This is a genomic window from Streptomyces sp. NPDC047841 (assembly GCF_040704085.1).
GTDB classification, from domain to species: Bacteria; Actinomycetota; Actinomycetes; order Streptomycetales; family Streptomycetaceae; genus Streptomyces; species Streptomyces argyrophylli.
In genome coordinates this window covers 168683-252827 of the sequence record NZ_JBEYRP010000016.1, presented here as the reverse complement: position 1 = coordinate 252827, position 84145 = coordinate 168683, and the positions used below count along the sequence as shown (strand labels likewise).

Below are 84145 nucleotides of genomic sequence, written 5' to 3'. Positions count from 1 at the left end.
GAAGTACCAGCTCCGCCCCCGCGACTGGGAAGCCGCCGCACGCGAGGGACGCACCATCGCCCCCCTCATCACGAAGCTCAACACCATCCGGCGGCGGCACCCGGCGCTACAGCGCCTGCGCGATCTCCGCTTCCACCCGACCGACAACGACGCCGTGCTCGCCTACAGCAAGCGCACGGGTACGGACACGGTCATCGTGGTCGTGAACCTCGACCCGCACCACACCCAGGAGGCCACGGTCTCGTTGGACATGCCGCAACTCGGCCTGGACTGGGACGCCGCCCCGACCGTGCACGACGAACTGACGGGCGAGACGTACCACTGGGGCAGGACCAACTACGTGCGCCTGACTCCCGGCCGGGCGCCGGCGCACGTGCTCCACGTCGGGCGATCGACGCCCCAGATCGGAGGGCCCGCAGCGTCATGACCGTCAACGACCCCGTTCCGGACACCTTCGAGGACACCCCCGCCAAGGACCGGGACCCGGAGTGGTTCAAACGCGCCGTCTTCTACGAGGTCCTGGTCCGCTCCTTCCAGGACAGCAACGGCGACGGCGTCGGCGACCTGAAGGGCCTGACCGCCAAGCTCGACTACCTGCAGTGGCTCGGCGTGGACTGCCTGTGGCTGCCGCCGTTCTTCAAGTCCCCCCTGCGGGACGGCGGTTACGACGTCTCGGACTACACCGCCGTGCTGCCGGAGTTCGGCGACCTCGCCGACTTCGTGGAGTTCGTGGACGCCGCGCACCAGCGCGGCATGCGCGTGATCATCGACTTCGTCATGAACCACACCAGCGACCAGCACCCGTGGTTCCAGGAGTCCCGCAAGAACCCCGACGGCCCGTACGGGGACTACTACATGTGGGCCGACGACGACAAGCAGTACGAGGACGCGCGGATCATCTTCGTCGACACGGAGGCTTCCAACTGGACCTTCGACCCGGTCCGCGGCCAGTACTACTTCCACCGCTTCTTCTCGCACCAGCCGGACCTGAACTACGAGAACCCGGTCGTGCAGGAGGAGATCCTGGCCGCCCTGCGGTTCTGGCTGGACCTCGGCATCGACGGCTACCGCCTGGACGCGGTGCCCTACCTCTACGCCGAGGAGGGCACCAACTGCGAGAACCTGCCCGCCACGCACGCCTTCCTGAAGCGGGTCCGGCGCGAGATCGACGCGATGTACCCGGACACGGTGCTGCTGGCGGAGGCGAACCAGTGGCCCGAGGACGTGGTCGACTACTTCGGCGACTACCAGGCCGGCGGCGACGAGTGCCACATGGCGTTCCACTTCCCCGTCATGCCGCGCATCTTCATGGCCGTACGACGCGAATCCCGCTACCCGGTCTCCGAGATCCTCGCCAAGACCCCGGCCATCCCCACGAACTGCCAGTGGGGCATCTTCCTGCGCAACCACGACGAGCTGACCCTGGAAATGGTCACCGACGAGGAACGCGACTACATGTGGGCCGAGTACGCCAAGGACCCGCGGATGCGCGCCAACATCGGCATCCGCCGCCGCCTCGCGCCCCTGCTCGACAACGACCGCAACCAGATCGAGCTGTTCACCGCCCTGCTGCTGTCCCTGCCCGGCTCGCCGATCCTCTACTACGGCGACGAGATCGGCATGGGCGACAACATCTGGCTCGGCGACCGCGACGCCGTGCGCACCCCCATGCAGTGGACCCCCGACCGCAACGCCGGCTTCTCGGCGTGCGACCCCGGCAGGCTCTACCTCCCCACGATCATGGACCCGGTCTACGGCTACCAGGTCACCAACGTGGAAGCCTCCATGTCGTCCCCGTCCAGCCTGCTGCACTGGACCCGCCGCATGATCGAGATCCGCAAGCAGAACCCCGCGTTCGGACTCGGCTCGTTCACGGAACTGACCTCCTCCAACCCGGCGGTCCTGGCGTTCCTGCGCGAGTACGGCGACGACCTGGTGCTGTGCGTGAACAACTTCTCCCGCTTCGCCCAGCCCACCGAGCTCGACCTGCGGGCCTACGACGGACGGCACCCGGTGGAGCTGATCGGCGGAGTGCGCTTCCCCGCGATCGGCGAACTGCCCTACCTGCTCACCCTGCAAGGCCACGGCTTCTACTGGTTCCGGCTCACCCGAGTCGCATCCCGCATCGGCCGCCGCCGCTGAACGCCCGGCGCCGAGGAAAGGACGCGTCACCATGCCGAAGACCATCACCCCCCGACCGCGCACCGCGGCCGGGCCCGACGGGCCACTGGCCTCGTTGGGCGGGCTGCTGCGCGACTGGTTGCCGAGCCAACGCTGGTTCGCGGGCAAGGACCGGCCGGTCACCGATCTGTCGGTGCTGTCCGTGACGGAGCTGTTCCCGGGGTGTCTGCACCTGCTGGTGTACGCCTCGCACGTGCCGGTGCCCACCCCCGGCGGCACTCCCCCGCCCGGGGACTGCTACCAGCTGCTGCTGGGCCTGCGCCAGCACCTCGCCCCACGGCTGGAGCGGGCGTTCATCGGGCGTGCCGTCGGCGGCCCGCTGGCCGGGCTCGCGGTGTACGACGCCCTGCACGACCCGCGCTCGGCCCATCTGCTGCTGGAACGGCTGCGGCAGCCCGGCACGGCGGGCCCGCTGCGCTTCGAGACGGACCCGGCCGCCCATGTGCCCGGCGGTCTGCCGCCGCGGCTGCTGGACGCCGAACAGTCCAACTCCTCCATCGTGTACGGCGACGCGTACATCCTGAAGCTGTTCCGCCGGATCCAGCCGGGCGTCAACCCGGACCTGGAGGTGCCGGCGGCGCTGACCGCGCAGGGCTGTACCCGGGTGCCGGCGCCGGTGGCCTGGTTCACCACGACCGCGCCGCGCCCGGCCACCCTCGGTGTGCTGCAACCGTTCCTGCCGGACGCCACCGACGGCTGGACGCTGGCGCTGCGCGCGCTCGCCGCGGGCGACCACTTCACCACCGAGGCCCGCGCGCTGGGCCGGGCCATGGCCGAGGTGCACCTGGCGCTGGCCGAGGCCTTCCCGCCGGCCGGGCCGGGCGAGAACGGCCGTACGGCCGAGGCGATGTGCGCGCGGCTCGACGCCGCCGCGCACGCCGTCCCCGCGCTGCTGCCCTACGTACCCGGTCTGCGGGCCGCCTTCGGGGCGCTCGCCACGTGCGACACCGGGCCGCCCGCCCAGCGCATCCACGGCGATCTGCACCTCGGGCAGGTGCTGCGGGCCGGCCGCGACTGGTTCGTCATCGACTTCGAGGGCGAGCCGTCCCGCCCGCTCGCCGAGCGGCGCGCCCCGCAGTCCCCGGTGCGGGACGTCGCCGGGATGCTGCGCTCCTTCGACTACGCGGCCCGGCAGCGCCGCCCCTGGCGACCCGAGTGGGCGCGCCGCTGCCGGGAGGCGTTCTGCGCGGGCTACGCGGCCCGCGCCGGCTGGGACCCACGCAAGAAGCACGCGCTGTTGCGCGCGCACGAGACGGACAGGGCGGTCTACGAGGTGCTGTACGAGGCGAGACACCGGCCCGACTGGCTGCCGGTACCGATGGCGGCGATCAAACGGCTCGCCGTGTGGGGAGGCTGACCCATGGCACTGAAGGACACCACGCGCCCCGAGGCCGCCGGGCCCACGCCGGCCGCGCCCGTGGCCCTGGACCCCGCCGACCGCGGCCGGCTGCTGGCCGGCGCGCACCACGATCCGCACGCCCTGCTGGGCGCCCACCCGGTGCCGGGCGGCACGCTGTTCCGGGCGCTGCGCCCGAACGCCCGGGCGGTGAGCGTCGTGATCGACGGCACGACGACCGCGCTGCGGCCGGAGGGCGACGGTCTGTTCGCCGCCGTCCTGCCCCACGCGGAGGTCCCGTCGTACACGCTGCTGGTGGCGTACGACGACACCGAGCAGGAGGTGCACGACCCGTACCGCTTCCTGCCCGCCCTCGGCGAGCTGGACCTGCACCTGATCCGCGAGGGCCGGCACGAGCAGCTGTGGCGGGCGCTCGGGGCCGAGCCGATGGTCCACCAGGGCGTGTCCGGAACCCGCTTCACCGTGTGGGCGCCCAACGCCCAGGGGGTGCGGGTGGCCGGGGACTTCACGTTCTGGGACGGCACGCAGTACCCCATGCGGTCGCTCGGCGCGTCCGGGGTGTGGGAGCTGTTCCTGCCCGGGATCGGCGAGGGCACCCGGTACAAGTTCGAGATCACCTCCCGGTACGGGCACCGGTTCCTGAAGGCGGACCCGATGGCGCGGGGCACGGAGGTGCCGCCGGACACGGCGTCGGTGGTGACGTCCTCGCACTACGAGTGGGGTGACGCCGAGTGGATGGCGCACCGCGGTGACACCCCCGTGCACCAGGCGCCGTTCTCGGTCTACGAGGTGCACCTGCCGTCCTGGCGGCCCGGGCTGACCTACCGTCAGCTTGCCGAGGAACTCCCGCCGTACGCCAAGGAGATGGGCTTCACGCACGTGGAGCTGATGCCGGTGGCCGGGTACCCGTTCAGCGGCTCCTGGGGCTACCAGGTCACCTCCTACTACGCGCCGACGCCCCGGCTCGGCTCGCCGGACGACTTCCGGTACTTCGTGGACGCCTGTCACCGCGCCGGCCTCGGCGTGATCATGGACTGGGTGCCGGCGCACTTCCCCAAGGACGACTGGGCGCTGGCCCGGTTCGACGGGGACCCGCTGTACGAGCCCGGGAACGCGCTGCGGGCGGAGCACCCGGACTGGGGGACGTACGAGTTCGACTACGGCCGCACCGAGGTGCGCAACTTCCTCGTCGCCAACGCGGTGTACTGGTGCGAGGAGTTCCACATCGACGGGCTGCGCGTGGACGCCGTCGCCTCCATGCTCTACCTGGACTACTCGCGCGACTCCGGCCAGTGGGAGCCGAACGTCTTCGGCGGCCGGGAGGACCTGGACGCGGTGGCCTTCCTCCAGGAGATGAACGCCACCGTGTACCGGCGCTGCCCGGGCGTGGTGACCATCGCCGAGGAGTCCACCGCGTGGGACGGGGTGACCCGGCCGACGGACGGCGGCGGGCTCGGGTTCGGGCTGAAGTGGAACATGGGCTGGATGCACGACTCGCTGGAGTACATCCAGAAGGAGCCGGTGCACCGCAAGTACCACCACAACGAGATGACCTTCTCGATGGTGTACGCCTACAGCGAGAACTACGTCCTGCCGATCTCCCACGACGAGGTCGTCCACGGCAAGCGGGCGCTGGTGTCGAAGATGCCCGGCGACTGGTGGCAGCGGCGCGCCAACCATCGCGCCTACCTCGGCTTCATGTGGGCCCACCCCGGCAAACAGCTGTTGTTCATGGGGCAGGAGTTCGCCCAGGGGGCCGAGTGGTCGCACACCCACGGCCCCGAGTGGTGGCTGCTCTCCGACGACTACCACTCGGCCGGCGACCACCGGGGCGTGCAGGCCCTGGTACGGGACCTGAACACGGTGTACCGGGCGACGCCGGCGCTGTGGCAGCGGGACACCGACCCGGGCGGCTTCCGGTGGGTGCTGTGCGACGCGGCCGACGACAACGTGCTGGCGTTCCTGCGCTTCGCCGCCGACGGCGGCCCGCTGCTGGCGGTGTCGAACTTCTCCCCGGTCGTCCGGCACGACTACCGCCTGTGGGTCCCCGACGGCTTCCCCGCCTGGCGCGAGGAGCTGAACACCGACGACACCCGGTACGGCGGCGGCGGCGTCCGCACCGCGGGTCCCGTCAAGCCCGAGGAGGGGTCCCTGCACCTGACGCTGCCCCCGCTCGCCACCGTCTGGCTGACGCCGGAGGGCTGAAAGCCGCAGGTGTCGGCGACCGTGCGAGGGGCAGTCGGGGTCGTACAGACAGCGACTGCCCCCGTGGCACGGACAGAAGGGCGGCACCCAGGTGCGCACCGTCGGAGTGGAGGAGGAACTCCTTCTGGTCGATCCGGACAGCGGCGACCCGAAGGCACTGGCGGCGGCGGTCCTCGCACGGGCCGCCCAGGACGATCCCGGCCAGGACGTCTTCGAGAAGGAGCTGTTCGGGCAGATGCTGGAGTTCGCCACGCATCCGCAGTCGGACATGGCGGACCTCGGCGACGAGATCGTCCGCTGCCGCAAGGAGGCGGCCCGGCACGCCGGGCAGATCGGCTGCGGTGTCGCCGCCCTGGCCACGTCCCCGCTGCCGGTCAGTCCCGCCCTCAGCGTGAACGACCGGTACCAGTGGCTGGCCCAGCGGTACGGGATACCCACCTGGGAGCAGCTGGTCTGCGGCTGCCACGTCCATGTGTCGGTGGAGTCCGACGAGGAGGGCGTCGCGGTCCTCGACCGGATCCGCCCGTGGCTGCCGGTGCTGCGGGCGATCAGCGCGAATTCCCCGTTCTGGCAGGGCCGGAGCTCCGGCTACGCCAGCTATCGCAGCCGGGTGTGGAACCGGTGGCCGTCGGCCGGCCCGACCGAGCCGTTCGAGACGGCCGAGCGGTACCACCGCCGGGTGGCCGAGATGGTGGACACCGGGGTGATCCTCGACGAGGCCATGGCCTACTTCGACGCCCGGCTGTCGGCCCGGTACCCGACGGTGGAGATCCGGGTGGCGGACGTGTGCCTGGGCGCGGAGAGCGCGGTGCTGATCGCGACGCTCTGCCGTGCCCTCGTGGAGACGGCCGCCCGGGAGTGGCGGGCGGACCGGGCGGCGCCCGACCCCGGTGTGAGCCTGCTCCGGCTGGCCGACTGGCAGGCGGCCCGGTACGGCCTGGAGGAAGACCTGCTCGACCCGGTGACCATGCGGCCCCGGCCCGCGCCCCGGGTGCTGCGCTCCCTGCTGGAGTACACGGGCGACGCGCTCACCGAGTCCGGTGACGCGGCCCGCGCCGAGCGGGCCGTCGAGGAGCTGCTGCGCACGGGCAACGGCGCACGGGAGCAGCGCAGGCTGCTGGAGCACACCGGCAGCCTGCGGGACGTCGTCGCCGAGTGCGTGCGGCGCACGCAGGGCTGAGCGGACCGGTCAGAGGATCAGTACCAGGGCGTAGGCCAGGAAGAAGGCCGCGATCAGCACGACCAGCAGCAGGATCAGGGTCAGCGGTGCCTTGGCCCAGCCCCTGCGCTGGACGTGCGGTTCGCGGGGGCCGGCCTCGGGCATGCTGCTCTCGGCCGGCGGGGTCTCGCCGGGCGGGACTCCCCCTCCTGGTTCCAGACCGGTCGTGCGCTCGGGCTCCGGATCGGGGTTCACATGACTCATGTGTCCCGAGTCCCCAGGACACGCCCACATCATCAGCCGATCACGACTTCCTCGTTCCCCTCACCGAACGCGCCTGCCTGGGCTACATTCGAGCACCGCCGACACCGAGCCGACCGGCGGAGTGACCGTCCGTACACCAGGAGCAGCGCATGCGGAACCCCGCCCCCGCTCCCGCCCCCGCTCCCGCCGTCGCCCCGCCGCTCACCGGCGGCCTCGCCGACAGCGTGTTCGCGACGGCGGAACGGAATCCGGCGCTGCCGGTCCTCGCGCGCCGGGACGGTCCCGCCGCCCCCTGGCGGGAGGTGACGGCGGTCGAGCTGCGCGACGAGGTGGTCGACCTGGCCAAGGGCCTGATCGCCGCCGGTGTCTCGCCCGGCCACCGGGTGGCCCTGATGGCCCGCACCCGCTACGAGTGGACGGTGCTCGCGCACGCGCTGTGGGCGGTGGGGGCCGAGATCGTGCCGGTCCATCCGGCGTCCTCGCGGGACCAGGTGGAGTGGATGCTGCGCGACGCGGGCTGTGTGGCCGTGGTCGTGGAGGACGAGCAGGGCGTCATGACCGTCGGCACCGTGTGCACCCGGCTGCCACGGCTGCGGCACGTCTGGCAGCTCGACGCGGGCGCCGTCACGGAGCTCGTGGAGCGGGGCGTGGCCGTCCCCTGCACCACGGTGGAGTCGCTGCGCCGGATCGTGCTGCCGGACGCCACGGCGGCCGTCGTCTACACCTCCGGCACCTCCGGGCGCCCGATGGGCTGCGCGCTCAGCCACCGCGGCCTGGCCTACCCCTGTGACACGCTGCTGGCCGGCTGGGCGCACACCGCCGCGCCGCCGGGCGAACAGCCGTCCGTGCTGGCGTTCCTGCCGTTCTCGCACGTCTACGGCATCATGATCATGCTGATGTGCGTGCGGGGCGGGGTGCTGATGGCGCACGAGCCGGAGCTGACCGGTCCGGCGCTGGCGTCGGCCCTGGGCACGTTCCGGCCGACGTACCTCTACGGTGTGCCGTCGGTGTTCGAGAAGCTGTACAAGACGTTCCTGCGCACCGCGCAGCAGGCGGGCCGGGGTGCCCTGTTCGAGCGGGCCGCGCAGACGGCGCGGGACTTCGCCGCCGCCGAGGAGCGCCGGCGGCTGGGCGCCGGGCCGGGCCCCGGACTCGAACTGAAGCTGCAACACGCCCTGTACGAGCGGACGGTGTACCGCAGGCTGCGGGCCGCGCTCGGCGGCCGGGTGGTGCGCGGGACCTCCGGCGGCAGCGCCCTCAACCGCGAACTGTCCCTGTTCTACGAGGGCATCGGCGTCTACCTCCACGACGGGTACGGGCTCACCGAGGCCTGCGGCGGGATCACCATGCAGCCGCTGGGCCGGGAGAAGTCCGGGACCGTGGGCCTGCCGCTGCCCGGCACCGAGATCCGGGTGGCCGAGGACGGGGAGATCCTGGTGCGCGGTCCGTCGGTGTTCCAGGGCTACATCAGCGACGAGCACGCGACCCGGGCCGCGCTGCGCGGCGGCTGGCTGGCCACCGGGGACATCGGCCGGCTGGACTCCGAGGGCTATCTGACGATCACCGGGCGCAAGAAGGACATCATCGTCACCAGCGGCGGCAAGAGCGTGGCCCCGGCCCTGCTGGAGCAGCGGCTGCGGATGCACCCGCTGGTGCACCAGGCGGTGGTGATCGGCGACGACCGGCCGTGCGTCGGCGCCCTGATCACCCTGGACCCGGAGTTCCTCGCGCACTGGCGGGCCGCCCTGGCGCTGCCGGGCGACGCCCAGGGGCGGGAGGTCCGCGAGGAGAACGCCCTGCGGGAGGAGATCGCGCGGGCGGTGGCCTCCGCCAACAGTGCGGTGTCCCGCGCGGAGTCGATCAGGGTCTACCGCGTCCTGCAGGAACCGTTCGCACCGCACAACGGGCTGCTGACGCCGTCCATGAAGCTGCGCCGGGACGCCGTCGTGCGGCACTACGCGGCCGAGATCGAGGCGATGTACCAGGCGCGCTCCCGGCCGCGGCCGGGTCCGCCGGAGCCGGCCGAGTGGGACGAACCGGACGATGTCTTCCGCTGACGGCGCCGCGGAAGTACGGCGAACCGGCGGCGGGTCCGAGGGGAGACGGATAGCCTGCGCGGCTGGGGGAACCCGCAGCGCAGCGAGAGATCAGCAACGACGACCGTTCCGGTCGGAAGGGGCCGAGCCGGCCCGTTCCGGGCCGGGACCGGGGAATGCGAGATGGTGACGGAGCCGCGCTGGGACGACACACCGCCCTCGGAGGAGAGGTACGAGCGTACGTTCTCCTTCCCCGGGGAGCTGCGCAACGTCACGGGCGCGCGGCTCGCGGCGGAGGAGTTCCTCTGTGCCCTTGCCCGGGACGCGCCGCCGGGCGCGCACGAGTACTGGGACGACATCCTGCTGGTCGTGACGGAACTGGCCGCGAACGCGATCCAGTACGCGCCCGGTCCGTTCGACCTGCGGATGCGCCGCACCTTCGACGGGGTGCACGTGACGATGCGGGACACCAGCACGACCAGGCCGGAGCCCCGGCCGTTCCACCCCCGCACGGGCGGTGGCGGCATCGGCTGGCACCTGGTGCACACGCTGTGCACCCAGGTCAGTGTGGTCGTGCACGACCGCGGCAAGGACATCCACGCGTTCCTGCCCTGGTGACGGGTGTTCGACGTGTAGGTGTGCGCCAGCCGGTTACTCCACGTCCCAGTGGGGGCATGCTGGTCCCCATGCGTTCGTCTGCCTGCCGCACCCAGCTGGCGGAACGGCTGGAGGCACGGTGGGATCGGAGTTGGCGCAGAGCGATCCGGGGCATGCGAACGGCGTCGAGCCGGACCGCCCGGAGCCGCAGAAAGGGATGAACACCGTGACACGACCCAGGATCCTGGTGGTTGGCGCAGGCTTCGCCGGAGTCGACTGCGTCCGCCGCCTGGAGCGCAAACTCGCCCCGGACGAGGCCGACGTCACCCTGGTGACGCCGTTCGCCTACCAGCTCTACCTGCCGCTGCTGCCTCAGGTCGCCTCCGGCGTGCTCACGCCGCAGTCGATCGCCCTGTCCCTGCGCCGCAGCAGGAAGTACCGCACCCGGATCATCCCCGGCGGCGCGATCGGGGTGGACCTGAAGGCCAAGGTGTGCGTCATCCGCACCATCACCGACAAGATCGTCAACGAGCGCTACGACTACATCGTGCTGGCACCGGGGAGCGTGACCCGCACCTTCGACATCCCGGGCCTGACCGAGCACGCCTTCGGGATGAAGACCCTCGCCGAGGCCGCCTACATCCGCGACCACGTCATCTCGCAGCTCGACCTGGCGGACGCCAGCGACGATCCCGCCGAGCGGGCCGCGCGGCTGCAGTTCGTGGTGGTCGGCGGCGGCTACGCGGGCACCGAGACGGCGGCCTGCCTCCAGCGGCTGACGCACGCGGCCGTACGGCGCTACCCGCGGCTGGACCCGAGCCTGATCAAGTGGCATCTGATCGACATCGCGCCCAAGCTGATGCCCGAGCTGGGCGACAAGCTCGGCCGCAGCGCGCAGGAGATCCTCAAGCGGCGCGGGGTCGAGGTCTCGCTGGGCGTGTCGATCGACAAGGCCGGCCCGGAGGAGGTCACCTTCACCGACGGCCGCGTGGTGCCGACGCACACGCTGATCTGGACGGCCGGGGTGGTCGCCAGCCCGCTCATCGCGACGCTCGGCGCGGAGACGGTCAAGGGCCGGCTGGCGGTCACCGCCGAGATGTGCCTGCCGGGGTACGACGGCGTGTTCGCGCTCGGCGACTCGGCGGCCGTGCCGGACCTGGCCAAGGGCCACGAGGGCGCGGTGTGCCCGCCCACCGCCCAGCACGCCATGCGGCAGGGCAGGAAGGTCGCCGACAACGTCATCGCGACACTGCGCGGGCAGCAGATGCAGCCGTACGTGCACAAGGACCTGGGTCTCGTCGTCGACCTCGGCGGCAAGGACGCGGTGTCCAAGCCGCTGGGGATCGAGTTGCGCGGCGTTCCCGCGCAGGCGGTGGCCCGCGGCTACCACTGGTCGGCGCTGCGCACCAACGTCGCGAAGGCCCGGGTGATGACCAACTGGCTGCTGAACGCGGTCGCGGGCGACGACTTCGTGCGCACCGGTTTCCAGGCCCGCAAGCCCGCCCGGCTGAAGGACTTCGAGTTCACCGATTCCTACCTGTCACCGGACGAGGTCCGGGCCCGGGTGGAGGGCGCGGGCATCGACCACCCGTGAGGTGGTGTGGATCACAGGGGACCGCCGGTCACTTCACCGAGGACCGGCGGTCTTCCCTGGTGTTCACACACGTCACACGGAGGGACACCCCGGCATGACCGAGAAGACCGTCAAGGGTCCGGCGAGCTACTTCCCGTCGATCGAGAAGAAGTACGGCCGCCCGGTCGGCGAGTGGCAGGAGCTGATCCGCTCCTCGCCGCTGACGAAGCACATGGAACTGGTCGGCTGGCTCAAGTCCGAGCACGGCGTGGGCCACGGGCACGCCAACGCGCTGGTGGCCGCCACCCTGGCCGGGGAGAGGTGAGCCGGGGCCGCGTGCGATGCTGGGTCGGAGATCGATTTCCGGCACGGGAGAGAGCGCGGCGGCGTGAGGGCAGTGGCACGGTCGGGACGGGTACGGATGTGGGACCGGCTCGCGGCGTCGGACCCCGGGCTGCTCCGCCTGACCGCGGGACTGCGCACGGTCACCGCGATCGCCCTCACCCTCGCCGTCCTCGCCGCGCTGAACGTCCCGGTGCCCCAGCTGGTCGCCGGGGCGATCGCGGCGATGGTCGCCACCTTCGCCATCCGGGAGAAGCAGCGCGCCCAGCAGGCCGTGACGCTGGCGTTCGGCCTGCCGGTGGCGCTGGCCTCGGTGTCCCTGGGCGCGCTGCTCAACCAACGGGTTGTCGCCGGCGACCTGTTCTTCGTCGTCCTCATCTTCTGCGCCGTCTACGGCCGCCGGTTCGGTGACCGGGGCACGGCACTGGGGCTGATCGGCTTCCAGGTCTACTTCCTGTCGCTGTTCGTGGGCGCGACGGCGTCCGTGCTGCCGCAGTTGTACGGCGTCATCTGCGTGGCGTTCGCGTGCAGCGCGGCCGCCCGGTTCGCGCTGCTCCCGCAGACCCCGGCGGGCACCCTGGACCGGCTGCGGCGGGCCTTCCGCGCCCGGCTCGGCCAGCTGCTCGCCACCCAGGCCGAATTGCTGGACGCCGGACCCGACGAGGCCGAGAAGGTGCTCGAGGACCTGCGCACCGGCACCGCGCGGCTGCACGAGACGGCGTTGCTGATCCAGGGCCGGCTGGAGGACGGCACGTCGGACCCGGCGGTGGCCCGGCTGCTCCAGCGCCGGATCGCGGACGCGGAGATCGCCGCCGAGCGGCTCGGGCTGCTGCTGCTCACCGCGCGCAGTGCGCAGCGCACCGACACCCTCACCCTGCATCTGCCGGGCGCCCCGCTGCCCTCCGGCGGCGAGCTGCCGGTGCGGGACGAGGCGACGGCCGCGCTGCGCCGGGATCTGCAGGCGCTGCGGCTGCTGACGCTGCGGCCGGCCGGGGAGGCGTCGGGAACGGCGCTCGCGCAGGTGCGCAACCGGCTGCTCGGCTACCGGGAGGAGGAGAACCTGCCCCCGGCCTCCCCGGCCGTGCAGGACGTCTTCCGTGGCCTCGGCGAGACCGCGCGGGCCGCCCTGGGCCTGCGGCTGGCCCTGGACGGGCCGCAGGACGAGTCCGACGACACCCCGGCGACCGCCCGCTCCCGCGAGGAGCTGGACGCGGAGGACGCCGCGATCGAGGTCAGCGAGGAGAGCGAGGCGGAGGAGCCGCAGCCGGCCGGCCTGAAACGGCCCACCACCCGGGCCGCCGTCCAGGTGGCCGTGGGCTCCTCGCTGGCCATCGTCGGCGGTGAGCTGCTGTCCGCCCAGCGCTGGTACTGGGCGGTGCTGACGTGCTGGATCGTCTTCCTGAACACCGCCTCCACCGGCGAGATCCTGGTGAAGGGCTACCGGCGGCTGCTGGGCACGGTGCTCGGCGTGGTGGCGGGCATCGGGCTCGCCGCCCTGGTGGGGCACCACACGTGGACGGCGTTCGCGCTGGTGCTGCTGTTCATCTTCGCGATGTTCTACACCGCGCCCCTGTCCTACACGCTGATGTCGTTCTTCGTGACGGCCATGCTGGGGCTGCTGTACACCCTGCTGAACACCTACAGCCTGTCGGTGCTGGTGCTGCGGATCGAGGAGACGGCGCTCGGCGCCGCCTGCGGGGTGATCGCGGCGGCCGTGGTGCTGCCGGTCCACACCGACCGTCGTACCAACGAGCTGCTGGTCGCGGTGCTGGACCGGCTCGCCGACGTCACCAGGGGTGCCGTCGACCAGCTCAGCGGCGGGGCGGGCGGGGACCTGGTGGAGCGGGCGCGCGAGCTGGACCAGGCACTGGCCGACCTGCGCGCGGCCACCCAGCCGCTCACGCATCCGATCACCCCGCTGCGCTCGCGCCGGAACACGGTCCGGTACGTGGTGGCGCTGCTGGAGACCTGCGCGTACCACGGACGGTCCCTGGCGGCCACCGCCGAGCTGCTGCCGACGCATCCGTCGATCGCGGCGGACCCCCGGCTGCGCGGGGCGGGCGGGCGGATCGTGCACAACATCGAGGCGATCGCCGCGCACGTCTCGGACCCGAGGTCCGCCGCGCAGATCGAAACCGGCTCCAGCATCGCGTCGATGCTGGAGCCGGGAACCCTGCGCACCCCGCGCTACGGCCGCGTGACCGACCGGGTGCTGCGCCATCTGCAGCGCCTGGACGAGACCGTCTCCGGCCTCGCCCGGCCGCTGGGCGTGGCCGGAGGGCCCACCCAGCCGCGGAAGTGAGCGGCGCTCACCTCGGCTCGGCGCCGGGGCGGCGGCTGCCCAGCACCTCGTCGCGGACGCGGGCACAGCTGCGGCTGATCAGCCGGGACACGTGCATCTGGGAGATGCCGAGCCGGTCGGCGATGCGGCTCTGGGTCATGTCCTCGAAGAAGCGCATGTAGAGGATGGCCCGCTCGCGCTCGGGCAGTCGGCGCAGTCCCTCCTTGGCGGCCTCGCGGTCGACCACGACGTCGTAGGAGGTGTCCGTGGCACCGAGGGTGTCGGCGAGGCTGTAGCCGTCGTCGCCGCTGGAGAGTTCGGCGTCCAGCGAGAGGGTGCTGAAGCTCTCCAGCGCCTCCATGCCGGCGCTGACGTCCTCCTCGCTGAGCCCGGTGTGGGCGGCGATGTCGGCGACGGTGGGTTCGGGGCTGCCGGGGTTCTGGGTGAGTTCGCGCCGGGCCACCCGCACCCGGTTGCGCAGCTCCTGCACCCGGCGCGGCACCCTCAGGGCCCACATCCGGTCACGGAAGTGCCGCTTCACCTCGCCGGTTATGGTCGGCACGGCGTAACTCTCGAAGGCCCCGCGCGAGGGGTCGAAACGGTCGATGGCCTTCACCAGGCCCAGGGCCGCCACCTGGCGCAGGTCCTCGACGGACTCGCCCCGGTCGCGGAACCGGCCGGCGATCCGGTGGGCCATGGGGAGCCAGGCGGTGACGAGTTCGTCGCGTACGGCGTCCCGCTCGGGTCCGTCCTCCAGCTCCGCCAGCCGGACGAACAGCTCCGCCGTGTCCGGGGCGTCGTCGTGGTTCCGCCGGCTGGGCGCCGCGGCGGCGCCGGCGGTGTCGCTGGTGGTGGCGGTCGTGCCGGGACGGCTTGTCGACATGTCGGTCAGCATGCGGAATCGCTCCTGAACGGGGTTTCAGGGCACATGGCCGGAACTGCGGTTCCAGGTCCTGGCCCGAACGGTGGTGTCAGGGTTCTCCACGGGTGAGCCACCAGGCCCGCCGGAAGGGGGCCCAGCAGCGGGTTTGTCCCCGCGGGGCAGGCGCCTCCGGTCCGAAGCACGAAACTCCGTCTGCCCCTCGACCCCACGCGCAAACACGCTGAGCGGAACTTCCCGGACCGCTTCAGCGCAGTGGTACGACGGCCGTGATGCATTTGCCGCCGCTGGGCAGCTCCGCGACCCGGATGTCGCTGGCCAGGCGGCACACGATGGGCCAGCCACGGCCGCCCGGGTGGGGATGGGCGGGCTCGTCGCCGGCCGGATCGGTGACCGGCAGGTCGTCGCTGTCGTCGCTCACCGAGACGCGGACGCCGCCGCCGTCGACGTCGACGGCGAAGCCGGTGATGCCGCCGCCGTGCAGCAGGGCGTTGGTGGTGAGTTCCGACGTGACCAGCAGGGCGTCCTCGACGGCCTCGTGCGCACACGGCAGGTCGCGGGCCCGGCACCGCTCGGTCATGACGCGTTCCACCGTTCTGCGGGCCTCGGCCGGACGGCACGGCACGTGGCCGTGCGTCTGCGGCAGGGTCGCGATGGAAGTGGTCCGGTGCTTGTCGAGCATCCCTTCCTCCCAGATACTCCCTGAGCGGTGCCCGGATTGCAGGGTTCTCTCCCTTTCGACTGACCCGCCGGAGCGCTGTCAAACACCCTCGGTGCCCGTGTCATCACGGCGGCCCGAGCGGGTACCCGCCGTACATGACCGATGTGGTGGACGCGGACGAGTTGTTGCGGCGGATCCGGCGCGGCCAGGAGCGCGCGGGCGAGGAGGAACGGGCCTGGCGGGAGCGGGCGCAGAGCCTGACGGCGACCGATCCGGAGGGCGCGCGGGAGGCGGCCGACCGGGCCCGGGCCTTCGAGGCGGTGCAGCGGGTGCTGGAGGAGATCGTCCGCCCGGGCGGGGGCCCGGTGCGGACGGAGGGAGTGAAACAGGTCACCTGACCCGCTTCCGGTTACCCAAAAGTACGGCAGATGGTTTATGGTTCATCCACAAGTGACGCGGGAGCGGCGCGGAAGCCTTCCTTCCCCGCTCCTTGTGTCACCGCATACGGCCCTGGCTGGTTTCCCCCGTCCAGCCAGGGCTTTTTGCTGCCCCGGGCGCGACACGCGGCCGAAGACCCGGCCTCCTCGACGTGCTCCGGACGGTCACAGCGGCTGAAATGGGCTTGAGAGGCACAGCACCCGCACCGCAACCGCCGCCGGCGAGGAGCCATGCGCCATGACCAAAGCGATCAAACTGCTGACCGCCCTCCCCCAGGCGCAGCGCGAGCGCCTGATGGAGCTGGCGAAGGAGGTGTCCTTCCCTGAGGACACCCGCATCTTCGATGCCGGCGGCACCGCCGACCGGTTCTGGGTGATCCGCTCGGGCGCGGTCCACCTCGACCAGCAGGTCACCTCGCGGCAGCGGGTGACGGTGGCCACGCTGGGCGCGGGTGACATGCTCGGCTGGTCCTGGCTGTTCCCGCCGTACCAGTGGGACTTCGGCGCGGTCGCCTTCAGCAACGTACGGGCCTACGAGTTCGACGGGCCGTCGGTGCTCGGGCTGTGCGTGGAGGATCCGCTGCTCGGGCTCTCGCTGGTGCGGACGGTGGCCGAGATCCTCGCCCACCGGCTGGAGACCACCCGGGGAAAGCTGATGGAGCAGTACGCGATCCGGCGGCGCAGCAGCCCGATCTAGGGTCTTTCGTTCGGATCAGGCCGGATCAGGGAGCGGGGCCCGCGAGCCCGGCATGATCCGAACGAGAGGCCCCAGGTGTGCCGTCCGGTCCGCCGGGCGCTCAGATGCGGTAGCGGCGCAGCGCCGGGACCGCGGCGGCCAGGGCCAGCATCACCACGACGACCAGGGCGCCCCCGCCCGCGACGGCGGCCCGCGGCCCGAACGCCGAACCGGCGGTTCCGTGCAGCACGTCGGCCAGGCGCGGTCCGCCCGCGACGACCACCGTGAACACCCCCTGCATCCGGCCGCGCATCTCGTCGGTCGCGGCGGACAGCAGGATGGCGCCGCGGAACACCATCGAGACCATGTCGGCGACACCGGCCACGGCGAGGAAGGCCACGGCGACCCAGAGGTTCCCGCTGAGCCCGAACCCGGCGACGGCCGCGCCCCAGCCGACGACCGCCCCGATGACCATCCAGCCGTGCCTGCGGGCCCGCGAGAACACACCGGAGAACAGGCCGCCGAGCACCGCGCCGACCGGGATGCCGGCGAACAGCACACCGAGCGCCAGGCCCTCGCCGTAGGAGCCGTAGGTGTCCGCGGCCAGCTCCGGGAACAGGGCGCGGGGCATGCCGAACACCATGGCGACGATGTCGGCGAGGAAGGACAGCAGCAGCACCTTGTGCCGGGAGATGTAACGGAAGCCCTCCGCTATCTCGCGCAGCCCGGCCCGGCGGGCCGTGGCGCCGAGCGGCGGCAGGGCTGGCAGCCGGAAGACGGCCCACACCGTCACGCACAGCGCGAGCGCGTCGATCAGGTACAGCTCCGGCAGCCCGATGACCGGGATGAGCACACCGGCGAGCAGCGGGCCGGCCACCAGGCCGGTCTGCATCACCGTGGAGCCGAGGGCGTTGGCGGCCGGCAGCTGCTCCGCGGGGACCAGCCGGGCGATGGAGGCAGTGCGGGCGGGCGAGTTGAGCCCGAAGAACGCCTGTTGCAGGGCGAGCAGCACCATGAGGACGACGACCGAGTCCAGACCGCTGGCGGCCTGCGCCCAGAACAGCAGCGAGGTCACCGCGATACCGGTGTTGGTGACCAGCAGCAGCTTGCGCCGGTCCACGGTGTCGGCGACCGCCCCGCCCCACAGCGCGAAGACCACCATGGGCACGAGGCCCGCGAGGCTCGCGTAGCCGACCCAGGCGGAGGAGTGGGTGATGTCGTAGATCTGCTTGGGCACGGCGACGGCGGTGAGCTGGCTGCCGACGGCGGTGACGATCGTCGACGACCACAGGCGCCGGTAGGCGGGGATGCGCAGCGGGCGGGTGTCCATCGCCCAGCGGCGCCAGCCGCGCCGGGGCGGGTCCTCGGCCGCCGGCGCGTCGGGGTCGGGCCGGCTCTCCGTCCGCCCGGTGTCGGTGCTGCTGCTCTCGCTCGTGTCCACGGATGTCCTGGTTGCTCGTTACATCTTTTTGTTCGAGAGCCTAACTGTTCCAGGACGTCCTGTGCGCGGCGAACGGTGCGTCTCAGGAGCCGACGACCAGGGTCGTACCGAGGGCGAGCATCGTGAGGGCGACCAGGCCGTCCAGGACCCGCCAGGCGCCGGGCCGGGCCAGGAACCGGCCGAGCAGCCGGGCGCCGAAGCCGAGCGCGGCGAACCAGCACAGGCTGGCGAGCGCGGCGCCGAGCCCGAACGTCCAGCGCAGCGGGCCCCGGTCGGCGGCCAGGGAGCCCAGCAGGAACACGGTGTCCAGGTAGACGTGCGGGTTCAGCCAGGTCATCGCCAGGCACATGAGCACGGCCCGGCGGCGCGAGCCGGCCGCCTCGCCCTCCGCGCGCAGTCCGGTGCCGGGGCCGAGCACCCGGCGGGCGGCCAGGGCGCCGTAGCAGAGCAGGAACGCACCGCCGACGATCCCGACCGCCCGCAGCGCGCCGGGCCAGGCGACCACGACCGCGCCGACCCCGCCGACGCCGAACGCGATGAGCACCGCGTCGGACAAGGCGCAGATGCCCACGACGGCGAGGACGGCGTCCCGGCGCACCCCCTGCCGCAGGACGAAGGCGTTCTGGGCGCCGATGGCGACGATCAGGGAGAGGCCGGTGCCGAAGCCGGCGGCCGCGGCGGACAGGGCGTGGTTCATGCCGTCGACGCTAGGGAAGCCCTGATCACAAGTACAGCTAAAGATTTTTACGTACCATTAGCGCTCGTGATGTCAGAGCTGCCCCTGGAGCAGGTGCGGACGCTCCTGGCCGTGGTGGACGAGGGCACCTTCGACGCGGCCGCCGCCGCGCTGCACGTGACGCCGTCCGCGGTCAGCCAGCGGGTCAAGGCCCTGGAACAGCGGACCGGCCGGGTGCTGCTCCAGCGCGGCAGACCGGTACGGCCCACGGAGTCCGGCGCCGTGCTGGTGCGGTTCGCCCGGCAGCTCGCCCGGCTGGAGCGGGACGCCTGGGGCGAGCTGGGGCTGAGCGGCGGCGGGGAGCCGACGCGGGTGTCGGTCGCGGTGAACGCGGACTCGCTGGCGACCTGGTTCCTGCCGGCCCTGACCCGGGTCCCGGGCCTGTGCTACGAGCTGCACCGGGAGGACGAGGACCACACGGCGGCGCTGCTGCGCGAGGGCCTGGTGATGGCGGCGGTGACCTCCTCGCCCGACCCGGTGCCCGGCTGCGCGGTCCGTCCGCTCGGCCGGATGCGCTATCTGCCGGTGGCCGCCCCGGAGTTCACCTCGGCCCACTTCGACGGACGGCCCCTTGCGGAGGCGCTGTCCCGGGCCCCCGTCGTGGTCTTCGACCGCAAGGACGACTTCCAGGACGCCTTCGCCCGCCGGCTCGGCCGCGCCTCCGCCGGCCCGTTCCGGCACCACGTGCCCACCTCAGAGGGGTTCCTGGACGCCGTCGCCGCGGGGCTCGGCTGGGGCATGGTCCCGGAGGTCCAGGCCGGCCCGCTGCTGGACCGGGGGCGGCTGGCCGCTCTCGCCCCCGGCGCGTGGATGGACGTCGCGCTGTACTGGCAGCAGTGGAAGCTCGACTCGCCGGCACTGGCCTCCCTGGCCGAGGCGGTAACCAGGACGGCATCGGAGACGCTGCGCGGCTGACCCGGGTTCCGGGAGAACCCCATCCGACCCGCACTCAAGCGCCGCTCCGCGCCGGGCGGTTGCGGGAGCGCGCGTGGGGCCTCACCCGGCGGCCCGTCACATCCCCGCCCGCGGTGCCCTGTCGGCTCCTCCGGTGTTCTCCGGGGGCCGCCGCCCGGGGCGACCACCGCGCGCCCGTCACGCTATCTCCGCTTATCTCCGCGCGTTCCGCCGTTTCACACCCTCCTGACCGGTCACCCGAACCGGAGAACGTGTGCGCAACGCCTTCACGCCCCAACGGCGGCGCATGCGACAAGGCCCGGACGACTTCGATCCGAACCAGGAGATTCCGATGGAGAACTGGCGCGAACATGCCGCGTGCCGTCACGAGGACCCCGATCTGTTCTTCCCGATCGGCACGACCGGACCCGCGCAGGTGCAGGCACAGCAGGCCAAGGCGGTGTGCGGGCGCTGCCCGGTCCGCGAGCAGTGCCTGGACTGGGCGCTGGACACGGGCCAGAGCATCGGGGTCTGGGGCGGTACGACGGAACTGGAACGCCGGGCGCTGCGGCGGCGCGCCCGCTCCCGGCAACGCTCGGGCTGACCGGCGGCCCGGCGGGGCGAGGGGGGCTCAGCGGCCACCGCGGCGCAGGGTCCCCCACTCCCGTTCCTGCCGGGCCATCTCGTCCCGGGCCGCGTCGATCACCTCGCCGGCGATCCAGCACAACGGCTCGACCTCCGCCACCAGCGGCTCGTTGTCCGGGCCCCGGCCCGTCTCGCGGCCCCGCAGGACCCAGGGGCGCACGCCGGGGCCCTTGTCGTGCGGCAGGTGCGCGTAGTCGTACAGGCGGCGCGCCACCCACAGCTCCACCGACCGGTCCTCCCACCACTCCTCGACGTCGAGCGGGTTGGCGGACAGCCCGGGCATGGGGACTCCGGTCAGTTCGTCGGTGCTGGAGACGGCGTCGAGGTCGGTGCCCGGCCCCTTGGACCAGCGCACGTACAGTCCCTGGTGCCGTTCCACCAGGCGGGCCAGTTCGGCCAGCGTGGACATGACCGGCAGGTCGTCCGCTCCGCTCATGGCATGACCTCCCTCTGCCTCCTCGTGCCGCGCTCGCGCGACCGGAGTACCCCCGGCCTGCCCCGGAAATCGGATTCCATTGCTCCGCTCCTGCGGCTCGACACCGCTCTCAGGGCTCGTCGCCGGGCGGCGGCGCGGCCGGCAGCCGCAGCGTGAAGACCGTTCCCGTCCCCGGCTCGCTCTCCACGCCGGCCGTGCCGCCGTGGGCGGCCACCAGGTGGCGGACGATCGGCAGCCCGAGCCCGCTGCCCCCGGTGCGGCGGCTGCGGGACTTCTCCGCGCGCCAGAACCGCTCGAAGACGTGCGGCAGGTCCTCGGGCGCGATGCCCGAGCCGGTGTCGGCGACGGTGAGGACCACCTCGTCGCCGTCCCGGTGTGCGGCGAGCGTGACGCTGCCGTCGGCGGGGGTGTGCCGCAGCGCGTTGGAGACCAGGTTCCCGAGGACCTGCCGCATCCGCACCGGGTCGGCATCCAGCCAGGCGGTGGCGTCGGCCCCGGTGCGCAGGACGACCCCGGCGGCGTCGGCGGCGACGCGGTGGGCGGCGGCGACCTGGTCGAGCAGGTCGCCGGCCGGCAGCGGCTCGCGGTGCAGGCGCAGGGTGCCGGCGTCGGCCGCGGCGAGGTCCTGGAGGTCGTCGATGATCCGCTGGAGGACGAGCGCCTCCTCGTGCAGCGAGTCCAGCAGCGCCGGGTCGGGGTCGACGACGCCGTCCCGGACGACCTCGAGCCAGCCCCGGATGTTGGTGAGCGGGCTGCGCAGTTCGTGTGCGATGTCGCTGACCATGGCCTTGCGCTGCGCCTCCAGGCGGGCGCGGCGCTCGGTGAGGTCGTTGAACGCCTCGGCGAGGATGCCGGTCTCGTCCCGAGTGGTCACCGGCACGCGCACGTGCAGCTCGGGCGGCTGCTGGGCGGCGAGGGTCAGCGCGCGCAGCGGCCGTACCAGCCGGACGGCGACGACGGCGGTCACGGCCACGGTGACGGCGAGGACCAGCCCGGCCACGCCGACCACCTTGGCCTTGTTGGCCGGTGACACGTCGAAGCGGGCGGGGTTCTGGTCGCCGATGCCGAGGAACAGCTCGGCCACCGGGGCGACGTAGGGCTGGAGCTGGGTGCGGCGGGCGGTCTGGACACAGCGCTGGGCGGTCCGCGTGGCCTCGCCGGTGCCGAGCCTGGCGAGCTTGGCGACCAGGAAACCGCCGCCGAAGGGGTCCTTGCCGCGGGGGTCGAACGTGAAGAACAGCCCTCCGCCGAGGGCCAGTCCGTCCTTGCGCAGACAGGGGCGCACCAGGTCGGACAGGGCCTCCAGGGCCTTCTGCTCGGTCGCGGTGGGGGTGTTGAGCCGGCCGTCCTCGCACACGTCGGCGCCGTAGGCGGAAGGGTCGGCGCCGTCCGCGACGGTGACCACCGGCCGCCCGCTCTCGGTCCGTTCGGTACGGGCCTGGAGGCCGTGGCGTTCGTAGCAGTGCGCGCGTAGCGCGGCCAGCGAGTCGAGCTTGACGCGTTCCGCGGCCGGCAGCAGGTAGGGGCCCACCACGCGCGGGTCGATGCCGCTGAGCTGGGCGCCGGTCTCGGTGTAGGTGTCGGTGCGCAGCGGGTCGACGGTGGCGGCGGGCCGGGGCGGCAGCGGGGTGCCGGGGGGCGCGGAGTCGGCGACCAGGGTGCGGTCGGCGGTGGTGAGGGCGATCCGGCGGCCGGTGCGGGCGGCCAGCTCCCGCAGGGCGGGCCGGATGCCCGCCCAGTCCGAGTGGGTGGCCGCGTAGCCGCTGAGCTGGGCGAGGATGCGGTTGCCGGCGGCGAGGTCCTGCCCCTGTTCCTCCTTCAGGGCGCTGGTGGTGGTGGTCACGGCGAGCCAGGCGGTGGCCGCCACGGAACAGACGGCGATCAGCGCGGACACGAACAGCAGCCGGACGACCAGCCGTTTGCGCACCGGGATGCGGCGCCTCACCGCCGGCCGCCGCTCAGCTTGTAGCCGACGCCGAACACGGTCAGCAGCCGCACCGGCCGCCGCGGGTCGGCCTCGATCTTGCGGCGCAGGTTCATGATGTGCACGTCGACGGCCCGCTCGGTGGAGGCCCGGTCGAAGCCGCGGGTGCAGTGCAGCAGTTGCCGCCGGGTGAACACCCGCTCCGGCTCCCCCGCCATGGCCAGCAGGATCTGGAACTCGGCCGGTGTGCACTCCACCGGCGCGCCGTCGCAGCGCACCTCGTGGCGTACCGGGTCGACGCTGATCCCGGCGGCCCGCACGACCGGGTCGTCGTCCCGGGCGCCGACGCCCCGCCCGCTGCGCCGCAGGACCGTGCGGATGCGGGCCATCAGCTCGCGCGGGCTGTACGGCTTGGTCAGGTAGTCGTCGGCGCCGACGTCGAGGCCGAGCAGGACGTCGTCCTCGGCGGAGCGGGCGGTGAGCATGACCACCGGGATGTCCGGCTGCTCCGGGCCTGCGCGCAGCGCCCGGCAGACGCCGAAGCCGTCGAGGACCGGGAGCATCAGGTCCAGGACGACGAGGTCGGGCCGCAGCCGGCGGGCGGCGTCGAGTGCCGCCGCGCCGTCGTGCACGACGGTGGCGGTGTGGCCCTCGGCCAGCAGGGAGCGGCGGAGCAGTTCGGCCTGTTTCTCGTCGTCCTCGGCGACCAGCACATGTGCGCACACGAGTTCGGATCCTAAGCGGCTCAGTGCGCGAGCCAGTCGGCGTGCCCCATGACGACGACCGGGTGCCGGCCGGGGTCGAGGGTGCGCAGGAGGTCCTTCATGTGCGCCTTGGCGACGCTGACGCAGCCGTGGGTGGGTCCGCCGTGGTCGACGTGCAGCCACACTCCCCCGCCGCGTCCCGGGCCGAGGGGCCGGGTCCAGTCCAGGGGCGAGGTGCCGGGCCGGCGGTTGTAGTCGATGGCGATGACGTAGTCGAAGGAGCCCTCCAGGGGTTCGCCCTCGAAGCCGGTGCCGGGCGAGTGGAACCCGCTGGAGTGGTGGTAGGGGAGCTTGCCGCCGGGGTCCGGGAGCAGGCCGCCGGCGTCGGAGAGGGTGTAGACGCCGAGCGGGGAGCGCAGGTCGCCGAGCATGTGGTGGGCGCTCCAGCCGTGCAGCGCGTTGTGGCCGGGCCAGGCGGGTCCGGCCTGCCAGCCGGTGGGGGTGCGCCGGTGCAGCACGACGGTGCAGAGCGGGGAGTTCTCGCCGCGCCCGGTGACGACGACGGCCTGGGTGCAGCGCTCGGGTATCGCCGCGGTCCGCTCGGGCCCGAGGCCGGGTATGCCGCGCGGGGCCGACGGGCTGGGCGTGCCGGGGGTGGGCGCCGGTGCCGGACGGCGGGCCGGAGTCCGGCCTTCGGTCGCCTCGGCTCCGCCGCCGCAGCCGGTGAGCAGCAGCGGGGAGGCGAGGAGAGCGACGGCGGTTCTGCGTCGGATCATGAGTCGATCTTGACCGGCAGTTGTTTGGAACCGGTCAGCGTCGCGCGTACGGAGCGAACTGCCGCGGGGTCAGGGCCGGTTCGGCTTGCCCGCCGTGTAGAGCCAGGTGCGGAACAGCCCGTCCAACCGCTTCCCCGAGGTCTTCTCGGCGAGCCGGACGAACTGTGCCGTGGTCCCGTGCCCGCCGCGGTGTCCGGTCGCCCAGGCGCGCAGGGTGCGGAAGAAGTCCCGGTCGCCGACGGCCCGGCGCAGCTCGTGCAGGACCATGGCGCCCCGGGCGTAGACGGGGGTGCCGAAGATGTTCTCGCCGCTGCCCGGATCGCCGGGCGGGTAGGCCCACAACTCGTCGCTCGCGGGGCGGGCGTAGAGGGAGTCGAAGGCCTGCTGGGCGCTGCGGCCGCCGTGCTGTTCCTCGTAGAGCCACTCGGCGTAGGTGGCGAAGCCCTCGTTGAGCCAGATGTCCTTCCAGGCGGTGAGGGTGACGGAGTCGCCGAACCACTGGTGGGCGCTCTCGTGGACGAGGGTGCCGAGGTCGGGTGCGGAGTCGTAGACCGGCCGGGTCTGGGTCTCCAGGGCGTAGCCGACGTCCGGGGCGTGGTCGACGATGGCCCCGGCGGCCCGGAACGGGTACGGCCCGAAAAGCTTGCTCTCCCACTCCAGCACGGAGGGCAGCTTCTTCAGCGCGGGCGCCGCGGCGCGGGCCTCGCGGGCGTCCACCGCGTTGTACACCTGGATGCCGTCGCGGGTGGTGTACCGCTCGACCCGGAACTTCCCTATGGAGGCGGTCGCCAGGTAGGCGGCCATGGGCTGGGTCTCGCGCCACCGGAAGGTCGTCTTCCCGCCGGTGGTGCGCTGCCCGAGCAGGACGCCGTTGGCGACGGCGGTGCGTCCCTCGGGGACGGTGATGGTGAAGTCGTACGACGCCTTGTCCTTCGGGTGGGCGTTGGCCGGGAACCACGTCATCGCGCCCTGCGGCTCGCCGGCGACGAACGCGCCGTCGTCGGTGGGGATCCAGCCGTCCGCCGATCCGTCGGGGTCGGTGACCGGCTTCGGGGTGCCGTGGTAGGCGACGGTGACGCGGAAGTCCTGCCCGGCGCGCAGGGCGTGGCGCGGGGTGACGACGAGTTCCTGGCCGTCGCGCCGGAAGGCCGCCTGCGTGCGGCCGACGGTGACGGCGGTGACCGTCAGGCCCTTGAGGTCGAGGTCGAAGCGGCCGAGCCGCTGGGTGGCGCGGGCGGTGAGCACCGCGGTGGCGTCCAGGCGGCGGGCCGAGGTGTCGTACCGCAGGGTCAGGTCGTAGTGGCGGACGTCGTAGCCGCCGTTGCCGCTGAGCGGGAAGTACGGGTCGCCCGCGCCGGGCGCCCCGGTGGTGCCCGGGGCCGTGGGGCCTGCGGCGCCGAGGAGGGCGGCCACGGCGACGGGGACGGTGGCCAGGACGGCGGTACGGCGGCGGGCGGGCTGTCTGCGGGGTGGCGTCACATGCGCTCCTCGGAAGTGGCCGGTGATCGACTGGCCGTCAGAGTAGGCGCCGCCCGGGCCCGGTTTCCCCCTTGTTCCGGTCAAGTCGTGCCGCGTCGCCGCCGGGTGGGCGGCGATCGGCGCAGTACGCTCGCACGACCGTCCACGACCCGAGAGGGGCCCGACCGTGAGCGTGCGTGTGCGCCGGATCTACGAACCGCCCGAGCCCGACGACGGCCTGCGCGTCCTGGTCGACCGGCTGTGGCCGCGCGGCCTCGCCAAGGACGCGGTGCGGGTGGACGAGTGGCCGAAGGAACTGACCCCGTCGAGCGAACTGCGCACGTGGTACCACGGCGGGGGCTCCTACGAGGAGTTCCGGAGCCGCTACGAGCAGGAGCTGGAGGCCCCCCGGGCCGCCGAACTGCTGGACCACCTGAGGGAGTCGGCCCGCAAGGGCACGGTGACCCTCCTCACGGCGTCCAAGAAGACGGAGGAGAGCCACGCGCACGTCCTGGCGGAGCTGGTGGAGGGCTGAGGTCAGCCGGTCTGCCGGGCCGCGTGCCGGCCCGCCGCGCGGCCGGAGAAGAGGCAGCCGCCGAGGAAGGTGCCCTCCAGGGCGTTGTAGCCGTGGACACCGCCGCCGCCGAACCCGGCGACCTCACCGGCCGCGTACAGTCCCTCGATCGGCGTGCCGTCGGTGCCGAGCGCCCGGGAGTCCAGGTCGGTCTGGATGCCGCCGAGGGTCTTGCGGGTCAGCACGTGCATCCGGACGCCGATGAGGGGGCCGGCGGCCGGGTCGAGGAGGCGGTGCGGGGCGGCGACGCGGCCGAGGCGGTCGCCGATGTAGCGGCGGGCGTTGCGGATGCCCTGGACCTGGGCGTCCTTGCTGTAGGGGTTGGCGATCTGGAGGTCGCGGGCCTCGATCTGGCGGCGCACCCCGGCCGCGTCCAGCAGCGGCTTGCCGGTCAGGGCGTTCATCTTCTCGACGAGCTGTTCCAGGTTCCCGGCGGTGACGAAGTCGGCGCCGTGGTCGAGGAAGGCCCGCACCGGCGCGGGGGCGCCCTTGCCGAGCAGCCGGTCGCGCAGCACGGCCTTGCGGTCCCTGGCGGTGATGTCGGGGTTCTGCTCGGAGCCGGAGAGCGCGAACTCCTTCTCGATGATCTTCCGGGTGAGGATGAACCAGGAGTGGTCGTACCCGGCGATGTCCTCGGTGGTGCGCAGGTACCGGAGGGTGCCGAGCGTGTCGTAGCCGGGCAGGCAGGGGTCGGGCAGCCGGCGGCCGAGGGCGTCGAGCCAGATGGACGACGGGCCGGGCAGGATGCGGATGCCGTGGCCGGGCCATATCGGGTCCCAGTTGCGCAGGCCCTCGGTGTAGTGCCACATGCGGTCGCGGTTCACGAGGCGTACGCCGGCCTGGGCGCTGATGTCGAGCATGCGGCCGTCGACGTAGGCGGGGACGCCGGTGACCATCTCGGCGGGGGGTGTGCCGAGCCGCTCGGGCCAGTAGCGGCGGACGATGTCGTGGTCGGCGCCGATGCCGCCCGTGGTGACGACGACGGCCTGGGCGGTGAGTTGGAAGTCGCCGGCCCGGTCGCGGCTGGAGGCGACGCCGCGCGGGGAGTCGTCGGGGGCGAGCACGGTGCCGCGCACACCGCGTGCCGTGCCGCCCTCGACGACCAGTTCGTCCACCCGGTGGCGGTGGTGGAACGTCAGCAGCCCGTCCCGGGCGGCCTGCCGCGCGTACCGCACGAAGGGCTCGACCACGCCGGTGCCGGTGCCCCAGGCGATGTGGAAGCGGGGCACGGAGTTGCCGTGCCCGTCCGCCCGCAGGTCGCCGCGTTCGGCCCAGCCGACCGTCGGCAGCAGCTCGATTCCGTGTCCCTGGAGCCAGGACCGCTTCTCGCCGGCCGAGAACTCGACGTAGGCGCGGGCCCAGCGCACCGCCCAGGAGTCCTCGTCGGCGAGCCGGTCGAACTGCGCGCTGCCCTGCCAGTCGCTCCAGGCGAGGGCGGCGGAGTCCTTGATGCCGAGGCGGCGCTGCTCGGGCGAGCCGACGAGGAAGAGCCCGCCGAAGGACCAGAACGCCTGGCCGCCGAGGTTGGCGGCGTTCTCCTGGTCGACCACGGCCACCCGGCGGCCCCGGCTGGTGAGTTCGTGCGCCGCGACCAGGCCGGCGAGACCCGCTCCGACGACGATGACGTCCGCGTCCATGACGACTGTGTCCTTCCTGACGGTGCTCGGTGCGGTACTCGGTCCGGTGCCGGCCCGTGCCGGTGCGCGTGCGCTCGTACGACGGTGCCGTTCGGGCTGTGCTCAGGTGGCGGGGGTGCGGCTGCCGTCCGTGAGCAGGGCGGTGAGCAGCTGTTTCAGCCAGACCCGGGCGGCTTCGACGTCCCGGTCCAGCAGCAGTTGGGTGGTGACCCCGTCGTAGGCGGCGACCACGGCGTGCGCGGCGCCGTCGACGTCGCCGAGCACGGCGGGCAGTGCGGTGTGGCCGCGCGCACGGGCGAGCCGGTCGGCGATGGCCTGCCGGAGCCGGGCGCGGTGGTCGAGGAGGGCCCGGGCGACGGCCGGGTGCCGGGCCGCGTGCACCAGGAAGTCGGTCTTCACGAGCAGCCAGTCGACGTCCAGCAGCAGCACCTCGGTGACCCGGTCCACGGCGGCGGGCACGTCGAGGCCGGGGCCGTCCTGGGCGAGGGCGTCGGCCACCTGGGCGGCGATGAGGTCGGCGCGCTGCTGGTACAGGGCGAAGAACAGCTCGTCCAGGGTGGCGAAGTTCGAGTAGAACGCGCCCCGGCTGAACCCGGCCGCCTCGCAGACCTCCTCGATGGAGACGCGGCCGTAGCCCTTGGCCGCGAACACCGCGAAGGCGGCGTCGAGCAGCCGGGCGCGGGTGTGGACCCGGCGCCGGGTGACGCGTCCGGCCGTCTCCATGGCTGCCTCCTCCTGTTGGATACGCGAATGTATCGGATACACCGCTGCATCGAAAGCCTCCGGCCGGCCGCCGGTCCCCTCGGGGCCCCGGTTGATCAATAGGAACGTACTTTCGATTAAGGAGTACGCTGAACCCATGTCCACGCACCTCCAGGGCTCCCTGTTCGACCAGACCGACGAGCTGCGGCTCGGCTCGCTCGGCGGGCTGCGCCGGACCGAGCTGGGCTCGGGCGCCTGGATCGACGTCCTGCCGGGCTGGCTGAGCGGCGCCGACGGCCTGTTCGAACACCTGGCGGCGGAGGTCCCCTGGCGGGCCGAGCAGCGCAAGATGTACGACAACGTGGTGTCCGTGCCGCGCCTGCTCGCCTTCTACCGGGCCGGGGACCCGCTGCCCCACCCGGTCCTCGACGAGGCCCGCACCGCCCTGTCCCGGCACTACGCCGACGAACTCGGCGAGCCGTTCACCACGGCCGGGCTGTGCTACTACCGCGACGGCCGGGACAGCGTCGCCTGGCACGGCGACCGGATCGGCCGGGGCTCACGGGAGAACACGATGGTCGCGATCCTCTCAGTCGGCGAACCCCGCGACCTGCTGCTGCGGCCGGCCGGCGGGGGCGGCACGGCGGTCCGGCGCCCGCTCGGCCACGGCGACCTCATCGTGATGGGCGGCTCCTGCCAGCGCACCTGGGAGCACTGCGTCCCCAAGACCAGCCGGGCCACGGGACCGCGCATCAGCATCCAGTTCCGTCCGCACGGTGTGCGCTGACGACCGGGCCCGCTCGCGCGGGCCGAGCGCCCGTCTGGTTGGCTGTCCCCGACGATCCGCCGCTGAGGGCTCGGAGAGATCATGCGGGCAGAGGTAAGACAAGTCGCCGACGGCACCTACCTGGTGCACGGCCACAACACCAACTGGGTGATCCTGAAGGACGGCGACGCCGTCACGCTGGTGGACACCGGCTATCCCGGGGACCGGGCCGGACTGCTGGAGTCCCTCGCGGAGGTGGGGAGTTCACCGGACGCGGTCACCGCCGTCCTCATCACCCACGCGCACAACGACCACCTGGGCTCCGCCGAGTACCTGCGCGCCGCCCACGGCACCCCGGTCTATCTCCACCCGGCCGAGGTCCCGCACGCCCGGCGCGACTTCCTCCAGCAGGCGACCATCGCCGACGTGGTGCGCAACGCCTGGCGGCCCGGCGTGCTGCCCTGGGCCGTGCACGTGATCCGCGTGGGCGGCACGGAGCAGCACCCCGTCACGGCCCCCGAGCCGTTCCCCACCGAGGGGGCGCTCGACCTGCCGGGGCGGCCGGTGCCCGTGCACACCCCCGGCCACACGGACGGCCACTGCGTCTACCACCTGCCCGACGCCGGCATCGTGATCTCCGGGGACGCCCTGGTCAGCGGGCACGCCACCTCCCGGGTCAAGGGCCCGCAACTGCTGCCCGACTTCTTCCACCACGACCGCGCGCGGACGCTGGCCTCCCTGGACGTGGTCGCCGCGCTCGACGGCGACACGCTGCTGCCCGGCCACGGGCCGCTCCACCACGGTTCGGTACGAGCCGCGGCCGAACAGGCCAGGGACCGGGCGTCCTGACCGCCCCCCGAAGACACCGGCGCCCCGAAGACACCGGCCCACCCCGAGACACCGCCCCCCGGGAAGCACCGGCGCACCCGAAGCGCGCCGGGCCTCCCGGAGGGGCGGGGCGGTCCTGGGCGCCCCGAGCGTTGGAGGGACCGGGCCGCGCGGAGGAACGGAACCGCCCGAAGCGCGTCCAGCCTCCCGGAGGGGCGGGCCGCGCGGAGAGCGCAGCCGCGCCGCGCCGGACCGCGTGAAGGAGCCGGACCCCTCCGGGGCCTGCCCCATCAGGAGGCCCTGACCGCCGAAGCGCGCCGAGCCCCCTGGGGGAACGAGCCTCCCGGAGGGACCAGGCCACAGGGGGTGGGGAGCCGCCCGGAGCGCCGGGCCACGCGGAAGAGCCGGACCCCTCCGGGGGCCCCCGGCCCCGCTGGAACCCGGAAGCGCGTCGAGTCTTCCGGAGGGGCCGGACCCTCCGAAGCCCGCCCGGCCTCCTGCGGGGGACCCGGACCGCCCCGAGCGTGCCGCGCCTCCCGCACGGGCCGGGCCCGCCCGGACCCTGTCGAGTCCCACGGCCGGACCAGAACACGCGGAGGAGCGAGCCGCGCGGAGCGACCGAGCCGCCCCCGCACCCGACCGCGCGGAAGAACCGGCCCCTTCCAGCCTCCCGCAGGCGCCGCAGAAACCCCGACCGCCGAACCGCGCGGAGCCCCCCGCAGGGGCCGGGCTCCTCGAACGGACATGCGGGGCCTTAGGGTTCGTGCCATGGCCTTGCAGATCAGCGCCACGAACCCGGAGCATCCCGCGCTCCTGCTCGCGCTCCCCTGGGACACCCCGCTGGAGGAGTGGCCCGAGGAGTACCTCGTGCCGCTCCCCCGCGGCATCTCCCGGCACGTGGTGCGCTACGCCCACGCCGGCGACGAGGTGATCGCCGTCAAGGAGCTGGCCGAGCGGCCCGCGCTGCGCGAGTACGAGCTGCTGCGCGACCTGGACCGGCTCGGCATCCCCGCCGTCGACCCGCTCGCCGTGGTCACCGGCCGCACCGACCCCTCCGGCGACCCGCTGGAACCGGTCCTCGTCACCCGGCACCTGCGCGGCTCGATGCCGTACCGGTCGATGTTCGAGACGACCATGCGCCCGGCGACCATGCACCGGCTCATGGACGCCCTCGCCGTGCTGCTGGTCCGCCTGCACCTGGCGGGGTTCGCCTGGGGCGACTGCTCGCTGTCCAACACCCTGTTCCGGCGGGACGCGGGCGCCTACGCGGCCTACCTGGTCGACGCCGAGACCGGCGACCTGCACCCCCGGCTCAGCCCCGGACAGCGGGACTACGACCTGGACCTGGCCCGCGTGAACATCAGCGGGGAGCTGCTGGACCTGGAGGCGTCCGGCGCGCTGCACCCGTCCGTCGACCCGGTCGAGTTCGGCCACGAGATCTGCACCCGCTACCACGGCCTGTGGCAGGAGCTGACCCGCACCTCGGTGTACCCGGCGGGCAAGTACCACTACATCGAGCGCCGGATCCGCCGCCTGAACGACCTCGGCTTCGACGTCGCCGAGATGCAGATCGAGCACTCCTCCAACGGCGACACGGTCACCTTCGTGCCGAAGGTCGTCGACGCCGGCCACCACCAGCGGCAGCTGCTCCGGCTGACCGGTCTGGACGCCGAGGAGAACCAGGCCCGGCGGCTGCTGAACGACCTGGAGAGCTGGATGGCCACCCAGGAGGACTACGCGCCCGGCGATCCCCTCGCCGCCCGCCCGGAGGTGCTCGCCCACCGCTGGGTGCGGGACGTGTTCCGGCCCACCGTGCGGGCGGTGCCGCCGGAGCTGCGCGGTTCCATGGACCCGGCCGAGATCTACCACGAGCTTCTGGAACACCGCTGGTACCTGTCCGAGCGCGCCCAGCACGACATAGGCCTGGACACCGCCGTCCAGGACTACATCGACAACGTCCTGCCCAAGGCCCGGGCCGGCCTGGAGACGGCGGCCGGCCCGGAGTAGGTCACTCGTGCGGGACCACGGCCACCGGGCAGCCGGCGTGGTGCAGCACCCCGTGCGCGACCGAACCGATCCGGGCGCCGACGGCCGTGCGGCGCGCCCGGCGCCCGACGACCATCAGCTGGGCCCGGCCGGACATCGACAGCAGCACCTGGCCGGCGCTGCCCATCTCGACGTGCTCGGCCACGGGCACCTCGGGGAACCGGTCCCGCCACGGCTGGAGGGCATCGGCCAGCGCCTGCTTCTCGTACGGTTCGAGACCGCCCGCGTCGTCGAGCAGCTTGAGCGAACCGGGGCTGTAGGCGAAGACCGGCGGCAGGGTCCAGGCACGGACGGCGCGGACGGCGGCGCCACGGGACGCCGCCGTCTCGAACGCGAACCGCAGCGCCGCCGCGCTGTCCTCGGGGCCGCCGTGCTGGCCGACCACCACGTCCCGGCCGGCCGCCTCCGCCGCGGGCTGGTCCTCGGCGCGGACCAGGACCACGGGCCGGGCCGCCTCCGCGATCACCTGCTGGCCGACCGAGCCCAGCAGGAACCCGACGACGGGTCCGTGGCCGCGCGAGCCGAGCACCAGCATCTCGGCGCCGGCCGCCGCGTCGGCCAGCGCGTGCGCGGCCGCGCCTTCCGCCACGTCGGTGGTCACCGTCAGCCCGGGGTGCCGCTCCGAGACGGTGCGCACGGCCTCCTCGACACCCGCGGACACCCACCCGCGCTGGGTGTCCCGGTCGGCGGCGAGCGCCTCGGCGTACCGCCAGGCATGGACCACCCGCAGCGGCAGCTCCCGGCGCACGGCCTCCCGGGCCGCCCAGTCCAAAGCGGCCAGGCTCTCCGCCGTACCGTCCACCCCTGCCGTGATCGGGCGTGTCATCCGTGGGCCTCCTCGTCGTCGTGTCCTCGGGTACCGGGTGCCCGCTGCCGGGCGCCCGCGCACCGTCCCGATGATCTCTCCCACGACCCGTCGCGCCGGTCCCCCGGACGGCGGGGCGCGCTCGCTGGTCGCTGTCGGGCAAGTACCGGTCTCCGTCGGACAAGCGCGTCCGGCTGGACCGCACATACGATGGGCTGGAACCGGTGCGGTGGTCCGCACGACACCGACCGGCGGGGGAACCGACACTCGGGTGGGAGACGTATGACACAGGCCGCCGACACCGCGCGGACCGTCATCCTGACCGTGGACGACGACCCGGGGGTCTCCCGTGCCGTCGCCCGCGACCTCAGACGGCGCTACGGCGGGACGTACCGCATCGTGCGCGCGGAGTCGGGCGAGTCCGCGCTGGACGCGCTGCGCGAGCTGAAGCTGCGCGGCGACCTCGTCGCGGTGATCCTGGCCGACTACCGCATGCCGCAGATGAACGGCATCGAGTTCCTGGAGCAGGCGCTCGACGTGTACCCGGGGGCGCGCCGGGTGCTGCTGACCGCGTACGCCGACACCAACGCGGCGATCGACGCGATCAACGTGGTCGACCTGGACCACTATCTGCTCAAGCCCTGGGATCCGCCGGAGGAGAAGCTCTACCCGGTCCTGGACGATCTGCTGGACGCGTGGCGCAACAGCGCCTACAAGCCGGTGCCCAGCACCAAGGTCGTCGGGCACCGCTGGTCGGCGCGCTCCTCGGACGTGCGCGAGTTCCTGGCCCGCAACCAGGTGCCGTACCGCTGGTACTCGGTGGACGAGCCGGAGGGGCAGCGGCTGCTGGCGGCGGCCGGGCAGGACGGGCAGCGGCTGCCGCTGGTGATCACCCCGGACTGCACGGTCCTGGTGGAACCCGAGGCGCCCGAGCTCGCCGCGCACGTGGGCCTGGCGACCACACCGACGGCCGACTTCTACGACCTCGTCGTGATCGGCGGCGGTCCGGCCGGGCTCGGCGCGGCCGTGTACGGCGCCTCCGAGGGCCTGCGGACCGTGCTGGTGGAGCGCTCGGCGACCGGCGGCCAGGCCGGGCAGAGTTCCCGGATCGAGAATTACCTCGGCTTCCCCGACGGGGTCTCCGGCGCCCAGCTCACCGACCGGGCGCGGCGGCAGGCCGCCAAGTTCGGCGCCGAGATGCTGACCGCCCGCGAGGTGACGGGCCTGGAGGTCAACGGCGCCGCACGCGTCGTACGGTTCGCGGACGGCTCGGCGATCGCCGCGCACAGCGTGATCCTCGCGACCGGGGTGCAGTACCGCCAGCTGGAGGCGGCGGGCTGCACCGACCTGACCGGCTGCGGGGTGTTCTACGGCTCGGCGCTGACCGAGGCGGCCTCCTGCCAGGGCCAGGACGTGTACATCGTCGGCGGCGCCAACTCGGCGGGCCAGGCGGCCATGTACCTGTCGCGGGGCGCGAAGTCTGTGACGCTGCTGGTGCGCGGCCCGGACCTGTCGGCGTCCATGTCGCACTACCTGATCCAGCAGATCGGCGAGGCCCCGAACATCTCGGTGCGCTGCCACACGGTCGTCGAGGAGGCGCACGGCGCCGAGCACCTGGAGCAGCTGACCCTGCGCAACACGGTGACCGGGGAGACGGAACGGGTCGACGCGCAGTGGATGTTCGTGTTCATCGGCGCCGCCCCGCTGACCGACTGGCTGGGCGAGACGGTGCTGCGCGACTGGCGCGGGTTCATCCTGGCCGGGCCCGACCTGACCGCCGACGGGCGGCCGCCGGCCGGCTGGGAGCTGGACCGGCCGCCGTACCACCTGGAGACCAGCATCCCCGGGGTGTTCGTGGCGGGTGACGCCCGCTCCGAGTCCGCCAAGCGTGTCGCGTCCGCCGTCGGAGAGGGAGCCATGGCCGTGATGCTCGTCCACCGGTACCTGGAGCAGTCGTGAGCGGGCAGGTCGTGGCGTGCAGCCCGCAGGAGGTCGGCTCGCTGTTCCTCTTCGAGAAGCTCAGCGACGAGCAGCTGGGCCGGCTGTGCGCCCAGGGGCGGGTGGAGCTGTTCCAGCCCGGCCCGGTCTACGCCGAGGGCGAGCCGGCCACCTGCTTCTACGTGATGATCGAGGGCACGGTCGTGCTGTCGCGCCGGGTCGGCGGCGACGACGTGGAGGTCATCCGGACCTCGCAGCCCGGGGTGTACGCGGGCGCGATGCAGGCGTACCTCGGCGACCGGGTCCAGCAGGTCTACAACAACTCCATGCGGGTCACCGGGCCGACGCGGTTCTTCGTGCTGCCGGCGGAGCTGTTCTCCGAGGTCGTGCACGAGTGGTTCCCGATGGCCGTGCACCTGCTGGAGGGCCTGTTCTTCGGGACGAAGAACACCCAGGCGATGATCGGGCAGCGGGAGCGGCTGCTGGCGCTGGGCTCGCTGTCGGCGGGGCTCACGCACGAGCTGAACAACCCGGCCGCCGCGGCGGTCCGGGCCACCTCGACCCTGCGGGAGCGGGTCGCGAAGATGCGGCGCAAGCTCGGCCTGATCGCCGAGGGCCCGTTCTCCCGCGATGTGCTGGCGCGCCTGGTCGAGATCCAGGAGCGCACCGCGGAGCGGGTGGCGAAGGCCCCGGCGCTCAGCCCGCTGGAGGCCAGCGACCGGGAGGACACGCTCACCGACTGGCTGGAGGACCACGGCGTCGAGCAGGGCTGGCAGCTGGCGCCCACCTTCGTGCAGGCCGGGGTCGACGTGGACTGGCTGGAGCAGGTCGCGGCGGCGGTGGACGAGGAGATCCTGCCGAACGCGGTCGGGTGGCTCAACTACACCATCGAGACCGAGCTGCTGATGAACGAGATCGAGGACTCCACCACCCGCATCTCGCACCTCGTCGACGCGGCCAAGCAGTACTCGCAGCTGGACCGCGCGCCGTACCGGGTGGTGGACGTGCACGAACTCCTCGACAGCACGCTGCTGATGCTCTCCGGGAAGATCGGGCGGGGCATCCAGGTCGTCAAGGAGTACGACCGCACGCTCCCGCCGGTGCCCGCCTACCCGGCCGAGCTGAACCAGGTGTGGACCAACCTGGTGGACAACGCCGTCTCGGCCATGAACAGCGCGGGCGGCGAGGGCACGCTGACCGTGCGGACGGCGCTCCACAACGAGCAGTTGCTGGTCGAGTTCCGGGACACCGGTCCGGGTGTGCCACCGGAGATCGAGGACCGGATCTTCGACCCGTTCTTCACGACCAAACCGGTCGGCGAGGGCACCGGGCTCGGCCTGGACATCTCCTGGCGGATCGTCGTCAACAAGCACCACGGCGCCCTGCGGGTGGAGTCGGTGCCCGGTGACACCCGCTTCCAGGTGCTGCTTCCCCTGACCGCCGAGACGCCCGACGAGGAGCCGGTATGAACGACATCGACGGAATCGACCCCGGTGCCGCGCCCAGCGGCACGGGCTGCGTCGAGTGCGAGGAGGCCGGCGGCTGGTGGTTCCACCTCCGCCGGTGCGCGCAGTGCGGGCACGTCGGCTGCTGCGACGACTCCCCCTCGAAGCACGCCACCGCCCACTACCGCGAGACGGGACACCCCATCATCCAGAGCTTCGAGCCGGGCGAGGACTGGTTCTGGGACTTCGGCACCGGCCGGCTGTACGGCTCCGGGCCCGCGCTCGCTCCCCCGGACTGCCATCCCGCCGACCAGCCGGTGCCGGGCCCGGCGGGCCGGGTGCCGGCGGACTGGGCGCGGACCCTGCGCTGAGAACGCGCGAGGGCTCCCCGGACACGCGGATGCCCCGCACGGGGCGGGGCATCCGGTGGTGCCGGTGTGGTCCGGTGTCCGTCAGTGACGGGCGCTCGGCGTGTTGGCGGCGGTGACGTTGACCGCGGCCCACGACTTGTCCACGGTCTTGTACTCGGTGCTGTTCGCGCCGTACAGGTCCTTGGCCGCCTTCAGCGTCGCGGTGCGCGCCTGGTGGAAGTCGGTCGTGGAGACCATGTAGCGGGTGAGCGCACGGTAGTAGATGGCCGTCGCCTTGGTGCGGCCGATGCCCTTGACCGCGATGTTGTGGTACGTCGGCGAGTTGTAGTTGACGCCGTTGATCGTCTTCTTGCCGCTTCCCTCGGCAAGGAGGTAGTAGGCGTGCGAGGAGACACCCGAACCGGCGTGCACCTCGGTGTAGTAGGTGTCCTCCGACCAGTAGTCGATCGTGCCTTCGAGCTTGTCGAGGGACGGGTGGTCCAGGCGGCGCAGGAACTTCTGCGCGAGGCCCAGCTTCTCACCGATCAGGTAGTCCGGCGTGTCCTTCGTGTTCTTGGCGTAGAACTCGACGTTCGAGCCGAAGATGTCCGCGAGCGACTCGTTCAGCGAGCCGGGCTCGCCGTACTGGTTGCCGTCGGAGTCGACGAAGGTCGGCTGGAGGTTGGCGGTCGCCTCGACCACGCCGTGGGTCAGCTCGTGACCCGTGACGTCGAGCACGACGAGCGGCTTCTTGAACAGGTCGCCGTCGCCGTCGCCGTACAGCATGCAGTTGCAGGTCGGGTCCCAGAAGGCGTTGGCGACCTGCTTGCCCCAGTGGACCATGCCCTGCGCGGCCTTGCTGTTGTTGGCGATGCCCTTGCGCTTGAACGTGGACTTGTAGAAGTCCAGCGTCTTGGTGATGCCGTACTGGGCGTCCGCGGCGGCGCTGACCCGGCTGGTGGTCTTGCCGTTGCCCCACACGTTGGTCGTGTTGGTCAGCTTCGTGCCGGCGCTGAACTTCTCCGTGTACGAGCCCTTGGCGTCCCGCGTCTCGGTGCCGTACCGGTTCGGGTCCTTGAGCTGGTAGTGGCCGCGCGAGGTCTGCGTGGTGGTCAGCGGGACGGTGCCCACGAAGAGGGTCTTGCCGGTGCCCTTGGCGGCCGACGGGTAGGCCGCGGCGCCGGCGCCGCGGGAGCCGACCAGACCGGAGACGGCGGCGTCGGAGCCGGTGCCGGTGGCCGGGTCGAGGGTCTCGCCGCGCTCGCGCAGGGCGTCGAGCAGCTTCGGCGACAGGAACTCGTCCCTGGTCGGCGTGTTGCTGCGCACCTTGCCGGTGACCGCGTCGACGACGACCGTGCGGGCGCTGTCCTTGTCGGTGACGGTGACCTGGTAGGCGAGCGCGGAGGCACCGCCGCGGGCGTCGACGACGAGCTGCGCGCTGCCGGCGTCGCCCTTCGCGGCCTGGGCGGCCTTGGCGGCGGCCTGGCTCGCGGTCAGCCTGGCCTTGGCGGCGGCCGGCTTGACGGCGTGGTCGGCCGCACGGGTCACGCCCGTGTAGCCGAGCCGGCGGTCGAGGTGGACGACGAGGTCGCCACCGAGCACCGGCAGGTCGTTGTGGGTGCGGACGAAACGGACGTGCCGGGCACCCTCGGGGTCGATCATGACGTCCTGCGCGTGCAGTTCGTCGCCCTGGGAGACACCGGTCGCCGAGGCGTGCGCGAAGGCCGCGGTGCGCGCCGCCTCCACCACCGTCGTGGCGCTCGGGGCGGCGGAGGCGGCGGACCGCTCCACCCCCGTGGAAGGAGCCGCGAAGGCCGTACCGGCCAGGCCCGTGGCAGCGGTCGTCACCGCGATGGCGACGGCCACGGAGCGTATGTGCGGTCTACGCAATCTGATCAGGGGTCCTCCGTTCGAAGGCGGCCGGGCTGCCCAACCGCCTTGGGGCGCGGCGCGGTTGGGCGCCACGGGGGCCGGTCAGGCCCCGAGGGGCCACCCTTGCGGATCAGTCATGCGCACGTAAAGCCGGAATGATCCATTTCGCGAACTTCTATGGCAATCCTTTACGAACGGAAGCCGCAGAGTGATCACGGGATGACCAACTGTGTGTCGGCTGTGGAGACGCGGGCTCGATCCCCTAGGTTCCCAGGGCGGAATGTGACCGATATCGCATCAGGAACCGGCCGATGGGAGTGGGCAGGGCATGGTCTCGGTAACGATGGGGCGGGGAGCGGTCCTCGCAGCGGTCGCGCTGTCCCTGCTCGCGGTGCCCGCGCGGGCGGCGACCGGGGGCCCTGGCGCACCGGTGCCGGCGGCGCTGCCGGCACCCGACACCGCGGGTCTGGCCGCGGTGCTGCGGTCGGCGGTGGCGCAGGGCGCGCCGGGGGCGCTGGCCCGGATCGACGACCGGGGCAGGGCGTACCGGGTCACCCAGGGCGTCGCCGACCGCGCCACCCGGCGGCCGATCAGCACCGACGACCGGTTCCGGATCGGCAGCGTCACCAAGACCTTCTCGGCCGTCGTGCTGCTCCAGCTCGTGGACGAGCACCGGCTCTCGCTCGACGCGCCGGTCAACCGCTACCTGCCGGACCTGCTGCCGGACGACCGGATCACGGTCCGTCATGTGCTCGGCCACCGCAGCGGACTGTACGACTACAGCGACGACATGTTCGCGAGCAGCGTCTCCGGCTTCGAGGCGGTCCGGAAGAAGGTCTTCACCTACCGGCAGCTGGTCGCCCTGTCCCTGAAGAAGCCGCGCACCAACGCGCCGGGCGCCGCGTACTCCTACTCCAACACCAACTTCGTCGTCGCCGGGCTGCTCATCGAGAAGCTCACCGGGCAGTCCGTGCGGACGGCGTACGAGAACCGCGTCATCGGGCCGCTGAAGCTCAAGGACACGTTCTACGTCCATCCGGACACCGCGATCCCGGGCCGGTACGCCCGCGGGTACCTGACGCCGGACACGGCGGGCGCCCCGCTGGTCGACGCGACCGCGCAGACCGTGTCCTGGGCGCAGAGCGCCGGGGCGGTCATCTCCAGTGCGCGGGACCTCGACGTGTTCTACGGCGCGCTGCTCCGGGGGAAGCTGATGTCCGCCGCGCGGCTCGCCGAGATGGAGCGGTTCACCCGGGTGACCGGCACGACCGCGTACGGACTCGGGCTGCGGCGGCGGGAGCTGTCCTGCGGGGTGCGGGTGTACGGGCACACGGGGGCGGTGCAGGGGTACTACACGTACGCGTTCAGCACGAAGGACGGGGGGCGCAGTCTGACGGCCGTGGCCAACACGTCCAACAACGCCGAGGTGCTGGACACGCTGGCGGGTGCCCTGGAATCGGCGTTCTGCGGCAAGCCGGGGGCTAGCCGGCGCGCGCCGGTGCCGTCCGCCGGGACGCTCCGGTCGTGACGTCCCGAGTGCTCGGGACATCCGGAGTGTCCGGGCGGACGGCGGTGTCCGGGATCAGCCGCTCACTGCCGCTGCCACAGCGCGGGGGTGTTCGGCGGCTCCCAGCCCTGCTGGGCCTGGTGGGTCTGCAGACAGCGGTACGTGGCGCCGCCGTAGGTGACCGTGGCGCCCGCCTGGTAGACGGTGCCGGCCGACCAGGTGCCGCCCGGGTTGCCCGGATCACCGGGATCTCCCGGGTCGCCGGGACCGCTCGCGGTCGTCTTCAGCGTCAGGCCGTACGACTGGAGGATCGGGTTGACCGGCTGGAAGTACGTCGTGCCGCCGCTGGTGCAGTTGCCCGTGCCGCCCGAGGTGACGCCCTGTGCCTGGCTGCCGGAGATGAACGAGCCGCCCGAGTCGCCCGGTTCGGCGCACACCGAGGTGCGGGTGACCCCGGTGACCGTGCCCTCCTGGTAGGTGACGCTGCTGTTCAGCTGCTGCACCGTCCCGCAGTGCCAGCCCGTCGTCGAGCCGGAACGGCACACGGAGGAGCCCACCGTGGCCTGGGTGGAACCGGTGACCTGCGCGCTGGAACCGTTGACGTACGGCGTCGCCGTCCAGTTGGCGTTCGCGGCCACCCACGCCATGTCGTTGCCGGGGAAGACGGACGCCTGGAAAGTGCCCTGCGCGACCTGGTTGGAGCCGGTGGTGGTGCTGCCGGCCCGGCCGCAGTGGCCGGCCGTGGCGAAGCCCTGCTGGGTGCCGCGGGTCACCGGGAAACCGATCGAGCAGCGGGTGCTGCCGTCGATGTAGTAGGCGTCGCCGCCGCGCAGGTCGTAGAGCGGGCGGGGGTGCTCGGCGGACTTCACTATGCGAGCGAGGGAGGCGTCGACGTGGGCCGCGGCGAGCAGGGAACGGCCGGCGTCCGCGCGTACCGCCCGTACCACCAGCGTGTTGGCCGGGACGTCGACGTACCAGACCGGGGTGTCCGTGGTGGCGCGCCGGGCGGCGAGCCGGTCCAGGCGTGCCTTGGCCGCGTCGAGCGCGGTCAGGGAGTGGTCCACCACGCGCGCGACGGCGCCCTGGGCCCGGATGGCCGGCACGTCGGCCGGGTCCGTGGTGGCGACCGTCAGCGTGTCCGACTCCGCGCCGCGCACCCAGGCGCCCGCGTAGTGCGCGCCCAGTGCGGCCCGCAGGCGGCCGGAGGCGGCGCCCGCCTCCGCCTCGTTGCCCAGGCGGCGTTCGGCCTGCTGCCGGTTCAGGCCCAAGTCCCGTTGCAGCGCCCGCAGGAGGGCGGGTGGGGCGGCGTCGGTGCGCAGCGTCTCGGCCGCCGTGGGCGCGGCCGGGAGGCCGGACGGCCGGGCGCTCGCGGAGCCGCTGAGCCCGGCCACGAGCAGGGCACCCGCCGCCGCGGCGGCGGCGCACGCGGCTGTGAGGGGTCGTTGGAGCATGGGGAGGTCTCCTCGGATTCGGTGGAGTGCCGGAAACCGTACGGAGCACCCGCCCGTTCCCGTAAGACGTCAACCGACCCCCTGCCCCGGTGTTATGGCAGCCGCGCGTCCCGCCCCCGTGCCGTCAAGGGCACGCGCCCGGTGCGGCGGTGCGCCGTGGCCGCCGGTTCCCCGCGGTGGGCGAGCCAGCGGGCGTAGCCGTCGCTGCGCGCCGCCGCGTCCTCGTGCGCCTTGCGGCTCTGCGCGAGCACCGTGGCCGCCATGCCCGGTCGCTGGCCGGCCGGGCGCCAGCCCAGCAGGTGCCGCCAGACCAGCGGGGTGCCGGCGAGCGGGCGGGTGGTGAGGCCGGGCGTCGACGGGAAGGTGGCCCGGCACAGGCCCACGGCCCGGCCGACCTGCACCAGGTGGACGCAGGACGCCGTGTCCGTCTCGTACATGCGGCGGGGAGTGAAGCCGGCCCGGGCGCAGGCCGCGGTGAAGCAGTCGCCGAAACAGCCGTCGCCCGGGACGCACGCCCACGCCTCGTCCGCGAGCGCGGCCAGGCCGATCTCCCGTCCCCGGGCGAGCGGATGGGTGTCGGCGAGCATGACGAAGACCGGGTCGACGGCGATCTCCTCCCAGACCAGGTGCGTGCCGTCGGGCGGGGGCGCGGATCCGCAGGTGCCGGCGAGGGCGAAGTCCAGGCGCCCCTCGGCGAGCAGACCGGCCAGTTCCCGTTCCGACCAGGAGGCGCGGGTGGTCAGGCTGGTGCCGGGGGCCGCGTCGGCGAGCCGGTCCACCAGCGCGCCGAGCAGCGGCCCGTGGGTGCCGCCGAGCCGCAGCCGCTCCTCCTCCCCGCGCCCGCGGGCGAACTCGGCCGCCTCCTGCTGCAGTTCGCTGACCGCGGGGAGCACGATGCGGGTGCGTTCCAGGACCAGTTCGCCGAGCGCGGTGGCCCGCACCCCGTTCCGCCCCCGTTCGAACAGGGTGCCGCCCAGGGTCCGCTCGATGCGCCTGAGCTGCGCGCTGAGTGCGGGCTGCGCGAGCCCGAGCACCGTCGCCGCCCTGGTCAGACTGCCTGCCTCCGCGATGGTCCGAAGGGTCCTGAGATGCCGCAACTCCAACTCCATGAGGGGAGCTTGCGACGCCGTGGGGCACGGGGCAAGGGGTTGGTACAGACCATAGTGCGGTAGGTGATCCCTGCCCGTGAGGAACGGCGAGCCGTCCGGCCCGCCTGGAGGAGGGGAGCACGAGCCATGCGCGGCACCACCGTCCCACCGGGAGCACCCGGTCTGCCGACAGCCGCCGGGGACGTGCCCCTGCACCGGCTGGAGGTGGCCGGGCCGGGGGCCCCGCCGTTCGCCGCCGGCTCCTTCGACGCGGTGGGGCCGCTGTCCCGGTGGGGCCGTCCGCACCGGCACACGTTCTACGAGATCATCCACGTCAGCTCCGGTTCCGGCACGCACGTCGTCGACCTGGCGCGGTGGCCGGTCCGGCCGCCCCGGCTGGCCGTGGTCCTGCCCGGGCAGGTGCACCACTGGGAAGGGGGCCGGGGCCCGGAGGGGACGCTGGCGCTGTTCACCGACGACTTCCTGGTCGACCATCCCGGCGACCGTGAGGTGCTGCGGCGGCTCGGGGAGCGGGGCTGGTTCGCGCTGGACCCCGAACACGACAGGTCCGTGGGGCGGTTGATGGCCGAACTCGTCGCGGAGCACCGGCAGCGCGCCCCGGGTCACGAGAGCGTCCTGCGCTCGCTGCTCCATGTGCTCGTCGTACGCGCCGCCCGGCTGCCACGGGCCGGCGAGGACGACCGCGGCGCACGGGTGGGGGGCCGGCCGGCCGCCGTGTCCGAGGGGTTCACGCGGCTGATCGCGCGCCCGGAGGCGGCCGGGTGGACGGTGCGGGAGTGCGCGAGCCGGCTCGGCGTGACGCCCGGCTACCTCACCCAGGCGGTACGGGCCGCCACCGGCCGTCCGCCGGGACGGCTGCTCATCGAGGCCCGGGTGTACCAGGCGCAGCAACTGCTCGCCCACACCCGGCTGTCGGTGCGGCAGGTCGCCGCCCGCACCGGCTTCACCGACCCGGCCTACTTCAGCCGGTTCTTCCGGCGGGAGACGGGCAGCAGCCCCGGTGACTTCCGAAAACACCACAGCCACCGCGACCAGTCCATCGAAGTGCCGCCCGCGCGCCCCTAGTTTCGTTCCGCATCCGACCCCCCACGAGGAGGAGACATGGACGGAGCAGGCAGGGACGGCGCCGGGGCGCAGGAGCAGCCGGGGTCCGGACGGCTCGTCCCCCGCAAGACGGTGCTGCGCGCGGCACTCGCCGCCACCGCCGCGGTGCCCGTCGCCCTGATCGGCGGCCCGGCGCTCGCCCGCACGTTCGTCGCGGGCGGCACCGCGCCCGGGCTCACCCCGCCGTGCGACGACGGCGACCACCCCACTCCGGAGCAGATCGAGGGCCCCTACTTCAAACCCAACTCCCCGGAGCGCACGAGTCTGCTGGAGCCGGGCCTGCCGGGCACCCGGCTCACCGTGACCGGCTACGTCTTCGGCCGGGCCTGCCTCCCCCTGTCCGGCGTCCTGCTGGACTTCTGGCAGGCCGACACCAACGGCGCGTACGACGGCACCGGTTTCCGGCTGCGCGGCCACCAGTTCACCGACTCCCGCGGCTCCTTCGCGCTGACGACGATCGTGCCGGGCCTGTATCCGGGCCGGACCCGCCACCTCCACGTCAAGGTGCAGGCACCGCACCGTCCCGTGCTGACCACGCAGCTGTACTTCCCGAACGAACCGCGCAACAACACCGACACCATCTTCGACTCCCGCCTGCTGATGGCGGTGCGCGACGGGAGCGGCGGCCGGGAGGCGGCGTTCGACTTCGTCCTCGACGTCCCGCAGGACCCCGGCCCGGGCCCCGGCCCCTCCTCGCCGGAGAACACCTGGACACCGGGGACCGCTTACCGGACGGGTGACTGGGTCACGTACGCGGCGCGCGCGTACGTCTGCCTCCAGCCGCACACGTCCCAGCCGGGCTGGGAGCCCCCGGCGGTTCCGGCGCTGTGGCAGGCCGCCTGACGGGGAGGGGGGCCGCCCGTGCCGGACGACGCGCGCCGGCACGGGCGGGCGCCTGCCCCGGAAGAACCGGTATGTTCCGTGATCTTGGCGGAACGGCATCCTCCGGGACACCATGCCCCGCATGAAGGGTGATCTCTTTTCCAGTCAGCACGTGGTGCAGCCGGCCGTGGAGCCGGGAATGTCCGTCGAGAACGCCAAGTGCATCAAGTACACGGTGAACGGCGAGATGTACGCCCGGCAGGGCGCGATGGTGGCCTACCGCGGCGGCCTCAAGTTCGAGCGCAAGGGGCAGGGCGTCGGCGGCATGCTCAAGCGTGCGGTCACCGGTGAGGGACTGCCCCTCATGGCGGTGCGCGGACAGGGCGAGGCGTGGTTCGCGCACGAGGCGCAGAACTGCTTCATCGTGGAGGTCGAGGCCGGTGACCGGTTCACCGTCAACGGCCGCAACGTGCTGTGCTTCGACGCCTCGCTCTCGTACGAGATCAAGACGGTGAAGGGCTCCGGCATCGCCGGCGGCGGCCTGTTCAACAGCGTCTTCAGCGGGCAGGGCCGGCTCGGTCTGGTCTGCGAGGGCAACCCGCTGGTCATCCCGGTGTCGGCGCAGGCGCCGGTGTACGTCGACACGGACGCCGTGGTCGGCTGGACCGCGCACCTGGAGACCTCGCTGCACCGCTCGCAGTCCATCGGCTCGATGCTGCGCGGCGGTTCGGGCGAGGCCGTGCAGCTGATGCTCCAGGGTGAGGGCTTCGTCGTGGTGCGGCCCAGCGAGGTGACGCCCCAGAAGGACCAGCACTGAACTTCCGCGGGTGATCCTGGACGGGCGGGCAACCCGCCCCGCCGTACCGGCGTCTTGATCGTCGACAGACCGAGCCCCGGCCCTCGGGCCGGGGCATTTTCCCGAGACGCTATACACGGAGTGTATACACGCCGTGTATACACTCCGTGTGTAGAAAGGTACGCATGTACGGCAAGGCTTTCGCCCCGGAGTACCAGGGCACCCTGACCACCCTGTCCGTGAACTCCTCGCTGGTCGACGTGCTGGCCACGGGCACCGAGCGGCTGCGCGAGGCCGAGCGCGCCGGCCGCCCCGGCGAGGCGGCGCGCTGCGGGCTCGCCGTCGCCGAGGCACACCGGCGGCTCGGCCAGGTGCGGGAGGCCGACCGCGCCTGGAAGGCGAGTTACCGCGCCGCCCGGGAGGCCGGCGACACCGCCGCGATGGCCTGGGCGCTGTGGAGCGGGGGCACGCTCGCCCGGCAGCGCGGGGCCTTCCCGCTGGCCTGGCGGCTGCTGGGGCTCGCGGCCGAACTCGGCGAGCGCGGCGGGGACGTCGTCGTGCGCGGCTACTCGCTGGCCGGCCTCGCCGAGACCGGCCGCATCCAGGGCGACTACGCGGCCGTCGGCCGGCTGCACGAGCGGCTGCTGGCCGAGGCCCGTGAGCGGGGCGAGGCCCGGCACACGGTGTGGGCCCTGGAGGGCATCGCCCAGATGCACCGCAACACCGGGGACTACGACAGGGCGTACGCCCTGTTCGAGGAGGCGGCGGAGATAGCGGGGCGGGCCGAGGACCGGCGCGGACACGCCTGGGCGCTGCGCGGACTCGCGGACATCCTCTCGGTGCGCGACGACGCCACCGAGCGGGCGCTGGAGCTGCTGGCCGAGGCGGAGGAGACCTGCCGGGAGATGAACCTCTCCAGCGCGCTCGCCTACAACCACAAGATGCGGGGCAACGTCCTGTACCGCGCGGGCCGGTACGCCGAGGCCCGCGCGGCCTACGAGCTGGCGCTGAGCGAGTTCCGGGCGATGAGCGAACCGCGCGGCGAGGCGCTGTCCCGGCTGGGCCTCGCCAAGTCCCTCGCCCGGCTCGGCCGCGACCGTGCCGAGACCGCCGCCGAACTCGCCGACCTGGCCCGGACCCTGGAGCGCAGCGGGCTGCGGCACGCGCGGGAGATGGTGGCCCGGGCCCAGCGGGAGTTCGGCCTCGACGCGGAGGCCGTGCGATGACGGCGCCCGTCACGCCGGTGCGGGAGTCCGCCCGGCACGTCCTCGCCCGCAGCCGCGAGCTGGTGCGGCCGCACCTGCGGGACGCGGTGGGGCGGCTGCACCCGTGGGTCGCCGAGATGGCCGCGTACTCCTTCGGCTGGTGCGAGGTCGGCGGGGCGCCCGCCACCGCGCCGGGCGGCAAGGGCGTACGGCAGGCACTGGCCGTCCTCGGGGCCGAGGCTGCGGGCGCCGGCGGCCGGGCCGGGATCCCGGCGGCGGTCGCGGTGGAGCTGGTGCACGCCTTCTCGCTGCTGCACGACGACATCATGGACGGCGACGCGACCCGGCGCCGCCGCCCCGCCGTCTGGCAGGCCTACGGCACGGGTCCGGCCGTACTGGCCGGGGACGCCCTGTTCGCGCTGGCGGTCGACACCCTGGCCGCCGCGCCCGGGGGCCCCGGCGCGGTGCGGCTCCTCTCCCGCGCCCTCGCCAACCTGGTACGCGGACAGGCCGACGACCTGCTGTTCGCCACCCGGCCCTGGACCGGCCCGGAGCGGGTCACGCCCGAGGAGTACCGGACGATGGCGGAAGGCAAGACCGGTGCGCTGCTGGGCTGCGCCGCGGCACTGGGCGCCACGCTCGGCGGGGCGCCCCGGGACACGGCCGACGCGCTCGACCGGGCCGGCCGCCACCTCGGGATCGCCTTCCAGCTGGTGGACGACGTGCTCGGCATCTGGGGCGATCCGGCCGTCACCGGCAAGCCCGTGGGCGGCGACCTGCGGGAGCGGAAGAAGACGTTCCCGGTGCTGGCCGCGCTCGGCTCCCCGGCGGCCCGGCGGCTGCCCGCGCTGCTCGGCCCGGACGGGCACGCCGAGGAGGCCGCCGCGCTGATCGAGGCGGCGGGGGGCCGGACGGCGGCCCTGGCCGAGGCCCGCGCCCACACGGCCGCGGCACGGGAGCTGCTCACCGCCGCGCCGCTGGCCGCCGGGGCCGCGCGGGAGCTGACGGAGCTGCTGGAGTCCCTGGTGGGCCGCGCGCTGTAGCCATGATCCGGAAGGGCGTTGACCTCCGGCCCCCCGGCGGGTGAAGGTGCGAGCGGCGCGGTCCCGATCCGCGCCGGAAGGGTGGAGCACCGTGATCGAGATCTCGGACATCGAAACCGCCGCCCGGCGGATCGCCGGGCACGTCGTCCGCACGCCGACGGTACCGAGCCCCGGCCTCGGCGCGCTGCTCGGCGTGCCCGTCACCGCCAAGCTCGAACTGCTCCAGCGCACCGGCTCGTTCAAGGCCCGCGGGGCCACGGCGAAGCTGCTGTCGCTGAGCGAGGCCGAGCGGGCGGCGGGCGTGGTCGCGGTGAGCGGCGGCAACCACGGGATCGCGCTCGCGGTGATGGCGGCGGCCCTCGACGTGAAGGCGACCGTGGTCATGCCGCGCACCGCGCCCGCGCGTTCCCTGGCGCTCGCCGAGGAGGCCGGGGCGGTGGTGCGGCTGACCGACGGCATGGACAGCGCCTTCGAACTGGTGACGCGGCTGCGGGACGAGGGCCTGACCCTGGTCCACCCGTTCGACGACCCGGTCGTGATCGCCGGACAGGGCACCGTGGGTCTTGAGCTGGCCGAGGACGCCGGGGAGCTGACGGACGTCGTCGTCAGCGTGGGCGGCGGCGGTCTGATCGCCGGGGTGGCGGCGGCCCTGCGCGCCCGGCGGCCGGGGGTGCGCGTGTGGGGCGTGGAGACCGGGGGCGCGGAGGCGATGTCCGCCGCGCTGGAGGCCGGAGGCCCGGTGCCGGTCCCGCTCTCCTCCCTGGTCACCACGTTGAGCGCGCCCTCGGTGTCACCGCTGACGTACGACCATGTGGCCGCGCTGGTCGAGGAGGTGCTGGTGGTACCGGACCGGGACGCGGTGCGGGGCTGTCTGGAACTCGCCGAGCACGCCAAGGTGTGGGCCGAGCCGGCCGCGGGCTGTCTGCTGCCGGCGGCCCGGAAGGTGCTGGAGCGGGTCGGCGACGGGGCACGGATCGGGCTCGTGGTGTGCGGGGGCAACACGACACCCCGGGAAGTCACCGACTGGGCCGGCCGCTTCGGACTGCTGTGACGGCGTCGCCGTCCCGGCTCCGCCGCCGGCACCGCGCGCCGGGACAGCGGCGCCGTCACAGCTTTTGGGCGCACCCCTGAACGCACCCCCGCCCGCCCCGCGTACCTCTGGGAAAGACGAGGCAGGGGGTGCAGCGAGGGATGACCATGGCCAAGGCGCACGTCTCCGCACACGGGTTGGTCGCCGGACGGTACCGGCTCCTGGAGGTCTTCTCCCGCGAGACGAACCGCCTGTGGTGGTACGCCGAGGACGTGGCGTCGCGGCAGCCCCGCCTGGTGGCGCAGACGGCCCTGCCGGAGCCCGCCGGCCGGGACGCCGCCCGCCGCGTCACGGCACGGGTCGTCCGCACCTCGGAAACCATGCGGCTGCTGCGCCCCGGCCGGGTGGCGGCGGTCGTCGACGCCGTGGTGGAGGCGGGCGCCCTGTGGACGGTCACCGAGTGGGTCGACGGCACGCCTCTCGGCGAACTTCTCGCGCGGGAGGGCTCGTTCCACCCGGTGCGGGCGGCCCGGCTCGGCCTGGAGCTGCTGGACGTGCTGGAGGCCGCGCACGACGAGGGCGTCACCCACGGCGAGCTGAGCCCCGGCCAGGTCTTCGTGCGGGACGGCGGCCCGGTCGTGGTCACCGGGTTCGGGCTGGCGGGCGCGACGCTCGTGCCCCGGCTGACGGCACCGTCGTACGCCTCCCCGGAGCAGGCCCGCGACGAGCGCATCGGCCCGGCCGCCGACCTGTGGGCGCTGGGCGCGCTGCTCTACACGATGGTGGAGGGCCGGCCGCCGTTCCGGGACCGCGGCCGGCCCGACGCCACGCTGAAGGCGGTGGACCGGCTGCCGCTGCGCACTCCGCTGCGCGCCGGGCCGCTCACCCAGGCCGTGCAGGGTCTGCTGCGCAAGAACGCACGGGAGCGGCTGACCCGGCCGGTGGTGCGCGAGGCGCTGACCCGGGCGCTGCGCGAGGACACGGACGCGGAGCGGCCACCGGCCCCCGAGCCCCGGCTGCGCGGCGCGTACCGGGCCGTGCGCCGCACGGGACCGCTGCGGGGCGGCCGGGCCCTGATCGCCGGTACCGCGCTGGCCGTGGTCACCGTGGCCGTGGCGGCGCTGGCCGCGTCCGGCGCGCTGTCCCCCGGCACGGACACGGCGGGGGCGCCGCCCCGGGCCACTCCGACCGGCCCCGCGGCCCGGCAGCCGGGCGGCGGCGCCCCACCCGCCTCCGCGCCCGCCCCGGCCCCCTCCTCGAAGCCGACTGCCGCCCTGCCGGCCGGTTACCGTCGGTACACCGCGCCGGAGGGCTTCTCGGTGGCGCTGCCCGGCGGCTGGCGGCGGCTGACCACCTCCCGGGTGCCCGGCCTGGCCTACCGCGTCACCTTCGGCCGGGGCCGCGGCTCCCCCACGCTCGCCGTGACCTACAGCGAGCGCGTCGGCCCCGACCCGGTCGCCGTCTGGCGGGACGACGTCGAGCCCGGGCTGCGGAGGCTCACCGGTTACGACCGTGTCGGCGCCGTGCGGGCCACCACGTACCGGGGCCGCAGCGCCGCCGACCTGGAGTGGCTGGCGGGCTCCGAGGGCGCCCGGGTGCACACCTTCGGGCGGGGCTTGCTGCTGGGCGGGGGCCGGGGCTTCTCGCTGCGCTTCACCACCCCGGCCGCGGCCTGGGACGACACGGCCAACCGGCTGGCGCTGAAGACGTTCCTCGGCACGTTCCGCACGCCGGAGGGGTGACCCGCGCGCGTGGGCCGTTTTCCGGGCGCCGAGCCGGGGACTCGGCCCCCATGGTGCGAATCGGATACACGATGATGACCGAGCAGGCAGGTCCCCGGGATCTGGTGGACCACGTGGTGAAGGCCGAGGAGGCGGGTTTCGACTTCTCGGTGATCTCGGACCACTACTTCCCGTGGCTGCGTTCGCAGGGGCACGCCTCGTACGCGTGGAGCGTGCTGGGCGCCGCCGCCCAGGCCACTTCGCGCATCCCCCTGATGACGTACGTGACCTGCCCCATCCTGCGCTACCACCCGGCGATCGTGGCGCAGAAGGCGGCGACCGTGCAGTTGCTGTCGGAGGGCAGGTTCCGGCTCGGCCTGGGCGCCGGGGAGAACCTGAACGAGCATGTCGTGGGCGGCGGCTGGCCACCGGTGGACGTGCGCCACGAGATGCTCGAAGAGGCGGTGCAGATCATCCGGGCGTTGTTCGAGGGCGGCCATGTCACGCACCACGGGGAGCACTACGACGTGGAGTCGGCACGGCTGTGGGACCTGCCGGAGCAGGCGCCGCCGATCGGCATCGCCGTCTCCGGCGACCAGTCCTGCAAGCTGGCCGGCCACCTCGCCGACCTGGTGATCGCGACCGAGCCGAAGGCGGGCCTGCTGGAGGCGTTCGACCGGCACGGCGGCACCGGCAAGCCCCGGGTCGGCCAGCTGCCGGTGTGCTACGACCCCGACCGGGACACGGCGATCAAGCGCGCCCACTCCCAGTTCCGCTGGTTCGGGCTCGGCTGGAAGGTGAACGCCGAACTGCCGCACCCGGACTCCTTCGAGTCCGCGACCCAGTTCGTGACCGAGGACGACGTCGCCTCCTCCATCCCGTGCGGTGACGACCCCGACGCCTTCGTGGACGCCGTACGGCCCTACGCGGAGGCCGGGTTCGGGGAGGTCGCCCTGGTCCAGATCGGCGGTGACTCGCAGCCCGAGTTCCTGGACTGGTCGGCCAAGACCCTGCTGCCGGCGCTGCGGGAGGCCTTCGCCTGACGGCGTGCCCGCCGCGCGGCACGCCTCCCACCTGCGCTCTCGGGCCGGGCGGCCCCGGCTGCCGCCCGGCCGTGCGGAGCGCCGTCTTTCGGATTCGGTCACACGAGTGAGCATTCCGGGCGCTGCGGGGGTACTAGGGGTCTCTACGCCCATCGTCCCGGAGGCCCCCGCGTGAACTCGTTCGTGCACAAGACCCTGGTGGTGCAGCTCCTCGCGCAGGGCACCGGCAGGTGTCCGGTGCTGGCCCACCTCAGCTACGACGCCGACGACCCGTTCGCCGTCAGCGCCGTCTTCACCCACGACGGCCGGGTGCTGGCCTGCTGGCGGCTGGACCGGCAGATGCTCGCCGACGGACTGGCCGGGCCGGTCGGCGTCGGCGACGTCCGGATGCGCCCGGAGGCCACCGGCCCGTGGCACGAGCTGCGCCTGGAGTTCCTCGGGGACACCCGGCCGGACGGCGGCCGGCACCACGCGGTGGTCTTCGTCTGGGCGCCCGCCGTCGCCGCGTTCCTGCGCGAGACCTACCAGATCGTCCCGCCGGGCCGGGAGCGCGTGGCGGTGGACGAACTGCTGGCGGAGATCCTCTCCGCGGCTGAGTAGCCGTACTCATGCCGGCGGCTCCTGCCGGGCGCCACCATGGGCCTCCTACGATCCCCAGGCCGCCCCCAGGCAAGGAGTCCGCCGTGACCGCAGTGCACCCCGCCCCGCTCCGCGCGCCGCGCCGCGTGCCGCCCGCCCTCTTCGCCGGCGTGGTGGCCGTCGGGCTGGCCGTGTCGGCGTGGGGCGCGCGCGACCGCACCACCTGGTTCCTGGAGACGGTGTGGGCACTGGCCGGGCTGCCCCTGGTGGTGCTGCTCTGGCGGCGCTTCCCCCTGACCGGGCTGCTGTGCGGGCTGCTGACCGCGCACGCGCTGGTCCTCGCGGTCGGCGGCCACTACACCTACGCGCAGGTCCCGGCGGGCGACTGGGTGCGCGACGCCTTCGGCCTGGAGCGCAACCCGTACGACCGGTTCGGCCACCTGGTTCAGGGCTTCGTCCCGGCCGTGCTGGTCCGCGAACTGCTCAGCCGCACCTCGCCGTTGCGCGGCAGCCGCTGGCTGGCGCCGCTCACCGTATGCGCCTGCCTGGCGTTCAGCGCCTGCTTCGAGCTGCTGGAGTGGCTGGCGGCCGAGATCGGCGGGCACGGCGCGGACGCGTTCCTCGCGACGCAGGGCGATGTGTGGGACACCCAGTGGGACATGTTCTGCGCCCTGATCGGGGCGGTGCTCTCCGTACTGCTGCTCGGCAGGACGCACGACCGGCACCTGAGGGCCCTGGTCGCCCGCCGGTCCTAGGGCTTCTCGTCCGTCCGGGACGTGTGGCGGCGGCGGGCCCACAGCGGCAGGGCATACCAGCACAGCAGGTACCAGGCGACGACGGCCGCCACGAGGTACGGAACGTAGCCGTCGTGGGTGGCCACCCGGAGGATCAGCAGCAGGGACGAGGTCATCGTGGCGAGCAGCAGCACCAGGCCGACGAAGGTCATCCGGGACGCCAGCCGTACCGCCTGCGGCTTGACCCGGCGGCCGGAGACCAGGCGGTGCAGGGAGACCGGGCCGATGAGGGCGCCGGTCGCGCAGGCGCCCAGGACGACGGTCACGATGTAGATCACCTGGTCGACGGTGGCGAGCTTGCCGTACTTCGGCTGGAAGACGACCGTCAGCAGGAAGCCGAACAGGATCTGTACGCCCGTCTGCGCCACCCGGACCTCCTGGATGAGCTCGCCCCACATCCGGTCGGCCCGCTCCTCCTCGGTCTCATTGCGTCCTCTGCGCCGTGCCGCCTCCGTCATGCGGTTGCGTGTAACCGCCCGGTCGTCCCTTCAAACGGTCCGCGTGCCCGCGGCTACCAGCGGTGCTCGACCTGGTCCTTGATGCGGCGTTCGTACAGCTCGCGGATCGCGGCCGACGTCTGCGCCGGCAGCGGCGGCAGCTTCGCCGCGGCGGCGTTGGCGCGGGCCTGCCCGGGGTTGCGGGCGCCCGGGATCACCGTGGTCACGCCGTCCTGCTCGATGATCCAGCGCAGCGCCAGCTGGGCCGGGGTGTACCCCTCCGGGGCGAGGGCGGCGAACTCGGCGGCGGCCTCGACGCCGGTCGCGTAGTCGACGCCGGAGAAGGTCTCGCCCTGGTCGAAGGCCTCGCCGTGCCGGTTGTAGGTGCGGTGGTCGTCGGCCGCGAACACGGTGTCCTTCGTGTACTTGCCGGACAGCAGCCCGGAGGCGAGGGGCACGCGCGCGATGATGCCGACGCCGGCCGCGCGGGCGGCGGGCAGCACCTCGTACAGGGGCTTCATCCGGAACGGGTTGAGGATGATCTGCACGCTGGCCACGTTCGGCCGGGCGATGGCGGTGAGCGCCTCGGCGCAGGTCTCCACGCTCACGCCGTAGGCGGCGATCCGCTCCTCCTCGACCAACGTGTCCAGGGCGTCGAACACCGCGTCCGAGGAGTAGACCGGGGTGGGCGGGCAGTGCAGCTGCACCAGGTCGATGCGGTCGACGCCGAGGTTGCGGCGCGAGCGGTCGTTCCAGGCGCGGAAGTTGTCCAGGACGTAGTTCTCCGGGACCTGTTCGACCCGGCGGCCCATCTTGGTGGCCACCAGCACGTGCAGATCGGGCCGGCCGCGCAGGAACGCGGAGATGGTGGCCTCGCTGCGCCCGTCCCCGTACACGTCGGCCGTGTCGAAGAAGGTCACCCCGGCCTCGGCCGCCGCCTCCAGGACGGACAGCGCCTCCTTGTCGTCCACCTCGCCCCAGTCGGCGCCCAGCTGCCATGTGCCGAGCCCGACCACCGATGCCCACTGACCCGACCTGCCGATTACGCGTTCGTCCATGGCGTCAGTCTGTCATCCGGCCGGCGGGCCCGCGTCGGCGGCCGCCCCGGCGCCGGCCGCGGCGGAACTCCCCGGGCTCCCGGACGCGATGAGCCCCCGCCGCGCGGCCCTGCGGGACCGGGCCGGCGAGGTCACCGCCGGGGGCACGCTCCGGCCGGGTCCCGCGGCCCGGCACCGGGCGTCAGCTGGGCCTGGACGGCGGGCCCGTAGCGCTCGGCGAGGTCGTCGGCGTCGGTCCCGCGCAGGTGGGGGCCGCGGGCGATGCCGTACATCACGCCGAGGCCGACCAGGGCGGCGACGGCGAGTTCGGCGCGCAGGCCCGCGTCGGCGCCGGTGAGCCGGGCGGCGAGGCGTTCGGTGACCTGGGCGCGGAAGTTGGCGCGCAGGACGTCGCCGTGGTCGCCGTGCAGCGGGGCGAAGACGATGCGCAGCAGCGGGTCGGCGCCCCGCTCGCGCTGACTGGACACGACGTGCCGGACCATGTGCCGGCCGAGTGCGTCCAGCGGCGCGTCCAGCAGGGCGTCGGCGTCGGTGTCGAAGGACATCACGCGGGCGAACAGGGCGTCCTTGTTGCCGAAGTACTTCAGGATCAGCGGCGGGCTCACCCCGGCGCGCTCGGCGACGGCCTTGAGGGTGATGTCGGCGTGCGCGTGCCGGGCCAGGAGGTGGCGGGCGGCTCTCAGGATGGCGGCCTTGGTGGCCTCGGCGTCCCGGCGTGCGGGTGCGGGCGCCTCACCGGACGGCGTGGTCATGGTCCTCATGCTCCCTCCATCGCCTCGTCGCGGGCGCCCCGGGTGCCGCCGCGGGCCCGCCGGGCACCGGGCGCGGGGCCGTCGCCGGGGATGGACAGGGCCGCCGCGCAGGCCGCGAGGGCGACGGCGCCCGCCATGGCGAAGGCCAGCTCGTAGCCGTGGAGGCTGGGCACGGGGACGCCGCCGAGGGGGCTGCTGTGGTGGACGAGGACGGCGGCGACGGCCGCGCTGGAGACGGCCTGGCCGATGGTCCGCATGAGGACGTTGACGCCGTTGGCGGAGGCGGTCTGGGCGGCCGGCACGGCGCGCAGGATGAGGGTCGGCAGCGCGGAGTAGGCGAGGGTGGTGCCGGTCGCCACCACGGTGGCGCCCAGGATGATCATCCACAGGTCGCGGCTGTCGGCGATGCGCAGCGCGTACCCGCAGGCGATGACGGCGGCGCCCAGTGCGAGCGTGATCCGGGGGCCGCGCGCGGCCGAGATGCGGGCCGACAGCGGGGAGAACAACAGCATGGTGACGCCGCCGGGCAGCAGGCAGAGGCCGGTGGCGACGATGGACAGGCCGAGGCCGTAGCCGCTGGCCTTCGGCGCCTGCACCAGCTGGGCGGTGACCAGGGAGTTGGCGTAGAAGGCGAACCCGGTCAGCAGGGCCGCCACATGGGACAGGCCCACCCGCGGCCGGCCGACCAGCCGCAGGTCGACCAGGGGCCGGGCGGTGCGCAGTTGCTGCAGGCACCACAGGGCGAGCACGACGGCCGCCGCGAGGAACAGTCCGAGGACCCGTGCGCTCCCCCAGCCCCAGGTGCCGCCCTGGGAGACGCCCAGCAGCAGGCAGACCAGGCCGGCGGCGAGGCCGAGGGCGCCGGGGACGTCGAACCGGCCGGGTTCGCGCACCGGCGACTCCTTGACCGCCCACCAGGTCGCCGTGACGCCCGCCGCGCCGAGGGCGCTGGTCAGCCAGAACATGGTGTGCCAGTCGGCGTACTGCACGACCAGCGCGGCGAGCGGCAGGCCGAGCGCGGCGCCGATGCCGACGGTGGAGCTCATCAGCGCCACCGCCGAGCCCCGGCGTTCCGGCGGGAGTTCGTCGCGCAGGATGCTGATGGACAGCGGGACCACGGAGGCGGCGGCGCCCTGGAGGGCGCGGGCGGCGATGAGGACGCCGATGTCGGAGGAGAGCGCGCACATCACGGAGCCGACGGTCATCAGGGCGAGCGCGGCGGTGAGCACCCGGCGCTTGCCGTACATGTCGCCGGCCCGGCCGAGGACGGGGGTGAGGACGGCGCCGGAGAGCAGGGTCGCGGTGACCGTCCAGGAGACGGCGGCGGCCGACGCGCCGGTGAGCCGGGGCAGGTCGGGCAGGAGCGGGACGACCACGGTCTGCATGACCGCCATGAGGATGCCGCCGGACGCCAGCACCGGAATGGTGAGCCGGTCGCGCAGCCGGGGCGGCGGGGATATCGGGGCGGGCTGGTCCATCGGCGCTCCTGCGGGCGGCACGGTGACGGGGCGAATACTCATTCACCTTATCGAGTGAATAGGCATTCACCAATGTCTCCTGACCCGAACGGGGCTGAGGTCTTTCGTTCGGACGCGCGTGATCCGGACGAGAGGCCCTGGGCGTGCTGTCCCGGACAGCACACCTAGTTCCGGCGGGCCGTGGCGCGGGCGTGCAGGGCGCGGGCGGCGCGCGGGCCCAGCCAGCGCTTGAGCCGGCGCAGCGCCTCCAGTTGTCCGGCCGCCTTGTCCAGGCCGTAGTAGAGCTGGGGCGGGACGTACGGCAGCAGGGGCGAGTGCCGCTGGCCGAGCAGGGCGAACATCCGGTGCGGGGGCAGGTGGATGTAGCGGGGCAGGTGCTCGTACCACTGGGCGCTGTGGCGGGCCGCGCTCTGCACGGACAGCAGTTCGGCCTGGCGCCGGCGCTGGTAGGCGGCGAGGGCGTCGGGCAGGGCGGCGTGTGCGCCCAGGGCGCCGGCGAGGCACATGGCGTCCTCCAGAGCGAGGGTGGTGCCGGCACCGATGGAGTAGTGGGTGGTGTGGGCCGCGTCGCCGAGCAGGACCAGGTTGCCGTCGTGCCAGGTCTCGTTGGTCACGGTGCGGAAGGTCAGCCAGGAGGCGCCGGGGCGCGCGGTCAGGGGGTGGCCGTCCAGGACACCGGCGAAGAGCTTCTCCAGCACGGCGATGCCCTGGTCCTCGTCGGCCCGGTCCAGTCCGAGGCCGGTGAGGGTCTGCGGGGAGCACTCGACGACACAGGTGCTGTGCTCGCCGCTGTAGCCGTAGCCGTAGGCCCAGATCCAGCCGTGCTCGGTCTCGGTGAAGGCGAAGGTGAAGGCGTCGAAGACCTTGCTGGTGCCGAGCCAGATGTAGGGGTTGCGGCCGGGGGTGATCCGGGTGCCGAAGTGGGCGGCCCGGCGGGTGCGCAGGGCGCTGTGGACGCCGTCGGCCGCGACGACGAGGTCGGCGTCGGCGGGCGGCTCGGTGGGTTCGCTGTCGTACTGCAGGCGGACGCCCAGGGCGCGGGCCCGGGCGGCGAGCAGGTCGAGCAGGCGGTGCCGGCCGATGCCGAAGCCCTCGTCGCCGTGGTGCCGGGTCGTCAGGTCCCCCACGTGGGCGACGCCCTCGCTCCAGCGGACGGAGTGCTCCTCGATCGCCCGCGCCGATGCGGGGTCGTGGGCCTGGAGCCTGTCCAGCAGGCCGCGCCAGTACGTCACGCCCCAGCCGTAGGTGGACCCCCGCGGGTTGCGTTCGTGGACGGTGACGTCATGGGCGGGGTCCTGCCGCTTGAGCAGGATGGCGAGGTACAGACCGGCGGGCCCGCCTCCGACACAGACGACCTTCACGCGCACACCCCTGACAGTCACCGGACGTGGTCGATCGGCACCGGAGGGTAGCAGGGCGCGGGCGTGCCGGATCGCGTCAGTCTGGCGCAGTGAGCCGCGCCACCGGGGCGGGCGGCGGCCGGGAAGGATCGCCGGGAAGCCGGCCGGCCCGGCAAGGAATTCCCCGTTCCGATGCGGACCGGACGGCCGGCACGGCAAGATCGTCCTGGTTCAACTCCGTACCACATGTCACCGATTGTCCGGATCACAGCCAACCGGTTCCGACCGGTTTCTTCCACTCGCCGATCTCCCGATAGGCATGTGTCGCCACCACCGGACCACTCCTCGGGAGGACCCCGCATGCCCGACATCACCCGGCGCCGCGCGCTCACCGCGGCGGCCGCCGTCGCCGCGACGGCCTCGGCCGCCGCCCTCGCCGCGCCCGCCGCGACGGCCGCCGGCCGCCACGCGCCCGCCACCCCTGGCTCCTTCGACGAGGTCTACAGGGGCCGCCGGATACAGGGCGGTCCGGCGAGCGGCGGCGGGCACCCTCACGAACACGGCGGCGGCCGTGTTCGTCGACGGCGTGCGGCTGCACGTGATGCGGAACGCCGACGGCAGCTGGATCAGCGTCGTCAGCCACTACGCCCCGGTGGCCACCCCGCGCGCCGCGGCCCGTGCCGCGGTGGACGAGCTGCAAGGCGCGCCGCTGCTGCCCCTCCCCGCCAACTGACCGCCCCGCCGAGGACTTCCGGAGCACCGCGCACCATGACCGTACGCAAGAACCAGGCCACCCTGACCGCCGACGAGAAGCGCCGATTCGTCGCCGCCGTCCTCGAACTCAAACGCAGTGGGCGCTACGACGACTTCGTGCGCACGCACAACGAGTTCATCATGGCGGACACCGACAGCGGCGAGCGGACCGGCCACCGCTCCCCCTCCTTCCTGCCCTGGCACCGCAGGTTCCTGCTCGACTTCGAGCAGGCGCTGCAGTCCGTGGACTCCTCGGTCGCCCTGCCCTTCTGGGACTGGAGCGCCGACCGCACCGTGCGCGCCTCGCTGTGGGCACCGGACTTCCTCGGCGGCACCGGGCGCAGCGGCGACGGCCGGGTGACGGACGGACCGTTCGCCGCGTCCACGGGCAACTGGCCGGTCACCGTACGGGTCGACGGCCGCACGTTCCTGCGCCGTTCGCTCGGCACGGGCGTGCGCGAGCTGCCGACGCCCGCCGAGGTGGAGTCGGTGCTGTCCATCGCGACGTACGACATGGCGCCGTACAACAGCGCCTCGGACGGCTTCCGCAACCACCTGGAGGGCTGGCGCGGGGTCAACCTGCACAACCGCGTCCACGTCTGGGTCGGCGGTCAGATGGCCACCGGGGTCTCCCCCAACGACCCGGTGTTCTGGCTGCACCACGCCTACGTCGACAAGCTGTGGTCGCGGTGGCAGCGGCGCCACCCCGGTGCCGCCTACGTGCCGGCGGGCGGCACGCCGGACGTGGTGGACCTGGACGACACCATGAAGCCGTGGAACACGGTGCGCCCGGCGGACCTGCTGGACCACACCAGGTACTACACGTTCGACGACGCCTGATCAGGCCTCGGCGGCACGGCACTCCGGGTGGCCCCAGCCCTGCGCGTTCTTGGCGATCTTCTCGCCGGCCGCGTAGGACCGTCCGCACAGGCACCGGCCGGGGAACTTCGCCTTGATGGTGCGGCCCGGCGCACCGCCGCCGGTGCGTGCGGACACGGTGCCGCCGGCGCGGCGGGGCGCCTTCCCGCGCGCCGCACCGGCCCCCGCCGGGGTGTCGGGCGACGGCGGGGGTTCCGGGGAGCCGAGCGCGCTGCCGGCCGCTTCCTGCACGGAGGCCGCCTGGCTGGCGGCGCGGTCGGCGAAGTCGTTCAGCGGGTCGCCGTCGGCCTGGTGGGCGGGGACGTAGCGGAACTCGACGGACCGGCCGCCGAGCAGTTCGTCGATGCGGACCACCAGGTCCTGGTTGGCGACGGGCTTGCCGGCGGCGGTCTTCCAGCCGTTGCGCTTCCAGCCGGGCAGCCAGGTGGTGACGGCCTTCATGGCGTACTGGGAGTCCATCCGGATCTCCAGCGGCACGTCCGGGTCGACGGCGGCGAGCAGCTGCTCCAGGGCCGTCAGTTCGGCGACGTTGTTGGTGGCCCGGCCGAGCGGGCCCGCCGCCCAGCGGGCGGGGGTCCGCTCGTCGTCCGAGACCACCCACGCCCATCCGGCCGGTCCGGGGTTTCCCTTCGAAGCCCCGTCGCACGCGGCCACCACACGTTCACGCATGTGCCCGATCATGCCATGGCCGTGCGGGGCGCTCCTCCGTGCCCGGTCAGACGTCCCTGACCTTCGGCATCTCGCCCTCGGTGGTGGTGATGTCGATCACCGACAGGTTCGCGCCCTGCGGGTCGCTGAGCGCGGCGAACCGGCCGAAGGGGCTGCTCATCGGCCCGAAGCGCAGGATGCCGCCGAGCTTGACGGCCCGGTCGACGGCCGCGTCGCAGTCGTCGACGGTGAAGTAGACGTTGATGTACGACGGCACCTCGGGCGGGAAGTCGTCGGTCATCCGCATCCGGCCGAGGACGGTGTCCTCGCCGACGTCGAACATCCGGAAGTCCACCGCGTCGTCCTCGATCTCCTTCATGCGGTACGGGAACACGGCGGCGAGGAAGGCGTCCGCCTGTTCCGGCTCCCTGGTGAAGACCTCGGCCCAGCAGTACGCCCCGGGCGTGGCCGTCGCCTCGAAGCCCTCGTGGGTGCCCGCCTGCCACACGCCGAACACGGCCCCGCTGGGCTCCCGGGCCAGACACATCGTGCCGAAGTCGGCGACCTGCATCGGCTCCATCAGCACCTCGCCGCCGTTCTCCCGGATGCGTTCCGCGGTGGCCGCGGCGTCCGGCGAGGCGAAGTACAGGCACCACTGCGACTGGCCCTCCTGGCCGGGCATGGGCGGGACGACCGCCGCCACTGCCTTGCCGTCCACGTAGGCCTGGGTGTAGTTGCCGTACTCCGACGACGACTCGCCGAAGGTCCAGCCGAGGACGTCGCCGTAGAACCGCTTGGCTCCCTCGACGTCACTGAACATCGCATCGGCCCAACAGGGCGTTCCCTCGGGTTGCACGGCCATGCTGGCGGCCCTCCTGACGTGGTCTGTCCCGTTTGTTCACGCTAGCCACCGGGGGTCCGGCCCGCGCGCCGAGCCGGGAGCCGCAATCCGGTCGACAGCGGGGCCCGCTTCCCGCTGTGATGAGTCCGGTGAACACGGTCACGATGCGTGAGGGCGAGGTCGGTGTCGACCCGCCGCTGGTCGGCCGGCTGGTCGCCCGGCAGTTTCCCGAGTGGGCGGCGCTGCCCGTACGGCGCCTGGACTCCTCCGGCACGGAGAACGCCATGTTCCGCCTGGGCGGCGGCCTGGTGGTACGGCTGCCCCGGCATCCCGGCGCCGTCGCCGACGTGATGCACGAGCAGCGCTGGCTGCCCCGTCTCGGCCCGCTGCTGCCGGTGCCCACGCCGGAGCCGGCCGGGCTCGGCGCGCCCGACGAGGAGTTCCCGTGGCCCTGGTCGGTGTACCGCTGGCTGGACGGGCGGAACCCGGTCGCCGGCGCCGTCGCGGAGCCGGAGCGCCTGGCCGGGCGGCTCGGGGCGTTCGTGGCGGCGCTGCGCCGGATCGACCCGCGGGGCGGGCCGGCCGCCTCCCGGGGTGTGCCGCTCGCCTCCCGCGACGAGCCGACCCGGGCCGCGCTGGCGCGGCTCGGCGGGCTCACCGACCGGATCGACACGGCGGCCGTGGCGGCCCGGTGGGAGGAGGCGCTGCGGGCCCCGGCCCACCCGGGCCCGCCGGCCTGGGCGCACGGGGATCTCTCCCCGGGAAACGTGCTGGTCGACGGGGACGGGCTGAGCGCGGTCATCGACTTCGGCTGTGCCGGCGTCGGCGACCCGGCCGTGGACCTGATCGTGGCCTGGAACCTGCTGCCCGCCTCCGCCCGGGACACCTTCCGCGAGGCCGTCGGCGCCGACGACGCGGAGTGGGCGCGCGGGCGTGGGTGGGCGCTGTCCGTCTCGCTGATCCAGCTGCCGTACTACTGGCACACCAACCCGGCCCTGGCGGAGAACTCCCGGCATGTGATCGCCGAGATCCTCGCCGAGGCCGGGCGACGGTGACGGCGGCCGGCCGGACTCCCGCTACTCGCCGGCGTACGCCTTCTCCAGCGCGGCGACGTCCAGCTTGCCCATGCCCATCATGGCCCTGGTGGCGCGCGCGGCCTTCTCCGGGTCGGGGTCGGCGACCATGTCGAGCAGCCGGGCGTAGACGACCTGCCAGGACAGGCCGTACTTGTCCTTGAGCCAGCCGCAGGGTCCCCCCTCGCCGCCGCCCTCGGTGAGCTTCGTCCAGTAGTGGTCGATCTCCTGCTGGTCGGAGCAGAGGACCTGGAAGGAGACCGCCTCGTTGAAGGCGAACTCGGGGCCGCCGTTGAGCGCGACGAACCGCTGGCCGTTGGCCGTGAACTCCGCGGTCAGCACCGAGCCGGCCGGTCCGGGGCCGCCCTCGGGCCAGCGGACGACGCGCCCGAGGGCGGCGTCCTTGAAGACGGACACGTAGTGGTGCGCGGCCTCTTCCGCCTGGCCGTCGAACCAGAGACACGTGGTGAATCCGCCGGTGGTCATGAGCGCCTCCTGGGGGCGTGAACGAGGGGGTGGAACCGGGCGTGGAACGCCGTCGTACACAGGAAGACCGCTCCCCCGCGCGAAACTCATCGGTCCGCCCCGCGACCGCCGGAAGGAAGCCCGGCCGCGGGCGGGCGGCCGGGCCCCCCGCGGCACCCGGTCAGGCAGCCAGGCAGAGCCCCCGGTACGTCCGGTCCGGCGCGGTGGCGGGCCGCTGCGGTACGGCGGCGGGCCGGCGCCGCCCGGCCGTGCGCCGGGTCAGCTCGCCGTGCGCCAGCGCCAGCAGGTCGCCGAGGCCCAGGCCGAGCGCGTGGGCCGCGGCGGCCAGCACCTCGGACGACGCCTCCTTGCGGCCCCGCTCGACCTCCGACAGGTAGGGCAGCGAGATCCGGGCCGCGTCGGCCACGTCCTTGAGCGTGCGCTCCTGTGCCTGCCGCTCCCGGCGCAGCACCACGCCGACCAGATCCCGCCACAGCGGCTCCGGGGGCGCGGGTGCGCCGTCCGGCACGTCCGGGCGGCCGGGCGCCGGCCGCAGGGGGATCACTCGGGCTTCCTCGCTCAGCGGGTTGCTCATCCCGTCAGCCTAGGAGCGGTACGGTGAGGGACAAGGGCGCGCGGCGTTCCGCCCTCAGGGAAACCCGGCGCGCAGCGGCTGTTTCGCGCCACTTGCGGGCGGCGCACGCATGCGTGCCGTCACCGGGGGTACTCGCGCCGTGAGCGGCTCCGCGGGAGGAATGACCCGCCGTACATCGGGTACCCGCGGGGACGTGACCTGTGACCGGGGGCCGACCGGCTGCCGTACGGGTAGACGTCGAACCGTGACTTTCGTGGGAGAGGCAATGACAACCGCCGCCGGGATCCGGTCGCAAGCAGAGGTCGTCGAAGAGACCGAGCAGGACAGGACGGGCGAAGGAGCACTGCCTGGCATCGCGGACCCCGCGTCCGTCGCCCCGCGGGACGCACGGGAGCTCTCCCGCCAGTTCTTCCGCCGGCTGACCGAGCTGGAGGAGGGGACGCGCGAGTACCAGTACGCGCGCAACACCCTCATCGAGATGAACATGTCGCTGGTGCGGTTCGCGGCCGGACGGTTCCGCGGCCGCGGCGACGACATGGAGGACATCGTCCAGACCGGCATGGTCGGTCTGATCAAGGCCATCGACCGGTTCGAGCTGGCACGCGAGGTCGAGTTCACCTCCTTCGCGCTGCCGTACATCGTCGGCGAGATCAAGCGGTTCTTCCGGGACACCACCTGGGCCGTCCATGTGCCGCGCCGCCTCCAGGAGCTGCGGGTGGAGCTGGCCAAGGCCAGGGAGGAGCTGTCGAGCCGGCTGGACCGGGACCCGACCGTCGCCGAGCTGGCCACCTTGATGAACCTCTCCGAGAAAGAGGTGGTCGAGGCCCAGCTGGCCTCCAACGGCTACAACTCCGCCTCCCTGGACGCCGCGCTCACCGGCGACGGCCCCGAGGACGGCGAGGCCGTGCTCGCCGACTTCATCGGTGTGGAGGAGGAGGGCCTGCGCCTCGTCGAGGACTTCCACGCGCTCGCCCCGCTCATGGCGGAGCTGAGCGACCGGGACCGGCAGATCATCCACATGCGGTTCGTGGAGGAGGCCACCCAGGCCGAGATCGGGGAGCGGCTGGGCTGCTCCCAGATGCACGTGTCCCGGCTGATCAAGCGGATCATCACCCGGCTGCGGCAGGGGATGCTGGGCGAACTCGGCTGCGCCTGACACCCGGGAAAGGGCCGGCGCCCAGGCGCCGGCCCTGCTTCTCGGTTTTGCCGTTGCGTCGTCCACGACCCGGTTCAGCCGGTCGGGGGCCGTCCTTCGCCCTCGCGCCGGAGCGGGAAGACGGCCCGCACGCGTTTGCCCACAGGCACCCGCTCGACGGTGACCTCCGAGGCCAGGGCGTGCACGATCTCCAGCCCGTGCCGTCCGACGCGCTGGGGGTCCTTCGGGTAACGGCGGGGCAGAGCGGTGCTGCTGTCGTACACGGACACCGCGACCGAAGCGTCCGTGCCCTCCAGTTCCAGGATGTACGGGCCGTTGCTGTGCTGGTCGGCGTTGGTGACCAGTTCGCTCACCATGAGCAGCAGCTCGCCGTCGGCCCGGCCGTCGGCGGTGGCGCACCATTCGGTGCGCAGCTGCTGAAGGAACTGGGACGCGAAGGCACGGGCCTCGGCGATGCATCCGGGTTCGCCGGTGTAGTGTGCCGCGCGCCGCAGCGGCTCCACGGGTACGTCGAAACCAGTCGGTATCACTGCCCCGCCCAGGTGCTTGATCATGCTGTCTCTCTCGAAAACCCGGTCCGGTCCGGTCGCTGTTGCACCAGTCCTCGTACCCCGGGCCCGGCCCGCCAGTCCACCTGATGCGTTCGCCCACCGCGCACAGTGGCGAGGGTCACGGCGCACGCCTCTCACGCGAAACCAGGAGGGGCCGGGAGGGGCCGGGACGACGGCTCACGGCCCGGCGGGGGGCGACCGGTCCGGCAAGCGGTCAGGCGACGGGTACCACGAGGGCCGGGACGGTCCGCTGCATGCGCAGGGCGTCGACGGACTCCGCGAGCAGCTCGTACTCGGTCGTGTCGTCGCCTGTCGCGACCCGCACCAGCCTCCCCGCGGCCAGCTCGTCGGCGACCAGCTCCTGCTGGGCCGGGTCGCCGCACCACGCGCGCAGGACGGCCGGCACGTCGGGCACGGTGTCCGCGACCGGCACGAGCGCCCTCGGCGGGAAGTGCCCGGCCTCGGGCCGCGGGTCGAGCCGGTCGGCGATCCAGTTGGCGCGGTCGCGCAGCCACCACAGGGCGAGGGCCAGGGTGGGCGCCCGGTAGGTGCCCAGGGGCACTCCGATGCGCTGCCCGCCGCATGTGCCGTACGCGGTGACATGGCACAGGAACTCGTCGTGCATGCGCACTCCCCGTCGCGTCGTTCGCCTGGCGGCTGGCCTCGCTTTCGGTGCGGCTCGCCTGCGGTACGGCCGTGTGCGGTGCGTGATCGGGACCTCGCTGGAAGTGAAGTCCTCACAGTCGAGTATGTTCACTACTGAACCACTGTCACCATGTCTTTCCGGCCAGTCTGCTGGCATATTCAGCGCCCGTTCTGGCCGGAATGCGACGGGCCGTCCCGCGCCCCGGCCATGACCCCGGAGGTAATCGACCCGGCACCCGCTCCTCCCGCATGGTGGTCACACCGGATCGGCGGACCCCGCATCCGGGACTGACCAGCACGGACGACCTCGATGGAGGAGCTTCGCCATGACCACGCACACCGACCGTCACGAGAACGCCGCCGCCCGTTACTTCGAGGCCTGGAACGCCACCCGGCGCGAGGACATCGAGAAGGCCGTCGCCGCCGCGTGGACCGAGGACGGCGGCTACACCGACCCGCTCGTGGAGGTTCGCGGGCACGAGCAGATCGCGGCTGTGATCGCGGCGGCCCACGAGCAGTTCCCCGGCTTCGTGTTCCGTCCGCTCGGCGCGGTCGACGGCCACCACGACACCGCGCGCTTCGGGTGGGAGCTGGTGAACGAGCAGGACGGCTCGGCGCCGGTGGCCGGGTTCGACGTGGTCACGCTGGACGGCGAGGGCCGCATCCGGCAGGTGCTGGGGTTCCTGGACCGGGTTCCGGCGGGCGCCTGACCGGGCCCGCGCCGCCTCCGGAGAGGCGAGGGGGTGACGGTACGACGAGGGGAGCGGCCGCGGTTCGTCGCGGCCGCTCCCCGTACCGTCGGGCGCTACGGCGCTACGGCCGGACGATCGCGTCGATCCGCGTCAGCTCCTCGGCGTCGAAGTCGAGGTTGCCGATGGCCGCGACGCTGTCCTCGATCTGCCGCGGGCTGCTCGCGCCGACCAGGGCGGACGTCACCCGGCCGCCGCGCAGCACCCAGGCGAGGGCGAGCTGCGCCAGGGTCTGGCCGCGGGACTTGGCGATCTCGTCCAGCGCCCGCAGCCGGGCGACCAGGTCCTCCGTGACCGCGTCCGAGTTCAGGAACGGGCTGTCGCTCGCGGCCCGGGAGTCCTCGGGGATGCCGTCCAGGTAGCGGCCCGTGAGCAGGCCCTGCTCCAGCGGGGAGTACACGATGGAGCCGACCTGGAGCTCGTCGAGGGCGTCGAGCAGGCCCTCGTCCTCGGGGCGGCGGTCGAGCATCGAGTAGCGCGGCTGGTGGATGAGGAGCGGGGTGCCCAGCTCGCCGAGGATGCGGGCGGCCTCGCGGGTCTGCTCGGCGGAGTAGTTGGAGACGCCGACGTAGAGGGCCTTGCCCTGCTGCACCGCCGTGTGCAGGGCGCCCATCGTCTCCTCCAGGGGAGTGTCCGGGTCGAAGCGGTGCGAGTAGAAGACGTCGACGTAGTCCAGGCCCATCCGCTTCAGGCTCTGGTCCAGCGAGGACAGCACGTACTTGCGCGAGCCCCACTCACCGTACGGGCCGGGCCACATCAGGTAACCGGCCTTGGTGGAGATCACCAGTTCGTCGCGGTAACCGGCGAAGTCCGCCTTGAGCGCCTCGCCGAAGGCGGACTCGGCGGCGCCGGGCGGCGGGCCGTAGTTGTTGGCGAGGTCGAAGTGGGTGACGCCGAGGTCGAAGGCGCGGCGGAGGATGGCCCGCTGGGTCTCCACGGGCCGGTCGGGCCCGAAGTTGTGCCACAGGCCGAGCGACAGGGCGGGGAGCTTCAGGCCGCTGCGTCCGGTGCGCCGGTAGGGCATGTCGGCGTAGCGGTCGGGGTGTGCGGTGTACAACGCGACTCCAGAGGGGTTGGCACACGATCTACCGGTGCCACTCTTCCCCGGACGGCGGGCAGCGGTCCAACAGAAGAATCCGATGGAATTCAGCGGATAGGCTTCTCAATCATGGAACTGCGCCATCTCCAGCACTTCGTCGCGGTCGCCGAGGACCAGCACTTCACCCGGGCCGCGGAACGCCTGATGGTGTCCCAGTCGGGCCTGTCGGCGTCCATCCGGGCGCTGGAGCGGGAGCTGCGGGCGCCGCTGTTCGTACGGACCACCCGCCGGGTGACGCTCACCGAGGCCGGGCGCGCGCTGCTGGGAGAGGCCGAACGCATCCTGGCACAGGTGCGCTCCGCGCACGAGGCGGTGGCCGCGGTACAGGGTGTGCTGCGGGGCACGCTGGCCCTCGGCACCGAGCAGTGCATCGCCGGTGTGCACGTGGCCCGGCTGCTGGCGGCCTTCCGGGGCCGGCACCCCGACGTGGAGATCCGGCTGCGGCAGGCCGGCTCCGGCGCGCTGGCCGAGGAGGTCGCGGCCGGGCGGCTCGACCTGGCCTTCGCCTACCGCACCCAGGCCGACACCGACCAGCTGCGCTCGGTGTCGCTGACCAGCGAGCCCATGACGGTGCTGTGCCACCCGAGCCACCGCCTCGCCTCCGCCCCCGCCGTGCTCGGCGCGGAGGATCTCGCCGGTGAGGTCTTCGTCGACTTCCACCCGGACTGGGGTCCGCGCCGCACCACCGACGCCGCGTTCGCCGCGGCCGGCGTCCGGCGCACGGTCGCACTGGAGGTCAACGACGTGCACAGCCTGCTGGACCTGGTGGACGAGAACCTGGGGATCGCCGTCGTACCCCGGCACTTCCGGCACAAGCGGCCGGCGCTCACGGCGCTGCCGGTGAAGGGCGCGGGCGAGCCGGAGTACGAGACGGTCGCCCTGCTGCCGCCGGAACGGGCCACGAGCCCGGCCGCGCGGGCGCTGGTCACCCTGCTCGAGACGGGGGTCCTGTCCGCGCCCGCCGACGAGGAGCGGTGACGGCGGCCGGGAGCCACGCACGGGGGCCGGCTCGGCGCCGTCTCCCGGCGGAAGCGGCGCGGGCCTGAGCGGAAGCCGGGTTCCGGGCGCGTGCGCGCCGTTGATTTGCGATGGTGGACGGTATGCATGCGAAGGACATCCTCATCGACGGCTACGGCCGCATCCGGGAAGAAGTCCATGCCGCCCTCGACGGCCTCGGCCCACAGGAGCTGCACCACCGCCCGGCCGCCGGCGCCAACTCCGTCGCCTGGCTGGTCTGGCACCTCACACGGGTGCAGGACGACCACATCGCCGACGCCTTCGACCTGGACCAGGTGTGGCTCGCGCAGGGCTGGGAGAAGCGTTTCGGCCTGGACCTGCCACGACACGACACCGGGTACGCGCACACCCCCGCCAAGGTCGCGAAGGTACGGGTGGAGTCGGCGGACCTGCTGACCGGGTACTACGACGCCGTCCACGAACAGACCCTCGGCTGCCTGCGCGGGCTGGCCGCCAAGGACCTGGAACGCGTCGTGGACGAGCGCTGGGACCCCCCGGTGACGCTGGGGGTGCGCCTGGTGAGCGTCCTGTCCGACGACCTCCAGCACGTCGGACAGGCCGCCTACCTCAGGGGGCTCCTCTAGAGCGCGGACGCGTAACCCGGCAGGACCACGTCCTCGATGAGGGCGTTGCGCTCGTCGAACGGGATGAAGGCGCTCTTGAGGGCGTTCACCGTGACCGTGCGCAGGTCCTCGGCCGTCCAGCCGGCCTCCTCGACCAGCAAGGACATCTCCCGGGTCATCGTCGTCCCCGAGACCAGACGGTTGTCGGTGTTGAGGGTGACCCGGAAGCCGAGGTCCTTCAGGGCCGTGATCGGGTGCTCGGCGATCGAGGTCGCGCAGCCCGTCTGGAGGTTGGAGGTCGGGCACATCTCCAGGGCGATGCGGCGGTCGCGCACCCAGGAGGCGAGACGGCCGAGCTTGCCGCCCGCGAGGTCGGGGATGTCCTCGGTGATGCGGACGCCGTGGCCGATGCGCTGGGCGCCGCAGACCTGGACGGCCTGGTGGATGCTGGGCAGACCGTACGCCTCGCCGGCGTGGATGGTGAACGGGACGTTCTCACGGCGCAGGTGCTCGAAGGCGTCGAGGTGGTCGGCGGGCGGGAAGCCGTCCTCGGCACCGGCGATGTCGAAGCCGACGACGCCCGCGTCGCGGTAGGCGACGGCCAGGTCGGCGGCCTCGCGGACCCGGTCGAACATGCGCATGCCGCACAGCAGGGTGCCGACGCGGACGGGGGTGCCGGCGGCGGCCGCCTTGGCCATCCCGGCGGCGAGACCTTCCTGTACGGTCTCCACGACCTCGCGCAGGGCGAGCCCGCCGCTCGTGTTCAGTTCGGGGGCGTAGCGGACCTCGGCGTAGACGACGCCGTCGGCGGCGAGGTCGAGGACGTACTCCTCGGCCGTGCGCAGCAGGCCCTCGCGGGTCTGCATGACGGCGAGCGTGTGCTCGAAGGTGGCTATGTAGCGGACCAGGTCACCGGAGTTGGCGGCCTCGACGTACCAGGCGGCCAGCTCGTCCGGGTCGGTGGTGGGCAGTGTGTGGCCGACCGCGGCCGCGAGCTCGACGACGGTGGCGGGGCGCAGGCCGCCGTCGAGGTGGTCGTGCAGGACGGCCTTGGGGAGCCGGCGGAGGGTCTCGGTGTCGATGCGGGACGCGGTCATGGGCGTTTCGTTTCCTCGGGTCCTGGGGCAGGCGGTGCGGTGGTGGGTCAGTGGCCGGCGGGCTGGAGCAGGTCCCAGCGGTTGCCGTACAGGTCCTGGAAGACGGCGACCGTGCCGTACGGCTCGTGGCGCGGCTCCTCCAGGAAGGTCACGCCGGCGGCGGTCATCCGGGCGTGGTCGCGGGCGAAGTCGTCGGTGTGCAGGAAGAAGCCGACGCGCCCGCCGGTCTGGTCGCCGACGCGGGACCGCTGCGCGTCGTCCTTCGCCCGGGCCAGCACCAGTCCGGGTCCGTCGCCCCCCGGCTCCACGACGACCCAGCGCGAGCCGTCGGGACGCGGGGCGTCCTCCACGAGCCGGAACCCGAGGGCTTCGGTGTAGAAGCGGACGGCCTCGTCGTAGTCGTGCACGACGAGGGTGACAAGGGCGACGCGACGCATGGCGACCTTCCGGTGGGGGTGGTTAGCCGGTGAGGTTATACGTAAAACTTATGCGGCGCCAGTCTCGGTCTACGCGCGTTGCGACGGGGTGGCCGGGCAGCGGACCGCGGACCGCCACGCGGGCGTCGCGTCAGGGGCTCTCCTCGCCCTGCGCGACCTCCACGCGGTGGTGGACGTCGGCCGTCGCGGTGGCCGAGGCCACGCAGGACAGGGCGGTGCAGGCGATGAGGAGTGCGGAGACCGCGCGGGCGGTGCGGGCGCTCGGGGCGGTCAGCAGGGCCTGGACGCGTTGGGGGACGGGACCCGTGGCCGCGCCGGGGGCGATGCCGGGGCGTGCGGACCGGGCGGCCTGCCCGGCGAGGGCGGCGCGGGCGATGGCGCGGGCGGTCAGGCGCCGGTCGCCGACCGAGACGGCGGCGGCCTCGTCGGCGGCGCGCTCGGCGGCCAGCCGGATCGTCGCGCGGACCGGGCGCAGCGCCGGGTGGCAGTGCGCCGCGAGTTCGGCGGCGGCGAGGGCGTAGTGGTGGCCGCCCGCGGTGTGCGCCCGCTCGTGGGCGAGCAGCGCCTCCCGCTCGGGACCGTCCAGGCTGCGCAGCATCGCCGTGGTGACGACGACCCGGTGCGGCCGGCCCGGCAGGGCGTACGCGTCGGGGCGCGACGAGTCGATCACGCACAGGTCACCGGCGACGGCTCCGCACGCGGCCTCCGCCCGGGCCGCCCGGAAGGCACGGGCCTGGTCCAGCGCCGCGCGGACGAGGCTCCAGCCGCACCCGGCCAGCGCGCCGGCGGAGGCGATGGCGGCCGGGACGACGAAGGCGTCGGAGGCGGTGCGCAGCGGATGGACCAGTTCGCCGAGCGCGGCGAAGAGCGGCAGTTTCAGCAGCCCGGTCAGGACGGACATGCCGAGTGCCAGCGTCGAACAGCCGGCGAGGAGCACCGCGCAGCCCGTGACGGACCACAGCGCGGCGGCCGGGGCCAGCCGGTCCAGGGCCCTGCGGGCCAGGGGCGGCAGGGCGCACGGCAGCAGCAGCGGCAGCAGGAGCAGCAGGAGGGCGGTCATCGGCCGTCGGATTCGAGCAGGTCGCGCAGGACGCGTTCGTCGTCCGGGCTCAGCTGGGCGACGAAGCGGGCGAGGACCGTCTCGCGGTCGCTGTCCCGGTCCAGTTCGCTGTGCATCCGGCGGGCGGTGAGGCCGTGGGCGTCCTGGACGTCCTGGGCGGGGAAGTAGGCGTACCCGCGGCCCTGGCGCCGCCGGTGGACGACGCCCTTGTCGTGCAGGCGGGTGAGGATCGTCGTCACCGTCGTACGGGCGAGGTCCGCGCCCAGGCTGGACTGGACCTCGCCGGGGGTCTGGGGTGCGCCGGCGGCCCAGAGCGCGGCCAGGACGCTCGCTTCGAGCTCGCCGGCCGGCCGGCGTTCGTCCTTGGCGTCGGTCATGGGGAGGTTCCTCACCCGTCTCCGTGTGCGGTCGTCTTCGTGTGCGGTCGTCGTCTTCGTGCGCGGCCCAGCGGCGCGTCCACGCCATCGTAGTCAGCCCGGCACCGGTCCCGGCCGCGGTCCGTCAGGAACAGGCGTCCGGGTGCGGCCCGCGCGCCACCGACCCGTTCACCGTGCGACACCGGCCCTCGGCCAGCCGGCCTGCGTGCGGTCGGTCCCCCGCGCGTTCAGCCCGCCTGCGCACGGGCCTGGTCGAGCCGGGCCAGCTCCTCCTCCGTCAGCCGCAGCGCGCCGGCCGCGACGTTCTCGGCCAGGTGGCCGGGGTTCCCGGTGCCGGGGATGGCGAGGACGTGCGGGCCCTGGTGCAGGGTCCAGGCGATACGGACCTGCGCCGGGCTCACGCCGTGGGCCCGGGCGGCGGAGAACACCGCGTCGTCGTGGGCGGTCGTCGCACCGCGTTCCCCGGCCCGTCCGGCCACGGCGTAGAAGGGGACGAAGGCGATGCCGTGCTCGCCGCACAGCCGCAGCACCTCGTCGTCGACGGGATCGGGCCGGTCCACCGCGTACCGGTTCTGCACGGACACCACCGGCGCGATCTCCAGCGCCTCGGCGAGGTGCCGGGGTTCGACGCCGGAGATCCCGAGGTGCCGGACCAGACCGGCCTCGCGCAGCTCGGCGAGGGCGCCGAAGTGCTCGGCGATGGAGTCCTGGCGCATCCGGCGGAGGTAGACCAGGTCGAGGTGGTCCCGCCCGAGCTGGCGCAGGTTCTCCTCGACGTGCCCGCGCAGCTGGTCGGGCCGGGCGGAGGTGCCCCACTCGCCGTGGTAGTCGCGGTAGGGACCCACCTTGGCGGCGATGACCAGGTCGTCGGGGTACGGGGACAGCGCGGTGTTGATGAGTTCGTTGGCGGACCGCAGCGACGAGAAGTAGAAGGCCGCCGTGTCGATGTGGTTCACGCCCAGGTCGACCGCCTTGCGCAGGACGGCGAGGGACCGCTCCCGGTCGCTCGGGGTGCCATGGTGGAAGGCGGCGCTGCCCGTCAGCCGCATCGCGCCGAAGCCGATCCGGTGGACGGGCAGGTCGCCGAGTTTCCAGGTGCCGGACGCGTCCGCGCTGATCGTGTCGTCGGGAGTCATCGACGGAGTCTCGCACACGGCACCCGGCCGGACCGGCAGCGTGCCGTCGGTACAGGCCGGCGCCCGCTGACATCCCGACAACCTGCACCGGCCAGGGGGTGCCTCCCGTCCCTCCGTCTCCCATCCCTCTGTCTCCCGTCCCTGTCGCCGCCGCTCCAGGTACGCGCGTTCGGGCGGAAGACGGCCTCGGTGCCGGGGATCCCGGCCGCCGGTGCCGCTCCGGCCTCAGTGCTGGTCCACGAAGGGCCGTACCTCGATGGGCAGGGTGGTCGCGAGGGCGGCCTTGCGGCCCCAGTCCAGGGCCTCGTCCAGGTCGGCGGCCCGGATGAGACACAGACCGCCCAGGTACTCCTTGCCCTCGGCGTAGGGGCCGTCGGTGACGAGCACGTCACCGTCCTGGGGGCGGAGCATGGTCGCGGTCTCCGGGCCGTGCAGACCACCGGCGAACACCCAGGCGCCCGCGGTGCGCAGCTCGTCGTTGAAGGCCTCGACGTTGCGCACGATCGCGGCGAGGGCTTCGGGACCGGGCGGGGTCGCGCCGGCCGGCTGGACCACGCTGAGCAGGTAGTGCTTCATGACGTCCTCCAAGGCGTCGGGCCCGTGGCGGGCTCTGTGTCACCTCCTACACGAAGGGCCGGGCCCCGGATCGACACCGCGCGCCAGGGTCGCGGAAAAAATCTCCGGAGCGCCGGAACAGCGGAAGAATCCCCCGCATGGACCTCACCTCGCACCCGCTCGTCGTCCGCGCCCGCCGGCTCGCCACGGACCTGCTGCTCCCCGAGGCCGAGCGGGTCGACCAGGAAGGGGTTCCCGCGAGCCACATCGAGGCGGTGAAGCGGTCGGGGCTGCTCGGGGTGGCCGCGCCCGCGGAGTACGGCGGCGCGGGAGCGCCGCCGGCCGTGCTGCGGGAGACCGCGGAGATCCTGTCCGGCGCGTGCTGTGCGACCTGGTTCGTGCAGACCCAGCACCACACGCCCGTGCAGACGCTGGTGCGCGGTGAACCCGCGGCGCGGGACAGGCTGTTGGGCCCGCTGTCCCGCGGGGAGCTGCTGTCCGGGGTGGCGTACGCGCACCTGCGGTCGTATCCGCGCCGCCCGCTGCGGGTCCGCCGGGAGGGCACCGGCTGGCGGTTCGACGGCACCGTCCCCTGGTACACCGGGTGGGGCCTGAACGACGTGCTGCTGCTGGCCGGGGTGACGGACTCCGGCGAGGCGCTGTTCGCCTTCGCGGAGGCACGCGAACAGCCCGGGCTGCGGGCGTCGGCGCCGATGCGGCTGGCGGCGCTCACCGCCGCGCGCACGGTGTCGCTGGAGCTGGACGGCTTCCGGCTGCCCGCGGAGGCGGTGGCCCTGCGCACGCCGTACGCCCGGTGGGCCGCCGGCGACCGGGTCAGGACCCTGGCCGTCAGCCCGGCGGTCTTCGGCGTGGCGGGGGCGGCGCTGTCCCTCCTGGACGACGCAACGGCCACCCCGCTGCGCTCCCGCCTGTCCGGCCTTCGCGAACGGGCGTACGCCCTGGCCGACGCTCCGGTCCCGGAGGCGCGGGGCGAGGGGCCGGGCGGGGCGGGCACCGAGGGGGCCGGGCACGGGCCGGCGCCGCGAGGAGGGAGTGCCGGGGAAGGCGTGGACGACTGGGCCGGGGAGCGGCTGGCCGTGCGCGCGGAGGCGTACGAGGTGCTGCGCGCGGCCACCACGGCGGCGGTGGTGGCCGGCGGCGGCCGTGCGATGGCCCTGACGAGCCGCGCCCAGCGCCTGGCCCGGGAGGGACTGTTCCTGCTGGTGCAGGGCCAGACGGCGGAATCGCGCGCGGCACATCTGCGGACGCTGGGCGCGGCACCCGCCACCACCGGGGAGCAGGACCGGTAGGAGCAGCGGCTGCCGGCCGGCTGCCTGCGCCCGGGTTCTCCCCTCACGACCCCCGATCTTTCCTCACGACCCCGAGTCTCTCCTCACGACCCGGGGCCGCCTGCCGCCCGTCGCCCGCTCAGCCAGCGAACGGCACCTGCGCGGAGGCGGCAGCCCTGCCCTCAGGGTGTGTCCACAGTCCTCGGGCGGCGAGCCGGGGCAGGACGCCCTCGCCGAACCAGTACGCCTCCTCCAGGTGCGGGTAGCCGGACAGGACGAACTCGTCGATACCGAGGGCGTGGTACTCCTCGATGCGCTCGGCGACCTCCTCGTGGCTGCCGACCAGCGCCGTGCCCGCGCCGCCGCGCACCAGGCCGATGCCGGCCCAGAGGTTGGGGTGGATCTCCAGGCGGTCACGGCTGCCGCCGTGCAGCGCGAGCATCCGCTGCTGGCCCTCCGACTCGCTGCGCGCCAGGCCCGACTGGACGGCCCGTACGGTCTCCGCGTCGAAGCCTTCGAGCAGCCGGTCCGCCTCCGCCCACGCCTGCGCCGAGGTGTCCCGGGTGATGACGTGCAGCCGGATCCCGAAGCGGAGGGCACGGCCGTGCTCCGCGGCGAGCTTCCGGATCCAGGCGATCTTCCCGGCGACCTGGGCGGGCGGCTCGCCCCAGGTGAGGTACACATCGGCGTACCGGGCCGCGACCTTGCCGGCGGCGGGCGAGGAGCCCCCGAAGTACACTTCGGGGACCGGGTCGGGCAGCCGGGCGAGCCTCGCCTCCTCCACCCGGAGGTGCTCCCCGCGCAGGTCGACCGTCTTGCCCTCCCACAGCCCTCGGACGATCTCCAGGAACTCACCGGTACGGCGGTAGCGGGCGTCCTTGTCCAGGAAGTCGCCGTAGGCGCGCTGTTCCCGGCTCTCGCCGCCGGTGACGACGTTGAGCAGCAGCCGTCCACCGCTCTGCCGCTGGAAGGTGGACGCCATCTGGGCGGCGAGGGTGGGCGAGACGAAGCCGGGCCGGAAGGCGACGAGGAACTTCAGCCGCTCGGTGTGCCGGCTGACCATCGCGGTGGTGAGCCACGCGTCCTCGCACCAGGCGCCGGTCGGCGTCAGCGCACCGGCGAAGCCCAGGTCCTCGGCGGCCCGGGCGATCTGGCTCAGGTAGGCGACCGTCGGCGGCCGGTCGCGCCCGGACTCCGTGGCCGGGCTGCCGTGGCCGCCGCCCACGACATGGCGGCTGTCGCCATTGGTGGGCAGGAACCAGTGGAAGGTGAGGGACACGCGGGGTCTCCGATCAGAGCAGGCCGTGCCGGGGCGGCCGGGTGAAGCGGTGCGGCGCGGTGCGCCTCGCCGGGGTGCGGGGTGCGGGGCGGGGGCGGGTGCCCGGCGGCCGGGGCCGTCAGCTCGCCGCCGCCAGCAGCGGGGTGCGGTCCAGGGCAGCGGCGAACTGGTCCACCACGTGTCCCAGGGCCTCGGCGGTCGTGAGCGGGAGCGTCACCGAGCCGTCCTCCCGCACGGTGATGTCCTTGTCGAGGGTGAACCAGCCCTGGACTATGTGCGCGGCGCCCATGGAGTTCAGCACCGGGCGCAGGGCGTAGTCGATGGCGAGGACATGGGCCGTGGAGCCGCCGGTGGCGAGCGGCAGCACGGTCTTGCCGGTGAGCGCGTACTGCGGGAGCAGGTCCAGCAGCGCCTTGAGGACGCCGGAGTACGAGGCCTTGTAGACGGGGGTGCCGACCACGACGCCGTCGGCGCGGGCGAACAGTTCGGTGGCCTCGACGATGGCGGGGTGCCGGAAGTCCGCGCCGAGCAGGGCCTCGGCCGGGACGGTACGGACGTCGAGCGGGATCACCTCGTGGCCGTGGGCGGTGAGCCGCTGGTCCAGGTGGCGCAGCAGACGGCCGGTGCGCGAGGAGGCGGAAGGGCTGCCGGAGACGGACAGGACGGTGGCCATGGGTGCCTCGTTTCTGGGGTGCTCCGGGCACGCGCGCACGGGAACGGGCGCCCGGTGAAGTCGGATGGAGCGGACTCCGGCTCGGCGGTCAGGCGGTGAACCGGCAGGCGGATTCCGCGGGCGTTCCGGGCATGCGGAACTCGGTCAACTCCACGAACCCGCGCACTCCGCGAAACCGCACGTTCCGCGAACCCGCGAACTGCGCGCACTCCGCGGACCGAAGAACGGCGGTACTGCGGGGCTCTGCCGTGGAAGTGCCCGGCGCGATGTCGGGCACGCCGGACTCCGGCCCCGGCAGGGCGGAGGGAGCAGGCGGGTCAGGCACGCGGTGGGGCCCGACGGGACCGGCGGGAAGGCGCGGATCAGACCGTGGGGCGACAGGAGGCACTGGAGACGCGCGCGAGGTCGACATGGCGTCGCCGCGTGAGGTCCAGTCGCATCGTCATGCCGTGATCGTCGCAGCACCCGGCGACGGCCGTCAAGGAAATCCCGGCCGGTCTCGTATGGCGGACCGGACAAGCGAAGGCGGGCCGGGCAGGAAACCAGGGAAAGGCTCCCGCGCGACCGGACGGCTCAGGCTCGGCCGTCGTCCTCCCGCGCCTCGACCACGACGAGGAACGCGTCCGACTGCAAGTCCATGACCACGGTCGCCGGTTCGCCCTCGGCACGTCGGGCGGCGGCGTACTCCTCCGCGGGCCACGACCCACGGGGAGACCCTGCGGGGAATCGCTCCAGCACCTTGGCACTCATGGCGGCGGGCACCTCCTGCGTCACTGACCGAACGGTATGTGCGGCTTGTACCGGTCCGGCTGCCCCGGATCGCTGAGGACATGTCACCGCGTCCGGTGGGGAGGTTCGGCCGAGGGGAGGACACGCATCCGCTCGCCGGGCCCCGCGGGAAGTGATGACCGGGAGACCACCGACGCGGAGGACCTGCACGGATGAACCACGACGACTCGACGGACCGGCCCCGCTGCCTGGTGACGGGGGCCACGGGCTACATCGGCGGCCGGCTCGTGCCCGAACTGCTGGCCGCCGGGTACCGGGTGCGTTGCCTGGCCCGCTCCCCCGGGAAGCTGCGCGACCACCCGTGGGCGGGTGAGGCGGAGGTGGTGCGCGGAGACGTCACGGACGCGGACTCGGTCGCCCGGGCCATGCGGGACGTCGACGTGGCGTACTACCTGGTGCACGCGCTGAACAGCGGCGAGGGCTTCGAGGACATCGACCGCCGTGCGGCCCGCGTCTTCGGGGAACGGGCGCAGGCGGCCGGTGTACGGCGCATCGTCTACCTCGGCGGTCTCACGCCGTCCGGGGTGCCCGCGGACCGGCTCTCCCCGCACCTGAGGTCCCGGGCGGAAGTGGGCCGCATCCTGCTGCGCTCCGGCGTACCGACCGCGGTGCTGCGTGCCGCCGTGATCATCGGCTCGGGTTCGGCCTCCTTCGAGATGCTGCGCTACCTCACCGAACGGCTGCCGGTGATGGTCACGCCCAGCTGGGTGCGCACCCGCATCCAGCCCATCGCCGTACGGGACGTGCTGCGGCTGCTGGTCGGCAGCGCGGGCCTGCCGGACGACGTGAACCGGGCCTTCGACATCGGCGGTCCGGACATCCTCACGTACCGGGAGATGATGGTCCGCTACGCGCGCATCGCGCGGCTTCCGCGGCGGCTGATCGTGTCCGTGCCGGTCCTCACGCCGGGCCTGTCCAGCCACTGGGTGGGACTCGTCACGCCCGTCCCGGCGTCCCTCGCGCGTCCGCTGACGGAGTCGCTGCGCCACGAGGTGGTCTGCCGCGAACACGACATCACCCGGTACCTTCCCGACCCGCCGGGGCATCCGCTCGGCTTCGACCAGGCCGTACGGCTGGCCCTGCGCCGGGTGCGCGAGGCGCGCGTGACCACCCGCTGGTCCTCAGCCGCCGTACCCGGGGCGCCCAGCGATCCGCTGCCCACCGACCCCGACTGGGCCGGCGGCAGCCTGTACACGGACCGGCGCGAGGCGATGGTGGACGCCCCGGCGCACGCACTGTGGCGGGTGATCGAGAGCGTGGGCGGAAAGCACGGCTGGTACTCCTTCCCGTTGGCGTGGCGCCTTCGGGGGTGGCTGGACCGGCTGGTCGGCGGGGTGGGCCTGCGCCGGGGCCGACGGGACGCGGAGCGCCTGCGGACGGGCGACTCGCTGGACTTCTGGCGGGTGGAGGAGATCGAGCGGGGTCGCCTGCTGCGGCTGCGGGCGGAGATGCGCCTGCCCGGGCTGGCCTGGCTGGAGATGTGCGCGGAACCGGCCGGTGACGGTCGCAGCCGGTACCGGCAGCGGGCCCTGTTCCACCCGCGCGGGCTGCTGGGCCACGCGTACTGGTGGAGCGTCTCGCCGTTCCACGCCGTGGTCTTCGGCGGGATGGCCCGCAACATCGCGCGGGCGGCGGCCCGGCAGGGCCCGGACGCCACCCGTTGACGCCGCGTCCGGCGGGCCCGCCGGACCGGAAGTGCCCGGTTGTCCCCCCTGCCCTGTCGTCCTCGCCTCGCTCTCCCGTCCCCCTCTCCCGTCCTCGCTCCCTCGTCTCGTCCTCGCTCCCTCGTCTCGTTCTCTCTTCCTCGCCTCTTCCTCCGTCCTCCTCGTTCCGGAGCCGCGCCATGGATGTCTCGGTCGTCCTGTTCACCGCCGACCTGCGCCTGTACGACCACCCACCGCTCCGGGCCGCGCTGGAGGGCCCCCGCCAGGTCGTCCCGCTGTTCGTCCGCGACCGGGGCGTGGCGGACGCGGGTTTCGCAGCGCCCAATCGGCTGGCGTTCCTCGCCGACTGCCTGCGGGACCTGGACACCGGGCTGCGTGAGCGTGGCGGGCGGCTGGTGGTGCGCTCCGGCGACGTCGTCGAGGAGGTCTGCGCGGTGGCCGCGGAGGCGGACGCCGACGAGGTGCACATGGCGGCCGACGCGAGTGCCTACGCCCGGTCGCGGGAGCGGCGGCTGCGGCGCGCCCTGGAGGCCGAAGGGCGGCGGCTGCACGTCCACGAGGCCGTGACCACGGTGGTGCCGCCCGGCGAGGTGACCCCCGCCTCCTCGGACCACTTCGCGGTGTTCACGCCGTACTTCCGGCAGTGGTCGCGGCATCGGCCGCGGGACGTCCTGGGTGCGCCCCGCTCGGTCCCCGTGCCGCCCGGCATCGGTTCCGAGGAACTGCCGTCCCGGGCCTCGCTGCCGGGCACCTCGCCGGGGCTGGCGGAGGGCGGTGAGGCGGCCGGCCGCGAGCGGCTCGCCGGCTGGCTCCGCTCCGGCCTGACGGCCTACGCCGACCGGCACGACGACCTGGCCGGGGACGCGACCTCCCGGCTCTCCCCCCACCTGCACTTCGGCACGGTGTCCCCCGTGGAGCTGGTCCACCGGGCGCGCCGCGCGGACGGTCCGGGAGCGGAGGCCTTCGTACGGCAGATCGCCTGGCGGGACTTCCACCGTCAGGTGCTGGCGGCCCGGCCGGGCGCCGCCGCAGCCGACTACCGCACCCGGCACGACCGTTGGCGCTCCGAGCGGACCGCGCGGGACGACATCGAGGCGTGGCGGGAGGGCCGTACCGGCTGGCCGGTGATCGACGCGGGGATGCGCCAGCTGCGCCACGAGGGCTGGATGCACAACCGGGCCCGGCTGCTGACGGCGAGCTTCCTGGCGAAGACGCTGTACGTCGACTGGCGCGTCGGGGCCCGGCACTTCCTGGAGTGGCTGGTCGACGGTGACCTGGCCAACAACCAGCTGAACTGGCAGTGGATCGCGGGCACCGGCACGGACACCCGCCCCAACCGGGTCCTCAACCCGCTGATCCAGGCCAGGCGGTACGACCCCGACGGGGTGTACGTCCGGCGCTGGGTGCCCGAGCTGAGGGAGGTGGCGGGCGCGGCGGCGCACGAGCCGTGGAGGCTGGCGGGACCGGACCGCGGGCTCGTCGCCGCGTATCCCGAGCCGATCGTCGACCTCGCCGACGGGCTGGCCCGGTTCAGACGGGCGCGGAGCCGCGGTTGAGGGGCAGGGTCGAGCACCCCATACGCCCCAAGCCCTACACATAAGGAACAAATAAGGGCAAACTGGAGTATGCAGAGCTTGTCGCATGCCGCACCAGACGCGGTCTGGCCTGCAAAGTCAAAGGAGACGACTCATGGCCAACTTGCACAGGGGTGACATATCGAGCCATCCCGATGTCTCCGAAATGCGGGACCGCTACTCCCGCATGCTCGGCGGTCGTGACGTGGCGCTCGTGGACGGGCCGGTCTTCCTGCTCGGCCTGTACTGCGCCGCCTCCCCGTGGATCCTGCACTACGCGGCCGGCCAGCCCGCCCTCAGGACCCACAACCTGATCATGGGCATCGCGATAGGCCTGCTGGCGCTGGGATTCACCCGGGCCCCCGAGCGCATGTACGGCCTCAGCTGGGCCATGTGCGCCCTGGGCATCTGGATGATCATTGCTCCGTGGGTCGTGGGCAGGGCCCCGGACACGGGCGTCATCATCAGCAACATCGTCATCGGAGCCCTGGCCCTCGTCCTCGGACTGGTGTGCGCCGGTACGGCGGCGAAGAGCGCCCCGAGGCCGTAGCGGACCGGAAGGGCCCTGAAAGAACCGTCTCGAGTCTTTGAAGAAGAGACCGAGGAAAGGAAGGAAAGAACGCGGGCCGGTCCGCCCCGGCGGACCGGTTCCGCGTTCCCGCGTCCGCGCGCTCGCCCTCGCCCTCCGGGTCCTGGTGGGTGACGGTCAGCCGGACGATGTCCTCGTGCGGGCGGATCTCGGTGACCCGGGAGTGCCGCTCCTCCTGCCCCGCCTGGCCCGGGGCGGCCCACGTGGTCACCGGACCGGTCGGCGGCTCGCTCTCCACGACCCGGCCGACCACGTCGGCGGTGCCGGAACCGCCGGTGCGCGCGTGCTCCCGGCGGAAGCCGGGCCGCCGGCCGGAGACGTTGCGGTGCCCCCAGCAGGCGGCCGTCAGGTCGTCCGCCCCCGCCGCACCGTGCCGATCAGGCCGGCGGACCTCAGGACGGCCGGGTGCCGGGCGGCAATGACCCGCACGCCGAGGAAGTCCGGCGGCCCGGCGCTGTCAGCCGGAGACGGTGAGGGAGATCCACAGGTCCGGCGGCAGGTCCGGGCGCCCCGGCACCGGCCGTGGCTCGCGAGTCCAGGCGCCGCCGGCCAGGTCCTCGGCGACGCGGGGCCAGAAGCCCACCGCGGCCGGGTTGTCCTGCTGGAAGGCGATCTCCCACGGCCCCGGGTGCCGGGTCAGCACCTCGCGCGCGGCCCGCAGCCCGATGCCCCGGCGCCGGGCGCCGCGCACCACGAAGAAGCTGTTCAGCACGCGGGCCGGAGCGTCGAGCCCACGGACGAAGGCGAACCCGGCGGGGCGCTCCTCGCAGGTCAGCAGATAGGGAGCCCAGCCCGGCCGCGTGAAGGCGTACGTCACGCGTTCGCTGCGGAAGGCGCCGTCGGCGCCGGGCAGGAGGCCCGTGAACTCGGACAGATCGTGGCGGAACATCAGCCACAGCCGCTCCACGGCGGGCCGGTCCTCGGGGGTCGCGGGGCGGACGGTGACGTCCGCGCTCATGATGTCGGTCATGAACCGAAGCCTCCCCGGCGGACAGCGGTCCGGCCGGGGAGGTGCGCTCGCGATAGGGTAACTCTAGCTCACGCCAAGGGCGTTGCCGTGAGCGCCCCCGCGGGTTCCGTGCCGGTCTCCTCGCTGATCTCCTTCGGGCCGAACGGCCACACCTTCTCCGTCCGCGCCCAGACCAGGAAGGCCGCACCGCCGAGGGCCAGCCAGGCCAGGGACCACTCGAGGGGATGACGGCCCGGGGAGTTCTCGTCGGCGTAGCCGTAGATCACGCACCAGCCGACGAAGGCGACGGCGCTCGGCAGGGGGTACAGCCACATCCGGTACGGGCGGGGCAGGTCCGGCCGGCGTCGGCGCAGGACCGTCAGCGCGACGATCTGGGCCAGCGCCTGCACGATGACCATCACCGTGGTGAGCAGCTGGATCAGGGTCGCGAGGTCGGTGTGGCGGCCGATGAGGAAGCCGACGGCGGTGATCACGCCCATGGTGGCGAGGCCGAGCATCGGGAAGCGGTGCCTCGGGTGCAGCTTCGCGTACGGGCGGAAGAAGACCCGGTCCCGAGCGGCGTCGTAGGGCACCCGGGAGCCGCCGAGCAGGCCGGCGAAGACGGAGGCGAACGCGGTGATCAGGATGAGCACCGTCACCGTGTCGGCCGCGCCCTTGCCCCAGGTCTCCTCCAGCACGGCGGAGGCCACCGAGGAGGAGGCGATGTCGTTCGGGTCGGTCATCCGGTGCCAGTCCACGACACCGAGCGTGCCGATCTGGAGCAGCAGGTAGATCGCCATGATGCCGAGGATCGAGAAGAGGATGGAGCGCGGCAGCGTACGTCCGGGCTCCTTGATCTCGGCCCCCATATAGGCGGTGGTGTTGTAGCCGAGGTAGTCGTAGATGCCGATGGTCAGGCCCGCCGCGAAACCGAGCCAGTAGTGGTTGCTCATCACATTGAAAGCCCCCGCCGGATAGGTGAAGGCCATGTGTGGGCTGAAATGAGTGGCGGCGGCGACGATCACCAGCAGCACCGAGGCGATCATCACCGTCCACATCACGGCGGTGATCCGGGCGATGTGCTCGATGCCGCGCCAGAGCAGGACCACCACCAGGGCGATGACGCCTAGGCCGATCAGGTCACCGGCGGTCTGCCCGAGGCCGGGGGCGAGATAGCCGAGGTACTGGACGAAGCCGACCACGCCCGTGGACATGATCAACGGAATGAAGAGCATCGCCGTCCACACGAACAGGAACGGCATCAGCCGGCCGGTGCGGTACTGGAAGGCCTGGCGCAGATAGAGGTAACTGCCGCCGGAGCCGGGCAGCATGGCGCCCAGCTCGGCCCAGACCAGGCCGTCGCACAGCGCCAGGACCGCGCCGGCGACGAACCCGATGACGGCCTGGGGGCCGCCGAACGCGGCGACCATCAGCGGGATCGTCACGAACGGCCCGATGCCGCACATCTGGCTCATGTTGATCGCCGTGGCCTGGAACAGGCCGACACGGCGGACGAAACCACCCGGGGGTGGCGGGCTACCGGACATGGGGACTCCTGACGCGACGGGCGCGCGACGCCCGGCGGAGGGTGACTGGCGGATAAAGTTAAGGAGCCTTACTAGAGGCGTCAAGTGTGTGACAGGAATGCACGAGAATGGTGCGATGCCCGCCAGCGACGTCGTAGAGCAGCCGGAACAGCCCTGGAGCCGCCGGCGGCTGCGCCGTACCAACGAACGGCTGCTGCTGGA

Annotated in this window: 83 protein-coding genes and 1 pseudogene (1 of these 84 only partly in view); 44 read left to right on the top strand and 40 right to left on the bottom strand. The window is 73.5% G+C overall.

What is annotated here, in order from left to right; translation table 11 throughout:
- The 5 genes from AB0947_RS27735 to AB0947_RS27715 all read left to right on the top strand — a co-directional run.
- Window positions 1-427, top strand: a 427-nt coding sequence (locus tag AB0947_RS27735) for an alpha-glucosidase C-terminal domain-containing protein (protein WP_366753044.1), incomplete at its 5' end; no start/stop codon positions are given.
- A complete protein-coding gene (treS, locus tag AB0947_RS27730) occupies window positions 424-2142 on the top strand; it encodes a maltose alpha-D-glucosyltransferase (protein ID WP_366753043.1) in 1719 nt (572 codons plus the stop codon). The genes AB0947_RS27735 and treS, both read left to right, overlap by 4 nt.
- A gap of 31 nt (window positions 2143-2173) precedes the next feature.
- On the top strand, window positions 2174-3538 hold the full coding sequence (locus tag AB0947_RS27725) for a maltokinase (RefSeq protein ID WP_366753042.1): 1365 nt from the start codon (window positions 2174-2176) through the stop codon (window positions 3536-3538).
- Window positions 3539-3541: 3 nt separating this feature from the next.
- Window positions 3542-5743 (top strand): 1,4-alpha-glucan branching enzyme, encoded by a 2202-nt coding sequence (gene glgB, locus AB0947_RS27720; protein ID WP_366753041.1) that lies wholly within the window; start codon window positions 3542-3544, stop codon window positions 5741-5743.
- Window positions 5744-5834: 91 nt separating this feature from the next.
- Window positions 5835-6923 (top strand): glutamate--cysteine ligase, encoded by a 1089-nt coding sequence (locus AB0947_RS27715; protein WP_366753040.1) that lies wholly within the window; start codon window positions 5835-5837, stop codon window positions 6921-6923.
- Between the two features lie 9 nt (window positions 6924-6932).
- On the opposite strand, the gene AB0947_RS27710 is transcribed toward AB0947_RS27715, so the two are convergent.
- Window positions 6933-7166, bottom strand: coding sequence for a DUF6480 family protein (locus tag AB0947_RS27710; RefSeq protein ID WP_366753039.1), 234 nt, complete (start codon window positions 7164-7166; stop codon window positions 6933-6935).
- A gap of 149 nt (window positions 7167-7315) precedes the next feature.
- Between AB0947_RS27710 and AB0947_RS27705 the strand changes: the two genes are divergently transcribed.
- The 5 genes from AB0947_RS27705 (at window position 7316) to AB0947_RS27685 (ending at window position 14016) form a co-directional block, all read left to right on the top strand.
- On the top strand, window positions 7316-9223 hold the full coding sequence (locus AB0947_RS27705) for an AMP-dependent synthetase/ligase (protein WP_366753038.1): 1908 nt from the start codon (window positions 7316-7318) through the stop codon (window positions 9221-9223).
- Window positions 9224-9385: 162 nt separating this feature from the next.
- Window positions 9386-9820 (top strand): ATP-binding protein, encoded by a 435-nt coding sequence (locus AB0947_RS27700; protein ID WP_365711131.1) that lies wholly within the window; start codon window positions 9386-9388, stop codon window positions 9818-9820.
- Window positions 9821-10016: 196 nt separating this feature from the next.
- Window positions 10017-11393: an NAD(P)/FAD-dependent oxidoreductase gene (locus AB0947_RS27695; protein WP_366753037.1), complete on the top strand. Its 1377-nt coding sequence runs from the start codon at window positions 10017-10019 to the stop codon at window positions 11391-11393.
- A 94-nt stretch (window positions 11394-11487) separates the two neighbouring features.
- Complete coding sequence (locus AB0947_RS27690) at window positions 11488-11697, top strand: DUF4287 domain-containing protein (RefSeq protein ID WP_366753036.1); 210 nt, start codon at window positions 11488-11490, stop codon at window positions 11695-11697.
- Window positions 11698-11793: 96 nt separating this feature from the next.
- The gene (locus AB0947_RS27685) at window positions 11794-14016 is read left to right on the top strand and encodes an FUSC family protein (RefSeq protein ID WP_366753053.1); all 2223 of its coding nucleotides are present in this window, start codon (window positions 11794-11796) and stop codon (window positions 14014-14016) included.
- A gap of 7 nt (window positions 14017-14023) precedes the next feature.
- On the opposite strand, the gene AB0947_RS27680 is transcribed toward AB0947_RS27685, so the two are convergent.
- Both AB0947_RS27680 and AB0947_RS27675 read right to left on the bottom strand, forming a co-directional pair.
- The gene (locus tag AB0947_RS27680; RefSeq protein WP_366753035.1) at window positions 14024-14890 is read right to left on the bottom strand and encodes an RNA polymerase sigma factor SigF; all 867 of its coding nucleotides are present in this window, start codon (window positions 14888-14890) and stop codon (window positions 14024-14026) included.
- Window positions 14891-15122: 232 nt separating this feature from the next.
- The gene (locus AB0947_RS27675; protein WP_366753034.1) at window positions 15123-15557 is read right to left on the bottom strand and encodes an ATP-binding protein; all 435 of its coding nucleotides are present in this window, start codon (window positions 15555-15557) and stop codon (window positions 15123-15125) included.
- Between the two features lie 134 nt (window positions 15558-15691).
- Between AB0947_RS27675 and AB0947_RS27670 the strand changes: the two genes are divergently transcribed.
- Window positions 15692-15934, top strand: coding sequence for a hypothetical protein (locus tag AB0947_RS27670; protein WP_366753033.1), 243 nt, complete (start codon window positions 15692-15694; stop codon window positions 15932-15934).
- Between the two features lie 277 nt (window positions 15935-16211).
- A complete protein-coding gene (locus AB0947_RS27665) occupies window positions 16212-16670 on the top strand; it encodes a cyclic nucleotide-binding domain-containing protein (RefSeq protein ID WP_366753032.1) in 459 nt (152 codons plus the stop codon).
- Window positions 16671-16770: 100 nt separating this feature from the next.
- On the opposite strand, the gene AB0947_RS27660 is transcribed toward AB0947_RS27665, so the two are convergent.
- On the bottom strand, window positions 16771-18090 hold the full coding sequence (locus AB0947_RS27660; protein ID WP_366753031.1) for an MFS transporter: 1320 nt from the start codon (window positions 18088-18090) through the stop codon (window positions 16771-16773).
- 82 nt (window positions 18091-18172) lie between these two features.
- On the bottom strand, window positions 18173-18787 hold the full coding sequence (locus AB0947_RS27655) for a LysE family transporter (RefSeq protein WP_366753030.1): 615 nt from the start codon (window positions 18785-18787) through the stop codon (window positions 18173-18175).
- 66 nt (window positions 18788-18853) lie between these two features.
- Here AB0947_RS27655 and AB0947_RS27650 point away from each other — a divergent pair, with 66 nt between their 5' ends.
- A complete protein-coding gene (locus tag AB0947_RS27650) occupies window positions 18854-19741 on the top strand; it encodes a LysR family transcriptional regulator ArgP (protein ID WP_366753029.1) in 888 nt (295 codons plus the stop codon).
- Between the two features lie 331 nt (window positions 19742-20072).
- Window positions 20073-20324, top strand: coding sequence for a WhiB family transcriptional regulator (locus AB0947_RS27645; RefSeq protein WP_171160258.1), 252 nt, complete (start codon window positions 20073-20075; stop codon window positions 20322-20324).
- Window positions 20325-20351: 27 nt separating this feature from the next.
- On the opposite strand, the gene AB0947_RS27640 is transcribed toward AB0947_RS27645, so the two are convergent.
- The 5 genes from AB0947_RS27640 to AB0947_RS27620 all read right to left on the bottom strand — a co-directional run bounded on the left by AB0947_RS27640 (window position 20352) and on the right by AB0947_RS27620 (window position 25684).
- Window positions 20352-20801: a DUF6098 family protein gene (locus AB0947_RS27640; RefSeq protein ID WP_366753028.1), complete on the bottom strand. Its 450-nt coding sequence runs from the start codon at window positions 20799-20801 to the stop codon at window positions 20352-20354.
- A 109-nt stretch (window positions 20802-20910) separates the two neighbouring features.
- Window positions 20911-22746, bottom strand: a complete 1836-nt coding sequence (locus tag AB0947_RS27635) for a HAMP domain-containing sensor histidine kinase (protein ID WP_366753027.1) — start codon at window positions 22744-22746, stop codon at window positions 20911-20913.
- The gene (locus AB0947_RS27630) at window positions 22743-23450 is read right to left on the bottom strand and encodes a response regulator transcription factor (protein ID WP_366753026.1); all 708 of its coding nucleotides are present in this window, start codon (window positions 23448-23450) and stop codon (window positions 22743-22745) included. Before AB0947_RS27630 ends, AB0947_RS27635 begins: the two co-directional genes overlap by 4 nt.
- A 20-nt stretch (window positions 23451-23470) precedes the next feature.
- A complete protein-coding gene (locus tag AB0947_RS27625) occupies window positions 23471-24205 on the bottom strand; it encodes a L,D-transpeptidase family protein (RefSeq protein ID WP_366753025.1) in 735 nt (244 codons plus the stop codon).
- Window positions 24206-24274: 69 nt separating this feature from the next.
- Window positions 24275-25684 carry a M1 family metallopeptidase gene (locus tag AB0947_RS27620; RefSeq protein ID WP_366753024.1) on the bottom strand — a complete coding sequence of 470 codons (1410 nt, stop codon included), beginning with the start codon at window positions 25682-25684 and terminating at the stop codon, window positions 24275-24277.
- A 166-nt stretch (window positions 25685-25850) separates the two neighbouring features.
- On the opposite strand from AB0947_RS27620, the gene AB0947_RS27615 reads away from it, so the two are divergent.
- Complete coding sequence (locus AB0947_RS27615) at window positions 25851-26198, top strand: DUF488 family protein (RefSeq protein ID WP_366753023.1); 348 nt, start codon at window positions 25851-25853, stop codon at window positions 26196-26198.
- A 2-nt stretch (window positions 26199-26200) separates the two neighbouring features.
- On the opposite strand, the gene AB0947_RS27610 is transcribed toward AB0947_RS27615, so the two are convergent.
- Window positions 26201-27874 (bottom strand): FAD-binding dehydrogenase, encoded by a 1674-nt coding sequence (locus AB0947_RS27610; RefSeq protein ID WP_366753022.1) that lies wholly within the window; start codon window positions 27872-27874, stop codon window positions 26201-26203.
- A gap of 102 nt (window positions 27875-27976) precedes the next feature.
- Window positions 27977-28597: a helix-turn-helix domain-containing protein gene (locus tag AB0947_RS27605; RefSeq protein WP_366753021.1), complete on the bottom strand. Its 621-nt coding sequence runs from the start codon at window positions 28595-28597 to the stop codon at window positions 27977-27979.
- A gap of 136 nt (window positions 28598-28733) precedes the next feature.
- Between AB0947_RS27605 and AB0947_RS27600 the strand changes: the two genes are divergently transcribed.
- The 3 genes from AB0947_RS27600 to AB0947_RS27590 all read left to right on the top strand — a co-directional run bounded on the left by AB0947_RS27600 (window position 28734) and on the right by AB0947_RS27590 (window position 32177).
- Entirely contained in the window at window positions 28734-29363 is a 630-nt protein-coding gene (locus AB0947_RS27600; protein ID WP_366753020.1) for an alpha-ketoglutarate-dependent dioxygenase AlkB, read from the top strand.
- Between the two features lie 81 nt (window positions 29364-29444).
- Window positions 29445-30191, top strand: coding sequence for an MBL fold metallo-hydrolase (locus tag AB0947_RS27595; RefSeq protein ID WP_366753019.1), 747 nt, complete (start codon window positions 29445-29447; stop codon window positions 30189-30191).
- A 747-nt stretch (window positions 30192-30938) separates the two neighbouring features.
- Complete coding sequence (locus AB0947_RS27590) at window positions 30939-32177, top strand: DUF4032 domain-containing protein (RefSeq protein WP_366753018.1); 1239 nt, start codon at window positions 30939-30941, stop codon at window positions 32175-32177.
- A gap of 1 nt (window position 32178) precedes the next feature.
- Here AB0947_RS27590 and AB0947_RS27585 read toward each other — a convergent pair whose 3' ends face one another.
- Window positions 32179-33042 (bottom strand): universal stress protein, encoded by an 864-nt coding sequence (locus AB0947_RS27585; RefSeq protein WP_366753017.1) that lies wholly within the window; start codon window positions 33040-33042, stop codon window positions 32179-32181.
- A gap of 261 nt (window positions 33043-33303) precedes the next feature.
- On the opposite strand from AB0947_RS27585, the gene AB0947_RS27580 reads away from it, so the two are divergent.
- From AB0947_RS27580 to AB0947_RS27570, 3 genes are read left to right on the top strand one after another with little or no spacing between them, the layout of a single operon-like run.
- Entirely contained in the window at window positions 33304-34980 is a 1677-nt protein-coding gene (locus tag AB0947_RS27580) for an FAD-dependent oxidoreductase (RefSeq protein WP_366753016.1), read from the top strand.
- On the top strand, window positions 34977-36428 hold the full coding sequence (locus AB0947_RS27575; protein WP_366753015.1) for an ATP-binding protein: 1452 nt from the start codon (window positions 34977-34979) through the stop codon (window positions 36426-36428). The genes AB0947_RS27580 and AB0947_RS27575 overlap by 4 nt, the downstream gene beginning before the upstream one ends.
- Window positions 36425-36775 (top strand): UBP-type zinc finger domain-containing protein, encoded by a 351-nt coding sequence (locus tag AB0947_RS27570; RefSeq protein ID WP_366753014.1) that lies wholly within the window; start codon window positions 36425-36427, stop codon window positions 36773-36775. Before AB0947_RS27575 ends, AB0947_RS27570 begins: the two co-directional genes overlap by 4 nt.
- 81 nt (window positions 36776-36856) lie before the next feature.
- Here AB0947_RS27570 and AB0947_RS27565 read toward each other — a convergent pair whose 3' ends face one another.
- Window positions 36857-38620: a M4 family metallopeptidase gene (locus AB0947_RS27565; RefSeq protein ID WP_366753013.1), complete on the bottom strand. Its 1764-nt coding sequence runs from the start codon at window positions 38618-38620 to the stop codon at window positions 36857-36859.
- Between the two features lie 334 nt (window positions 38621-38954).
- On the opposite strand from AB0947_RS27565, the gene AB0947_RS27560 reads away from it, so the two are divergent.
- Entirely contained in the window at window positions 38955-40154 is a 1200-nt protein-coding gene (locus tag AB0947_RS27560; RefSeq protein WP_366753012.1) for a serine hydrolase domain-containing protein, read from the top strand.
- 62 nt (window positions 40155-40216) lie between these two features.
- Here the strand turns inward: AB0947_RS27560 and AB0947_RS27555 are convergent, their stop codons facing one another.
- Window positions 40217-41584 (bottom strand): carbohydrate-binding protein, encoded by a 1368-nt coding sequence (locus AB0947_RS27555; RefSeq protein ID WP_366753011.1) that lies wholly within the window; start codon window positions 41582-41584, stop codon window positions 40217-40219.
- Between the two features lie 92 nt (window positions 41585-41676).
- Window positions 41677-42693, bottom strand: coding sequence for a LysR family transcriptional regulator (locus AB0947_RS27550; RefSeq protein WP_366753010.1), 1017 nt, complete (start codon window positions 42691-42693; stop codon window positions 41677-41679).
- Window positions 42694-42819: 126 nt separating this feature from the next.
- Between AB0947_RS27550 and AB0947_RS27545 the strand changes: the two genes are divergently transcribed.
- The 10 genes from AB0947_RS27545 (at window position 42820) to AB0947_RS27500 (ending at window position 52791) form a co-directional block, all read left to right on the top strand.
- On the top strand, window positions 42820-43758 hold the full coding sequence (locus tag AB0947_RS27545; RefSeq protein WP_366753009.1) for a helix-turn-helix domain-containing protein: 939 nt from the start codon (window positions 42820-42822) through the stop codon (window positions 43756-43758).
- Between the two features lie 36 nt (window positions 43759-43794).
- Window positions 43795-44640 (top strand): carbohydrate-binding protein, encoded by an 846-nt coding sequence (locus tag AB0947_RS27540; RefSeq protein WP_366753008.1) that lies wholly within the window; start codon window positions 43795-43797, stop codon window positions 44638-44640.
- 121 nt (window positions 44641-44761) lie between these two features.
- Window positions 44762-45436, top strand: coding sequence for an AIM24 family protein (locus AB0947_RS27535; RefSeq protein ID WP_366753007.1), 675 nt, complete (start codon window positions 44762-44764; stop codon window positions 45434-45436).
- 164 nt (window positions 45437-45600) lie between these two features.
- Complete coding sequence (locus AB0947_RS27530; RefSeq protein ID WP_366753006.1) at window positions 45601-46641, top strand: tetratricopeptide repeat protein; 1041 nt, start codon at window positions 45601-45603, stop codon at window positions 46639-46641.
- Window positions 46638-47663: a polyprenyl synthetase family protein gene (locus AB0947_RS27525; protein WP_366753005.1), complete on the top strand. Its 1026-nt coding sequence runs from the start codon at window positions 46638-46640 to the stop codon at window positions 47661-47663. The genes AB0947_RS27530 and AB0947_RS27525 overlap by 4 nt, the downstream gene beginning before the upstream one ends.
- A 91-nt stretch (window positions 47664-47754) precedes the next feature.
- Complete coding sequence (locus tag AB0947_RS27520) at window positions 47755-48714, top strand: threonine/serine dehydratase (protein WP_366753004.1); 960 nt, start codon at window positions 47755-47757, stop codon at window positions 48712-48714.
- Window positions 48715-48854: 140 nt separating this feature from the next.
- The gene (locus AB0947_RS27515) at window positions 48855-50435 is read left to right on the top strand and encodes a protein kinase (protein WP_366753003.1); all 1581 of its coding nucleotides are present in this window, start codon (window positions 48855-48857) and stop codon (window positions 50433-50435) included.
- A gap of 50 nt (window positions 50436-50485) precedes the next feature.
- Entirely contained in the window at window positions 50486-51457 is a 972-nt protein-coding gene (locus tag AB0947_RS27510; RefSeq protein ID WP_366753002.1) for an LLM class F420-dependent oxidoreductase, read from the top strand.
- 171 nt (window positions 51458-51628) lie between these two features.
- Entirely contained in the window at window positions 51629-52057 is a 429-nt protein-coding gene (locus AB0947_RS27505) for an SsgA family sporulation/cell division regulator (RefSeq protein ID WP_366753001.1), read from the top strand.
- Between the two features lie 125 nt (window positions 52058-52182).
- Window positions 52183-52791 carry a DUF2238 domain-containing protein gene (locus tag AB0947_RS27500; RefSeq protein ID WP_366753052.1) on the top strand — a complete coding sequence of 203 codons (609 nt, stop codon included), beginning with the start codon at window positions 52183-52185 and terminating at the stop codon, window positions 52789-52791.
- Here the strand turns inward: AB0947_RS27500 and AB0947_RS27495 are convergent.
- The 5 genes from AB0947_RS27495 to AB0947_RS27475 all read right to left on the bottom strand — a co-directional run bounded on the left by AB0947_RS27495 (window position 52788) and on the right by AB0947_RS27475 (window position 57922).
- Entirely contained in the window at window positions 52788-53288 is a 501-nt protein-coding gene (locus AB0947_RS27495; RefSeq protein ID WP_366753000.1) for a DUF6328 family protein, read from the bottom strand. The two genes, AB0947_RS27500 and AB0947_RS27495, sit on opposite strands and share 4 nt — an antisense overlap.
- A 53-nt stretch (window positions 53289-53341) precedes the next feature.
- Window positions 53342-54325, bottom strand: coding sequence for an aldo/keto reductase (locus tag AB0947_RS27490; protein WP_366752999.1), 984 nt, complete (start codon window positions 54323-54325; stop codon window positions 53342-53344).
- A 131-nt stretch (window positions 54326-54456) separates the two neighbouring features.
- Window positions 54457-55086 (bottom strand): TetR family transcriptional regulator, encoded by a 630-nt coding sequence (locus AB0947_RS27485; RefSeq protein ID WP_366752998.1) that lies wholly within the window; start codon window positions 55084-55086, stop codon window positions 54457-54459.
- Window positions 55083-56555 (bottom strand): MDR family MFS transporter, encoded by a 1473-nt coding sequence (locus AB0947_RS27480; RefSeq protein WP_366752997.1) that lies wholly within the window; start codon window positions 56553-56555, stop codon window positions 55083-55085. The genes AB0947_RS27485 and AB0947_RS27480 overlap by 4 nt, the downstream gene beginning before the upstream one ends.
- Before the next feature lie 164 nt (window positions 56556-56719).
- On the bottom strand, window positions 56720-57922 hold the full coding sequence (locus AB0947_RS27475; protein ID WP_366752996.1) for an FAD-dependent monooxygenase: 1203 nt from the start codon (window positions 57920-57922) through the stop codon (window positions 56720-56722).
- A gap of 333 nt (window positions 57923-58255) precedes the next feature.
- Between AB0947_RS27475 and AB0947_RS27470 the strand changes: the two are divergent.
- Window positions 58256-58628: pseudogene (locus tag AB0947_RS27470) on the top strand (tyrosinase cofactor).
- Between the two features lie 35 nt (window positions 58629-58663).
- Window positions 58664-59488 carry a tyrosinase family protein gene (locus tag AB0947_RS27465; protein ID WP_366752995.1) on the top strand — a complete coding sequence of 275 codons (825 nt, stop codon included), beginning with the start codon at window positions 58664-58666 and terminating at the stop codon, window positions 59486-59488.
- Here AB0947_RS27465 and AB0947_RS27460 read toward each other — a convergent pair whose 3' ends face one another.
- Together AB0947_RS27460 and AB0947_RS27455 are read right to left on the bottom strand one after the other, a co-directional pair.
- Complete coding sequence (locus AB0947_RS27460; protein WP_366752994.1) at window positions 59489-60208, bottom strand: ribonuclease H; 720 nt, start codon at window positions 60206-60208, stop codon at window positions 59489-59491. It lies immediately after the preceding gene.
- A gap of 34 nt (window positions 60209-60242) precedes the next feature.
- The gene (locus AB0947_RS27455) at window positions 60243-61037 is read right to left on the bottom strand and encodes a VOC family protein (protein WP_366752993.1); all 795 of its coding nucleotides are present in this window, start codon (window positions 61035-61037) and stop codon (window positions 60243-60245) included.
- A gap of 119 nt (window positions 61038-61156) precedes the next feature.
- Between AB0947_RS27455 and AB0947_RS27450 the strand changes: the two genes are divergently transcribed.
- Complete coding sequence (locus AB0947_RS27450) at window positions 61157-62071, top strand: aminoglycoside phosphotransferase family protein (RefSeq protein ID WP_366752992.1); 915 nt, start codon at window positions 61157-61159, stop codon at window positions 62069-62071.
- Between the two features lie 21 nt (window positions 62072-62092).
- Here AB0947_RS27450 and AB0947_RS27445 read toward each other — a convergent pair whose 3' ends face one another.
- Both AB0947_RS27445 and AB0947_RS27440 read right to left on the bottom strand, forming a co-directional pair.
- Window positions 62093-62575 carry a VOC family protein gene (locus tag AB0947_RS27445; protein ID WP_366752991.1) on the bottom strand — a complete coding sequence of 161 codons (483 nt, stop codon included), beginning with the start codon at window positions 62573-62575 and terminating at the stop codon, window positions 62093-62095.
- A gap of 160 nt (window positions 62576-62735) precedes the next feature.
- The gene (locus tag AB0947_RS27440; protein WP_366752990.1) at window positions 62736-63149 is read right to left on the bottom strand and encodes a helix-turn-helix transcriptional regulator; all 414 of its coding nucleotides are present in this window, start codon (window positions 63147-63149) and stop codon (window positions 62736-62738) included.
- 265 nt (window positions 63150-63414) lie between these two features.
- On the opposite strand from AB0947_RS27440, the gene AB0947_RS27435 reads away from it, so the two are divergent.
- Window positions 63415-64305: an RNA polymerase sigma factor SigF gene (locus tag AB0947_RS27435; RefSeq protein WP_366752989.1), complete on the top strand. Its 891-nt coding sequence runs from the start codon at window positions 63415-63417 to the stop codon at window positions 64303-64305.
- A gap of 74 nt (window positions 64306-64379) precedes the next feature.
- On the opposite strand, the gene AB0947_RS27430 is transcribed toward AB0947_RS27435, so the two are convergent.
- A complete protein-coding gene (locus AB0947_RS27430) occupies window positions 64380-64859 on the bottom strand; it encodes an ATP-binding protein (RefSeq protein ID WP_366752988.1) in 480 nt (159 codons plus the stop codon).
- A gap of 211 nt (window positions 64860-65070) precedes the next feature.
- The gene (locus AB0947_RS27425) at window positions 65071-65481 is read right to left on the bottom strand and encodes a hypothetical protein (protein ID WP_366752987.1); all 411 of its coding nucleotides are present in this window, start codon (window positions 65479-65481) and stop codon (window positions 65071-65073) included.
- A 346-nt stretch (window positions 65482-65827) separates the two neighbouring features.
- On the opposite strand from AB0947_RS27425, the gene AB0947_RS27420 reads away from it, so the two are divergent.
- The gene (locus tag AB0947_RS27420; protein ID WP_366752986.1) at window positions 65828-66211 is read left to right on the top strand and encodes a nuclear transport factor 2 family protein; all 384 of its coding nucleotides are present in this window, start codon (window positions 65828-65830) and stop codon (window positions 66209-66211) included.
- A gap of 103 nt (window positions 66212-66314) precedes the next feature.
- Here the strand turns inward: AB0947_RS27420 and mgrA are convergent, their stop codons facing one another.
- The gene (mgrA, locus tag AB0947_RS27415; protein WP_366752985.1) at window positions 66315-67307 is read right to left on the bottom strand and encodes an L-glyceraldehyde 3-phosphate reductase; all 993 of its coding nucleotides are present in this window, start codon (window positions 67305-67307) and stop codon (window positions 66315-66317) included.
- Between the two features lie 111 nt (window positions 67308-67418).
- On the opposite strand from mgrA, the gene AB0947_RS27410 reads away from it, so the two are divergent.
- Both AB0947_RS27410 and AB0947_RS27405 read left to right on the top strand, forming a co-directional pair.
- Entirely contained in the window at window positions 67419-68327 is a 909-nt protein-coding gene (locus AB0947_RS27410; protein WP_366752984.1) for a LysR substrate-binding domain-containing protein, read from the top strand.
- Between the two features lie 122 nt (window positions 68328-68449).
- Window positions 68450-68950 (top strand): DUF664 domain-containing protein, encoded by a 501-nt coding sequence (locus AB0947_RS27405; RefSeq protein ID WP_366752983.1) that lies wholly within the window; start codon window positions 68450-68452, stop codon window positions 68948-68950.
- Here AB0947_RS27405 and AB0947_RS27400 read toward each other — a convergent pair.
- The 6 genes from AB0947_RS27400 to AB0947_RS27375 form a co-directional block, all read right to left on the bottom strand.
- Window positions 68947-70026, bottom strand: coding sequence for an adenosine deaminase (locus AB0947_RS27400; RefSeq protein WP_366752982.1), 1080 nt, complete (start codon window positions 70024-70026; stop codon window positions 68947-68949). The genes AB0947_RS27405 and AB0947_RS27400 overlap by 4 nt on opposite strands.
- A gap of 47 nt (window positions 70027-70073) precedes the next feature.
- Window positions 70074-70463 (bottom strand): VOC family protein, encoded by a 390-nt coding sequence (locus AB0947_RS27395; protein ID WP_366752981.1) that lies wholly within the window; start codon window positions 70461-70463, stop codon window positions 70074-70076.
- A gap of 130 nt (window positions 70464-70593) precedes the next feature.
- The gene (locus AB0947_RS27390) at window positions 70594-71523 is read right to left on the bottom strand and encodes a M48 family metalloprotease (protein ID WP_366752980.1); all 930 of its coding nucleotides are present in this window, start codon (window positions 71521-71523) and stop codon (window positions 70594-70596) included.
- Complete coding sequence (locus AB0947_RS27385; protein ID WP_366752979.1) at window positions 71520-71900, bottom strand: BlaI/MecI/CopY family transcriptional regulator; 381 nt, start codon at window positions 71898-71900, stop codon at window positions 71520-71522. The genes AB0947_RS27390 and AB0947_RS27385 overlap by 4 nt, the downstream gene beginning before the upstream one ends.
- A gap of 227 nt (window positions 71901-72127) precedes the next feature.
- Window positions 72128-73036, bottom strand: coding sequence for an aldo/keto reductase (locus AB0947_RS27380; RefSeq protein ID WP_366752978.1), 909 nt, complete (start codon window positions 73034-73036; stop codon window positions 72128-72130).
- A gap of 225 nt (window positions 73037-73261) precedes the next feature.
- Window positions 73262-73612: a YciI family protein gene (locus AB0947_RS27375; protein WP_366752977.1), complete on the bottom strand. Its 351-nt coding sequence runs from the start codon at window positions 73610-73612 to the stop codon at window positions 73262-73264.
- Between the two features lie 137 nt (window positions 73613-73749).
- Here AB0947_RS27375 and AB0947_RS27370 point away from each other — a divergent pair, with 137 nt between their 5' ends.
- Window positions 73750-74901, top strand: coding sequence for an acyl-CoA dehydrogenase family protein (locus tag AB0947_RS27370; protein ID WP_366752976.1), 1152 nt, complete (start codon window positions 73750-73752; stop codon window positions 74899-74901).
- A 118-nt stretch (window positions 74902-75019) separates the two neighbouring features.
- Here the strand turns inward: AB0947_RS27370 and AB0947_RS27365 are convergent, their stop codons facing one another.
- From AB0947_RS27365 to AB0947_RS27350, 4 genes are all read right to left on the bottom strand, one after another.
- The gene (locus AB0947_RS27365; protein WP_366752975.1) at window positions 75020-76159 is read right to left on the bottom strand and encodes an LLM class flavin-dependent oxidoreductase; all 1140 of its coding nucleotides are present in this window, start codon (window positions 76157-76159) and stop codon (window positions 75020-75022) included.
- 118 nt (window positions 76160-76277) lie between these two features.
- Window positions 76278-76832 carry an NADPH-dependent FMN reductase gene (gene ssuE, locus AB0947_RS27360; RefSeq protein WP_366752974.1) on the bottom strand — a complete coding sequence of 185 codons (555 nt, stop codon included), beginning with the start codon at window positions 76830-76832 and terminating at the stop codon, window positions 76278-76280.
- 362 nt (window positions 76833-77194) lie between these two features.
- Entirely contained in the window at window positions 77195-77272 is a 78-nt protein-coding gene (locus AB0947_RS27355) for a putative leader peptide (RefSeq protein WP_366753051.1), read from the bottom strand.
- A 133-nt stretch (window positions 77273-77405) separates the two neighbouring features.
- A complete protein-coding gene (locus AB0947_RS27350) occupies window positions 77406-77606 on the bottom strand; it encodes a hypothetical protein (protein WP_366753054.1) in 201 nt (66 codons plus the stop codon).
- Window positions 77607-77773: 167 nt separating this feature from the next.
- Between AB0947_RS27350 and AB0947_RS27345 the strand changes: the two genes are divergently transcribed.
- The 3 genes from AB0947_RS27345 (at window position 77774) to AB0947_RS27335 (ending at window position 81409) form a co-directional block, all read left to right on the top strand.
- A complete protein-coding gene (locus AB0947_RS27345; protein WP_366752973.1) occupies window positions 77774-79285 on the top strand; it encodes an SDR family oxidoreductase in 1512 nt (503 codons plus the stop codon).
- Window positions 79286-79464: 179 nt separating this feature from the next.
- The gene (locus AB0947_RS27340; RefSeq protein WP_366752972.1) at window positions 79465-80841 is read left to right on the top strand and encodes a deoxyribodipyrimidine photo-lyase; all 1377 of its coding nucleotides are present in this window, start codon (window positions 79465-79467) and stop codon (window positions 80839-80841) included.
- A gap of 133 nt (window positions 80842-80974) precedes the next feature.
- Window positions 80975-81409, top strand: coding sequence for an SPW repeat protein (locus tag AB0947_RS27335; RefSeq protein ID WP_366752971.1), 435 nt, complete (start codon window positions 80975-80977; stop codon window positions 81407-81409).
- 496 nt (window positions 81410-81905) lie between these two features.
- Here AB0947_RS27335 and AB0947_RS27330 read toward each other — a convergent pair whose 3' ends face one another.
- On the bottom strand, window positions 81906-82418 hold the full coding sequence (locus AB0947_RS27330; RefSeq protein ID WP_366752970.1) for a GNAT family N-acetyltransferase: 513 nt from the start codon (window positions 82416-82418) through the stop codon (window positions 81906-81908).
- 68 nt (window positions 82419-82486) lie between these two features.
- Window positions 82487-83944, bottom strand: coding sequence for an APC family permease (locus AB0947_RS27325; RefSeq protein WP_366752969.1), 1458 nt, complete (start codon window positions 83942-83944; stop codon window positions 82487-82489).
- A 115-nt stretch (window positions 83945-84059) separates the two neighbouring features.
- On the opposite strand from AB0947_RS27325, the gene AB0947_RS27320 reads away from it, so the two are divergent.
- Window positions 84060-84145, top strand: partial view of an ROK family protein gene (locus AB0947_RS27320; protein WP_366752968.1) — the 5' portion only. Its footprint extends 1099 nt past the window's final position; only the first 86 of its 1185 coding nucleotides appear in the window; it begins with the start codon at window positions 84060-84062; the stop codon falls past the right edge of the window.

Bases quoted from the DNA above. Each gene is read 5' to 3' on its own strand.
- treS (WP_366753043.1), top strand. From the start codon at position 424: ATGACCGTCAACGACCCCGTTCCGGACACCTTCGAGGACACCCCCGCC.
- AB0947_RS27725 (WP_366753042.1), top strand. From the start codon at position 2,174: ATGCCGAAGACCATCACCCCCCGACCGCGCACCGCGGCCGGGCCCGAC.
- glgB (WP_366753041.1), top strand. From the start codon at position 3,542: ATGGCACTGAAGGACACCACGCGCCCCGAGGCCGCCGGGCCCACGCCG.
- AB0947_RS27710 (WP_366753039.1), bottom strand. From the start codon at position 7,166: ATGAGTCATGTGAACCCCGATCCGGAGCCCGAGCGCACGACCGGTCTG.
- AB0947_RS27705 (WP_366753038.1), top strand. From the start codon at position 7,316: ATGCGGAACCCCGCCCCCGCTCCCGCCCCCGCTCCCGCCGTCGCCCCG.
- AB0947_RS27700 (WP_365711131.1), top strand. From the start codon at position 9,386: ATGGTGACGGAGCCGCGCTGGGACGACACACCGCCCTCGGAGGAGAGG.
- AB0947_RS27695 (WP_366753037.1), top strand. From the start codon at position 10,017: ATGAACACCGTGACACGACCCAGGATCCTGGTGGTTGGCGCAGGCTTC.
- AB0947_RS27690 (WP_366753036.1), top strand. From the start codon at position 11,488: ATGACCGAGAAGACCGTCAAGGGTCCGGCGAGCTACTTCCCGTCGATC.
- AB0947_RS27685 (WP_366753053.1), top strand. From the start codon at position 11,794: ATGTGGGACCGGCTCGCGGCGTCGGACCCCGGGCTGCTCCGCCTGACC.
- AB0947_RS27680 (WP_366753035.1), bottom strand. From the start codon at position 14,890: ATGCTGACCGACATGTCGACAAGCCGTCCCGGCACGACCGCCACCACC.
- AB0947_RS27675 (WP_366753034.1), bottom strand. From the start codon at position 15,557: ATGCTCGACAAGCACCGGACCACTTCCATCGCGACCCTGCCGCAGACG.
- AB0947_RS27670 (WP_366753033.1), top strand. From the start codon at position 15,692: ATGACCGATGTGGTGGACGCGGACGAGTTGTTGCGGCGGATCCGGCGC.
- AB0947_RS27665 (WP_366753032.1), top strand. From the start codon at position 16,212: ATGACCAAAGCGATCAAACTGCTGACCGCCCTCCCCCAGGCGCAGCGC.
- AB0947_RS27655 (WP_366753030.1), bottom strand. From the start codon at position 18,787: ATGAACCACGCCCTGTCCGCCGCGGCCGCCGGCTTCGGCACCGGCCTC.
- AB0947_RS27645 (WP_171160258.1), top strand. From the start codon at position 20,073: ATGGAGAACTGGCGCGAACATGCCGCGTGCCGTCACGAGGACCCCGAT.
- AB0947_RS27640 (WP_366753028.1), bottom strand. From the start codon at position 20,801: ATGAGCGGAGCGGACGACCTGCCGGTCATGTCCACGCTGGCCGAACTG.
- AB0947_RS27625 (WP_366753025.1), bottom strand. From the start codon at position 24,205: ATGATCCGACGCAGAACCGCCGTCGCTCTCCTCGCCTCCCCGCTGCTG.
- AB0947_RS27610 (WP_366753022.1), bottom strand. From the start codon at position 27,874: ATGGACGCGGACGTCATCGTCGTCGGAGCGGGTCTCGCCGGCCTGGTC.
- AB0947_RS27605 (WP_366753021.1), bottom strand. From the start codon at position 28,597: ATGGAGACGGCCGGACGCGTCACCCGGCGCCGGGTCCACACCCGCGCC.
- AB0947_RS27600 (WP_366753020.1), top strand. From the start codon at position 28,734: ATGTCCACGCACCTCCAGGGCTCCCTGTTCGACCAGACCGACGAGCTG.
- AB0947_RS27595 (WP_366753019.1), top strand. From the start codon at position 29,445: ATGCGGGCAGAGGTAAGACAAGTCGCCGACGGCACCTACCTGGTGCAC.
- AB0947_RS27590 (WP_366753018.1), top strand. From the start codon at position 30,939: ATGGCCTTGCAGATCAGCGCCACGAACCCGGAGCATCCCGCGCTCCTG.
- AB0947_RS27585 (WP_366753017.1), bottom strand. From the start codon at position 33,042: ATGACACGCCCGATCACGGCAGGGGTGGACGGTACGGCGGAGAGCCTG.
- AB0947_RS27580 (WP_366753016.1), top strand. From the start codon at position 33,304: ATGACACAGGCCGCCGACACCGCGCGGACCGTCATCCTGACCGTGGAC.
- AB0947_RS27570 (WP_366753014.1), top strand. From the start codon at position 36,425: ATGAACGACATCGACGGAATCGACCCCGGTGCCGCGCCCAGCGGCACG.
- AB0947_RS27560 (WP_366753012.1), top strand. From the start codon at position 38,955: ATGGTCTCGGTAACGATGGGGCGGGGAGCGGTCCTCGCAGCGGTCGCG.
- AB0947_RS27555 (WP_366753011.1), bottom strand. From the start codon at position 41,584: ATGCTCCAACGACCCCTCACAGCCGCGTGCGCCGCCGCCGCGGCGGCG.
- AB0947_RS27550 (WP_366753010.1), bottom strand. From the start codon at position 42,693: ATGGAGTTGGAGTTGCGGCATCTCAGGACCCTTCGGACCATCGCGGAG.
- AB0947_RS27545 (WP_366753009.1), top strand. From the start codon at position 42,820: ATGCGCGGCACCACCGTCCCACCGGGAGCACCCGGTCTGCCGACAGCC.
- AB0947_RS27540 (WP_366753008.1), top strand. From the start codon at position 43,795: ATGGACGGAGCAGGCAGGGACGGCGCCGGGGCGCAGGAGCAGCCGGGG.
- AB0947_RS27535 (WP_366753007.1), top strand. From the start codon at position 44,762: ATGAAGGGTGATCTCTTTTCCAGTCAGCACGTGGTGCAGCCGGCCGTG.
- AB0947_RS27530 (WP_366753006.1), top strand. From the start codon at position 45,601: ATGTACGGCAAGGCTTTCGCCCCGGAGTACCAGGGCACCCTGACCACC.
- AB0947_RS27525 (WP_366753005.1), top strand. From the start codon at position 46,638: ATGACGGCGCCCGTCACGCCGGTGCGGGAGTCCGCCCGGCACGTCCTC.
- AB0947_RS27515 (WP_366753003.1), top strand. From the start codon at position 48,855: ATGACCATGGCCAAGGCGCACGTCTCCGCACACGGGTTGGTCGCCGGA.
- AB0947_RS27510 (WP_366753002.1), top strand. From the start codon at position 50,486: ATGGTGCGAATCGGATACACGATGATGACCGAGCAGGCAGGTCCCCGG.
- AB0947_RS27495 (WP_366753000.1), bottom strand. From the start codon at position 53,288: ATGACGGAGGCGGCACGGCGCAGAGGACGCAATGAGACCGAGGAGGAG.
- AB0947_RS27490 (WP_366752999.1), bottom strand. From the start codon at position 54,325: ATGGACGAACGCGTAATCGGCAGGTCGGGTCAGTGGGCATCGGTGGTC.
- AB0947_RS27485 (WP_366752998.1), bottom strand. From the start codon at position 55,086: ATGAGGACCATGACCACGCCGTCCGGTGAGGCGCCCGCACCCGCACGC.
- AB0947_RS27480 (WP_366752997.1), bottom strand. From the start codon at position 56,555: ATGGACCAGCCCGCCCCGATATCCCCGCCGCCCCGGCTGCGCGACCGG.
- AB0947_RS27465 (WP_366752995.1), top strand. From the start codon at position 58,664: ATGACCGTACGCAAGAACCAGGCCACCCTGACCGCCGACGAGAAGCGC.
- AB0947_RS27460 (WP_366752994.1), bottom strand. From the start codon at position 60,208: ATGATCGGGCACATGCGTGAACGTGTGGTGGCCGCGTGCGACGGGGCT.
- AB0947_RS27455 (WP_366752993.1), bottom strand. From the start codon at position 61,037: ATGGCCGTGCAACCCGAGGGAACGCCCTGTTGGGCCGATGCGATGTTC.
- AB0947_RS27450 (WP_366752992.1), top strand. From the start codon at position 61,157: ATGAGTCCGGTGAACACGGTCACGATGCGTGAGGGCGAGGTCGGTGTC.
- AB0947_RS27445 (WP_366752991.1), bottom strand. From the start codon at position 62,575: ATGACCACCGGCGGATTCACCACGTGTCTCTGGTTCGACGGCCAGGCG.
- AB0947_RS27440 (WP_366752990.1), bottom strand. From the start codon at position 63,149: ATGAGCAACCCGCTGAGCGAGGAAGCCCGAGTGATCCCCCTGCGGCCG.
- AB0947_RS27435 (WP_366752989.1), top strand. From the start codon at position 63,415: ATGACAACCGCCGCCGGGATCCGGTCGCAAGCAGAGGTCGTCGAAGAG.
- AB0947_RS27430 (WP_366752988.1), bottom strand. From the start codon at position 64,859: ATGATCAAGCACCTGGGCGGGGCAGTGATACCGACTGGTTTCGACGTA.
- AB0947_RS27425 (WP_366752987.1), bottom strand. From the start codon at position 65,481: ATGCACGACGAGTTCCTGTGCCATGTCACCGCGTACGGCACATGCGGC.
- AB0947_RS27420 (WP_366752986.1), top strand. From the start codon at position 65,828: ATGACCACGCACACCGACCGTCACGAGAACGCCGCCGCCCGTTACTTC.
- AB0947_RS27410 (WP_366752984.1), top strand. From the start codon at position 67,419: ATGGAACTGCGCCATCTCCAGCACTTCGTCGCGGTCGCCGAGGACCAG.
- AB0947_RS27405 (WP_366752983.1), top strand. From the start codon at position 68,450: ATGCATGCGAAGGACATCCTCATCGACGGCTACGGCCGCATCCGGGAA.
- AB0947_RS27400 (WP_366752982.1), bottom strand. From the start codon at position 70,026: ATGACCGCGTCCCGCATCGACACCGAGACCCTCCGCCGGCTCCCCAAG.
- AB0947_RS27395 (WP_366752981.1), bottom strand. From the start codon at position 70,463: ATGCGTCGCGTCGCCCTTGTCACCCTCGTCGTGCACGACTACGACGAG.
- AB0947_RS27390 (WP_366752980.1), bottom strand. From the start codon at position 71,523: ATGACCGCCCTCCTGCTGCTCCTGCTGCCGCTGCTGCTGCCGTGCGCC.
- AB0947_RS27385 (WP_366752979.1), bottom strand. From the start codon at position 71,900: ATGACCGACGCCAAGGACGAACGCCGGCCGGCCGGCGAGCTCGAAGCG.
- AB0947_RS27380 (WP_366752978.1), bottom strand. From the start codon at position 73,036: ATGACTCCCGACGACACGATCAGCGCGGACGCGTCCGGCACCTGGAAA.
- AB0947_RS27375 (WP_366752977.1), bottom strand. From the start codon at position 73,612: ATGAAGCACTACCTGCTCAGCGTGGTCCAGCCGGCCGGCGCGACCCCG.
- AB0947_RS27370 (WP_366752976.1), top strand. From the start codon at position 73,750: ATGGACCTCACCTCGCACCCGCTCGTCGTCCGCGCCCGCCGGCTCGCC.
- ssuE (WP_366752974.1), bottom strand. From the start codon at position 76,832: ATGGCCACCGTCCTGTCCGTCTCCGGCAGCCCTTCCGCCTCCTCGCGC.
- AB0947_RS27355 (WP_366753051.1), bottom strand. From the start codon at position 77,272: ATGCGACTGGACCTCACGCGGCGACGCCATGTCGACCTCGCGCGCGTC.
- AB0947_RS27345 (WP_366752973.1), top strand. From the start codon at position 77,774: ATGAACCACGACGACTCGACGGACCGGCCCCGCTGCCTGGTGACGGGG.
- AB0947_RS27340 (WP_366752972.1), top strand. From the start codon at position 79,465: ATGGATGTCTCGGTCGTCCTGTTCACCGCCGACCTGCGCCTGTACGAC.
- AB0947_RS27335 (WP_366752971.1), top strand. From the start codon at position 80,975: ATGGCCAACTTGCACAGGGGTGACATATCGAGCCATCCCGATGTCTCC.
- AB0947_RS27330 (WP_366752970.1), bottom strand. From the start codon at position 82,418: ATGACCGACATCATGAGCGCGGACGTCACCGTCCGCCCCGCGACCCCC.
- AB0947_RS27325 (WP_366752969.1), bottom strand. From the start codon at position 83,944: ATGTCCGGTAGCCCGCCACCCCCGGGTGGTTTCGTCCGCCGTGTCGGC.